This is a genomic window from Streptomyces sp. NPDC048718, from assembly GCF_043198875.1.
Classification (GTDB): Bacteria; Actinomycetota; Actinomycetes; order Streptomycetales; family Streptomycetaceae; genus Streptomyces.
The window spans coordinates 1-81,643 of sequence record NZ_JBICVG010000022.1 but is presented as its reverse complement, the minus strand read 5'-3'; the positions used below and the strand labels follow the sequence as shown (position 1 = coordinate 81,643).

Below are 81,643 nucleotides of genomic sequence, written 5' to 3'. Positions count from 1 at the left end.
CCCCCCCCCCCCCCCCCCCCCCCCCCCCCCCCCCCCCCCCCCCCCCCCCCCCCCCCCCCCCCCCCCCCCCCCCCCCCCCCCCCCCCCCCCCACGGCCGTGTCCGGGCCCGGTTCGGGCGCGGTCCGGGCCCGGACACGGCCCCATGGCCGCCGAGCCCCCGACGCACTGATCCATGCAAAGCCGCGCAATGTTTCGCCGTCTGTGTGACGCGCGCGCAATGATCGACCGGCCCGTTGCAAGAACCCTGCGTTACACCCGCGAAGTGCGAGGGCTTAGGCTCATCCCTCGTACCAAGAGTGACGAAAGACCGTCTGCTCGGCGGTCCCCCCATGTCCTCATGGGCTTTCCCGGCATGCCCGGACACCGCCGCGGGTCTTCCGCCTCGTCGACAGGCAGTGAAGAAGGAGCCCTCGCAGTGCTCGACCCCGGCGCGGTCCCATCGGCCGCGGACACCGAAGCCCCGCCTGCCCGCATCCCCTCGTGGCTGGCCGTTCTCATCCGACGCAAGCCGGTGGAACGCCTGGTCATGGAGGGTGGCCAGGGTGAGGGCGGCACACTGCGCCGCTCCCTCTCGATGTGGCAGCTGACCATGATCAGCATCGGTGCCACGCTCGGCACCGGCATCTTCGTCGTGCTCGGCGAGGCCGTCCCCAAGGCCGGTCCCGCGGTCACCCTCGCCTTCGTCCTCGCCGGACTCACCGCGCTCTTCTCGGCCCTGTCGTACGCCGAACTCGCCGGCACGATCCCCGTCGCCGGCTCCTCCTACTCGTACGCGTACGCAACGCTGGGCGAATTCATCGCCTGGATCTGCGGTTGGTGCCTGCTCCTGGAGTACGGCGTGTCCGTCGCCGCCGTGGCCGTCGGCTGGGGCGACTACCTCAACGAACTGCTCGACGGCACCCTCGGTGTCACCCTCCCGGCCGCGCTCTCCGCGCCGCCCGGCGAAGGCGGCGTGTTCAACCTGCCCGCCCTGATCGTCGTCGTCCTCGCCATGCTCTTCCTGCTCGGCGGCGCCCGGGAGTCCGCCCGGGCCAACACGATCATGGTCTTCGTGAAGTTCGCCTCCCTGGCGCTCTTCTGCGCGGTCGGCTTCCTCGGCTTCAAGTCCGGCAACTTCTCCGACTTCATGCCGCTCGGCCGGGAGAGCGTCGGCATCGCCGGTGCCGTCCTGTTCTTCTCCTACATCGGCTTCGACGCCGCCTCCACGGCGGGCGAGGAGGCCAAGAACCCCCAGCGCGACCTGCCCCGGGCGATCATGCTGTCGCTGGTGATCGTCACCACGCTGTACGTGCTGGTGTCGGTCGTCGCCATCGGCGCCTGGGACTGGCGGAAGTTCGAGGGCTCGGAGGCGTCCCTCGCCGCGATCATGCACGACGTGACCGGCACGAGCGTCTGGGGCACCGTGCTCGCCGCGGGCGCGGTCGTCTCCATCGCCAGCGTCGTCCTCACCGTGCTCTACGGCCAGACCCGCATCCTCTTCGCGATGTCCCGCGACGGCCTCATGCCGAAGGTGTTCGCCCGGGTCCACCCGAAGACCAAGACCCCGCGGGTCAACACCCTGATCGTCTCGCTCGTCTGCGGCGCCCTCGCCGCCGCCGTCCCGCTCGGCGAACTGGTCAACGCCACCAGCATCGGTACGCTCTTCGCGTTCTGCCTGGTCAACGTCGCCGTCGTGGTGCTCCGCTACACCCGCAAGGACATGCCCCGCTCGTTCAAGGTCCCGCTCGGACCGCTCTTCCCGGTCCTCGGCTTCATAGCCTGCGCGTACAGCATGTGGAATCTCGACCTGGTCACCTGGAAGTGGTTCGGCGGCTGGATGGCCTTCGGTCTCGTGGTCTACTTCCTGTACGGCATCCGCCGCTCGAAACTGGCCACGGCAGAGAAATGATCCACCCGTAGTGCGACTCAACGACCTCGACGAACGCATCGTCCACGCCCTCGCGGAAGACGCCCGCCGCAGCTACGCCGACATCGGCTCGCTCGTCGGCCTGTCGGCGCCCGCCGTCAAGCGGCGGGTGGACCGGCTCCGGGCCGAGGGTGCCATCACCGGCTTCACCGTACGGGTGGACCCGGCGGCGCTCGGCTGGGAGACCGAGGGGTACGTCGAGATCTTCTGCCGCCACAACACCTCGCCGGAGGACATCCGGCGAGGTCTGGAGCGCTACCCCGAGGTGGCCTCGGCGTCGACGGTCACCGGTGACGCCGACGCGCTCGTCCAGGTCTTCGCCTCCGACATGCGCCACTTCGAGCGGGTCCTGGAGCGCATCGCGGGCGAGCCCTTCGTGGAGCGCACCAAGTCCGTCCTGGTGCTGTCGCCGCTGCTGCGGCGCTTCTCCTCGGGCTCGCCCTCGTAGCCCTCGCGACTCCCGTAGCCCTCTTGTTCCTCGTCATGCGGTCATGCGGCCCCCACCAGGGTTCCCGGCGAGCCGAAGCGAGTCGAAACGCGTCGAGTCGCGGTAAGTCGCGCCGGGTCGGGCCGGGGCGAGAGTGAGGCGGTGCGGGCCGTGGTTCCCGCACCGCCGTCCTCGCCCGCCCACCCCCGTGGGGCGGTCTGAAGGGCCTGTCCGGCGGATCCGGGGCCGGGGCCGGGGGGCGGTGATCCGGCCCTCGGATCCGCTGGACAGAGCTGGTAAGCCACCGGTGCCGGCGGCTGTTTTCGTACGACGGTTCATGGCCTCGCGGTCCCTTCGAAGAGACCGTCCGACCTCTCGCCCGGACGTCCCCTACTCTTCCGCGCCGCCCTTGTCCGGACATCGCGCCGCGGGACGGTTCCGGTCTCCCCCGTACGGCGGGGGAGGGGCTCCTGCCAGGGGTGGAGCAGGCCCGTCCGGGTACGCGCAACGAATCACCGGCACGGCTGAAGATCACGCAACGGTTCGACGGTCGGTCCGCAACAGTCGTGCCTTGTCGGGGTCGGAGGCGGAAACGTACCGTTCTAGCCAACCTCCCCGTGACCTCGCGTTTCCGCGAGCGAGCGGCCCTGCCCACGACCCTGCGAGGACCGCCCATGCCCGCGCTGCGCACGGCCCTGCTCCAGAGTTCCGGCGAGCCCGGCGACGTGGCCGCCAACCTGGAGATCCTCGACGAGGCCGCGGCCCGCGCGGCGCGGGCCGGCGCCGGGCTGCTGCTCGCCCCCGAGCTCTTCCTCACCGGTTACGCGATCGGCGACGCCGTGACCCGGCTGGCGGAAACCGCCGACGGCCCGTCCGCCCGCGCGGCCGCCGCGATCGCCGCCCGCCACGGTCTGGCCGTCGGCTACGGCTACCCCGAGCGCGACCCCGAGCGGCCCGGCGTCCTCTACAACGCCGCGTGGCTCTTCGGTCCCGACGGCGCCCCGCTCGCCCACTACCGCAAGACCCATCTCTTCGGCGACGGCGAGCGGGAGTGGTTCACCCCGGGCGACGCGAGCGTCGTCCAGGCCCGGCTCGGCGGCCTGACGATCGGTCTGATGATCTGCTACGACGTGGAGTTCCCGGAGAACGTCCGGGCGCACGCACTGGCCGGCACCGACCTCCTGCTGGTGCCGACCGCCCTCATGCACCCGGCCGAGATCGTGCCGGAATCGGTCGTCCCCGTGCGGGCCTTCGAGAACCAGCTCTACCTGGCGTACGCCAACCGCACCGGCCCCGAGGGCGACTTCGAGTTCGTCGGCCTGTCCACGCTCGCCGGGCCGGACGGCACGGCCCGGGCGCGCGCCGGACGGGGCGAGGACCTGGTGTTCGGTGAGGTCGACCCGGAGTTCCTGGCGGTCTCCCGCGCGGAGAACCCCTACCTGCGCGATCGCCGACCCGGTCTGTACGGCGCCCTCGCCGAAGGCTGAGACGGGGCCGGCCCCTCCTCGTCCCCGGCCGCGGACCCGGCCCGGTTCCGGGCCTCCCGGTCCCGTTCACCGTCCGCACGCCACCGGTCCGCGCCGGGCCGCGCGCCGCTTTCCCGTACCCGCTCCACCTGCCTCACCCGTATCCGTGCAAGGAGTCCGTACCCCATGACGTCCACGGTGCCCACCGCCGTCCAGCACACCGACGGCCAGCCGCCGATCACCATGTTCGGTCCGGACTTCCCGTACGCCTACGACGACTTCCTGGCCCATCCGGCCGGTCTGGGGCAGATCCCGGCGACCGAGTTCGGCGCCGAGGTGGCCGTGATCGGCGGCGGTCTGTCCGGGATCATCGCCGCCTACGAGCTGATGAAGATGGGCCTGAAGCCCGTCGTGTACGAGGCCGACCGGATCGGCGGCCGGCTGCGCACCGTCGGCTTCGAGGGCCCGGAGACCGAGGGACTGACCGCCGAGATGGGCGCGATGCGCTTCCCGCCCTCCTCCACCGCGCTCCAGCACTACATCGACTTGGCCGGCCTCGCGACCAGGCCCTTCCCGAACCCGCTGGCCGAGTCCACCCCGTCGACCGTCGTCGATCTCAAGGGCGAGTCGCACTACGCCGAGACCATCGACGACCTGCCGCAGGTCTACCGGGACGTCGCCCGGGCCTGGAGCGACTGCCTGGAGGAGGGCGCCGACTTCTCCGACATGAACCGCGCCCTGCGCACGCGCGACGTGCCGCGCATCCGCGAGATCTGGTCCCGGCTCGTCGAGAAGCTCGACAATCAGACGTTCTACGGCTTCCTCTGCGAGTCCGAGGCCTTCAAGTCCTTCCGCCACCGCGAGATCTTCGGACAGGTCGGCTTCGGCACCGGCGGCTGGGACACCGACTTCCCCAACTCCATCCTGGAGATCCTGCGGGTCGTCTACACCGAGGCGGACGACCACCACCGCGGCATCGTCGGCGGCTCGCAGCAGCTGCCGCTGCGGCTGTGGGAGCGCGAGCCGGCGAAGATCGTCCATTGGGCGCCGGGCACCTCCCTGCGGTCGCTGCACGAGCGCGGCGAACCGCGGCCGGCCGTCACCCGGCTGACCCGCGCCGCCGGGAACCGGATCACCGTCACCGACACCTCCGGCGACATCCGTACGTACCGGGCGGCCGTCTTCACCGCCCAGTCCTGGATGCTGCTGTCCAAGATCGCCTGCGACGACTCGCTCTTCCCGATCGACCACTGGACGGCGATCGAGCGCACCCACTACATGGAGAGCTCCAAGCTCTTCGTCCCCGTCGACCGGCCGTTCTGGCTGGACAAGGACGAGAAGACCGGGCGGGATGTCATGTCGATGACCCTCACCGACCGGATGACCCGGGGGACGTACCTGCTGGACGACGGACCGGACAAGCCGGCCGTCATCTGCCTGTCGTACACCTGGTGCGACGACAGCCTCAAGTGGCTTCCGCTGTCCGCCGCCGAGCGGATGGAGGTCATGCTGAAGTCGCTCGGCGAGATCTACCCCGATGTCGACATCCGGTCGCATGTCATCGGCAACCCGGTCACGGTCTCCTGGGAGAACGAGCCCTACTTCATGGGCGCCTTCAAGGCCAATCTGCCGGGTCACTACCGCTACCAGCGGCGTCTGTTCACGCACTTCATGCAGGACCGGCTGCCCGAGGACAAGCGGGGCATCTTCCTGGCGGGCGACGACATCTCGTGGACGGCCGGCTGGGCCGAGGGCGCGGTGCAGACGGCGCTCAACGCGGTGTGGGGCGTGATGCACCACTTTGGCGGGGCGACCGATCCGTCCAACCCGGGACCGGGTGACGTCTACGACGAGATCGCCCCGGTCGAGCTGCCGGAGGACTGAGGGATCGGCCCCGGCCCGGGAGCCGTGCCTCAGGAGCCGAGAGCCGAGAGCCGAGAGCCGCGGGCTCAGGGCCGCCGGGCGAGGGGCGTGAGCATCATCCGCCCCACCAGGCCCACCGAGCGGTCGAGGCGCTCGGCGAACTCCTCGGCCAGCGCGGGCAGCCGCCGCAGCTGCCACAGCGTGCGCGCGGCGACCCAGGCTCCCTCGCGGGCCCGCTCCAGACTCCAGCAGCCGAGCAGATGGGTGAGCGGGTCCGCGACCTCCAGCGGGTCCGGGCCCGGCATCAGTTCCTCCCGGACGCGTTCCTCCATGAGGACGAGGACGTCGCCGACCCGGTCGAACTCGTCCTCCAGGTCCGCGGGCGCGCAGTCCAGGGCCCGGCTGGTGTCGACCACGGCGAGCGCCAGATCGTGTCCGATGTGCGCGTTGATCCCGGCCAGCGCGAACTGGAGCGGCAGCACCCCGGGATGGCGCCGCTGGTCGAACAGCGGCCGCCAGCAGGCGGGCGGCGCGCCGCCCGCCTGGACGGCGTCGACGGCCGCGAGATAGCGCTCGGCGAACCGTACGTCGAGAGTGGCGGCGGCCTCCGGGTCGGCGAAGGTACCGGCCTCGATGGCCCGGCCGATCTCCTCGGTGACGGTCAGATAGACCCGGTTGAACACGGCGACCCCGTCGGCCGGATTCCATGTCCCGCGCAGCGCCCGCATCCGCTCCACCACGGGGTCGACCGACCGGAACGGCCCGATCGGCCCGCTGCTCCATTCCTCCGGCGGCGCGGGAGGCACTCCCTCCGCCCGTTCGCCGGGCCGCCGGGTGAGCCGTTCGGTGGATCGCGCCGCGGTCCGCTGGGTCTGTGCCATGGGGGCAGATAAACAGCAGCCGGGCCCGGGAGGGGACTCCACAGGCCCGGCTTCGCCGGATCGGACGAAAATCGTCAGCTCTTCGAGGTGTCCTCGGAACCGCTCTCGTACGAGCTGGTACCGGAGTCGAGCAGCGGCTCCTGCTGCTTCATGTGGGCCGGGGCGAAGGCGCGCAGCACGTGGTAGCCGGTGATGACGACCAGGGTGCCGAGCGCGATGCCGCCCAGTTCGAAGGTGTCGGTGAAGGTCAGCTTCACACCGCCGACGCCGATGATGATGCCGGCCGCGGTGGGCACCAGGTTGAGCGGGTTGCGCAGGTCGACCTTGGCGTTGATCCAGATCTGGGCGCCGAGCAGGCCGATCATGCCGTACAGGATCACGGTGATGCCGCCGAGCACACCACCGGGGATGGCGGCGACGACCGCGCCGAACTTCGGGCACAGACCGAACAGCAGCGCGAAGCCGGCGGCGGCCCAGTAGGCGGCGGTGGAGTAGACCCGGGTGGCGGCCATGACGCCGATGTTCTCGGAGTACGTGGTGTTCGGCGGGCCGCCCACGGCGGTGGACAGCATGGAGCCGACGCCGTCGGCGGCGATCGCGGTGCCGAGCTTGTCGTCCAGCGGGTTGCCGGTCATCTCGCCGACGGCCTTGACGTGACCGGCGTTCTCCGCGATGAGCGCGATGACGACGGGCAGCGCGACCAGGATCGCGGACCACTCGAAGCTGGGGCCGTGCAGGGAGGGCAGACCGAACCAGTCGGCCTTGGAGACACCGGAGAGGTCCAGCCGCCAGTGGTCGGCGACCTCACCGCCGCCGGTCGCCGAATGGATCTTCCCGAAGACCAGGTCGGAGACCCAGGAGAGGCCGTAGCCGAAGACCAGGCCGAGGAAGATCGCGATACGCGACCAGAAACCGCGCAGACAGACCACCGCGAGGCCGGTGAACAGCATGGTGAACAGGGCCGTCCACTGGTCCTGCGGCCAGTAGACGGACGCGGTGACCGGCGCCAGGTTGAAGCCGATCAGCATGACGACGGCGCCGGTGACCACCGGCGGCATGGCCGCGTGGATGATCCGCGCGCCGAACTTCTTCACCGCGAGACCCGCGAGGAACAGCGCCGCGCCGACCACGAACACCGCGCCGGTCACGGTGGCGCTGCTGCCGCCGGAGGCCCGGATCGCCGCGGCGACACCCACGAAGGAGAGCGAGCAGCCCAGGTAGGAGGGGACGGTGCCGCGGGTCGCGAGCAGGAAGATCACGGTGGAGACACCGGACATCATGATCGCGAGGTTCGGGTCCAGACCCATGAGGACCGGGGCGACGAACGACGCGCCGAACATCGCGACCACGTGCTGGGCGCCGAGCCCGATCGTCCGCGGCCAGGTCAGCCGTTCGTCCGGCCGGACGACGGCCCCGGGAGCCGGCGTCCTCCCGTCGCCGTGCAGGGTCCAGCGCACGCCGAGCCTCATGTGGTCGCTCCAGTTCTCAGGGTCCGGTGACTCCCGGCCCCGTCGTGTCGGGACCGAAAAAGATCAGCCATATGGTAATGCCGCGCGAGACGGCCGACCGACCGGTGCGTACGGTGGTCGGCCGCCTTGTGCCCGGAGCCTGTCAGCCAACCTCCTCCGATGCCCGTGACCGCGCCGCGCCGACCGCCTCGCGGGTACGTGTCCGAAGCACCCCGGCGGCCGGTACCAGACCGAACGCGAGCAGTGTGACCAGCGAGAACGAGACGACGAGGCTGGTCGCGTCGGCGATCTGGCCGATCGCGGAGGGGGCCAGGAGACCCGAGGCGTATGTGATGGTGGCGACACCCGCGATGGCCTGGCTGGGATTCGGCCCGCTGCGTCCGGCGGCGGCGAAGGCGAGCGGGACCACCACCGCGACACCGAGCCCGATCAGTCCGAATCCGGCCATCGCGAGGACGGCGTGCGGGGCGGTCACCACGAGCACCCCGCCGAGGCCCGCGACGAGGCCCCCGGTCCGTACGGTGCGCACCGCGCCGAACCGGTCCACCACCCGGTCGCCGGCGAACCGCGCCACGGCCATGGTGAGGGCGAAGGCGGTGGTGGACGCGGCGGCCAGGCCGGCCGAGGTACCCAGCTCGCCCTTCAGATAGACCGCCGACCAGTCCATGCTCGCCCCCTCCGCGAACACCGCGCAGAACCCCACGGCGCCGATGATCAGGGCGGACTTCGGCGGCAGCGCGAAGCGCGGCGGGGCCTCCTCGTCGGTGCCGCCGCGTAGGTCGAGCACCCCCTGGCAGCAGACCAGACCGAGCGCGGTGAGGATCAGGGCGGCCATCAGATGGTGCAGCCGGGCGTCCGTGCCGAGGTGGGCGGCGACGGTGCCGGCGGCCGAGCCGATCAGCGCGCCCGCGCTCCACATGCCGTGCAGACCGGACATGATCGAACGGCCGAGCCGGGTCTCGGTCTCCACGCCGAGCGCGTTCATGCTGACGTCGGACATGCCGGCGGTGGCGCCGAAGACGAGGAGCGCGGCGCCCAGGGTGTAGACGTTCGGTGCGAGCGAGGGCAGCGTCAGGGCGAGGGTCCACAGGGCGAGGAGCCCGCGCAGGGCCGTCTTGGCGCCGATCCGGTGATTGACCGCGCCCGCGAGCGGCATCGCGAGCGAGGCGCCGATCGCCGGGAAGGCCAGCGCGAGCCCGAGCTGTCCGGCGCTGACGCCCGCGTGTTCCTGGATCCACGGGATCCGGGTCGCGAAGCTTCCGGTGACCGCGCCGTGGACGCAGAAGACGGCGGCGATGGCGTACCTCGCCCGCCGCAGTCCTGGTGTGGTGCCGGTCCTGTCCATCGTTCCCTCCCTGGATACCCCTGGACGCGCGGGTGCGCAGCGCGGGGCACGGCCGCGCGCCGGGCTCGTGCCGCGGCAGCGGTCGCGGTCGCAGTCGAGCTGTGCTGTGTCGTGGTGTGCGGAAGTGGGTGCCGTGCGGGGAGCCGTGCCGAGCCGTGTCGAGTCGGGTCGAGCGGAGCCGGGTCCGCGCCGCGTCCGCGTCGACGCTGCGCCGCGTAAACTATCAGGAACCCTGCCTGATAAATAGAAGCGCGGGAGCGCCGATGGGGTACGGGCATCTGAGAGGATCACCGCATGGCCGCATCCCCGAGCACCGCCCGGGCCCTCAACGACCGGCTCGCCCTGCGTCTGCTCCAGGACGCCGGCCCGTTGACGGCGACCCAGCTGAAGACGCTCACCGGGCTCTCCCGCCCCACCGTCGCCGACCTCGTGGACCGGCTCCAGACCGGCGGCCTCGTGCATGTCGTCGGCGAGGCCGGGGTCCGGCGGCGCGGCCCCAACGCCCGGCTCTACGGGATCGTGGCCGACCGCGCGCATCTCGCCGCGCTGGATGTGCGCACCCGTTCCGTCTCCGTCGTCGTCGCCGACCTCCTGGGCACCACCCTCGCCGAGGCCACCCTGCCCATCGACGGCGGCGCCCCCGGACCCGCCGCCGAGCGGGCCGTGGAACTCCTCGAACGCACCGCCCGCGCGGCCGGCGCCGCCCGGCTGCACAGTGTCGCCGTCGGCGCGCCCGGTCTGATCGACCCGGCCACCCGCCAGCTGCGGGACACCGCGAAACTCCCCGAGTGGCACCGGCTCCTGGTCGCCGCGCTCCAGCAGCGCCTGCCCGCCACCGTCGTGGTGGAGAACGAGGTCAATCTGGCCGCCGTCGCCGAACTCCGCGAAGGCGCCGCCCGCGACGGCGACGGCAGCAGCGGTGACGGCAGCGGTGACGGCAGGGGGGAGAGCGGCGCCCCGGCCGGCCCCGGCCGCGACACCTTCGTCCTGCTCTGGCTCGGCCAGGGCATCGGCGCCGCCGTCGTCCTCGACGGACGGCTGCGCCGCGGGGCCTCCGGCGGCGCGGGCGAGATCGGCTTCCTGCCCGTGCCGGGCACCTCCGGGCTGCCCTCGGCACACGGCTGCGACGGCGGCTTCGACGAGCTGGCCTGCGCCGCCGCCATCGACGCCCTGGCCCGTACCCACGGCCTCGACCCCGCCACGGCCCTGGAGTCCGGGCATCCGGCCTTCCTGGACGAGCTCGCCGGCCGGCTCGCCCTCGGCGCGGCCTCGGTCGCCGCCGTCCTCGACCCCGGCCGCGTGATCCTCGCCGGCGAGACCGGCCACCGCGGCGGGCCGGACCTCGCCGCCCGTGTCGAGGCCCGCCTCGCCACGCTCTCCCCGCTGCGCACCGAGGTCCGCGCCACCGCCCTCGGCGACACCGCGATCCTGCGCGGCGCCCTGCTCACCGCGCGCGACGCGGCCCAGGAAGCCCTCTTCCCGTAAGGCCGAAGGGCCGGCCGTATGTCCGTATGTCCGTTTGCCCGCAGGGGTGAAGACGCGCCGCGCGCCCGCGCCGCATCCCGGGGAGGAGGGATGCGGCGCGGGCGCGCGGGGTGCGGACGAGTCGGGCCCGGCGGCGGCAAGGGCCGTGAAACCGCCGCCGGGAGTTTCGGCGAAGAGCCCGGGGGCCTTCAGTGAGCCGGCGTCGTCAGCAGGCGCCGAGGTCCTGCCAGACGCCCCAGTCGCCGGTCGTGCCCGGCTCCTCGTTCTGGGTCCACCACTTGGCCTTCCAGGTGTGGCCCTTGTGGGAGACGGTCTGGCCCGCGTTGTAGACCGTGCCGGCCGTGTACGCCGCCGCGGCGCAGCCCGCGGGCGGAGTGGTCGGCGGGGTCGTGGTCGGCGGGGTCGTGGGCGGCGTCGTCGGCGGGGTCGTGGGCGGGGTCGTCGGCGGCGTGGTCGGGGGAGTGGTGGGCGTCGTGCCCGGCTCCACCGTCGTCGTGCCGCGCGCCAGGTCCCCGGCGAGCGCGTACGCCGTCCCGTTGATCGTCACCGTCCAGTTCGAGGGCGTCGACACCGGCAGGTAGTAGTTGAACGCCAGGTCCACCGAGGCGCCGGGGGCGAGCGTCTGCCACGCCGGGAGCTTGAGCGACACCCGCTGGAAGTCGCCCTTCAGCCCGCCCACGTTGCTGCCCGTGTGGCCGCTGCTGATCACCTTCGTACCGAAGCCGGACTGGTCGGAGGCGTTGTCCGGCGCCGAGGTGCCGTAGTCGAACTGGAACTCCGTGCCGCCCGGCAGCGTCGTGGCCGTGTTGTTGGTGATCTTCAGCTTCGGGGTGATCGGGTAGTTGGAGTCGCCCAGCTTGAAGCCGCCGAACTCCACGGCCACGTTCACGGCCCGGTCCGGCGTCGTCCCGCCCGCCTTTCGCGCGCCGTACGGGGTGGCCGCCTTGAACTTGTCGTACATCAGCGAGGTGAGCGTCGAGCCCATGTCGTACTGGCCCTTGGCCGCGTTCCAGCCGTAGTCGCCGGCCAGCTCCCACACCATCGTGCCGCCGATGCCCCGGTCGACGACGTAGTCGGCCTTCGCGGCCACCGACTGCTCGTCCTCCGTGGACAGGAAGACCTTCTTCTCGGCGTTCCACAGCCACGGGGCGACCAGCGTCGCGTCGTACTTGCGGGCGTAGGTGCCGGTCAGCTTGGTGTCGGCGGGGAATCCGTACCGGGTGACGTAGTCACCGACGATCCCCTTCTCCAGGTTCTTGGCGTGCCACATCGGGTTGGATCCGGCGGGCGACTCCTTGCCGGCGGTGTCCTTGTCGTGCCACAGGTTGTCGATGCCGGACGCGCCGTCGCCGCACTTGGTCAGGCCGGAGCCGGCCGGGCAGGTGCTCGCGGCGGCCCGGCCCCACAGGCCGTCGGTGCCGCCCTGCACGTTCTTGTGGCCGCGGGTGTAGTACGGCAGGCCGATGTTGATCCGGCCGGCCGGCATCGAGCCGCGGAAGTAGTGGTACGCCCAGTCGGTGTTGAGGTAGCCGATGCTTCCGTACTGCGCCGAGCCGTAGACGTTGGCGGCGGCGAGTTCGGCGTCCTTGCCGTCGTCGAACAGGGAGGCGTTCGGGCCGACGTACTCGTTCCAGGCGCCGTGCAGGTCGTAGGACATGATGTTGACGTAGTCCAGATACCTCTGCATCTGGAAGGTCTCCATGCCGCGCAGCAGATAACCGGAGGAGGGCGCGGCGACGGTCAGCAGGTAGTGCCGGCCGTCGGCGGCGCCGGCCCGGTCGAGCTTCTCGCGCAGCGACTTCATCAGGGCCGCGTAGCCCTGGACGAGTCCCGCGCGGCGGCCGTTGGCGAGCTGCCAGTCCAGCGGGTTGCCCGCGTCCTTCATCGTCGTCGGGTACTCGTAGTCGATGTCGACGCCGTTGAAGCCGTACTTCCGGATGAAGTCGACGGCGGAGTTCGCGAAGGTGTCGATCCCGGTCTGGTTGACCGATCCGTCGGCGTTGGTGGCCATCGAGTAGAAGCCGCCGGAGTCCACCCGGCCGCCCTTGTCGTCGAAGTAGCCGCCGGTCTCCGCCCAGCCGCCGACCGAGATCAGCGTCTTCACGTTCGGGTGCTGCTTCTTGAACTTGTTGAGCAGGTTGAAGTGGCCCTTGTACGGGTACGCGGGGTCCATCTCGGCGCCCGCGACACCGGGCCAGGTCATCCCGGTGGCCGCGTTGTCGGGGCCGTCGGTGCCCACCGACAGCTTGTTGTCGCCGCCGACGTGACCGAAGGCGTAGTTGACGTGGGTGACCTTGTCCCACGGGATGTCGGAGGCCAGATAGGCGGGCTCGCCGTTCTTGCCGGTGCGCCAGCCGGTGAAGTAGCCGATGACGCGGCGCTGGTGGTCGGTGCCCATCTTCTCGCGGCCGTCGGCGTCGTAGACCGAGCAGTAGGGGACGTCGACGCCCGGGGTCCGGTACAGGCCGTCGGGGCGGCAGGACTCGTTGTCGGCGGCGTACGAGACACCGCCGGAGGCGAGGGAGCCGAGGAGCAGTCCGGCGACGGCCGCACCGGAAGCGAGCAGCGAGGCCCTCTTCTTCGTGGGGGAGAACACGATCGGGTTCCTCCAGGGGAGGTCGGGCGGAACACAACGAACAGGGGGTGGGTCGTGTCGAGGCCCGCGGAGTGCGCACACCGCCAGGGCCGTTCCTCGGAGGTGACTCGGAGATTAAGAGGACTAGACCAGAGCGTCAATAGGTCTGGACCAAAGGTGGCACGTGCGGGTCGGGCGGGGGGATGGGTCAGGGATCCGCTCGATATGTGAGTCACGCCACAAGGGTCGCCCGTCTGGTCGGACGCGGCGCGGGGCGTGGCACACTGGCCCTGTATCAGCAGCAGCGCACTCCGGGGTCGGTGTAATTCCGAACCGGCGGTTATAGTCCGCGACCCGTCCGCAGCCAGCGGCCGGTTGACCAGGCGAAATTCCTGGACCGACGGTGAAAGTCCGGATGGGAGGCAGTGCGCGGCGGGTGACCCCTCGGTCGAGGGGTGTGCCGGCCGTACGTCCGCTGGTCGCCGTACCCGCTTCTTCAGCCGGGTCCATCAGGCGTACCAGGGGATCCGGCCTCGGCGCATCCTGCGCGAGGTGTCTCTTCCGCTCTCTGTCGTCATCGACAGGCCCCGGAGTCCGTGCCCGAAGAGGCAGGAGGACCCGGTGGCCACCCAGGCCGACATCACCGCCATGCGGCGCGCGAGCACCCTCGCCGCCCGCGGTCTCGGCTTCACCCGCCCCGCCGCCGTCGTCGGCCGTGTCGTCGGTGTCGCCCCCGGCCGTCCGGCCTGCGGGGACACCGCCTACGTCACCCTCGCATCCCGCGCCCCCGCCCTCGCCGGCCCGTTCGCCGTCATGGCACCCGCGGCGCCCGCGGCCCTCGACGGCGCCGGAATCACCACCCTCACGGACGCGTTGCGGCTCGACATGAGCGAGACCGCGCACGCCGGATCCGACCTCCGGGCGACCGCCGTACCCCGCGCCGACGCGCCCAGCACCAGCACCAGCGCCGGTACCGGCGCCGCCACCGCCGCCGGAGCGCCGAGCGGGCCCGCTGCCGCGACCCGCGCCGCCGTCTTCGCCGCACCGCGCACCGCACCGCCCGCCGAACTGTCCCCCGACACCGTCCAGGGAGTCTGACCGTGTTCACCGGAATCGTCGAAGAACTGGGCGAGGTCGTCGCCGTCGAGCAGCTGCCCGACGCCTCCCGCTTCCGCCTGCGCGGCCCGCTGGTCACCGAGGGCGCCCGGCACGGCGACTCGATCGCCGTCAACGGCGTCTGCCTCACGGTCGTCGAGACCGCCGACGGCGAGTTCACCGCCGACGTGATGGCCGAGACCCTGAAGCGCTCCTCCCTCGGAGTCCTCACGACCGGCTCCCGCGTCAACCTGGAGCGGCCCACGGCCGTCGGCGGACGCCTCGGCGGCCACATCGTCCAGGGCCACGTGGACGGCACCGGCACCATCCTCAGGCGCGAGCCCTCCGAGCACTGGGAGGTCGTCACCGTCGGCCTGCCCGCCCGGCTCGCCCGCTACGTCGTCGAGAAGGGCTCCATCACCGTCGACGGCGTCAGCCTCACCGTCGTCGAGGCCGGCGACGAGCACTTCACCATCAGCCTCATCCCCACCACCCTCGCGCTGACCACGCTCGGCATCAAGCAGCCCGGCGACCCGGTCAACCTCGAAGTGGACGTCATCGCCAAGTACGTCGAGCGGCTGCTCGGCCCGAACGCCCAGGAGAACGTCAAGTGAACTGGCTCAACTCCGAGGCGTTCACCGTCCTCGGCCAGCACATCCTGTGGTCCGACATGATCGGCAACACCATCGGTCTGGTCGCCCTCGCCCTCGGCTGGCGCCGCTCCATCCTCACCTGGCCCACCCAGCTGCTCTCCGGTGTCGTCCTCGTCGGCGCCTACGCCTCCGCCCACCTCTCCGGCGGCGTCGGCAAGCAGCTCCTCGTCATCGGCGTCGCCGTCTGGGGCTGGTGGCAGTGGAACCGGGGCAGGCAGCACGCCCAGGACGGCTCGCTCGCCGTCCGCTTCGCGACCTGGAAGGAGCGCGGGCTGCTGCTGGCCGGCGCGGCCCTCGGCACCCTCGCCGTCGGCGGCCTGTTCACTCTCTACCCGTCGCTGTCCTGGAGCCCGTGGGCCGACGCGTACATCTTCGTCGGGACCCTCGTCGCGATGGTCGCCCAGGCCCGCGGCCTGGTCGAGTTCTGGTTCGCCTGGCTCCTCGTCGACCTCGTCGGCGTCCCGCTCGCCTTCCACAGCGGCCTCGCCTTCTCCGGCATGGTCTACGTCGTCTACTTCGCCCTCGTCCTGTGGGGCATGCGCGACTGGTGGCTGCGGTCGCGGACCGCCCCCGTCCTGGAAGGAGCCCACGCATGAGCACCCGCACCACGCCCGCCGGCCCCCTTTCCGCCGTGCCGAACCCGCTCGCCGAGGCTCCCGGGAACGGGCTCTGGGACACCTCCGACCTCGCCCTCGACCCCGTCGAGCAGGCCATCGCGGACATCGCCGCCGGCCGTCCCGTCGTGGTCGTGGACGACGAGGACCGCGAAAACGAGGGCGACCTCGTCATCGCCGCGGAGAAGGTCACCCCCGAGGTCGTCGCCTTCATGATGAGCGAATGCCGGGGCCTGATCTGCGCGCCCATGGAGGGCGCCGAACTCGACCGCCTCCGGCTGCCGCAGATGGTCGACCAGAACACCGAGGCGATGCGGACCGCGTTCACCGTCTCCGTCGACGCGAGCCCCGTCCACGGCGTCACCACCGGCATCTCGGCCGCCGACCGCGCCACCACCCTGCGGATGCTGGCCGCCGGTACGTCCGAGCCCGGCGACTTCGTCCGCCCCGGCCATGTCTTCCCGCTGCGGGCCCGGCCCGGCGGTGTGCTGACCCGCCCCGGCCACACCGAGGCCGCCGTCGACCTGGCCAGGCTCGCCGGGCTCCGTCCGGCCGGCGCGATCGTCGAGATCGCGGGCGAGGACGGGGTGATGCTGCGGCTGCCCGAGCTGGTGCCGTTCGCCCGCAAGCACGGTCTGACGATCGTCTCCATCGAGGACCTGATCGCCTACCGGCGCTCCGCCGAGCCCCTCGTACGCCGGGAGGCCGAAGTCCGGCTGCCCACCGCGTACGGCGAGTTCACGGCGTACGGCTACCGCTCCACCACCGACGGCGTCGAGCACGTCGCCCTCGTCCACGGCGACCTCGGCGACGGCGAGGACATCCTGGTCCGGATCCACTCCGAGTGCCTGACCGGCGACGTCTTCCACTCGCTGCGCTGCGACTGCGGCCCCCAGCTCCAGGCGGCCATGGAACGGATCACCGAGGCCGGCCGAGGGGTCGTCGTCTATCTGCGCGGCCACGAGGGCCGGGGCATCGGGCTGCTGTCCAAGCTCCGGGCGTACGAACTCCAGGAACGCGGCCGCGACACCCTCGATGCCAATCTGGAACTCGGCCTGCCCGCCGACGCCCGCGACTACGCGGCCGGCGCGCGGATCCTCGCCGACCTCGGGGTCCGCAGCCTGCGGCTGCTCACCAACAACCCCGACAAGACCGCCGCCCTCACCCGGCACGGCCTCGACGTCACCGGCCGCGAGGCGATGGAGGTCCAGGCGGACGAGCACAACCTCCGCTACCTGCGCACCAAGCGGGACCGGATGGGGCACGACCTGCCCTGGCTGGACGGCACGGCGACCGGCACCCATCCCCAGTAACACCGGCCCCAGTAACACCGGCGGAGCCGGCGGACAGAGCCGCCACCGGGCGGCGACATGACACCGCGCGACAGCACGCCGGCCGGATGGCAAGAACACAGCAAGGAGAGACATGAGCGGCAAGGGCGCACCCGTCCTCAGCGTGAAGAACTGCGGCGACCTGCGCGTCGCGATCGTCGCGGCCCAGTGGCACGAGAAGATCATGGACGGCCTCGTCGACGGCGCCCTGCGCGCCCTCAAGGAGTTCGGCATCGAGGAGCCCACCCTGCTGCGCGTCCCGGGCAGCTTCGAACTCCCCGTCGTGGCCAAGGCGCTCGCCGGACGCGGCTACGATGCGGTCGTGGCGCTCGGCGTCGTCATCCGCGGCGGCACGCCGCACTTCGAGTACGTGTGCCAGGGCGTCACCCATGCCCTCGCCCAGGTCGCCGTCGACACCGGCGTACCCGTCGGATTCGGTGTCCTGACCTGCGACACCGAGGAACAGGCCCTGGACCGGGCCGGCCTCGAAGGGTCCCACGAGGACAAGGGCCACGAGGCCGTGACCGCCGCCGTCGCCACCGCGACCACGCTGCGCACGGTCAGCGAACCCTGGCGCTGAGGCGCGAGCCCGTACCCCGTACCCTGAGGACATCATGGCGAACAAAACCTTCGAAGAGCTCTTCACCGAGCTCAAGAACAAGGCCGAGACCGGCGACCCGGCGACCTCCCGTACGGCGGAACTGGTCGGCAAGGGCGTCCATGCCATCGGCAAGAAGGTCGTCGAGGAGGCCGCCGAGGTCTGGATGGCCGCCGAGTACGAGGGCAAGGAAGCCGCCGCCGAGGAGATCTCGCAGCTGCTGTACCACGTCCAGGTGATGATGGTCGCCCGCGGGATCTCGCTCGACGACGTGTACGCCCATCTCTGATCCGCCCGCCCCTTGAGGAGTCTCTCCGGCAAGGGGCCGGCCGCGCGCACCGCGCGTCTCCCGCACCACCCGTTCCGACGTACGACCTCTGAGGCAAAGGAAGCCCACCCCATGCTGCGCATCGCCGTCCCCAACAAGGGTTCCCTCTCCGGACCTGCGATGGAGATGCTCCATGAGGCGGGCTACCGGCAGCGCAAGGAGTCCAAGGAACTCGTCACCGTCGACCCGGACAACGACGTGGAGTTCTTCTACCTCCGTCCCAAGGACATCGCGATCTACGTGGCGTCCGGCCGGCTCGACATCGGCATCACCGGCCGCGACCTGCTCCTGGACTCCGCCGCCGACGCCGAGGAGATCCTGCCGCTGAACTTCGGCCGCTCGACCTTCCGCTACGCCACCCGTCCGGGCACCGCGACCGGTCCCAAGGACTTCCACGGCATGACGATCGCCACCTCCTACGAGGGCATCGTCGCCAAGCACCTGGCCGAGCAGGGCATCGAGGCCTCCGTCGTCCACCTGGACGGCGCCGTCGAGACCGCGATCCAGCTGGGCGTCGCCCAGATCATCGCGGACGTCGTCGAGACCGGCACCAGCCTGCGCAACGCCGGCCTGGAGGTCATCGGCGACCCGATCCTCACCTCCGAGGCCGTGGTCGTCCGCCGGGCCGGCGCCCCCACCGACGACCCCAAGGTGCAGCAGTTCCTGCGCCGCCTCCAGGGCGTCCTGGTCGCCCGCAGCTACGTGATGATGGACTACGACTGCCGCGCCGAGCACCTGGAGCAGGCCGTCGCCCTCACCCCCGGCCTGGAGTCCCCGACCGTCTCGCCGCTGCACAACGAGGGCTGGGTCGCGGTCCGCGCCATGGTCCCGTCCCGCGAGGCGCAGAAGGTCATGGACGACCTGTACGAGCTGGGCGCCCGCGCCATCCTCACCACGGCCATCCACGCCTGCCGGCTCTGACACCGGCCACGGGCCGCGCGTACACGGGCGGATCCCGCGTACGCGCGCCCGCGCCCGTGCCGGTGTCATCGCGCCCCGAGCCGGCGCACCGCTCGTACACGGATCGCACCGATCACACCGAACGCGCGGGTCGCACCGATCGTCCGGATCGGGATCACCTCGCCCGCCCCGCTCGCCCGCTCGTCCCGCCCGCACCGAAAGCCGGATCACCCGCATGACCGACACCAGCGCACCCGCCCTCCCGGTCACCTTCCGGCCGGCCCGCACCCGGATCGTCCTGCTGACCTCCGCGGTGGCGATGTTCCTCGTCATCAGTGCCGTCGGCATGATGCTGGAGGGGCTGTCGCCGGGCGAGCGGACGAGTTTCGTCTTCATAGCCGCGCTCTTCGCCGGTGTCCTGGTCATGCTCAGCCGGCCCAAGGTCGTCGCCGACGAGGAGGGTGTGACGGTCGTCAACATCACCCGGGTCCGGCGGCTCGCGTGGGCGGAGATCCTGCGGGTCAACCTGCGCCCCGGCGACCCCTGGGTGTTCCTCGACCTGAGCGACGGCACCAGCATGCCGGTACTCGGCATCCAGCCCGGCATCGCCAAGGGCCGGGCCATAGAGGACGCCCGCGCGCTGCGCGCCCTCGCCGACAGCCACGGCACCGGGCGCGAGACCTCCTGACCCCGGGTCCGATCCCCGCGCCGGGCTCCCGCCCCCGGCCGCCGCGTCCCCGGCCTTGGCGTCCGGCCGCCATGCCCGATCCCGGCGTCCGCCCGCCGCGCCCGGCCCCGTCCCGGGCACCCGGGTCCGGGGAGACCCTGATCCGTCCCCGTACAGAACCCTGATCCGTCCCCCATCCGGAGCCGACCCCCTGCCCGGGACGGGGCGTGCGTGACTACTCTGGTGGCGGTGGTGCCGAGCGCACCACCGCCTCGCGTGTGAGGGCCGCCCGCCGGCGGCCCGCGGGGCCGACCTTCGACCCGAGGAGTGACTCCCTCCAGCAATGGACGGATCGTCCGGTAATACCCGCGCCGCCCCCTCGTCCGAGGCGGCGGCATGATCGTCTCCCTTCTGCTGCTCGTCGCGGCATTCCTTCTGATCCTCGCCAACGGCTTCTTCGTGGCCGCCGAGTTCGGCCTCGTCACCGTGGAACGGGCCGACGCCGAGCGCGCCGCCGCCGAGGGCGACCGCCGTGCCCGCACCGTCGTCACGGCGCTGCGCGAGCTGTCCTTCCAGCTCTCCGGCACCCAGCTCGGCATCACCATCACCTCGCTGGTCACCGGCATGCTCGCCGAGCCCGCGATCGCCGGGCTGCTCGACGGGCCGCTCGGCGCCACCGGTCTCCCGGCCGGCGCTGTCTCCGGCATCTCCGTACTGATCGGCATGCTCCTCGCCTCCGCCGTGCAGATGGTGGTCGGCGAACTCGTGCCGAAGAACTGGGCGGTCTCCCGGCCGCTCCAGGTGGCCCGCTTCGTCGCCGGCCCGCAGCATGTGTTCTCCGCCCTGTTCCGGCCGGTGATCGCCGCGCTCGACACCGTCGCCAACCGGCTCGTCCGGCTCTTCGGCGTCGAACCGGCCGACGAGCTTGACTCCGTGCGCACCCCGGGGGAGCTGGTCTCCCTCGCCCGCCACTCGGCCCAGGCCGGCACCCTCGAACAGGACACCGCCGACCTCTTCGTACGGACCCTGACCCTCGGCGGGCTCACCGCCGACCAGGTCATGACCCCGCGGGTGAAGGTGAGCGCCCTGCAGTCCGACGCGACCGCGGCCGACGTCCTCAACCTCACCCGGGCCACCGGCCTGTCCCGCTTCCCGGTCTACCGCGAGCGGATCGACGAGATCGTCGGCATGGTCCACCTCAAGGACGCCCTCGCGGTCGTCCCGCACGAGCGGCACCGGGTCCCGGTCGGCCGGATCGCCGTCCCGCCGCTGCTCGTCCCCGAGTCGCTGCCCGTCCAGGCCCTGCTCGAACGGCTGCGCCGTGAGCAGCCGATCGCGGTCGTCGTCGACGAGTACGGCGGCACCGCCGGCGTCGTCACCCTGGAGGACATCGTCGAGGAACTGGTCGGCGAGGTCCGCGACGAGCACGACACCGCCGCCGACGCGCGCCCCGAACTCGCGCCCGTGCCCTCGGAGGACGGCTCCCAGATCTGGGAGGCCGACGGCTCCTGCCGGGTGCACACCCTGCGCCGGATAGGGCTCGACGTGCCCGACGGACCGTACGAGACGGTCGCCGGGCTCGTCGCCGATCTGCTCGGGCGCATCCCGGCCCCGGGCGACCGGGCCGAACTGCCCGGCTGGCGCCTCTCGGTGCGCCAGGTCGACCGCTACCGCGCCGAACGGGTGCGCCTCATGCGCACCGCCCCGGTGCCCGTCGCCGCGGAGGCGGTCCGATGAGTCTGCTGCCCCTGCTGTTCGCCGTCCTGCTCGTCCTGGCCAACGGCTTCTTCGTCGGCGCCGAGTTCGCGCTCGTCTCCGTCCGCCGCAGCCAGATCGAACCGCTCGGCGGGGCCCGCGCCCGCCAGGTCCTGCACGGCCTGGAGAACCTGCCGCAGATGATGGCCGCCGCCCAGTTCGGCATCACCGTCGCCTCCCTGACGCTCGGCGCGGTCGCCGAGCCGACCGTGGCCCGGCTGCTCGAACCCGTCTTCCACGCCGTCCACGTACCCGAGGGTCTGATCCACCCCCTCGGCTATGTGATCGCGCTGGCCGTGGTGGTCGTGCTGCACCTGGTCATCGGTGAGATGGTGCCGAAGAACCTGGCCATGGCCGACCCCGAGCGCACCGCGCTGCTCCTCGGCCCCGGCCTGGTCGGCTTCGCCCGGATCTGCCGGCCCGTCACCACCGCGCTGGGCGCCTGCGCCCGGCTGGTCCTCAAGGCCTTCAAGGTCGAGCCGAAGGACGAGGTGGAGGCCGTCTTCACCCGTGCGCAGCTCGGCCGGCTCGTCGAGGACGCCGGCCAGGCGGGACTGCTCGACCCGGCCGAGCAGGAGCGTCTGGAGGACGCCCTGGAGCTGGGTACCCGCCCGGTGACGGATGTCCTCATACCCGCCGCCGCGCTGGTCACGGTCTCCCCGTCGGCCACTCCGCGCGAGATCGAGGAGCTGACCGTACGGACCGGCTACTCCCGTTTCCCGGTCCGCGCCGAGGGGCGCGGCACCCTCATGGGCTTCGTGCACGTCAAGGACGTCCTCGACCTGGAGGACCGGGAGCGCGCGGTGCCCCAGCAGGTGTGGCGCCCGATGGCCACGCTCCGGGCGGAGCTGCCGCTCGACGACGCGCTCACCGTGATGCGCCGGGCCGCGACCCATCTGGCCCAGGTCGCGGACGCCTCCGGGCGGGTGCTCGGTCTGGTCGCCCTGGAGGACGTCCTGGAGATGCTGGTCGGCGAGGTCCGTGACCCCGCCCACCGGGTCGTGGCACCTGCCGCGCGGCCGGACGCGCGGCAGGAGCCGAGGCCGGTGAAGGCCCTGGCGGGCTGACGGCCGGTGACGGCCCTCGCGGGCCGAGCCGGAACCCCGGCCGGTCCGCGAGGTGCCGGCCGGTCCGCGAGGCATCGGTCGGTCCGCGAGGTGCCGGCCGGGCCCGGGGCAGCGCCCGGGCCGCCGTCCGGGGCGGAGGAGCCGCCGGACGGGCCCTGGGCTCGGGGAGGCCGCCGGGGTCAGATCCCCGGCGGCTCCTGCGGGCCGCGGCCGGCCGGGCCGCGGCCCGACAGCACCTCGCCGTACGCCTGCATCAGATCGGGCAGCCGCAGCGTCGCCAGATCCTCGCGGGACGGAGTGGTCGCGAAGCCGGACAGCCGCAGATCGCGGTACGCGCAGGACTTCTCGTACAGGGTGCGCAGGAACCGCCCGTTGCCCAGCTCGTCGATCCAGCCCTGCTCGACCACGTGCCCGCTGATCGAGCGCAGCTCGTCCAGCGCCTCCTCGTCCCAGCCGTCGCCGTTCGCGGCGGCGAGCACCCGGCCGATCTCGGTGAGTTCGAGCGGGCGGTACGAGGGGAAGTCGACCCGGGTCGTGAAGCGCGAGGACAGTCCGGGATTGGCGGCGAGCAGCCGGTCCATGCCCTCGGGGTAGCCCGCCAGGATCACCACGAGATGGTCGCGGTTGTCCTCGGCGCGCTTGAGGAGGACCTGGAGCGCCTCGTCGCCGTAGGCGTCGCCCTTGCTGTAGCCGGTGTTGGAGAGCGCGTACGCCTCGTCGACGAAGAGCACCCCGCCGACCGCCGAGTCGATCAGCTCGTTCGCCTTCACCGCGGTCTGGCCCAGGTACTCGCCGACGAGATCGGCGCGCTGGGCCTCCACGAGATGGTCGCCGCCGAGCAGACCGAGCGCGTAGAAGACCCGGCCGAGGATGCGGGCGACGGTGGTCTTGCCGGTGCCGGACGGGCCCGAGAAGACGAAGTGCCGCTTGGGCGGCTGGACGGGCAGCCCCTCCCCGGCGCGCAGCCGGGCCATCTCCAGCTGCGCCGACAGCGCCTTCACCTGGCGTTTGACCGGCTCCATGCCGACCATCCGCTCCAGTTGCTCCAGCGCGTCGGCGAGCAGCCGGGGGTCGGTCGGGCTCGCGGGGAAGCGGGGCGGCACCGGCTGGCGCGGCACCGCGGCCTTCTGCCGGACGAACTCGGGGGGCTCCGGGGGCTCCGGAGTCGTGAACGGGGGTACGGCCTCGGTGCTGACCAGCAGCCCGTCGCCGGCCGGCACCTCCGGCTCGAAGCCGCCCGCGGCCTCCGTGTCGGCGGCGGTCGGTATGTCCTGGCCGAGTCCGCCGTACAGCGGCGCGCCCGGCAGGGGATCGTCCGGGCCCTCGAAACCGTCGTACTCGGCGATCGCCGTCAGCCGCGCGGTGGTGTCCATGAACGCCGGGTCGATCCGGTGCACGGCCCGGTAGAGGGGGAGCGCGGCGGCCGTCCGGCCGGTGCCCTCGTGGGCCCGGGCCAGCCAGTAGCGCAGTTCCTTGCGCTGCGGCTGTTCGCTGCGGCAGCGCATCAGCGCGGCGGCCAGCATCGGTTCGGCCTGTCCGTACATCTCCAGGCGGACCCGGGCCATGCCGCCGAACAGGCCCGCCTCGATGCCGAGGAAGGGGTCGTCCACCAGCGGCTCGGTGTGCCGGACCAACTGCTCCCAGTCCTTGACCAGATATGCCCGGCAGGCGTGCAGGAAGCGCACGTGTAAGTCCGTGTCGACCGGTGGGAGACCCGCCAACGCCCGGTCCAGCTCGGCCACATGGCGGCCGTCGAGCCAGTGCGAGGCGTGCGCGAGCAGCAGATCGCGCGGGGTCTCCAGCACCGGCTGCACCCACCAGCCCAGCCAGTACCAGGAGTTGAGGGTCCGCCGGTGCCGCGTCCGCTGCTCGCCGAACCGTTCCCGGTGGCGGAACATCCGCAGCAGCGCGGTCGTGGTGTCCACCCGCAGCGCGTGCAGGCCGAGCCACCCGTCCGCCATGCCGGGGTCGATGCGTACCGCCGTCCGGAACTCCTCCTCGGCCTGCGGATACGCGCCCATGGTGTAGGCGTCGACCCCGCGCAGCCAGGCGAGTTCGGCGGGGGCGTGCGCGCCCTGTGTGCCGAAATCCATCGGTCCCCCACAACCGTCTTCACGTGGACGGGAATTGACCACACCGAGGGGCATCGTACCGGCGGGACGGGCGTCTGAAGAGGGAGAAGGAGCGGATCCCCTCGATCAGGGGGATCCACGAAAAGCCGCTCGGCTGGTTCCCGACGCGGCGATGGCTGGTTCACCGATGGTTACGGACGGTGAGTCCCGGAGGCGGAACGAAGCCCCCGATCACGGGGGAACAACCGGGGGCTTCGCGTCCGCGGCGGCTTCGCGAGCCGCACATTGAGAACGTAAGACCTGTACGCCCCTTGGGTCAAGCCGAGTTGAGGCACTCGCGCAAGCGGAATACCGACGGCTCAGTTTGCGGCCGGTGAGTTGTCACCGTACGTGATGGTCTGGTGCGTGCCTGCTGCCACAGAAGGCCCGGGCCGCCACACGTACCCCTCCTGGCACTCGCGCACCAGGGTGTCGGCGAACGGCCGTGAGGGGTCCCCGGCGAAATGGCGAGTCTCCGCCACGGTCCAGCCGTCCCAGAAATCCGACAGCGCCAGCCCGTCCCGCCGGCGCCCGCGCACCCAGGACTCCTCGGGGCCGCGTTCCATCCACAACAGCCGCGCCAGATGGGGCCGCAGCGCCCGCCGGCCGGCCCCCACGCCCTCCACCAGGACGACGGGCGCGGGGGGCAGCGGCCGGGGCGGGCCGAAGCGGCGAAGGTCCCAGTCGTACGGGGAGTAGAGCGCGCTCTCGCCCCGGGAGAGCGGCCCGAGCACCTGGCGCAGCATCCGGTCGGTCCAGGCGAAGGGCTCGTCGTGGGTGGCGAGGTCGTCGAGATGGAGGACGGGGGCGGGGCCCGTGCGGGCGCCGATGCGGTCGGCGGGGCCGGCGCCGGTGCCGGTGTGACCGCCGGGTCCGGGGCCGGTGGGTTCGCTGCTCCCGCCGTCGTCGGCGCCGCCGAGCGCGGCGGCGAGCCGTGCGGCGAGCGTCGACTTTCCCGAGCCCGCGTGGCCGTCGATCGCGACCAGCCGCACCGGGCCGCAGGAGGGCGGGAGCCGGCGCAGTTCGGCTGCCAGGCGGTCGAGGTCGTCCATGGACCCCAGGGTAGGCGAGCGGATCCGGCGGCCCCGCCGTGGCTGCCGCAGGTCAGCGCGGCATGGGCCGCCAGTGGAGCAGACCAATATTGCTCGCTCGGCACCGGCCGAATCGCTGGCAGAAGCCCTCCGGGAGCCGGGATAGTGGGGCCCGCAGCCCGTCCCTTCGCCACCCCGACTGGAGGGTCCCCGCCCATGCCCCCTGCCACCCCGCGCAGAACCGTCCTCGCCGCCGCCCTCGCGACGGCCGCCGGCACGGTCGCGGCCACCGCCACCCCTGCCCTCGCCGCCGCCGCAAGCGCCGGCCGGGACACCCGCGCCGCCGCCGGGACCGCCACCACCGTCGCGACCGGCCAGGCCGACCCGGCCGGAGGCCCGGCCCCGGCACCCGGACTCGTCGACAACCGCTTCTGGCACACGTACACCGACTGGCGCTGCGGCACCCCCGCCGGCACCCGCGCCGTCTCCGGCCACCGCCCCGGTCTCGTCATCGGCGCCCCGGCGGGCACCGCCGACTACACCGATCCGCACACCGGACGGACCAGCGCCTGGGAGTACGCGAGCTGGACCTCGCCCGTCCACACCTCCACCGTCCCGGCCACCGAGGTCATCGCCTCCTGGAACGCCGACACCCCGGCCGGCACCTGGATCCAGGTGGAGCTGAGCGGCACCTACGGCGACGGCACCAAGACGCCGTGGTTCGTGATGGGCCGCTGGGCCGCCGGGGACGCCGACATCCGCCGTACCTCCGTCGACGACCAGAGCGACGGCAAGGCGTCCATCTGGACCGACACCTTCTCGGTCGACGACCCGGCGAGCGGGCTGCGGCTCGTCTCGTACCGGCTGCGGCTCACCCTCCACCGCACGCCCGGCACCACCCTCACCCCCACGGTGTGGCGGATCGGCGCGATGGCCTCCGACGTCCCCGACCGGTTCACGGTGCCGGCCTCCACGCCCGGCGCGGCCCGCGAGCTGACCGTGCCGCGCTACTCGCAGAACATCCACGTCGGGCAGTACCCCGAGTACGACAACGGCGGCGAGGCCTGGTGCAGCCCCACCTCCTCGCAGATGATCATCGAATACTGGGGCCGCCACCCCGCGCCGGAGGACCTGGCCTGGGTGAACCCCGAGTACGCCGATCCCCAGGTCTGCCACGCCGCCCGGTCCACCTACGACAGCCAGTACGAGGGCTGCGGCAACTGGCCCTTCAACGCCGCCTACGCCGCCTCCTACCCGGACATGAACGCGGTGGTGACCCGGCTGGGCTCGCTCACCGACCTGGAGAACCTGGTCCGGGCGGGCATCCCGGTCATCACCTCCCAGTCCTTCCTGAAGGCGGAGCTGACCGGTGCGGGCTACGGCACCTCGGGCCATCTGATGACCGTGATCGGCTTCACGGCCGACGGCGACGTGATCGCCAACGACCCCGCCTCGCCCAGCGACGAGGCCGTCCGCCGCGTCTACCGCCGGCGGGAGTGGGAGAACATCTGGCTGCGCACCAAGCGCTACGACGCGAACGGCAAGGTCAGAAGCGGTTCGGGTGGAGTCTGCTACCTCTACTGGCCCTTCAAGCCGACCGGCACACAGCACCGGGTGCTGCGCTCGCTCGGGGTGCTGTGAGGGGTCGCGCTCCCGCGTCCTGACGGCACCACTCCCGGCCGCCCCGCATGAGGCGGCCGTACCGGTCCACCGTGACCTTGACCGAACGTCGTCCGAACCGGCGGGATATCCCGCCGAGGGGCACACCGTTCGGCGGGGCCGCGGTGGACCGCTCGTCGCGCGGGCCGTGTGGGGCGTACGCGGGTGGATCTCATGTGCGCCTCAGCGCCGGCGGAGCGGGCCCACTGTGGCCAGCAGCGTGCCGACGAGCACATAGGCGACGAGGGCGAGAACCGGCATGTGTCCGCCGGGGCGGTCGATGTCGTCGGTGCAGTACCCGGAGATCCCCACCCAGGCCAGCCCGCCGACGACCACGAGCACGGTGTTGCCGCGCTCCCGCAGCAGCCGCATGCCGGCCCACAGCAGGAGCGGCATGAGTACCCAGGAAGCGGCCGTGACGAACAGGAACTCGAAGGCGCCGGACAAGGGCGTGTCCCCGTTCGCGGCCGCGCTGTCGCGGGCCCACGCGTAGCCGGCGGACATGAGGGCGTGACAGGCCACGGTGGCGACGGCGACGGCGAGGGCGCCTTTGACGAGTCGTATGTACGGCATGGCGGGAACCCTTGTTCTTCGCAGGCCGGCGGGCCCCGGCACGGATGCGTCGGGGCCCGCCGGCTGTGCGGACGGAACCACGAAGTGGCGCGTGTCCTTCAGCTGTTACAGGGCGCGTTCCAGGGCGTTGGCGTAGAGCCGGGCACCGGAGATCTTCGGGTGGAACGACTTCATCGACGGCTCGATCCCGCCGCTGTCGGCCTCGGCCTTGCCGGTCAGGACGATACCGTTGATCGATTCGGGGTCACCGCAGATCGCCTTGCCCTGGAAGTCCTGGGCGGGGTCGACGAAGGTGGCTCCGGCCGACGTCGCGGCGGCCTTCATCTCCAGGCTCAGCTTCGGAGCGACTTCGTCGTTCAGCCAGGGCGCCTCCTCGGTTCCGATGCCCGGGATGCACTGGCCGTTCGCGGACAGCAGGGGAGGGTAGCCCACGAGGTAGACCTTGGCGTTCGGCGCACGGGTCTTGATCTCGCCCAGCACCGAGACGATCCGCGGCTTGACCTCATTGGCGATCCAGCCGGGCATGAAGTTCTTGAGCGGACCGCTCATCTCACCCGTCTTGGCCCCCGTGTCCGGGTTCCGCTTCTCGATCTCGGCGTCCTGGCAGAGCTTCAGGCCCGCCGCGTAGATGCATTCCGTGATCACGTCCGTGAACAGGGAGTCGTTGCCGCCGATGGCGATCGTCACGATGTTCGTGTTCTGGTCGAGATAGCCGAGATCCATCTGCGGCAGCGAGTTGTCCTGGTTCTTGCCGCCCGACTTGACGTTGAAGGTCCGGGCGCCGGAGCAGGCGACGAAGCTCAGGTCGACATCGCCGTACGCGTCGGAGATGGCGCCGATGGACTGGGACTTGCCGGGCAGGGTCGCCTGCCGGACCCAGGCCTGCTTGGAGCGGTGGCACTTGTTGACCACCTCGTCGTTGCCGATGCTCTCCTTGTAGTCCGTCTCCCGGAAGTACTCCTTGCCGTTCTCGGTGTCGGCGCCTTCACCGGAGGCGAAGGAGTCGCCCATGCCGACCACCTGCGTGGGCTTGGTGTCGAGGTGCTGGAACGCGACGGAGTCCCAGGAGATGTCGACTCCGATGTTCTCTTCGGTGATGTTGGACAGGGCCACCGACGGGGTGCCGGTGAAGTTGAAGACGCCGAGCGACCGCCACTCGTTGCTGCGGATGCGCTGCGGGGCGACCCGGTGCGGGGACTGCGAGTCGGTTCCCGAGACCGTGTACTTGGCCTGCTGGGACCGTGCGGCCACGTTCGGCATGTGGACCAGGACACGGGTCCAGCCCTTGACGGTGCCGGGGCCGGTCCAGGTGCCGGTGACCTTCAGCCGCGGCGCCTCCGCGGAACCGGCCTTGTGCGTGGTGGCGAACCAGATGTGGTTTCCGTAGCCCACACCGAGCTGGTGGGTGTCCATCTTCGCCGAGGGCGAGGCGAAGTCGAACTTGAACGACCCGGACGACTGCGCGGTGTCCGAGCAGCGCCTGAAGTCGGCTCCCGCGATCGGCTGACCGGAGTTCAGGTTGTCGACGATGGGCGTGCCGACCGGAAGACCGGAACTGCACCGGGGCGGGTGGGAGTTGCCGTCCGCCTCCTCCGCGTAGGTGTTGTCGAAGCGGAACAGCTCGTAGCCGCAGGCACCGGCGGCGCAGTTCTTCCACTCCACCTTGGTGGCCCACCAGCACCGGTAGTCCGTGCGCTGGCACGGGCCCGTCGCGGGCGAGTCGTTCGTGGCGCCGTCCTTGATCTTGCTCGGGTCGCACTCGTTGGAGCCGTTGCAGAACAGGTTGACCGGCGGCTTGGCCGTGGTGCGGAAGAGGGGATCGGTCCACCAGGCGGCCCGGTAGCCGTGGACGAGGGTGCCCGGCGACTCCAGGGCCTCCAGCGGACGCGCGGCCCAGCCGATGACCTTTTCCGGGTACGGCCAGTACTGCGGCGTGGCGGCGTGCGAGTAGTCGTCACCGCCGACGGCGTTCTCCAGGAACGGGGTGCGGTTGGGCTTGTAGGTCGGGTTGGCCGGGTTGTTGGCCCAGCCCACGCCCCACTTGCCCCCGTTCTTGCCCGCGTCCGCCTGGGGGTAGAAGCCGGAGTTGTAGGCCCACAGGGCGAAGAACCAGTTCTCGATGCTCTTGGGGTCGCCGTTGTTGACGGTGAGGCCGGCGCCGCGGGTCTGGTTCCACTTCTCGGCGAGGATGTTCACGCCGGCCGCGACGTTCGCGGTGTAGTCCAGCGCGACGGCCTCCTGGTAGGCACGCGGCTTGGACGGCCGGACCTCGCCGTTCGGGTACGGCTTGCCGGGCAGCCGCATGCCGTCGGTGACCTGCGTGATGCCGTAACCGCAGTCCGCTGCGGCCCAGTTGATGGCCCACGGGTCGGCGACCTGGCCGTGCTCGTCGCGGATGAGTCCGTAGTAGTTGCCGATGAGGCTGTTGGCGGTGGTGCCCGGCGCGGCGAAGCGGGTGGCCTGCCACATGTTGGACTCCTGGGCGGTGATGCCGAGGAACACCTGTGCCGGGATGCGTCCGCCGCCGGTGAGCGAGGTGAGGCCGCCGACGAGGGCCTGCGGCGCGTAGGCGCCCATGCCCATGTTCTTCCAGTTGGCGGACCGGTACACGTGCGTGTCCAGAGTGCCCTCGATGGCCCGGTCGACGGCCCACTCGATCTGCCGCGGCTTCGGCTGGAAGGCCTGCTTTTGCGGGTTGCCCCGCTCAACGGCACAGGTGCGCTCGGACTCCGGCTCGGAGATGTTGAGCGACGGCACCTTGTCGCCGCCCACGGTGACACCGCCGGCGGAGGGCGGCAGGCCGAGAGCCGGGGAGAGACCCGAGCCCGCGGCCGGGTCCGATCCGACAGGGGACGCGGAAGGGTTGGCCTCGAGTACGGGCTCGCTGCCGGTGGGCAGGTGCTTCATCTCGATCCGGACCGTGCGCGCCGTCTCGTATTCGGAGGGGCGGATCCGGGTGTCCTTGCCGTCGGCCCAGGAGGCTTCGACCATGGCGCGTGCCGTGGTGGAGGCGGTGGCCTCCTTGTCGATCCCGCCCGGGTTGCGCACGTTCGCGGGCAGGGTGCCGACGTTCTTCGCCACGCCGGTGACGATCGCGGTTCCGTCGGCGGCCCGGGTCAGGTCCATACCCGTCAGGTTGCCCTCGGCGACCGTCCGGGCCTTGACGGCCTTGCCCTTGAGCTGGGCACGGGTCAGGTACTTGACCTCGGAGGTGCTGCCGGCGGACGCGGCCTCGGCGGGCTTCGCGCCGGCGGGCACGCCCTTCGCGGCCGGGGCGGGGTGCGTACGGTCCAGGAAGGCGATGCCGCCGTCCTTGGTGACGGACAGGCTGAAGGGCGTCTCGTCCGTACGCGTGACCAGCTCGGACGTACCGCTCGGGGTGATCCGGACGATGGCGTTGCCCTGCGCGGCGACGATGCCGTCGCGGGTCGGGACCGCGGAGGTGACCTGGCCCCGCACCGTGGTCTTCGTCGTCGTCTTGCCCGTACGGGCGTCGACGGCGATCAGGCGGGTCTCGTTCCGGGCGGACGTGTTCTCGTCGGTGAACTGCGACAGGACCGCCTGCTCGCCGTCGCCGCAGCCGGGCGAGAAGTAGGCGAGGCTCGCCTGGAACGGAAGCTTGGTGACCTTCCCCGAGTTCAGGTCGACGGCGGCCGTGAAGGCGCCCCGGGCCATGAGGTCGGGCTTGTTGGTGAAGGTGCGCGGCGCGTAGGCGACGAGGGCACGGTCGCCGGACGCGGTGACGCAGGCGTTGCCGATCCAGGTGTCGGTGTCGGAGAACCCGGGTTCGAGGAGGGTCGCCGCGGTCTTCCAGCGGTAGCCGTCGGCCTCGTCGGCGGTCATGAGGTGGAAGCCGGTGGCGTCGCCGATGGTGGTCCACGCGGTGTCGGCGGACGTGGCGTAGTCGCTGCCGAGCACCTTGCCGCGCTCCTTGGCGGGAACGCGGTCCTTGTTGCCGTTCTCGTCCGCCTTCACGCCGGGCGTGGCCGGGCCCGACCAGCCCTCGGCGGCGTTCGGGGGCGGCGTCGGCGTCCGCTGTGCGACGGCCTGCGCCTGTATCGCCGTGCCGAACGCCATCGCGGTGGCAATGGCGCACGTTATCGGGATGCGTGCGTACGTGTATCTGCTGACCCGTCTCAAAACGTCGACTCCTTGTATGCGGGGCGAGGGAATGTGCGCGGGCACGGCGGAGTCTTCGCCCGCTCGACGCGAAGGCGCGTGCGTCATGGGGCGGAGAGGGCCGCTGTAGGGACAAGGGGGGTCGGCCGGAATTCTCTTGAGGCTGCTTCCGGCCGGCACGCGGCTCCCCCGGAATCGCGGAGAACCGGCCGACAAGGGAACTCGGACTCCGGTTCCGTGGAATGACGTCGGCTCAACGTGGCGGGCTGCGGACGGGGTGGCCGAAACAGCTCGGCCGTAACGGCTGCCGCCTACGGCGCGGCTATGACATCCCGTCCCTCCTCGTGCCGGCGCGGCGGGAGGAAGGCTGCCGCGTGTGGTACTGCGTCAGCAACGCTCGTCCCGGCGACACACGGGGACCGGGCAATGACCCGAGCCCCTGAGCGCGCGTTCACTCTAGGCACAGGGGCACCATGCGTTAAGGAGTGATCAAAGACATGGCAAAAAATAGGCTGTGACGGCAATTCACCTGAAATCGGAATGTCCGATCACGTGACCGGTGATCTCGCGGAACGGCAGCGGTGCGGGTGGGAGGGGGCGCGTTCGGCACATTGGCTGATTCCGCCTCTGACCGCCGGTGCGGGACGCGCCGCGATTTCGCGGCGCCCAGGTTGTGCCGGTTATAGGCCATCCAGCTTATGGATCTTGCCCGCGGGTCCTGGAAAACGCAAGATGTGGATCTTGATAATCCGAGAGTGGGCATCTCGTGCTCATGAAACGCGGTCCACGGATATTCGGAAGGACTTGTTTGCGTCCCGTGAGTGGTTCGGAGCACCTCCTAGGTTTTGCCGGGACGTCCGGCCGAGGACTCCGGCCCCGCCGAACGGGCACACTCCGCCCCTTCGGCCGCCTGCCGCCCGCCCGCGCGGCCCGCCCCGGGGCAGCATCGGCGCTGTGCCGGGCCGCCCGGGCCCGGCGGGGAAGGAGCGCCCGCCATGCCCGACCACGCCCAGGGGCGGTTCGTGGAACGCCGGCTGCCCACCGAGGAGGCCCGGGAACTGCTCGCGCTGGTACGCGAGATCGCCGCGCGCGAGATCGCTCCCCGCGCCGCCGAGGAGGAGGCCGAGGGGCGTTTCCCCCGCGAGCTGTTCACCCTGCTGTCCGCCTCCAACCTGCTCGGCCTCCCGTACGACTCCGTGTACGGCGGCGGCGACCAGCCCTACACCGTGTACCTCCAGGTCCTGGAGGAACTGGCCGCCGCCCGGCTCACCGTCGCCCTCGGCGTGAGCGTGCACAGCCTGTCCTGTCACGCGCTCGCCGAGTTCGGCAGCGAGGAACAGCGGGCCGCGCATCTCCCGGCGATGCTGGGCGGCGGGCTGCTCGGCGCGTACTGCCTGTCCGAACCCTCCTCCGGCTCCGACGCGGCCGCCCTGCGCACCCGGGCCGTCCGGGACGGCGGGCAATGGGTCCTGGACGGCACCAAGGCATGGATCACCCACGGCGGGATCGCCGACTTCTACACGGTGCTGGCCCGCACCGGCGAGGACGGCCCGAAGGGGATCACCGCGTTCCTGGTGCCGGGCGACGCGCCGGGCCTGAGCGCCGCCGCACCCGAGCGGAAGATGGGCATGCGCGGCTCGCCGACCGCCCAGGTGCACCTGGACGGAGTACGGCTCCCCGACGCGCGCCGGATCGGCGCGGAGGGGCAGGGTTTCGCCATCGCGCTGGCCGCACTCGACTCCGGGCGGCTCGGGATCGCGGCCTGCTCGGTGGGGCTCGCGCAGGCCGCACTGGACACAGCTGTGGCATATGCCCGGGAGCGGCGTCAGTTCGGCCGGCCGATCGCCGACTTCCAGGGCCTGCGGTTCCTGCTCGCCGACATGGCGACCCGGATCGAGGCCGGGCGGGCCCTGTACCTGGAGGCGGCGCGACTGCGGGACGAGGGACGGCCGTTCACGAAGCAGGCGGCCATGGCGAAGCTCTTCTGCTCGGACGCGGCGATGCGGGTCACCACGGACGCGGTGCAGGTGCTCGGCGGTTACGGCTACACCGCGGACTTCCCCGTCGAACGCTTTCTGCGCGAGGCGAAGATGCTCCAGATCGTCGAGGGCACCAATCAGATCCAGCGTGTGGTCATCGCCCGCCATCTCGCCGGACCGGAATCCCGCCGACAAGGCTGACAAGGCCGACAAGGGCGGCAGGAGAGTACGGAGAGGACGCGGCGGGCCGGAACGCCCGGGGCCGCCGGCCTCGCGCCGCCCCGGCACCGGCCACGCCGGCGCGCTCACCGTGCCCACCACGCCCGCGCGGCACCCGGGCCCGGTCGCCCGCCCCGGGACCGCCCCCCGGCGGCCCCTCGGGCCGGCACCGACTCGGGCCGGCGCTGTCCCGGGCATGCGCCGCCTCAGGCCGGCGCCCTCCCGGGCCTGCGCCGCGCCCCGCGCCGCCTCAGGCCGCGCGACGCAGCTGGGCCGGCTTGATCGGGCGCGAGCCCGGCCCGCCCACGTGCGAGAACGGCTGCATCCGCCAGTCCAGCCCCTGCGGCAGCGTCAGCAGTAGCGCGGTGTCCTGCTCCTGGACCTCCAGCGTCTCGTCCGCCGGCCGGGCGTCGGCGGCGGGCCGCCCCGTCCCGGAGCAGACGGTGAGGACGAAGGGGTTCCACGGGGACGGGCAGAGCGCGTGCTCCGGCAAGGCGTCCTCGTCCGCGAGCAGCGCGATCGGCTGCACGCAGTCCGGGCAGATCACCCGGTACATCTCAAAGGTGTCGTACGCGTCGCGCTCGTCTGACGAGTCGACGGAATCAACGGACTCCTGCATGGAGAATCTCCCCCTCGAACAGGCCGGCCGGATCTGCGGCCGTGACCACAGCAAGCAATTCCCATGCGGCCCGCCGCATAACCGTGAGCCCCCGCCCAAGGCCCCGTAAAACCTGTGGCGTTCGTCACATGAGCGTCACAGGTGCCTCAGGGTGGCCCGAACCGGAGCATAGAGGCCCTCCCCGACTGTTCCGCTCCCCTTCCGGGGCACTAGGGTCACCGCATGGAGGAGCTGGATCGCCAGATCGTCGAGTTGCTCGTCAAGGACGGGCGCATGAGCTACACCGACCTGGGCAAGGCCACCGGCCTGTCCACCTCGGCTGTGCATCAGCGCGTCCGCCGTCTGGAGCAGCGCGGAGTCATCCGCGGCTATGCCGCTGTCGTCGACCCGGAGGCCGTCGGCCTGCCGCTCACCGCTTTCATCTCGGTGAAACCCTTCGACCCCAGCGCCCCCGACGACACCCCCGACCGGCTCGCCGACATCGCCGAGATCGAGGCGTGCCACAGCGTCGCGGGGGAGGAGAACTACATCCTCAAGGTGCGCGTCGCCACCCCGCTGGAGCTGGAACACCTGCTCGGCCGCATCCGCTCACAGGCGCATGTGGCCAGCCGTACCACCGTGGTCCTGTCCACTCCGTACGAGGCCAGACCGCCCCGTATCTAGCCCTGTCAGGTACGCCGCCGGGGTGTTCGCCAAGGCTCTCGACCGGGCTGTCGGGACGCTCGTCCGGGACCCTCCCGGCGGTCCCGGCCGGGCCCGGAAGCGGCCGGGACCAAGATCACCCGGGCCGCCGGAGCGCCCCGATGCGGGGCCCGGGGGACAAACCGGGTCCCGGCAGGTCCTAGCCTGGTCGCATGAGCGTGTACGAAGACCGCACCGTGCTGCTGCGCGGTGGAGAAGTCCACAGCCCCGCCGATCCCTTCGCCACCGCCATGGTGGTGGAGCGCGGGCACGTCGCCTGGGTGGGCTCCGAGGGCGCCGCCGACGCCTTCGCCGCGGGCGTGGACGAGGTGGTCGACCTCGAAGGCGCGCTCGTCACCCCCGCGTTCGTGGACGCCCATGTGCACACCACCGCGACCGGCCTCGCCCTCACCGGCCTCGACCTGTCGTCCGCCGCCTCGCTCGCCGACGCCGCGGAACGGATCCGGGCCTACGCCGAGGCGCGCCCCGAGGACCGCATCCTCATCGGACACGGCTGGGACGCGGCCCGCTGGCCCGAGCGCCGCCCGCTGACCCGGACCGAACTGGACGCGCTCACCGGCGGCCGTCCGCTCTACCTCACGCGGATCGACGTCCACTCGGCCGTCGTCACCACCGCCCTGCTCGACCTCGTGCCCGGCGTCCGCGCCCTCGACGGCTTCCACGACGGGCAGCAGCCCCTCACCGGCGCCGCCCATCACGCCGTACGCGCCGCCGCCTACGCCGCGCTCTCCCCGCGCCAGCGCACCGAGGCGCAGCGCGCCGCCCGGCACCACGCCGCCTCGCTCGGCATCGGCACCCTCCACGAGTGCGGCGGCCCCGACATCTCCTCCGAGGACGACTTCACCGGGCTGCTCGACCTGGCCCGCAGCGAACCCGGTCCCCGGATCGTCGGCTACTGGGCCGACCTCGACATCGACCGGGCCCGTGAGCTCGGCGCCCTCGGCGCGGCCGGCGACCTGTTCGCCGACGGCTCGCTCGGCTCGCACACGGCCTGTGTGCATGAGCCGTACGCCGACCACTCCGGCACGGGCGTGGCCCACCTCGACGCGGCGGCCGTCACCTCTCACATCGTCGCCTGCACCGAGGCCGGCCTCCAAGGCGGCTTCCACGCCATCGGCGACGCCGCCGTCGACGCCGTCGTCGAGGGCGTCCGGGCCGCCGCCGAGAAGCTGGGCCTGGCCCGGATCCGGGCCGCCCGGCACCGCGTCGAGCACGCCGAGATGCTCACCCCCGAGTCGGTCGCCGCCTTCGCCGAGCTCGGCCTGACCGCCTCGGTACAGCCGGCCTTCGACGCGTACTGGGGCGGTGCGGACGGCATGTACGCCGACCGCCTCGGCGCCGAGCGGGCCCGCGCCCTCAACCCGTACGCCGCCCTGCTGCGCGCCGGTGTGCCGCTGGCCTTCGGGTCGGACAGCCCGGTCACGCCGCTCGACCCGTGGGGGACCGTGCGTGCCGCCGCCTTCCACCGGACGCCCGAGCACCGGGTCTCGGTGCGGGCCGCGTTCACCGCGCACACCCGGGGCGGCTGGCGCGCGGTCGGCCGCGACGACGCCGGCACCCTGGTGCCCGGCGCCCCCGCCGACTACGCGGTCTGGCGCGCGGGCGAGCTGGTCGTCCAGGCGCCGGACGACCGGGTGGCGCGCTGGTCCACCGACCCGCGCTCGGGGACGCCCGGCCTGCCGGATCTGACCCCCGGGGCCGCGCTCCCGGTCTGTCTGGAGACCGTCGTGTCGGGGCAGACTGTTTTCGTACGGCCGAACGAGTGACCTAGAGGCGTTCCGAAGGTCTCCGCCCCCACCGGCCCCCGGCTCTCCGCCCTCTCGCCGCCGCGGGCCGAGCGGGCCCGGGCGAGGGGGGTGCCGGGGCCCGGCGGGGAGCCCCATCGCGCCGCGAAGGAAGGTTTCGCCGTCCGGGGCGCGCCCTGGACGGCAGGGTTCCGGGCCGGCCGGGGGCACCGGTCCCCGGTCCCGTACGTACCCCCGGCGCGAGGCTCGCTATGGTGGGGGCTCTCGCAGGTATCCCGAAGGGACAGCAGTGAACGACGGTGGCCAGAGGCGTTACGGCCCGCTCGGCAAGGTCTTGGTGATCATCCCGACCTACAACGAGGCGGAGAACATCGAGCCGATCGTCTCGCGCGTACGGGAGGCGGTGCCCGAGGCGTACGTGCTCGTCGCCGACGACAACAGCCCCGACGGCACCGGGAAGATCGCCGACGAACTCGCCGCCGACGACGACCACGTCCAGGTCCTGCACCGCAAGGGCAAGGAGGGCCTCGGCGCCGCCTATCTGGCCGGCTTCCGCTGGGGCATGGAGCACGGCTACGACGTCCTCGTCGAGATGGACGCCGACGGCTCCCACCAGCCCGAGGAGCTGCCCCGGCTGCTCACCGCCCTCAAGGGCGCGGACCTGGTACTCGGCTCCCGCTGGGTGCCCGGCGGCCGGATCGTGAACTGGCCGAAGTCCCGCGAGTTCATCTCCCGCGGCGGCAGCCTCTACTCCCGGCTCATGCTCGATGTCCCCATCCGCGACGTCACCGGCGGCTACCGCGCCTTCCGCCGCGGCACCCTGGAGGGCCTCGGCCTCGACGACGTCGCCTCGGCCGGCTACTGCTTCCAGGTCGACCTGGCCCGCCGTGCCGTCGCCGCCGGCTTCCATGTCGTCGAGGTGCCCATCACCTTCGTCGAGCGGGAGATCGGCGACTCCAAGATGAGCAAGGACATCCTCGTCGAGGCGCTGTGGCGGGTCACCGGCTGGGGTCTGTCCGCTCGTGCGCGCAAGGCCGGCGAACTGCTCGGCCGCAAGCAGTCCTGACCGTTTCGTAGTTCCGACCGCCACTCCGCAGTCCTGACCATTCCGGTGGTCCCGGCCGTTCCGGCGGCCTCGACCGGCTCGGCCGTGTCGGCCGTTCCGATGGCCCCTACCGCCCTGACCGGCCCGGACGTGCGGAGCGCCGGGTGCTTCCCGCGCGCGTGGACGATCTTCCTTTACGACGTTCCCACGGGCCGCCAGGCACACTGGAAAGCATGACGACCGGCGCATCGCCCTCTTCCACCCCCCGACGCTCCCGTGCGCGCACCTTCCTGCCGCTGGGCTTCGCCGCCTGGCTGGTTCTGGAGATCTGGCTGCTCACCGTCGTGGCCGGCGCGGCGGGCGGTGTCACCGTCCTGCTGCTGCTCGTCGGCGGCGCCGTGCTCGGCGCCACGGTGATCAAACGGGCCGGCCGGCGCGCCTTCGCGAACCTCACCGGCACCTTCCAGCGCGCCCAGGAGGCCGTCCAGCGCGGTGAGACGCCCACCGAGGCCGACCGGGCGGGCGCGGAGGACCGCAACGGCTTCCTGATGCTCGGCGGCCTGCTCCTGATGATCCCCGGCCTGGTCTCCGACGCGGTCGGTCTACTGCTGCTGATCCCGCAGGTCCGTACGGCCGCCGGGCGGTACATGGAGAAGACCATGGAGCGCCGGATGAGCGCCGCCGCTCCCGGAAGCCTCCAGGACGCCTTCCAGCAGGCCCGTATGCGCCGCCCGGACGGCAAGGTGGTGCAGGGCGAGGTCATCCGGCAGGACGGGCCCCAGGGGCCGCGTGAGCCCCACGAGCCCCGCCCGCCCCTGATGCCCTGACGCGAACCTCTGGTCCCGGCCTGGTGCCGCCCGGTCCTCACCTATGGACCGAGGGGCGCCGGCGGCGGGATCCCGACCGAGTATTCCGCTCGAAGGGGCGCGGGCCGTGGCCCGCGCCCCTTCGGACTTTCCGGATCTTTTCCGGATCTCCTCCGTCCGGATACGCGGATACGCCGCGGGGCCCGGTACACGATGTGTACCGGGCCCCGCGGCGTATCTCTTGTGACCGTGGGTCCGTCAGGCGGACTTCCGGCTGTCGCGCGGGTGCACCGCGATGTTCATGGCGCCGGAACGAAGGACCGCCAGCCGTTCGGCCAGCACCTCCTCCAGCTCCTCACGGGTGCGCCGCTCCATGAGCATGTCCCAGTGCGTACGCGCCGGCTTGCCCTTCTTTTCCTCGGGGCCGTCCCCGTCTACCAGGAGTGCCTGGATCCCGCAGACCTTGCACTCCCACTCCGGCGGAATCTCCGCCTCGACCGAGAAGGGCATCTCGAAACGATGCCCCTTCTCGCATGCGTACTCCACCGCCTGGCGCGGGGCCAGATCGATGCCGCGGTCGGTCTCGTAGCTGGTCACCACGAGGCGCGTGCCGCGAAGAGCTCGCTCACTCATGAATCGTGCCTCCCGGGCTTGTCGCCCACAGGACAGGTGTCGCTGTCGTCGTCATCCGGTCAACGTCCGGTCGGCGGTAAAGATTCCCGTTCCGGGTCATGCGTCGCCCGTCGTGCCGCCCCTTTTTGTACCCACCAGTGCCCGTTTTGTCACATCTGGCAGGAGATGTCACTCAACGTCTTCACCAAGTGAGTACGCAGTAACGGTCCGCCTGGCAGGCCAAAGGCGTACACTACCGCCCATTCACTTCCACGTCTAAATCCGGGCCGGTACGGGGTTCCCCGCGGCCTCCACCGCGCGCCGCACCGGCACCCGCGCGAGGAGCACGGAACCGACGCCGAAGAAGATCACCAGAGAGATGATGGCATCCCGGTAGCTCCCGGTCAGCTGATACGCGAGACCGAACACCAACGGACCCAGCCAGCTCAGTCCTCGGTCGCTCATCTCGTACGCCGAGAAGTACTCCGCCTCCTTGCCGCGCGGCACCAGATGCGAGAACAGGGACCGCGACAGCGCCTGGCTGCCGCCCATCACCAGGCCGATCGCCGCCGCCAGGCAGTAGAAGTACGCCGGGGCCTCGGCGGGCAGGGAATATCCGGCCACCAGGATCGCCGTCCACACCACCAGCGACCCGAGAATCGTGCGTTTCGCGCCGTACACGCGCGCGAGGCGGCCCATTCCGAGCGCCCCCGCCACGGCGAGCACCTGCACCAGGAGCACCGCCGTGATGAGTGTCGTCTGGTCCAGGCCCAGCTCCTCGGAGCCGAACACGGAGGCCTGCGAGATCACCGTCTGCACGCCGTCGTTGTAGATCAGGTACGCGATCAGGAAGGCCAGCGTCAGCGGATGGCGCCGCATGTCCCGCAGGGTCGACACGAGCTGCCGCCAGCCGCCCCCCATCGCACCGGCGCCGGTACCGGCCGCGCCGGAACCATCGGCATCGCTGCCCGCCGCCCGCGCGATCCGGCGGTCGCGCAGCCGGCGCAGCGGTATCAGGCTGAAGGCGCCCCACCACAGGCCCGCCGAGGACAGGCATATGCGTACCGCCATGCCCTCGGTCAGGCCGAAGGAGTCGTGGCCGGAGTACAGGACCAGATTGAGCACCAGCACCAGGGCGCCCGAGGTGTAGCCGAACGCCCAGCCGCGCGAGGAGACCGTGTCCCGCTCGTCGGGTCCGGCGATCTGCGGCAGGTAGGCGTTGTACAGCGCCATCGACACCGACAGCGAGGCGTTCGCCACGATCAGCAGGAACGCCCCCAGCAGATACCGCTCGCCCTCCAGGAAGAACATCCCCGCCGTGGCGGTCGCGCCCAGGTACGCCGAGGCCGCGAGCAGCGGCTTCTTCCGGCCCGTACGGTCGGCCGCCGCGCCCACCAGCGGCATCACGAGGACCGCGACGACGATGGAGGCGGAGACCGCGTACGCGAACAGGGAACCCGCCCGCACCGGAATGCCCAGCGGATGGACGAACCCGTCCGCGTCGGCCGCCGCCTTGGCGACCGAGGTCAGATACGGGCCCAGGAAGACCGTGATCACGCTCGTCGAGTAGACGGAGCAGGCGAAGTCGTAGAAGTACCAGCCCCGCTGCTCGCGGCGGCGCGCGGCCGGATCCGCGGGTGCGTCCGGATCCGTGCGAACGGCCGGTCCGGCGGGGTCGGCGGGATCGCCGTCCGGCCGCTTGGTCGTGTCGACGTCGGTCAACGCCGCGCCCCCCTCGTTCATGCCCTTGGCCCCTGTGGCGGTACGCGCGCTCAGATCCACAGACCGCGATCGGTCAGGACACCGCGCAGCGTCTGAAGATGATCGGTCATGATCCCGTCCACGCCAAGATCCAGGAGGGCGTGCATCCGCTCCGGCTCGTTCACCGTCCACACGTGCACCTGGACCCCGCGCGCGTGGGCCGCGCGGACGAACCGGCGGTCCACGACCGGGACCCCGGCCTGCCGCTCCGGCACCTGGGCGGCGACCGCCCCGGACCGCAGCGCCGCGGGTATGCCCAGTGAGCGCAGCCGCAGCCCGAGGACGCCGGTCACACCGTACGAGGTGGCCAGGCGCGGCCCGGCGAGCCGCTGCGCCCGGGCCACCCGCGCCTCCGTGAACGAACTCACACAGACCCGGTCCCAGGCGTTCGCCGCGCGGATCGTGCCGAGCAGCGGCTCCAGCGCCGACTCGGTCTTCAGGTCCACGTTCCAGCGGGCCTCCGGGAACTCCTCCAGCAGGTCCGCGAAGAGCGGCAGCGGCTCCCGGCCCGCCACCCGGGCCTCCCGCACCGCCGACCACGGCAGATCGCGGATCCGGCCCGCCGCGTCCGTGACCCGGTCGAGGGTCGCGTCGTGGAAGGCGACGAGCCGGCCGTCGGCCGTGGTGTGGACGTCCGTCTCGAAGTAGCGGTAACCGGCCGTGGCGGCGCGCCGGAAGGCGGCCGCCGTGTTCTCCAGGCCGTCCGCCGTGCCGCCGCGGTGGGCGAAGGGGAGAGGGGCCGGATGATCGAGGAAGGGGTGGCGTTCGCGAGTCACCGCCGCAGTATGGACCGGGCCGGTGTCGCCGGGGTGACCGGGCCGGAACGCCCAGGGGCCGTCCGGCGGATCAGGGCCGGATCGGCCGGGCCCGCTCGGAGGGCTCCGCTCAGAGCGTCCGCGCGCCGGCCGGCACCTCCGGGGCGCCGGCGGACCCCGGCGCCGCGACCGGCCTCGCGACCGGTTCGGCGACCGACTCCATGACCGACTTCACGACGGGCTCCGTGACCGCGAACGCCCGCAGGAACAGCTGCGCGAGCGGGCCGATCGTCAGCGCGTAGAGCACCGTGCCGACGCCGACCGAGCCGCCGAGCAGGAAGCCGGCCGCGACCACCGCCACCTCGATCGCCGTCCGCACCAGCCGGATCGACCGCCCCGTCCGCCGGTGCAGCCCGGTCATCAGGCCGTCGCGCGGGCCGGGCCCGAAGCGGGCCGCGATGTACAGACCGGTGGCCGCGCCGTTGAGGATGATGCCGAGCGGCATCAGCGCGATCCGGACCGGCAGACCGCCCGGCTCCGGGATGAGGGCCAGCGTCGCGTCCATGGCCAGACCGATGACGAAGACATTGGAGACGGTGCCGAGGCCCGGCCGCTGCCGCATCGGTATCCACAGGAGCAGGACGACCGCCCCCACGATGATCGACACGACCCCGATGCTCAGCCCGGTCAGCCGGGCGAGTCCCTGGTGCAGCACGCCCCAGGGCTCCAGACCGAGTCCGCCGCGCACGAGCAGCGCCGCGCTGACCCCGTACAGCGCGAGCCCCGCGTACAGCTGGACGAGCCGGCGGGTGAGATGACGGCCGCGGAGGCCGGAGGCGATGGACACGGACTTCCCCCCTGAGATCACCGGGTGGTGCGAGTGGACTGGCTCATGCCACTCTGTGGCGGGAGAACACCGGCCAACCATGGCCAATTCGCGGAAGGTGGACTGATTTCCATGGCTCAGTGGACTTCGGCTGTGGGTCCGGCCCAGCTCGCCCGGCAGATCCAGGCCCAGCGGGCCCGGCCGACCGTTCCCGGTACCCGCAAGCCGCCCGCCTACCGCGCCCTCGCCGACGGCATCCGGCTGCTCGTCCTGGAGGGCCGCGTCCCCGTCGCCGCCCGGCTGCCCGCCGAACGCGAACTGGCCGTCGCCCTCTCCGTCAGCCGCACCACCGTCGCCGCCGCCTACGAGGCGCTGCGCACCGAGGGCTTCCTCGAATCCCGGCGCGGCGCCGGCAGCTGGACCGCCGTCCCGGCCGGCAATCCGCTGCCCGCCCGGGGCCTCGAACCGCTGCCGCCCGAGTCCCTCGGCTCCATGATCGACCTCGGCTGCGCCGCGCTGCCCGCCCCCGAACCCTGGCTCACCCGCGCCATCCAGGGCGCCCTGGAGGAGCTGCCGCCGTACGCCCACACTCACGGGGACTACCCGGCCGGACTCCCCGCGCTGCGTCAGATGCTCGCCGACCGCTACACCGAGCGCGGCATCCCGACCATGCCCGAGCAGATCATGGTCACCACCGGTGCCATGGGGGCCATGGACGCCATCTGCCATCTCTTCGCGGGGCGCGGCGAGCGGATCGCCGTCGAATCCCCCTCGTACGCCAACATCCTCCAGCTCATGCGGGAGACCGGCGCCCGCCTCGTGCCCGTCGCGATGGCCGAGGGCCTCGGCGGCTGGGACCTGCCCCGCTGGCGCCAGGTGCTGCGCGACGCGGCGCCCCGTCTCGCCTATGTCGTCGCCGACTTCCACAACCCCACCGGCGCCCTCGCCGACGAGGACCAGCGCCGGCAGCTGGTGGAGGCCGCCCGCTCCGCCGGCACGGTCCTGGTGGTCGACGAGACGATGAACGAGCTGTACCTGGACGAGGGCCTGGAGATGCCCCGCCGGGTCTGCGCCTTCGACCCGGCCGGTGCCACCGTGCTCACCGTGGGCTCGGCGAGCAAGGCGTTCTGGGCGGGCATGCGGATCGGCTGGGTCCGGGCCTCGCCCGACGTGATCCGCTCCCTGGTCGCCGCCCGCGCCTACGCCGACCTCGGCACGCCCGTCCTGGAGCAGCTGGGCGTCAACTGGCTGATGCGCACCGGCGGCTGGCAGGAGGCCGTGTCGCTCCGCCGCGACCAGGCCCGGGAGAACCGCGACGCGCTGGTGGCGGCCGTCCGCAAGGAGCTGCCGGAGTGGGAGTTCGAGGTGCCGAGCGGCGGGCTCACCCTCTGGGTGCGCACCGGGGGCCTGTCCGGCTCGCGGCTCGCCGAGGTCGGTGAGCGGGTCGGCATCCGGGTTCCCTCGGGGCCGCGTTTCGGGGTGGACGGTGCCTTCGAGGGGTACGTCCGGCTGCCGTTCACCGTCGCCGGGCCGGTCGCCGAGGAGGCGGCGGCCCGGCTGGCCGCCGCGGCGCGGCTGGTCGGGGCGGGCGGCGGCGCGGGCGTGGAGTCGCCCCGGTCCTTCGTGGCATAGGACGGACCGGGCAGCGGCCAGGGCGGCGGAGTGCTCCTGAAGCGTGCCGTCCCCGCCGCACCGCGGTCTTTGGCCGTGTCCCTGCGGGGCTCGCCGGTACGGACGGGGGTCAGCCCTCCGCCGGGGCCGGAAGCGTCGCGGGGCGGGGATTCTTGCGCAGGGTCGGCGCGGTGTCGGCGTCCGGGTCCGGGGCCGGATCTCCCGGCGCCAGGCCCGGATCCGGCTCGAACGGCGGCCCCAGGGGCACCGCCGCGGCCCTCGGGGCAGTGGTGCCGGTGCCGTCCGGCTCCGGCCGGCGCGGGGGCAGCAGGTCCAGGACCGCCTGGCAGAGCGCGTCGCTGGTCGTGTCGTCGTACGGGTCGGGTGTCGCGGGCACCTGGAGGCGCAGGACGGGGTCGGTGCCCAGGCGGGCGTATCCCCGGCCGGGTGGCATATGCGGGACCGGGGTGGTGTGCGGGGGCGCGTCGAGGACGGCGGCGATCTGCTCGGGGGCGGCGGGGCCGAGCGCGACTCGCGCGCCCGTGTGGCTCCGTACCGTCCCGCTCAGGGTGTCCAGGGCGTCGAACCGTTCCGCCACCACCACCGTGACCTGCGCGGCGCGGCCGTGGCGCAATGGCACTTCGAGCAGGTCCTGCGGGTCCCGGCGGCCCTCCGCGGCGGCCAGCGCGCCGAGCACGGCGGGCCGGTCGAGCAGGATCCACAGGGGGCGGCGGGTGTCCGCGGGCGCGGGCTGTCCGGCCTGCCGGGCCAGGTTCGCGGCCGCGAGCCGCCGTTCGGTCTCCCGCGCGGCCCACTCCAGACAGGTCAGCGCGCCGGAGAGCCCGCACTCGACGGCGAGGACCCCGTCCCGCCCGGTCAGACACGCGTACTCGCCGGTCCCCTCGCCCTCGATCACGATCACGTCGCCGTGCGGCAGGGCCTGGAGCGCGATCGAGCGCAGCAGGGTCGTGGTGCCCGCGCCGGGCCGGCCGGCCGCCAGCAGATGCGGTTCGGGGGAGCGGGGGCCGGTGCGCCAGACCACCGCGGGGGCGTCCTCGGTCCCGCCGTCGCCGGTGCGCACCGGCACGGTCCGCGGGACGGCCCCGGCGTCGGTGAAGCCGAGCACCGTCTCGCCGGGGACGGTGACGAAACGCTGCGCGGCGATGGCCGTGGGCAGCGCGGGCAGCACCCGCAGGGTGAGCCGGTTGCCCTCCTCGTCCCAGTCGAAGAGGTATTCGCGGCCCCGCCCCGACTTGGCGTGCAGCACCTGCTCCACGCGCGCGCGTGCGGCGGGTTCGCCGTCCATGAAGTACGGGGGGTAGGCGAGGCGCAGCCGGGTGAGCCGGCCGTCCTCGTCGAAGGCCTGGTCCCCGAAGACGGCGGTCCAGTCGCCGCCGTGGGCGTAGAGCGGCGCGGGGTCCTCGGGAAGCGACAGATAGGGCACCAGGGCCTCGTAGAGCCCTTTGAGCCGGGTGGTCTCCACCGGGTCGGGACCGGTTCTCGCCACCGGGCGTTCCCGGCCCTTCCAGGCGGCCGCGCCCATCAGGCCGACGAGCGCGAGCAGCGGCCCGTACGGCAGGAGGGCGACGACCAGGACGCAGGCGGCGCCCAGGAACAGCGTGGGACCGCGCCGTTCCCTGGGCGTCGCGGCCCACCGGGCGCGCGCGGCGGCGGCCAGCTTTCCGAGGCCGCGCGAGACGGTGATCAGCGGGTGCAGCACGTCGGTGGCGCCGTCGGCGGCCGTGCGCGCGAGTTCTCGGCCGCGGGCGATCTGGGCGGTGCCGCTGCTGAGGATGCGGGGGAGTGGTCGCCGGGACACGTCGTACTCCTGGATGCGAGTCGGGGAGCGGGGGACGAGAGGACGCGGGGAGAGGCGGGGGAGGGCCGGGACGGCCGGAAGAGCGGGCCGGGAGGGCCAAGAGCGCCGCGAAGCCGGGGCCGGGGGAGGGGAACGCGGGGGCCTCAGAACTTGATCCCGCCCAGGAGGCTCGCCAGGCTCTGGCCGCCGGCCGTGATGCTCGGGGCGATCGCGGTGCCCGCGAGGTAGAAGCCGAAGAGCGCGCAGACGAGCGCGTGCGACGCCTTGAGCCCGTCCTTCTTGAAGAAGAGGAAGCAGATGATGCCGAGCAGGACCACGCCCGAGATGGAAAGGATCATGAGGTGCTCTCCGTGGTTGAGGGGACAGTCACCATCAGTCCTTCCAGATTCACGGCAGGTATCTATGTGACTAAAGGTTCCAATGGGTGAATCGCTCACGATTTCACCGGCCCGGCGCACGGCGGGGGCCTCTGCGGTGGCGGAATGCGCCGGATGAGGTAGGCGGAGCCGGGGACCCCTATTGCTGTGCACATGCCGCCCTGAAATGCCCGGTGGGCAGTACCCTGTCGGTTTACTCGTGCGGCGGCGCCCGTCGCACACGGGCCGTTCGAGAGGCGTGGGGGGTGTGGTGCGTGAGGGGCGGATGCGGACCTCCGGGCCCCGGGGCCGGGCCCGGCGCGGGGCGCGCCCTGCCGATCGGCGGGGCGGGGGCGGAATCCGGAACTCCGTCTGCTTCTGCGGCCGCACGGGTGTTCGGCAAGATCGAACTCCCGGAGCCCCCCGGATCCGGGTGAACAACGGCTGAACCCCAGGTGAGACGGCGCGGTAAATGTGGTCGCGGTGGCGAAATGGGTGGGTCATCATGACGTCGGGCCCGCAGGGGGCCACCGACGAGAGGCAGAGGAAGATGGTCACTGACAAGCGCAGGACGACGGGCGGCCCGACATGTTGCCGCGCGGCCTAGGCGAACAGCCTGTCCCGGTTCATCACGGATTCCCCCCGGTCGTGTCGACAGCTTGATATGAGGCGTCTTCCATGTTCGATCCAGTCATAGCGCCGAGCGGCACCCTGCTCGGTCTGCTGCAGAGGGGCCGCGGCGACGGCACCCTCCACGCGCTCGCCGCACCACGCGACGAAGCCCTCGCGGCCCTGAACCACTGCGTCCTTCTCGACCCCCGCCAGGACTGGCGGGTCGAGAACCGCTCCCTTTACTACGCACGGCTCTATCTGGACCTGCACGGCGGTCTGGAGGAGATCGAGGCGCACCTCTTCGACGTCGAGGACCGGCTCGACACCGAGGAGTCCAGGACCGGGCTCGCCCTCGCCGTCCTCGGCCACCTCGCCTCCTACGGACGCCGCGACGCGCTGCTGCTGCTGCGCCGTTACGCGGCCACCGGGGCCAACTGGGCCTGGGCCCTCGACGAGCTGGCGCTGCGCGACGACGACACGGGCCTGCGCACCCTCGCCGGCCCGGTCCTCGCCCGCTTCCCGGCCACCCCCGAGGGCGAGGCCGACCTGGCCGCGACCGTCCGCGACGCCTACGAGCCCCGGCCCTGGCGGCTGTGGGCCGAGGATCCCCGCGCGTCCGTCGGCGCCCGCCTGCGGGCCGCCGGCGAGCGGGGCTCCTTCGACCGGTGGCAGCGCCAGCTGCGCCCCACCGGACCCCGGCCCGGCTGGAGCGTGCGCGCCGTCCTCGACTGGGCCCAGGAAGGCCACGAACGGGGTACGGACCTGAGCGGGCCCGCCGCCCGCTGCCTGGTCGCCGTCGCCGCGCCCGAGGACCGCGTCACCTTGCTCGGCGCCGCCGCCGGCGGACCCGACGGCGCGCGCCGCGCCGCCCTGCACTACCTCGCCGCGGCCCAGGACCCCGACGTTCTCGACCTCGTCGAACGAGCCGTCGCCGACGGTTCGCGCACCGTCGCCGAAGCCGCCGTCACCGCGTACCAGCGGATGCCCGGCGAGGCGGCCGTGGACCGCGCCCGCCGGTGGATCCACCGCCCCGACGCGCTCGGCGCCGCCGCCGCCGGGACGCTCGCCTGCCGCGGCGGCACCCAGGACTCCCCCCTCGTCCTCGGTGCCCTGCGCGAGACGGTGCGGACCCAGGGCCCCGACGCACCCGCGCTCTATCCGCTGGTGGACGGCGCCGGACGCCTCGGCATCGGCTGCGCCGCGCCCGTCCTGCGGCACGTCTACCGCGAGACGGCCTCCTCCCAGCTGCGCGGCCGGGTCGCGACGGCGCTCGCCGTCACCGACCCGAGTTTCGCGGCCGGCTTCGCCGTCGAGTGTCTGTGGGACTGCGAGGAGACCACCCGCGAGCTGGCGGCCCTGCACGCCGAGACCGGCGACGCGCGTGTGGCCGAGCGGCTGCGCCGCCTCGCCGCCGACCCGGCCGAGGAGGCCGAGGTCCAGACGGCCGTACGCAACCGCATCGGTCCGGACCTCGACCTCCAGGTCTGAGTACCTCCGGCGGGTCCGGCCGTCGGTGGGTCCAAGCGGCTCCGGCGGGGCCGGGCACCTACGGGCCCGGCCGCCGCTCCCGCCGTACGGGGCGGCCCCACAGGGCCGCCCCGTACGCGTGTCCGGATCCGCCAGCGCGGCGCCCGGGTACGGCGAAAACCAAGACCCTCAAGGCCGGCCGAGGCCACAATGAGGGCATGACCGGACGCTGGGAGTTCTGGATCGACCGCGGCGGCACCTTCACCGACGTCGTGGGACGGCGCCCCGACGGACGGCTCGTCACCCGCAAACTGCTCTCCCACGACCCCGCCCGCGACCAGGACGCCGCCGTCGCCGGAATCCGGCTCCTGCTCGGCCTCGCCCCCGGCGAGCCCGTGCCCGCCGACCGGATCGCCGTCGTCAAGATGGGCACCACCGTCGCCACCAACGCCCTCCTGGAACGCCGCGGCGAACCCACCGTCCTCCTTGTCACCGCGGGTTTCCGGGACGCGCTGCGCATCGCCTACCAGAACCGCCCCCGCCTCTTCGACCGGCACATCGTGCTGCCCGAAGCGGTCTACGCGCGCGTGATCGAGGTCCCCGAACGGCTGGACGCCCACGGCGAGGTCGTCGACCCGCTCGACGAGGAGACCGTCGCCGCCGCCCTCGCCGACGCCCACCGCGCCGGACTGCGCTCCGCCGCCGTCGTCCTGATGCACGGCTACCGCAATCCCGCCCACGAGACCCGCGTCGCGGGCCTGGCCCGCGCCGCCGGTTTCACCCAGGTCAGCTGCTCCCACGAGGTCAGCCCGCTGATCAAACTCGTCCCGCGCGGCGACACCACCGTCGTCGACGCCTACCTCTCGCCGATCCTGCGCCGCTACGTCGACGAGGTCGCCCGCGAACTCGCCGGCATCCGCCTGATGTTCATGCAGTCCAACGGCGGCCTGCGGGAGGCCGCCCACTTCCGGGGCAAGGACGCCGTCCTGTCCGGCCCGGCCGGCGGCGTCGTCGGCATGGCCCGTACCGCCGGACAGGCCGGCTTCGACCGGGTGATCGGTTTCGACATGGGCGGCACCTCCACCGATGTCTCCCACTACGCCGGCGAGCTCGAACGCGAACTGGGCACCCAGGTCGCCGGAGTCCGGATGCGCGCCCCTATGACGAGCATCCACACCGTCGCCGCCGGCGGCGGCTCCGTCCTCCACTACGACGGCAGCCGCTACCGCGTCGGCCCCGACTCCGCGGGCGCCGTCCCCGGCCCCGCCTGCTACCGCCGGGGCGGCCCCCTGACCGTCACCGACGCCAACGTCATGCTCGGCCGGATCCAGCCGGACCACTTCCCGGCCGTGTTCGGCGAACACGGCGACCAGCCGCTGGACGCCGGGGTGGTCCGCGAGAAGTTCACCGCGCTCGCCGCCGAGACCGGCGGCGGCCGCACCCCCGAGGACGTCGCCGCCGGCTTCCTGGAGATCGCCGTCCTCAACATGGCCAACGCCGTCAAGAAGATCTCCGTCCAGCGCGGCCACGACATCACCCGTTACGCCCTCACCAGCTTCGGCGGCGCCGGCGGCCAGCACGCCTGCGCCGTCGCCGACGCGCTCGGCGTCGACACCGTCGTCGTCCCGCCCCTCGCCGGTGTCCTTTCCGCGTACGGCATCGGGCTCGCCGACGCCACCGCCCTGCGCGAGCGGTCCGTCGAGGCCGAACTCGCCGACGCCGGCACCGCCGACCGGGTGCGCCGGCTCTGCGCCGAACTCGCCGACCGCACCCGCGCCGACCTGCGCACCGACGGACTCCCCGGGGAGGCGATCACCACCCACGCGTGCGTACTGCTGCGTTACGCGGGCACCGACGCGGGCCTCCCGGTGCCCCTCGGGTCCGCCGAGGAGATGACCGCCGTGTTCACCGCGCTGCACCGGCGGCGGTACGGCTTCACCAGCGACGCGCCCCTCGTCGTCGAGGCCGTCACCGTCGAGGCCGTCGGCACGGCCGGCCCGCACGGCCCCGTCGTCGTCCCGGCGAGCACCCGCCAAGGCGCCCTCGTGCCACGCGCCACCGTCCCCGTGTACAGCGACGGGAAGAGCGCCGACACCCCCCTCCACCGGCGCGAGGACCTGCGCCCCGGTGACACCGTCACCGGCCCCGCCGTGCTCGCCGAGGCCGACGCGACCACCGTGGTCGACCCCGGCTGGGCGGCCACCGCCACCGACGGCGGCCATCTGCTGCTGCGCCGGGTCACCCCCCGCCCCGCCCGCACGGCCGCCGGGACCGACGTCGACCCCGTCCTCCTGGAGGTCTTCAACAACCTCTTCATGGCGATCGCCGAACAGATGGGCGTCCGCCTGGAGAACACCGCCCGCTCCGTCAACATCAAGGAACGCCTCGACTTCTCCTGCGCGCTCTTCGACCCCGACGGCAACCTCATCGCCAACGCCCCCCACATCCCCGTCCACCTCGGCTCCATGGGCGAGTCCATCAAGGAGGTGCTGCGCCGCGACCGGGGCGACCTGCGCCCGGGGGACGTGTACGCCATCAACGACCCGTACCACGGCGGCACCCACCTGCCGGACGTCACCGTCGTCACCCCCGTCTTCGACGACACCGGCACCACACTCCGCTTCCTCGTCGCCTCCCGGGGCCACCACGCCGAGATCGGCGGCATCACCCCCGGCTCCATGCCCGCCTTCAGCCGCACCATCGAGGAGGAAGGCGTCCTCTTCGACAACTGGCTCCTCGTCCGCGACGGAAGACTGCGCGAGGCCGAGACCCGGGCCCTGCTCGCCGCGGGCCCGTACCCCTCGCGCGACCCCGACACCAACCTCGCCGACCTGCGCGCCCAGATCGCCGCCAACGAGAAGGGCGTCGAGGAACTGCGCAAGACCGTCGACCAGTTCGGCCTGGACGTCGTCCACGCCTACATGCGCCACGTCCGCGCCCACGCCGAGGAATCCGTCCGCCGGATCGTCGCCGGCCTGAACGACGGCTCCTGCCGCTACGAGACCGACGACGGCGCCGTCATCCAGGTCGCCGTCCGCGTCGACCGGGAAAACCGCTCGGCCGTCCTCGACTTCGCCGGCACCTCGCCCCAGCGGCCCGGCAACACCAACGCGCCCACCGCCGTCGTCATGGCCGCAGTCCTGTACGTCTTCCGCACCCTCGTCGCCGACGACATCCCGCTCAACAGCGGCTGCCTGGAACCCCTCGACGTCCGGGTGCCGCCCGGCTGCATGCTCGCGCCCGAGCCGCCCGCCGCCACCGTCGCCGGCAACGTGGAGACTTCCCAGGCCGTCACCGGAGCCCTCTACGCGGCCCTCGGCGTCCAGGCGGAGGGCTCCGGCACCATGAACAACGTCACCTTCGGCAACGACCGCGTGCAGTACTACGAGACCGTCGCCAGCGGATCGGGCGCGGGCGACGGCTTCGACGGCGCCGACGCCGTCCAGACGCACATGACCAACTCGCGGCTCACCGACCCCGAGATCCTGGAGTGGCGCCACCCCGTCCGCGTCGACTCCTTCGCCGTCCGCGAGGACAGCGGCGGCCGGGGCCGCTGGCACGGCGGGGCCGGGGTCGAGCGCCGCGTCCGCTTCCTGGAGCCCATGACCGTCACCCTGCTGACCGGGCACCGGCGCGTTCCGCCGTACGGCATGGCGGGCGGCGAACCGGGCGCGCTCGGCGCCAACACCGTGGAACGCGCCGACGGCACCGTCGACCGCCTCGACGGCGTCGACACCACCGACGTCGGCCCCGGGGACGTTCTCGTCGTCCGCACCCCGGGCGGGGGCGGCTACGGGCCGCCGGGGGAGGGCGGCCCGGAGGGGGCGTAGTCGTCCGGGCGGGGGTGGACGGACCTCCGGCGCGCGGCCGGCGGTGCGTCCGACCCAGGGGATACGGCGAAAGTCACGCCCCACCCCCGGCGGGCCGGCACGCCCGAGTCCACCCGCCGCACGCCCCGAGTCCACCCGCCGGCCGACCCGAACACCCCGCCGAAGCCCGGCGCGGACCGCTCCGCCCCGGACCCCGCCTACCTCCCGCTAAGCCCCTTGGCCGGGCCTCGGGGCAGAAACCGGGACAGGGGGCACAAAGGCCGTTTCGACCGTAGTCACCACGAGGACCTAGTCTGTGCACCGTGACTTCGCCTGCCTCGACGGACCTCGCTCCGCCCCAGCTCAGCGCGGGGCCGCGCCCCGCGCAGGGCCCGGCCGCCGACGAAGGGCTCGCGCGGCGGCTGCGCGCGCTCGCCTGCACCGCCCCGCTGCACGACCTCGACGTGCGCAAGGCCAATCTGCTGGGCGAGTACTCGGTCTACGCGATGGCCGAGGTCGCCCTCGCGGCGATCGACCTCGTCACCCTCCACATGGACTTCGACACCGGCGCCGACCACGACCAGGTCGTCGCCCGGCTGCTGCCCCGCGTCGCCGCCCAGGCACCCGAGCGCCCCGCCGCCGAGCACGAGCGGGTGGCCCGCTGGGTCCTGGAGAACCTGATCAACGTCGGCAGCGTCGACCGGGGCTTCCGCGCCGTCTACGGCACCTTCGGCGCCGACGGGATCTACACGCGTCGCGACTACGACTTCAAGCTCGTCGAAGAGGTCCCCGGCTACGGCGGCGGAGTCTGCCTGCGCACCACCGACGAGGCCGTCAACGTCCTCGTCGGCGCCCTCGACACCGACGTCACCAGCGCCCAGATCGCCGCCGAGGTGAAGCTGGAGATCCTCATCCGCCGGGGCCGGCTCGCCGACGCCCAGCTCGCCGCCGAACAGGCCCGCTACCGGACCGTGCAGTACGCGGAGACCCTGCGCCGCACCCTGGAGGCCACCCGGCGCAACGTCCGCGCGGTCGACTGGCTGAACTCCGTCCCCGACATGATCGCCGAGGCGCTGGAGCACGTCGCCGACCGCTACCGGCACGAGAACGCGATCCTCACCAACATCCGCAAGGCCCGCGACGAGGCCGAGGACCAGGAGCACAAGCGCCGCGCCGCCGAGCTGGTCGACATCGTCAAGGACTGCATCCGCCGCCACACCCAGCTCCAGTCCCGACTCCTGGAGGCCGGACCGCTGTTCCGCGCCGAGCAGGACCGGCAGGCGTTCGCCGCGCCCACCGTGTACACCGGCCTGGATCTGTACGGACAGCTGGTCGCCCCGCTCCTGCCGCTCCCCGCCGAGCGGGCCACCCGGGTCACCGACGCCTTCTTCGCCCACGGCACCGGACTGCGCACCCCCGCCTCCGTCCGGATGAGCGACCTCGTCGACCTGCTCCTCACCCCGCCCGTGGAACGCCAGCACCTCGGCGCGGAGATGCCCGAGCCGGACCTGATCGCCACCCCCGACGACAGCCGCTTCAGCGAGGAGCAGCTGGCGAGCGCCATGGAACTGCTCGACCTGGAGCACGACGCCCCGCGCCGGCTGTCCGGACTGCTCGCCGAGGCCCGGCGGCGCGACCCCGACCTGCCGTATCTCGTCGCCCTGCTCGCCGTGCACGCCGCCAGCCCGCCGGTCGGCACCGCTTACCGGCAGGGCGAGGAGCGGCTGCTCTTCGCCGTCGACGACGGCACCTCGCTCGACGACCCCGAGTTCGGCGGCGCCGACCTCATCGTCGGCACCGCGCTCCTCGACGCCGTCGGCATGGCCGCCGACCGTACGGAGGCCTCGTGACCGAGCCCTCGCGACCGCCGTCGCCCGAGCCCCCGCCGGACGGCGACGTTCCGGCGCGCGCCGACGCGGACACCCCGGCCGGGGCCCCCGCGCCCGCCGCCGGCGTCCCGGCCCCCGCCCTGCGGGTGACGCATGTCGTCGTCCAGCGGACGGACGGCGCCGGGTCATCGCACCGGACCGCCGGCAAAGCGCCCGCGCGGACCGGACGCACGGCACCGGCGGCGTACGTCCGGGCCGTACCGCTGCCGCGCGACGGGAGCCGCGCCACCGAGGCCGGCACGGAGCCCGCGCGCCCCGCCGTACGGACGGTCGCCGTGACGCCCGTACGCCTGCCGCTGCCCGAACCCGGGACCGTGCCGAAGCCCGCAACCGCCGCCGGATCCGGAACCGGTCCCGAATCCGGGCCCCTTCCCGGAACCGGAGCAGGGACCCGTCCCGAACCCGGGACAGCCCCCGCCCCCGGGCCCCTGTCCCAAGCCGGGCCGCCGCCCGGCCCCGCGTCACCGAACCGCCGTACCGAGGAGCCCCAGCCGTGAGCGAACACCACGTCGAGCACACCGAGGCGTGGAGCGAACCGGAGGCCCCCGAGACCCCGGCCGCGCCCACCGCGCTCACCCCCGCCGACGCGGCCGACGCCGCCCGTCTCGTCTCGTTCGGACTCCAGCCCAAACTGCTGCCCGCGCGCGACGCCGAGTACGCCGAACTGCTGCGCCGCTACCGCGAGGACTCCGCCTTCGCGCGCCTCGCCGACGCCGTCGCGACCGGCCTCGGGCTCGTCGTCCTGGAGGTCTCCCCGCGCGCCGGCATGGCGGTCACCGCCGCCGAGGACTCCGTCTTCGCCGTCCGCATGGGCGACTACGCGCGCCGTGCCGCCACCGACGCCGCCGACCGCTTCCTGCACGGCCTCGCCCACCTCGCCGTGGCCGCCATGGCCTTCCCCCGCCCGGAGGACCTGGCCGACGACGGCTACATCGGCCGGCTCACCGTCAACGGCGTCGACGCCTTCGTCCGCCAGGCCTGCCGACGACTGGAGGAACGCGCCGAGCAGGAGGGCGAGAACACCGACCCGGCCACCGACACCCCCGGCCTGGAGGCCGCCTGGCGGATCTACGCCCGGCGCAGCGCCACCGGCGCCACCAAGGACGCCCGCCGCCTGGCCGGCTCCACCACCGGCATCGTCGGCAAGGCCGTCGCCTTCCTCACCGACTCCGGTTTCCTCCAGCGCACCGGCGACGAGTCCGGCGGCGCCTACCGCACCACCGCCCGCTACCAGCTCCAGGTCCGTGACATGGCGGGCAGCGCCGCGCTCGCCGAACTCCTCGAACTCGGCGTCGTCTCCGTCAGCGACGGCTCCGCCACCCTCCTGCCGCCGCCCGAGGGCGACGACCTGGAACTGGCCGCCGACGCCGGCCTGCCCTTCCACGCCTGAGCCACCCGGGCGGGTCCGGACCGACCACGAGGCCGGCCCGGACCACCCCGCCCCCGGTCCGGCCGGGCCCGCCCCGCCCGTCCGGACCACCGCCCCGCCCCTCCCGCCTCGCGCGGCCACCACGACCGCCTGAACCCCGCCCCGCCGCCCGATCCCCGCACGACACGACGAGAGTCCGCCGCACATGTACGAGCTGTCCCGGGTCCGCCTCTACTCCATCGGCCCGGCCGGTGCCCGCTACGCCGACACCGTTTTGGACCTGCGCGGAGTCGGCGCACCCGTGCCCCGTCCCGCGCCCACGCAGGCGGAGTTCTTCGAGGAGGAACCGGTCGGCCCGCCGCGCCGCCCCGCCCCCGCCGGCGTGCTCTTCCTGGAGAACGGCGGCGGCAAGTCCGTCCTCCTCAAGCTGATCTTCTCGGTCATGCTCCCCGGCCACCGCAACACCCTCGGCGGCGCCAGCTCCGGTGTGCTCCGCAAGTTCCTGCTCGCCGACGACTGCGGCCATGTCGCCCTGGAGTGGCAGCACACCCTCACCGGCGAGCTCGTCGTCGTCGGCAAGGTCAGCGAGTGGCGCGGCCGTCAGGTCTCCAACGACCCGCGCAAGTTCGCCGAGGCCTGGTACTCCTTCCGCCCGGGCCCCGGGCTCAGCCTCGACAACCTGCCCGTCGCCGAGGCCACCGCCGTCCGCCCGCCCGTCGAGGGCGCCTCCGGCGCCACCGGTCGCCGCCGCACCATGAAGGGCTTCCGCGACGCCCTCACCGAGGCCGGCAAGGCGTACCCGCACCTGGAGGTCGCCTGGGAGGAGATCCACGACCGCTGGAACGAGCACCTCGGCGAACTGGGCCTCGACCCCGAGCTCTTCCGCTATCAGCGCGAGATGAACGCCGACGAGGGCGAGGCCGCCGGCCTCTTCGCGGTCAAGAAGGACTCCGACTTCACCGACCTGCTGCTGCGCGCCGTCACCGACACCCGGGACACCGACGGCCTCGCCGATCTGGTCAGCGGCTTCGGCAACAAGCTCGGCCGGCGCGCGGAACTCACCGCCGAGCGCGACTTCACCGCCGGCTCCGTCGACCTGCTCACCCGGATCGTGGAGGCCGCCGAGTCCCGCGCCCGGGCCCGCGACATCCACGCCGGAGCCGAGCGCCGCACCCGCTCCCTGGCCCGCCGGCTCTCCGCCCGCGCCGCCGGGGAACGCGCCCGCGCCGCCGAACTCGCCCAGCGGGTCACCTCCGCCGCCCACGCCGTCTCCGAGGCCGAGACCGCCCGTGGCCGCGCCTCCCTCGTCGCCGCCGAACTCGCCTACCGGCACGCCTCGCTGGCGCTCGCCGCCGCCGAGAAGGGCGCCGCGGCCCAGCGCCGCGAACTCATCGACGCCCGCACCCTGCACGCCGCCTGGCAGGCCGCCGAGTCCGTGCTGCGCCACCGCGCCGCGAGCGACCGCTCCGCGCGCGTCGCCGCCGCCATCCGCGAGGCGGAGCGGGACGCCGCGCCGGCCCTCGCCGCCCGCGCCAAGGCCGCCGCCGACCTGGTACGGGCCCTCGCCTTGGCCGCCGAGGCCGGCGAGACCGCCGCGGCCGAGGAAGAGGAGCGCTCCGCCGCCCTTCAGGAGGCCGGCGAGACCGCGCACCGCGACGCCACCTCCGCCGCCACCGAGGCCCAGCGCGCCCGCAGCGAGGCCGGCCACCTGCGCCAGCGCCTCGCCGAGGTCGAGCAGGAGACGGCCGAGGCCGTCCGGGCCGGCTGGCTCGACGACACCGCGCCCGACGCCGACCCGGCCCGCGCCGCGCTCGCCGCCGCCGACGCCGAGAAGACCACCGTCGCCGCCTGGGACACGGCCCGCGAGGCCGCCCGCACCGCGATCGAGCGGGCCCGCGAGACCGCCGCCGCCGAGTCCCGCGCCGAACTCGCCGCCGCCCGCGCCGCCGACGCCGCCGACTCCGCGCGTCACGCCTACGACGCCGAGCGCCGCGCCGCCGAGGCGCTGGCCGCCGAGCCGCGCCTGGCCGAGCTGCTCGGGCTGCCCGGCGCCCCCGCCGCCGCGGGCTCCCCGCTCCCGGGCCAGCGCGCCGGCGACGGCGCCGCCGCCCAGGACGCCACCGGTCAGGCCGCCGAGGCCGGTGACGGCGCCCTGACCGTCACCGAGTTCGACCGGACCGCCGACGAACTGCGCGCCCTGCTCGACCAGTCCATCGCCTCCGCCGAGCGCCAGCTCTTCGACCTGCGCACGGCCGCCGCCGACGACAACCGCATCCTCGGCGCCCTCGGCGACGGCGGTCTGCTGCCGCCCGGCCCGGACGTCCTGGCCACCGTCGAGTTCCTCGGCGAGCAGGGCATCCCCGCCCTCCCCGGCTGGCGCTACCTCGCCCAGTCCGTCGCCCCGGCCGACCACGCCGCCGTCCTCGCCGCCCGCCCCGAGCTGGTCGACGGTGTCGTGATCACCGACCCCGACTCCTACCGCCGCGCCCGTGAGGCGCTCGGCGGCGCCGCCCTGCTGCCCCGTTCCACCGTGGCCGTCGGCACCGCCGCCGCTCTTCTCGCCCCGGTGCCCGCGCCCGACGCGGGGCAGGACACCGACGTCTTCCTCGTGCCGCCGAACCCGGCCATGCACGACGAGCACGCCGCCGACGAGGAGCGCCAGGCCCTGCGCGCCCGCGCCGTCGCCCGCGACGAGGAGATCCGTACCCTCGCCGGCCGGCTCACCGGCGACCGCTCCCTCGCCGCCCGCATCGGCGCCTGGCGCGCCGACTGCCCGTCCGGCATGCTCGCCGAGCTGGCGTCGGCCGCCGCCGCGGCCCGTACCGCCGCCGAGACCGCGACCGCCGCCCTCGCCGAAGCCCGTACGGCCCGGGCCGAGGCCGAGGAGACCGCCGCCGAGGCGCGCACGGTGCGCGACGAGCGCCAGGAGGCCGCCCAGCGCGCCCGCCGCGCCGCCGACGCCCTCGCCGGACTCGCCTTCCGGCTGCGCGAGCGCTCCGCCTGGCAGGCCAAACTGCGCGAACTCGCCGACGACGCCACCGAGTACGAGGCCCGCGCCCAGGTCTGCCTGGAGCGCGCCCGGGCCGCCGACGAGGACCGCCGCGCCGCCCAGCGCGCCGCCGACGACGCCCACCGCACCGCCCGCGCCCTGCGCGCCGAGCGCGCCGAGATCGCCGGCGCCCCCGAGAACCTCCCGGAGGAGGAGCCGGGCGCGCCGCGCGCCGCGCTCTCCGTCCTCCGCGAGGCCTACCGGGCCGCCTCCCAGCTGTACGAGAAGGTTGGCGTCGGCGCCGACCTGCGGGCCGAGCAGGCCCGCGCCGAGAGCGACGAGTCCGCCGCCCTCGCCGAACTGAACCGGCTCACCAACAAGGTCCGCACCCGCGCCGAGCAGCTCCTCGAATCCACTGACGGCGCCGACGGCCCGTCCCGCCAGGCCGCCGCCGCCCGCGCCGAGGAACTGGTCCACAAGCTGGAGTCGCGCACCTCCGAGGCCAGCGAGAAGCTGGGCCGGCTGCGCGGCGAGGCCGAACGGCTGGCCCCCGAGGAGGGCGAGGCCCACACCGAGCTGTCCGAGGAGCGGATCCCGGGCGACGCGGAGCACGCCCAGAGCCTGCTCCGTACCGCCACCGGCGAACTCGCCGCCCGCACCGACGCGCTGGAAGCCGCGCGCGCCGCCCACGCCGGGCTGCTCCAGGGCCATCGGGCCGCCGAGGACGCCGCCGGCGGCTTCGACGAGACCGCCGCCCTGCTGCGCGACCTGCTCCGCGACAACTCCGACCACACCGGCGCCGAGCAGGAGCAGCCGGAGCCGTACCCCGGCCCGCTCGCCGAGGCCCGTACCGCCGCCGCCGAGGCCCGCCGTTCGCTGCGCGGCTGCGCCGCCGACCTGTCGGCCGCCGACGCCGCCGTCCGCGAGGCCGGCGACATCCTCGTCCGGCACGCCAACTCCACCCGCTACGAGCAGGTCCGCACCCCGGCCCGCCAGCAGATCCGGGAACTGCCCGCCGCCGCGCTGCCCGAGCACGCGGCGAAGTGGGCCGAGGCGTTCGCGCCCCGGCTGCGGGTGCTCACCGACGAACTGGCCCAGCTGGAGCGCAACCGCGACTCCATCGTGGACCGGCTGCGCGGCCTCGTGGAGTCCTCGCTCGCCACCCTGCGCTCGGCGCAGCGGCTGTCCCAGCTGCCCGAGGGCCTCGGGGAATGGTCGGGCCAGGAGTTCCTGCGGATCCGCTTCGAGGAGCCCGACGCCGCCACCCTCACCGAGCGGCTCGGCGAGGTGATCGACGAGGCCACCCGCGCGGCCGTGAAGAAGAACTCCGATCTGCGCCGCGACGGTATGTCCCTGCTGCTGCGCGGTGTCCAGGCGGCGCTCGAACCGCGCGGTATCGCGGTCGAGATCCTCAAGCCGGACGCGGTGCTGCGCGCCGAGCGGGTCCCCGTCGGACAGATGGGCGACGTCTTCTCCGGCGGCCAGCTGCTGACCGCCGCCATCGCCCTGTACTGCACGATGGCCGCGCTGCGCTCCAACGACCGGGGCCGTGACAAGCACCGGCACGCGGGCACGCTGTTCCTCGACAACCCCATCGGCCGCGCCAACGCCACGTACCTGCTGGAGCTCCAGCGGGCCGTGTCGGACGCGCTGGGCGTCCAGCTGCTCTACACCACCGGTCTGTTCGACACCACGGCGCTCGCCGAGTTCCCGTTGGTCATCCGGCTGCGCAACGACGCCGACCTGCGCGCGGGCCTGAAGTACATCAGCGTGGAGGAGCACCTGCGTCCGGGTCTGCCGCAGGTGAAAACCGAGGGCGGCGAGACCATCCACGGCGAGATCACGGCGACCCGGATGTTCCGCCGCAGCACGGTGGAGGCCGTGGCCCCGGCGGACGCGTAGGCGGGTCCCGGCCGCGGGTGGACAGGCTTACGGGCTAGCAGGCTGACGGGCTGACGGGTCGACGGGGGGTTCCCGGCGGCCCGTCAGCTCTTCCCGGGAGCGGGGAAGACGGCGCGCAACGCCGGGCGCCGGGTCGGATACGCCACGGCCGCGACCGGCAGTACGCAGACGGTCTGCGCCGCCGTGTACCAGGGCGGGCAGACCCCGGGGATCAGATCGACGCCCACGATGGCGACCGGCAGGACGGCACTGAGCGTCCGCAGCCGGTCGAAGGCCCGGTGGGAGCCGCGCGCGGCGGCCGCGGCCGTCCGGTGGACCACCAGGGCGACCAGCGGCAGCAGGACCGCCCTGACCCACATGAAGGTGTTCACCGGATGCCCGGTGCCCGCCACGGCCGCGACCCCCGCCAGAGCGGCGCAGCCGAGCGCGCCGAAGAGAACGACGCAGCGCTGTGCCGAGGTGAGGGCGGCCTGGGCGCGCGAGGTGGGGAGGAAGGCGGTGCCGGGCGTGCCGTGCTGGGTGGTTTCCATCGGCAAGTACACGACGTCCCTGTTCGGCAAGCTCGGCATCACCGAGGACCAGGACTCCAACCGCCGCGTCCGCGCGGTCCTCGCCTACCTGGAGCGGCGGTAGAGAAGACCGGGCCCTGCCGCCCGGACCCCCTAAGCGGCCTCGGTGAGCGGTTTCCCCGGCTCTCCGTGCCCGGCCGTCCCCGCGTGTCCGGCCGTCCCCGCGGACCTCGCCGACTCGGCGTGCTCCTCACGGAGCCGCTCGCGCCGCAGGGCCCGCGCCGCGCTGCTCGGCTCGGAGACGACCCCGTGGCGCTGGTGCCACACCTGACGGGTGATCCATACGTCGAGCACCGACCAGGTCGCCACCACGGTGGCCGCTATCGCCGCGAGCGTCATCGGGAACGCCGGCCATGCTCCCGCGACCGAACACAGGAACGCGACCATCGAAACGATCAGTGTCACCGAGACGATCAGCACCGCCCGCACCGCCGCCGCCCGCACCGGATCCGGCATCCGGCGCCGTCCCCGCCGGTCGTCCACCCACAACTGCCGTTCCGGCTGCGCCTCGTGTTCCATAGCGCGCTCACTCCCCACCACCGATGTCTTCCGAGTGGCTGCCCGTATTGAGTCGCTTTACGCGGACACGGGCCTCCCCGGTACAGAATGACGTACGAGAGAGGGAAAAGGTTTCGCCGGGGGGTGGTTCGAGCGCGAGCGGAACAAGTAGTTCCAGCCATCCGCCCGGCGGCGGGAAAGCCCTGACCAGCGGGTGTCCTGTGCCACATTGGCGCAACTCAACTCCCCGAATACCGGGACAACTCATGATCAACACTCTTCCGACCGGCTGAAAATAGACCTGCCGTGCCTTCGGGTTGGCTGTGATGCAGTAGTAGGCTCGCGCCGCCGTCTGTTGAAGCCGAAGGTTGACGCCGCGTGTTGACGACACCGGGGCGTGGACGACGTGAGGAGCCCCCGCGGCCGCGGAGGCCGAGCTGGGGGAGGCCATGCGCTTTCGCGGGAAATCCATCCGCAGGAAGATCGTGGCGTTGCTCCTCGTACCGCTCGTCTCCCTCACCGGACTGTGGGGTTTCGCCACGGTCCTGACCGGCCGTGAGGCCCGGACCCTCCTCGACACCGGCTACATCATGGACAAGATCGGCTACCCGATCGAGGACACCTCGCGCGTCCTGCAGAAGGAACGCCGTGAATCCCTCGTGTACCTGGCCGACCCCCGCGCCGCCGAGGCCATGACCCGGCTGCGCGCGGAACGCGAGGCCACCGACCGGCAGATCGCCCTGATCCGGCGCAACGCCGCCGATCCCGGCGTGAGCGGCGACATGCAGCCCGCCACCGCCCAGCGGCTCACCGTGCTCCTCGACGCGCTCGACGGCCTCGACTCGCTGCGCCGCTCGGTGGAGACGCGCAGCGTCGGCAGGATGCAGGCGCTCGACTTCTACAACCGCCTGGTCGACCCCTGTTACGGCTTCCTCATGTCCCTCCACGCCCTGGAGAACGTGGAGATGGACAAGCAGGGCCGCGCCCTCGTCGGCATCACCCGCGCCCGCGAGATCGTCGCCCGCGAGGACGCGCTGGTCGCCTCCATGCTCATCGCCGAACGGATCACCCCCGAGGAGATCCGCGCCCTCACCGATGTCGTCGCCACCCGCAAGGCCTACTACGAGGCCAACCTGGAGGTCCTGCCCTCCTCCGAACGCGACCGCTACGAGCGCTACTGGACCGGCGCCGAGACCGCGCCCCTGCGCAAGTCGGAGGAGGCCCTGATCGCCGCGGGCGCCACCGACGGCCACCCCGCCGTCACGGCCCAGCGCTGGCAGGAACAGGCCGCCCCGGTCCTCGACGCCCTGGCCCAGGAGAACTACGCGGCCGGCGAGCGCCTCGAAGAACGCCTCCAGCCCGCCGCGTACAGCGTGCTGCTCAAGGCCGGCATCGCCGGTGTCCTCGGCTTCGTCGCCCTCCTCGTCTCCATCGTCGTCTCCGTCCGCATCGGCCGGGGCCTCGTCCGCGACCTGCGGCGGCTGCGCAAGGAGGCCCAGGAGGTCTCCGGCGTGCGGCTGCCCAGCGTGATGCGCCGCCTCGCCGCCGGCGAGGACGTCGACACCCTGACCGAGGTGCCCCGCCTGACGTACGGCGAGGACGAGGTCGGCCAGGTCGGCCAGGCCCTCAACACCCTCCAGCGCGCGGCCGTCGAGGCCGCCGTCAAGCAGGCGGAGCTGCGGCGCGGCGTGTCCGAGGTCTTCGTCAACCTCGCCCGCCGCAACCAGGTGCTGCTGCACCGTCAGCTCACCCTCCTCGACACCATGGAACGGCGCACCGAGGACACCGACGAACTCGCCGACCTGTTCCGGCTCGACCACCTGACCACCCGTATGCGCCGGCACGCCGAGGGCCTCGTGATCCTCTCCGGCGCGGCCCCGTCCCGGCAGTGGCGCAAGCCCGTCCAGCTGATGGACGTCGTGCGCGCCGCCGTCGCCGAGGTCGAGGACTACGAGCGCATCGAGGTCCGCCGGCTGCCCCGGCTCGGCGTCGGCGGCCCCGCCGTCGCCGACCTCACCCACCTCGTCGCCGAACTCCTCGAGAACGCCACCGTGTTCTCGCCCCCGCACACCGCCGTCCAGGTGCTCGGCGAGCGGGTCGCCAACGGGTTCACCCTGGAGATCCACGACCGGGGCCTCGGCATGAACCCCGAGGCGCTCCTCGAAGCCAACCTCCGGCTCGCCGAGACCCCCGAGTTCGAGCTGTCCGACACCGACCGCCTCGGCCTGTTCGTGGTCAGCCGCCTCGCCCAGCGCCAGAACGTGCGGGTCTCGCTCCAGACCTCGCCGTACGGCGGGACCACCGCGGTCGTCTTCATCCCGGCCACCCTGCTCACCGAGGCCCCCGAGACGCAGGGCGCGGGCTTCCGGCTGGACCGCGACGGCGCGGCCCGCCGGACGGATGGCCGCGACGGCCGCGACGGCGCCTCGGCCGAGGGCGGCGACCACGCGCGGACCGCCGGTCCGGCCGGACTGCCCCGCCGCCGGCCCGCGCTCGCCAAGGTCCCCGACCCGGCCCCGGAGCCCGCCGCGAGCCCGGTCCTGGACGGCCCCGTCGAACTCGAACCGCCGGTGGACGGCGACTCCCTCGACGAACTGCTCGGCGGCGCGGCCGACCTGCTCGACAGCGACAGTGAGCGGGGCGGACTCTTCCGGGCCCGGGAGCACCGCCGCCGAGGCACCGACGACCCGGCCGGAGGGGCCGGTCGGGCGGGCCAGGACTCCGCCGACGGCGTCACCCGGCTGCCCCGCCGCCGTACGCCGACGCTCGTCGTCGACCACGGCCGGCGCCTCGACGAGCCGGGCCGCGCCCATCCGGGTCCGGCCGGCCCCGGCACCGCGGGCGACGACTCCGAGCACACGGGCGCGGACGGTCACGGCCGGGGCCGAGGCCAGGGCCGGGACCAGGGGCACGGACACGGACCGGGAGACGGGGACACCATGGAACTGGCTCGTGTCCGGCCCGCGCCCACGCTCGTCCCCGTACCGCGCCAGGAGGAGGAGCCGTCACCGTTCGACGGGCTGCCCCGCCGGGTGCGCCAGGCCAGCCTCGCCCCGCAGCTGCGGGCGCACGGCACCCGCGACGAGGACCGTACGGCCGTCGGCGCCGCCGCCGAGGCCGACTCCTTCGAGCGGGACGCCGAGGAGGTGCGCAGCCGTATGGCCTCGATGCAGCGCGGCTGGCAGCGCGGCCGCCGGCAGAACGCCGAGGCGGCGGACTCCGGTACGGCGGGCCCCGGAAGTCCGTCGACAGACTCCGGTACGACGGACATCCGGGCGGTACGCCCCGGAACCGCAGGCCGCGGAGCCGCAGAACCCGGAACAGCAGGACCCGGAACGACAGCACCAGGAACGACACCCGAGGGGGACGGTCGATGACCGCACCGAACGCCGCAGCAACCCACAGCGCCGCCCAGGGCAACGGAGAGCTGAACTGGCTCCTCGACGAACTGGTCCAGCGCGTCGCCTCCATACGCAAGGCCCTGGTGCTCTCCAGCGACGGCCTGGCCACCGGAGCCTCGCAGGACCTCACCCGCGAGGACGGCGAGCACCTGGCCGCCGTGGCCTCGGGCTTCCACAGCCTGGCCAAGGGCGTGGGCCGGCACTTCGAGGCCGGCAAGGTCCGCCAGACGGTCGTCGAACTGGAGGACGCCTTCCTGTTCGTCACCGCCGCCGGCGACGGCAGCTGCCTGGCCGTGCTTGCCGACGCCGATTCGGACGTCGGCCAGGTCGCCTACGAGATGACCCTCATGGTCAAGCGGGTCGGCGCGCACCTCGCCACGGCGCCCCGGTCCGGGCTGCCCACCGGAGGATGAGTAAGGGGGACGGCATGAGCGACGCAGCCCAGTCCGAGCCGGACGCGGCCGGTCACTGGTACGACGACGACGCGGGGCCGGTGGTCCGCCCGTACGCCATGACCCGAGGCCGCACCAGCGCCGCGAGCCGGCACCGGCTCGACCTGATCGCGATCGTGGTCCCGGAACCGGCCGCCGAGGACCCCGGCCGTGATCAGACGCTGTCCCCCGAGCATGTCGAGATCGTCGAACGCTGCTCCGAGCAGCCGCAGTCGATCGCCGAACTCGCCGCAGGGCTCGACCTCCCCCTCGGGGTGGTACGGGTCCTGATCGGCGACCTCGTGGACGACGAGCTCGTGCACGTGACCCGCCCCGTTCCGCCGGCCGAGCTGCCGGATGTGAGCATCCTTCGTGAGGTGATCAATGGCCTTCGGGCGCTCTAGAACCGGAGCCGGCCACAGGCAGCCGCCGGTCGAGCCGGTGACGCTGAAAATCCTGGTGGCGGGGGGTTTCGGCGTCGGCAAGACCACCATGGTCGGGTCGGTCAGCGAGATCCGGCCGCTGCGGACCGAGGAGATGCTCAGCGAGGCGGGCCGGCCCGTCGACGATCTGCACGGCGTCGAGACCAAGACGACCACCACGGTCGCCATGGACTTCGGCCGGATCACGCTGCGCGACGACCTGGTCCTCTATCTGTTCGGTACGCCGGGGCAGGACCGTTTCTGGTTCCTGTGGGACGAGCTGGCCCAGGGCGCGCTCGGCGCGGTCGTGCTCGCCGACACCCGGCGTCTGGAGGACAGCTTCGCCGCCATCGACTACTTCGAGCGGCGCGGCATCCCCTTCACAGTGGCCGTCAACTGCTTCGAGGGCGCGCGCCGTTTCCCGGCGGAGACGGTGCGCGGCGCGCTCGACCTCGACCCCGAGGTCGAGCTGGTGATGTGCGACGCGCGCGACCGGGAGTCGGTCAAGAACGTCCTGGTGGCCGTCGTCCAGCACGCTCTGGTCCTGGCCGAGCACCCGCCGCCCGCCACGGCGGGCACCCCGGCAGGCCGCTGACCGGCCCCGCCGGTTCCGCCAGTCCTTACGCCCCCGTGCGCACCCGCACGGGGGCGTAAGGGCGCTCGCGGCCCGGCGCCCGGCCGGGACCCCAGCCAGGACCCCGGCCCGGTTTTTGGTCCTCAGCGGACCGCCACCACCGCCGAACCGTGTCCGAACAGGCCCTGGTTGGCGGTGATCCCGGCCCGCGCCCCCGGCACCTGCCGGTCCCCGGCCACGCCTCGCAGCTGCCAGGTCAGCTCGCAGACCTGCGCGAGGGCCTGGGCCGGCACGGCCTCGCCGAACGACGCGAGGCCGCCGCTCGGATTGACCGGGAGGCGTCCGCCCAGCGCGGTCACCCCGTCCCGTACCAGCGCCGCGCCGCCGCCCGCCGCGCACAGCCCGAGATCCTCGTACCACTCCAGCTCCAGCGCCGTGGACAGGTCGTACACCTCGGCCAGGGACAGATCCTCCGGGCCGAGCCCCGCCTCCTCGTACGCGGCCCGCGCGATCGTCGCCCGGAACGGAGGGGAGGGCCGCCCGGCGAGGGAGCCGGTCGCGGCCGGTCCCACCGCGGCCGGTCCCACCGCGACCGGACCCGCTGCGGCCGGACTCGCCAAGGGGGCCGGGTCGGTGGCGATGTCCGGCAGATCCAGGACCGTGCGCGGATACTCCGGGGTGATGGTCGACACCGCCCGGATCCGCACCGGGTCCGGATGCCCGTGACACCGGGCGAAGTCCAGGCCCGACAGCACGAGCGCCGCGCCCCCGTCGGAGGTCGCGCAGATGTCGAGCAGCCGCAGCGGATCGGCGACCACGGGCGATGCGGCCACCTCCCGCGCGCTCACCGGCTCGCGGTAGCGGGCCAGCGGATTGAGCGCGCCCGCCGCCGCGTTCTTCACCTTCACCAGGGCGAAGTCCTCGGGCGTGTCCCCGTACAGCGCCATCCGGCGGCGCGCGTACAGCCCGAAGTACGCCGGGTTCGTCGCCCCCAGCACCCGGAAGCGCAGCCAGTCGGGGTCGTCCGGGCGCTCGCCGCCCGCCGGGGCGAAGAACCCCTTCGGCGCCGCGTCCGCGCCCACCACGAGGACCACGTCGGCGAGCCCCGCGAGGATCTGCGCGCGGGCGGCGGCGATCGCCTGCGCCCCCGAGGCGCAGGCCGCGTAGACGCTGGTCACCCGCGCGCCCTGCCAGCCGAGCGCCCGGGCGAAGGAGGCCCCGGCCACGTAGCCCGGGTAGCCGCCCCGTACGGTGGCGGCGCCGACGATCGAGGGGACGTCCCGCCAGCCGAGACCGGCGTCGGCGAGCGCGGCCCGCGCGGCGGCCACCCCGTACGCGGTGAAACTCCGGCCCCACTTGCCCCACGGATGCATCCCGGCGCCGAGGACGGCGATGTCGGCCGTCATGCCGGCCCCCGTACGTCCACCGGCCCCTGGGAGTCCCCGGGCGGCCAGGTATCCCGCGGCCTTTCGGTATCCGGCGCCCCCTCGGCGTCCGTCGCCGCCGCGACCGGCCGCCAGTGCCAGGTGGTCCAGATGTGCTCGTCGTCCTCGTGGAGGACGCCCGGCACCAGCTCGGCCTCGGCCCCGACCGCCAGATCGGCCGGCCGTATGCCGGGCGCCGCCTGCCCGAGCACCACGATGCCCTCGACGGCCAGCTCCACCGCGATCAGGGTGTACGGCTCCCAGGCCCGGCCGGGGTCCGAGACATACGGCGCGGGCGGCCGGTAGCGGCCGTCGGTGTACGACCAGACACGGCCGCGCCGGGACAGCGGCGTCTCGGCGAGCTCGCCCCCGCCCGGGCAGTCAGGATTGCGGCAGCTGTCGTCCTCGCGGGGGAAGAAGACCGCCGCGCACACCGTGCAGCGGGTCCCCAGCAGCCGGAACTCCCCGTCGGGAGCGGTGTCGTCCGTGAACCAGCCGGGCACCACCGGCCTGCGTGTGCGTGCCATCCGCGACCCCCTCCACACCCCGGGTCACCTGACGAAGCGTCAGATGACCCGAGGATGGCACGACCGTCCCGGCCGGGGAAGGGGGGCGGCCCTCAGCGGGGCCCCGGGGGAGGCGTCAGTGCCCGCCCACCGACCGGCGCGCCACCGGGAAGTCGAAGAAGGTGGCCGGGAACGGCTCCGGCTTGAACGTGAAGTGCCACCACTCCTCGGGCAGATTGACGAAGCCCTCGGGAGCGAGCGCGTCGCGCAGCAGATCCCGGTTGGCCCGCTGCGCGCCCGTGATCCGGGGATCGTCGGTGTGCGAGAGCGTGTCGAAGCAGTCGAAGGCCGTCCCCATGTCGAGCGAGTTGTCGGGGAAGCGCTCAGCCTGCGGCCGGAAGCACTCCACCTGCGGTTCGCCCGGCTCGTACGCGCGCGTGGGCGCGGCGGGCAGCCGTACGACCGTCACATCCACCGTCGAACCCCGGCTGTGCCCCGACTTCTCCGCGATGTACCCGTCCTCGAACAGCCGCGTCTTGTCGACCAGCGGATAGAACTCCCGCTTCATCCGCTCGTCGCCCAGGTCTTCGGCCCAGCGCACGAAGTGGTCCACGGCCCGCTGTGGCCGGTAGCAGTCGTACACCTTCAGCGTGTATCCGCGCGCCACCAGCTTCGACTGCGCCCGGTGCAGAGCCTCGGCGGCCGGCCGGGTCAGCAGACACATCGGCTGGTGGTAGCCGTCCACCGGCTCGCCCACGAAGTTGTGCGGCGTGGCGTAACGGATCTCCTGAAGGATCGTCCGGTCCACCCGGTCCAGGGCCACGAACTCCGCCGGAGCCTTGGGCTCCGGGGCGGCGCTCGCCGACGGGGCGGCGGCGGTCACCGCGAGCAGCGCGGCGGCGGCCAGCGCACCGAGGGAGCGGACGGCGGAGACGAGCGGGGAAGGGGTCGCGGGCCCGATCGGCCTTGTCAGTCCTGTCATGTGCACCATCTATCAGTTCCGCCGGCGGCGGGGAAGGGCGATCCCCTACGGTCGACGCGTGACCGACATCCCGCATCCCGCGCCGCACAGCCACTGCTCCGCCTGCGGCACCCGTTACCCGGAGGCCTCCGGCTGGCCCCGCCCCTGTGCCGCCTGCGGCACGACCGCCTACCGCAACCCGACTCCGGTCGCCGTCGCCCTGCTGCCGGTGACCGACGAACGCCGGCGCACCGCTCTCGTCGTCATCACCCGCGCCATCGCGCCCCAGACCGGCCGCGTCGCCCTGCCCGGCGGCTTCATCGACTTCGGCGAGGACTGGCACGAGGCCGTCGTGCGCGAACTGCGCGAGGAGACCGGCATCGAGGCCGCCGCCGAAGACGTACGGCTCGCCGACGCGCTCAGCTCCCCGGGCGGCCATCTGCTCCTCTTCGGCCTGCTGCCGCCCCGCCCGGCCGCCGCGCTCCCGCCGTCGGCCCCGACCGACGAGACCAGCGGGCACCATCTGCTGTACGGGCCGGAGGAACTGGCGTTCCCGCTGCACACGGAGGCGGTACGGCGTTTCTTCGCGGGGACGTACGGCTGACGCGCCGGCGGGAGGACGTACGGCCGGGGCGCGCTGCCCCGGCCCCACCGCGTCCCCCTGGCCGTGACCCCCCGGCCGTCACCCTTCCCCGGCCGTACCCCGTCCCTCAGTCGCCTCCGCCGCCCCGTCGTTTCCGTCGTTTCCGTCGGCTTCGAGTCCGCGTACCCGCACCCGCAGGTCCGGCTCCACCGCCCCGTCCTCCGTCATCCGCTCCACCACGACCCGCCCGTCCACCAGCCGCGACCGGTACCGCTCGATCCGCTCCGGCGCCCAGCCGTCCCCGGCGTCCCGCACCACCAGGCCGCCGCCCGTCCGCCCCGCCGCGGGTGCCCACACCTCCAGGACAGGCCCGGCACCGCCCTCCCCGCCCTTACCGTCCTCGGATTCCCCGTTCTCGCCCCGGACCGGGATCACCGCGCCCGCCCGGGCCAGCACCGGCACCCGTGACAGCGGCGCGTCGAGCAGCACCCGCCCCGGGCCCTCGTACGCCCGCCCGGTCGCCGTGTCGTACCAGCGCCCGCGCGGCAGCCGTACCGTCCGCCGGTCCGTGCCCGCCGTCAGCACCGGCGCGACCAGCAGCGAGTCCCCGAGCAGAAAGGCGTCCTCGCAGTCCCGCAGCGCCCGGTCCTGGGGCGTCCCCCACCACACCGGCCGCGCATAGGGGGCGCCGGTCGTCCGGGCGAGCCGCGAGAGGGTGACGAAGTAGGGCAGCAGCCGCTCCCGCTCCGCCAGCGCCACGCGCGCGTGCTCCAGGACCTCGGGACCGAACTCCCACGGCTCGCGCCGCCCCGCGTCGATCGCCGCGTGCGTCCGGAACAGCGGCAGCCACGCCCCCAGCTGATACCAGCGCAGGAACAGCTCCGGCGACGGACTGCCGTCGAAGCCGCCGATGTCCGGCCCCGAGTACGGCACCCCGCACAGCCCGAGGCCCAGGGCCAGCGCCAGCGAGGCCCGCAGCCCCGGCCAGCCGGTCGCCACATCGCCCGACCAGGTCCCCCCATACCGCTGCATCCCCGCCCACCCGGAGCGCGAGAAGAGGAACGGCCGCTCCTTCGGCCGCAGCCGGCACAGCCCCTCGTACCCGGCCCGGGCCATGGCAAGCCCGTACACGTTGTGCGCCTCGCGGTGGTCCCCGCCCCGCCCCTCCAGACGGTGCCGGGCCGAGCGCGGCAGCGTCCGGTCGCCGAACGCGGTGAACGACACCGGCTCGTTCATGTCGTGCCATATGCCGGAGAAGCCCTGTGCCAGCCGCTCCTCGTACAGCGCGCCCCACCACGTCCGGGCCTTGGGATCGGTGAAGTCCGGATAGACGCACGCCCCCGGCCACACCACCCCGCGGACCTCCCTGCCCCGGCCGTCCCGTACGAACGCCCCGGCCGCCCGCCCGCTCTCGTACACCGGATTGCCCGGCTCCGCCTTCACCGCCGGGTCGACGATCGACACCAGACGCACCCCGCGCTCGCGCAGCTCGGCCGCGAGCCCCGGCAGATCCGGGAACCGCTCCCGGTCCACCGTGAAGACCCGGTGGCCGTCGTAGTGGTCGATGTCCAGGTGCAGCGCGGACAGCGCGAGCCCCCGGTCCCGGTAGCCGTCCACCACCCGCCGGACCTCCCGCTCGCTGCCGAAGCCCCAGCGCGCGTGCTGCGGACCCAGCGCCCAGGACGGCGGCAGCGCGGGCGCGCCGGTCAGCGCGGACCAGCCGTGCAGGACCCGCGCGGGGGTGCCGACCAGGACCCAGCAGCGCAACGGGCCGCCGTCCATGCGCAGTTCGCTGGTGCCGGGCCGATCGTGCCCGGACCCGGCGCCCTCCGCGCCCTCGGCGAGGACCACCCGGCCGTCCCAGGAGTTGTCGTAGAAGGCCAGATGCGTCCCCGCGTCCGCGACCACCAGCTGGACCGGCATGGTGATGTACAGCGGGTCGTCACCGGGGGAGAAGGGGCCGGGGTCGGTGTTCCACAGCCGGTACGTCCCGTCCCGCAGCCGCGGCCCCGAGGCCCGGCCGCCGAGCCCGAAGAACCGCGCGTCCGCCGGCACCTCGCTGCGCTGCACCCAGCGCGCCGAGCCCCCGGAAGCGGCCCTGTCCGGAGTGACCCTGTCCAAGACGGTCCCGTCCGAAGCCGTTCCCCTCGCAGACACCCCGCCCGGCGAGACACCCCCGTCCTCCTCGGACCTCCCGGCCTCTTCCGGCCTGGTCTCCCCGTACCTCCCGTATCTCCCATACCTCCCGGCCTTCCCTGCCTCTCCCGACACCGGCTCCCACCAGCGCGGCGGCAGATCCCGGCGCAGCACCACGCCACCCGGCGTGCGCACCTCCACCGCCCCGTGCCGGGACACCGCGACCGTCACCCGCTTGGACACCACCCGCCAGCCGCCGTCGGTGTCCGGCTCCAGGACGGCCCGCGGATCCGGTGCGGGCGCCTCGCCCGCCAGCGCGTACGACGGCAGCTCCGCCGCCCCGTCCCAGGACCAGAAGACGATGCCGGCCGCCGCCACCGACAGCCGCAGCTCGGCCCGGTCGAAACGGACGATCCCGCCGCCGGGCCGGGGGATCGCCGCCCACACCGGTCCCGGGGTCCGGGCCCGCTCCGGCCCCCGCGGCGGCAGCGCCCGCGCGTCGGTACGGCGCCGTCGCCACGCCGCCCCCACCGCGCGCAGCGCCTGCGCCGACCCCAGCACCTTCACCGAGCGCACCAGCTCACGACCGTTCATGCGGCTCACCCTGCCATCCCCGATGCGGCAGGTGAGCACCGTTCAACTGCCGTTCACCCATGGTCAGAGCACATATTCACCTACCGGACCATGGGCGGCGAACCCTGGTGCGAACGGGCATCCCATGGCATCGTCCTGTCAGCCGCGTCGCGCGCACACCGCAGCATGTGCGCGGGGCACACGCCTAGCCCGTGTACAGCTCCAGGGAGTCGACCGATGACATCAGCGCAGACCGAGCCGCTTTGGCAGCCGGACGAGGACCGCGTCGCCGCGGCCGCCGTCACCCGCTTCCAGGCCTGGGCGGCCGAGCGCCACGGAGCCCCGGCCGACGGCGGCTACGCGGCCCTGCACCGCTGGTCCGTCGACGACCTCGAAGCCTTCTGGGCGGCCGTCGCCGAGTGGTTCGACATCCGCTTCGCCACCCCGTACGAGCGGGTCCTCGGCGACGACGCCATGCCGGGCGCCGACTGGTTCCCGGGCGCCACCCTCAACTACGCCGAGCACGCGCTGCGCGCCGCCGACGAGCGCCCCCACGACACCGCACTGCTTCATGTGGACGAGACACAGGAGCCGACCCCGATCACCTGGGTCGAACTGCGCCGCCAGGTCGGCTCCCTCGCCGCCGAACTGCGCCGTCTCGGCGTCCGGCCCGGCGACCGGGTCAGCGGCTATCTGCCCAACATCCCCGAGGCGATCACCGCCTTCCTCGCCGCCGCCGCCGTCGGCGCCGTCTGGACCTCCTGCGCCCCCGACTTCGGCGCCCGCAGCGTCCTCGACCGCTTCCAGCAGGTCGAGCCCGTCGTCCTGTTCACCGTCGACGGCTACCGCTACGGCGGCAAGGTGCACGACCGCCGCGACACCGTCGCCGAGCTGCGCGCCGAACTGCCCACGCTGCGCGCCGTCGTCCACATCCCGCTGCTCGGCACCCCGGCCCCGGAGGGCACCCTGGAGTGGTCCGCGCTGACCGCCGCGGACACCGAGCCGGTCTACGAGCGGGTCCCCTTCTCCCACCCGCTGTGGGTGCTGTACTCCTCCGGCACCACCGGTCTGCCCAAGGCCATCGTGCAGTCCCAGGGCGGCATCCTGATCGAGCACCTCAAGCAGCTCGGCCTGCACTGCGACCTCGGCCCGGACGACGTGTTCTTCTGGTACACCTCCACCGGCTGGATGATGTGGAACTTCCTCGTCTCCGGTCTGCTCACCGGCACCACCGTGGTGGTGTACGACGGCAGCCCCGGCTACCCCGACACCGGCGCCCAGTGGCGCGTCGCCGAGCGCACCGGCGCGACCCTGTACGGCACCTCCGCCGCGTACGTCATGGCCTGCGCCAAGGCCGGTGTGCACCCGGGCCGCGACTTCGACCTCTCCCGCGTCAAGTGCGTCGCCACCACCGGCTCCCCGCTGCCGCCCGACGGTTTCCGCTGGCTGCACGACGAGGTCCGCGCCGATCTGTGGATCGCCTCCGTCAGCGGCGGCACCGACGTCTGCTCCTGCTTCGCCGGAGCCGTCCCCACCCTCCCGGTCCACATCGGCGAACTGCAGGCGGCCGGCCTCGGCACGGCCCTGGAATCCTGGGACCCGTCGGGCAAGCCGCTCGTCGGCGAGGTCGGCGAACTGGTCGTCACCCGGCCGATGCCCTCCATGCCGATCCGCTTCTGGAACGACCCGGACGGCAGCCGCTACCACGACAGCTACTTCGAGATGTTCCCCGGCGTGTGGCGGCACGGCGACTGGATCACCCTGACCGAGCGCGGCTCGGTCGTCATCCACGGCCGCTCCGACTCCACCCTGAACCGCCAGGGCGTCCGGATGGGAAGCGCCGATATCTACGAGGCGGTCGAGCGCCTTCCCGAGATCCGCGAATCCCTCGTCATCGGCCTGGAGGAGCCGAACGGCGGCTACTGGATGCCGCTCTTCGTCCACCTCGCCGAAGGCGCCACCCTCGACGAGGAACTGATCGGCCGGATCAAGACCACCATCCGCGCCGAGCTCTCCCCGCGCCACGTCCCCGACACCGTCATCGAGGTCCCCGGTATCCCGCACACCCTCACGGGCAAGCGCATCGAGGTCCCGGTCAAGCGCCTCCTCCAGGGCACCCCGATGGCCAAGGCCGTCAACCCGGGCTCGGTCGACAACCTTGCCCTGCTGGACTTCTACGAGGAGCTGGCCCGCACCCGCAAGACCGGCTGACCGGCGTCCGCACGCACCGAGGGCCCGCGCGATCCGCGCGGGCCCTCGGTGCGAACGGACTGCCCAGGCCGTCCGGGCGTCAGCCCCCGTACGTCGCCTGCGCGTCCCCCAGCACCTCCGCGAAGTCCGCCGCCAGCCGCCGGGCGTCGTCCGGCGGCAGGGTCGCCGTCGTGATCCGTACGCCGGTGGGCGCGGCGATCCGGAACCGCGCGCCGGCCGCCACCCACCAGCCGTGCGTCCGCAGCCCGTTCACCACCGCCGACTCGTCGCGCACGGGCACCCACACATTGACGCCGCTCCCGCCGGCCGAGCGGATGCCGTACGCGTCCAGCGCGCCGGTCAGGGCATCCCGCCGCTCCGCGTACGCGGCCTCGCCCGCCGCCACCAGCCGCGCCACGTCCGGATCGGCCAGCAGCCCGGCCACCGTCTCCTGGAGGATGTGGCTGACCCAGCCGGAGGTCATCAGCATCCGCCCGTCGTGCCGGGCGATGGTCACCGGATCACCGGCCACCCCCGCCCACCGCAGGTCGACCCCCAGCCGCTTGGAGACGGTGCGCACCTGCGCCCAGCGCTCCAGACCGGCCGAGGAGAGGGTGGCCGCCGCCGGCCCCTCGATCTCCACGGTGTAGTCGTCCTCGACGACCAGGACCTCGGGGAACTCCCGCAGCAGCGCCACCAGTTCGTCGCGTCGCGCGGGGGAGAAGGCCGCCCCGGTCGGATTCTGCGCGCGCGGGGTGCACACCAGTGCCCGTACCCCGGCCCGCAGCGCCGTCCGCAGCGCGTCGGGGGTGATGCCCTCCCCGTCCACGGCGACCGGGACCGTCCGCAGCCCCAAGGCCGGTACGAGGTCCAGGAGATGGTGGAACCCGGGGTCCTCCACCGCTACCGCGTCCCCGGGGCGCAGTTCGACGGAGAGCAGCCGGGCGATGCAGTCGAGCGCCCCGTGCGCGAAGGTGACCCGCTCCGCCGGGACGCCGTCCCGCGCGAACCAGTCCCGGGTCAGCTCCTCCAGCCGGGTGAGCCGGGGTTCGGCCCGGTGCGAGCCGAAGACCGGGCGCCACTCGGCGGGCGGGCGCAGCACCGGCAGGAAGGCCGGATCGGGCAGGCCGCTGGCCAGGTCCACCAGGCCGGGCGGCACGCGCAGCGGTCGCCGGGACGCCACCGAGGGCGCCTCCGCCACCACCGTGCCGCCCCGCCCGCGGGTGACGACCAGTCCGCGCCCGCGCAGTTCCTTGTACGCCGTCGCCACCGTGCCCGGACTGACGCCGAGTTCGTCGGCGAGCCGCCGTACGGGAGGCAGCGCGTCTCCCGGCGCGAGCGCGCCCTCGGTCACGCCGCGCTCGATGGACGCGGCGATCCCCTTGGCCGTCGTCCCTGTGATCGCATATTGTGTTGCCACGTACTGAACTATGTATCAATACATAACTCGCGTCAAGGGGGAACCGAGTGAGCCGCCCGACCGCATGGCACCGCACCGCTCTCGACCGCATACCCGGCGGCCGCGACGGCCGCCGCATGCTCGTCGTCAGCATCGTCGACAAGACCGGCACCGGCCTCTGGGCCGGCTGCACCGCCCTCTACTTCACCTACGTCTCCGGCCTCGGGCTCGGCCAGGTCGGCCTCCTCATGACGATCTCCGGAGGCGTCGGAGTCGCCGGTGCCCCGCTCGCCGGCCGCCTCGCCGACCGCTTCCCCCTCGTCCGCCTCATCGCCGCCGCGCAACTCCTGCGCGCCGCCGCCCTGCTGGCCCTCCTCACCACCGACGACTTTCTCCTCCTCACCCTCTTCTCCGCCCTCGGCGCCCTCCCGGACCGCGCCGGCAGCGTCCTCGTCAAGCTCTTCGCCGCCCGTCTCGCCGGCTCCGAGCGGGTCCGCTACCAGGCCATCCAGCGCACCACCGTCAACATCGGCTGGTCCATCGGCGGCCTCGGCGCCGCCGCCGCGCTCGCCACCGGAAGCACCCGCGTCTACGGACTCCTCCTCATCGGCAACGTCGTCAGCTACGCCGTCATCGCCGCCCTCACCCTGCGCTGCGCCGAACCCCCCGCCCCGGCCCGCGTCGTCACCGGCTCGACCGGCTCGACCGGTTCCGAGAGTCCCGACAGCTCGGCCGGCCCCACCGGCTCCGGCGGCGACACGCTTCTGACGAAGCCCGCCAACCCCTGGCGCGACCGCACCTTCCTCGGCTACGTCGCCACCGACGCCGCCCTCTACCTCGACGACACGATCCTCCAGGTAGCCATCCCGCTCTGGCTCATCCACGCCACCACCGCGCCCGTCGGACTCGCCCCGCTCCTCCTCGTCCTCAACACCGTCCTGGTCGTCCTCTTCCAGGTCCCGCTCGCCCGATTCGGCGCCACCACCCGCGCCGCCCGCCGCCTCGTCATCCCCCTGACCGGCCTCTTCCTCCTCGGCACCCTCGCGCTCGCCGCCTCCGCCACCGGCGGACCCGCCGTCGCCATCACGGCGCTCAGCGTCGCGGTCACGGCCCTGACCTTCGCCGAGATCATCCACGCCACCTCCTCCTGGGAACTCTCCGTCGCCCTCGCACCCGCCGAGGCCCAGGGCGCCTACGTCGGCGTCCACGGCCTCGCCCAGTCCGGCCAGCGCTTCGCGGGCCCGCTGGTCGTCACCGGGGTGATGAGCGTCGGCGCCCTCGCCTGGCCGGTCCTCGGCCTCGCCCTCATCGCGGCGGGAGCGGCCCAGTACCGGCTGATCCGCGACCGCGTCGACGCCGTCGACCCGCCCACACCGTCACTGTCAGTGGCGAAGGTTACGGTGAGTGAGCACTGAATCGACAGCGCTCAGGGGGAGACATGACCCGTCGGAACCACACCGGCACCGGCACCGGCACCCACACCACCGCGACACTCCGGCGCGCCCTGCGCCGCGACACCACGAGCACCCTCGCCCTCCTCGCCGACGGGGAGGACTTCGCCGCCATGCGCCGGTACACGACCTTCCCCTTCGACGACCACCCCCGGTACCTCGCCCACGCCGAAGCACTCCTGAAGTCCCTCGCCACCACCGGCGGGCACACCACCGTCGTCCTCTTCGACCCCGAGGAGTACGCCGACTACTGCGCCGCGACCGGCCTCGACCCCGACCACCCCACCAGCCGCGCCCGCTACGCCGCCGACACCGCCGCCACCGGAGCCGGCGTCACCTACACCGGACAACCCCTCGACACCCTCGTCCCCCTCCTGATCGACATCGCCGTCCGCCACGCCACCTGGGAGTACGCCACGACGCTGCTCGACGAGGCGGGCACCTGCGCCGACTGCGGCCAGGACATCGGCCGCGCCTCCTACGACCGGGCCGGCCGGCTGCTCCTGCGTCTCCTCGACGCGGCCGGCCCCGGCACCCACCACCTCGTGTGCAGCGTCCCCGCCGAGGACGACCAGCTCGTCGCCGTCCTGCGCGCCACCCGCGACGACACCGGACCCGCCCGCCTCGACCGCACCGAGGCCGCCGAATTCGCCTCGGTCCTCGCCGCCGGCATCGCCCGCGGCACCCCCGGCGGTCTCGTCCTGCGCACCGCCACGCCCGGCGCCCCCGACCGGCTGCACGGCTGGCGCCTGCGCGACGGCCGGCTCGACCCCCTCACCGAGGCCGAGGTCTTCGACGCCTACTGCACGGACGCCCTCACCGGCGAACCCATCGCCCCCGAGTCCCACGCCGACTACCGCGCGGGCTTCCCCCTCGACCCGGACGACCACCCCCACTCGCACCCCCACTGACACCGAAGGGGCTCCCCGCCGTCCACGGCGGGAAGCCCCTTCAGCCTCGTCGTTCAGTCCTGCCCTCCGGCCGGGATCACTCCCCGGACAGCACCGCCTGCGCGGCCATCCGCGCGTCGTGCGCGGTGTCCGCGGCCCGCGCCGCGGCGGCGGCCCGCTCGCACTGCGCCAGCGTGTGCTTCGCCAGCGTCGCCCGCACATACGGGATCGACGCGGCGCCCATCGACAGGGAGGTCACCCCGAGACCCGTCAGCACACAGGCGAGCAGCGGATCCGACGCCGCCTCACCGCACACCCCACAGCTCTTGCCCTCGGCCTTGGCGGCCTCCGCGGACAGCGCCACCAGGTCGAGCAGCGCGGGCTGCCACGGATCCTGCAGCCGCGACACCGCACCCACCTGACGGTCGGCGGCGAAGGTGTACTGCGCCAGGTCGTTCGTGCCCAGCGACAGGAACTCGACCTCCTGAAGGATCGACCGCGCCCGTAGCGCGGCGGACGGAATCTCCACCATCGCGCCGAACTTCGCCCGCAGCCCCGCCTCACGGCACGCGTCGGCGAACGCCCTCGCGTCCGTACGGTCGGCCACCATCGGCGCCATGACCTCCAGATACACCGGCAGCCCGGCGGCGGCCTTCGCCAGCGCCGTCAGCTGGGTCCGCAGCACCTCGGGATGGTCGAGCAGCGTCCGCAGACCCCGCACACCCAGCGCCGGGTTCGGCTCGTCGGCCGGTGTCAGGAAGTCCAGCGGCTTGTCCGCGCCCGCGTCCAGCACCCGTACGACCACCCGCCCCTCGGGGAAGGCCTCCAGCACCTCGCGGTACGCCTCGACCTGCTTCTCCTCGGACGGCGCCTTCGCGCTGTCGTCCAGGAACAGGAACTCGGTACGGAACAGACCGACGCCCTCGGCCCCCGCCTCGACCGCGGCCGGAACGTCCGCCGGACCGCCGACGTTCGCGAGCAGCGGCACCTTGTGCCCGTCCGAGGTCGCCCCGGGACCCGTCGACGCGGCGAGCGCGGCCTTGCGCTGCTCGGCGGCCCGCGTCATCGCCGCCCGCTTCTCGTCGCTCGGACGCACGAAGATCTCGCCGGTGGAACCGTCCACCGCGACGACCGTGCCCTCCGGCAGATCGACCGCGCCCGGCAGCGCGACCACGGCCGGCACCCCGAGCGCCCGCGCGAGGATCGCGCTGTGGCTGGTCGGCCCGCCCTCCTCGGTCACGAACCCGAGCACGAGCGAGGGGTCGAGCAGCGCGGTGTCCGCCGGCGCCAGATCGCGGGCGATCAGGACGTACGGCTCGTCGCTGTCCGGCACCCCGGGCATCGGCACCCCGAGCAGCCGCGCCACGATCCGGTTCCGTACGTCGTCCAGGTCGGCGACCCGGCCCGCCATGTACTCACCGGCGCCCGCGAGCAGCTCCCGGTAGTGCGAGAACGCGTCGTAGATCCCGCGTTCGGCCGTACTGCCGACCGCGATCCGCCGGTCCACGTCGGCGATCAGCTCCGGGTCCTGGGCGATCATCGCCTGGGCCTCCAGCACGGCCTGCGCCTCACCGCCGGCCAGATGGCCCCGCGCGTTCAGGTCGGCGGCCACGGCTTCCACGGCCTGACGGGCGCGTCCCTGCTCGCGCTCCGCCTCGTCGGGCGGGATCTGCTTGGCCGGCGGCTCCAATACGGCCGTCCCCATGTGCCGGACCTGGCCGATCGCCACACCATGGCTGACCCCGACGCCTCGCAGCGTTGTCTCCATCTCACCCGTCTCCGAGTCGTGCGACGGCCGTGCCGTCGCGTCGAATGTCCTCTGTGCGCTCACCCCTCAGGATGAGCGGTCGATCAGCTCCAGGCGAAGAGCTGGTCGCCGGACTTCACCTCGCCGGTCTCGACGACCTCGGAGAGCGCGTCGGCGGTGGCCTCCAGAGCCACGACCGGACAGATGGCGGACTTGCCGGCCTCCTCGACCGCGACGGGGTTCCAGCGCACGACGGCCTGGCCGCGCGTCACGGTGTCCCCCTTGTTCACGAGGAGCTCGAAGCCCTCCCCGTTGAGCTGGACGGTGTCGATACCGAGGTGGACGAGGACCCCGTGACCCCCCTGGTCGACCACGACGTACGCGTGCGGGTGAAGGGAGACGACGACACCGCCGATGGGCGAGACGGCCTCGGAGGGCTCGCGCACGGGGTCGATGGCGGTGCCGGGACCGACCATCGCGCCGGAGAAGACGGGGTCGGGCACGTGGGCGAGACCGATGGCGCGTCCGGCGAGCGGCGACGTCACGGTGGTCATGGGGAGCCTCCCGGGGGCGGAGATGCGTGTTGCGCCGTCACTGCCTGTCCTGGACGGCATAGTGTTTCCGCAGCCTATGTCATAGAAAGTCCCGGTTCTCCACGAGACGTACCGCTTGGCGCAGGCTAGGGACCACCGGCGACGGTTTGCGTCCGGGGACACAGAGATGTACTGTCGAATTCCTGCCTGACCCCAGAGCGGTTCCACCGCGGGTCGGCAGCACTCATCAAGCCGGATCCTCACCTCAGAGGACCGCACTCTGCGCTGCGCGTGGGGAGCGGTCGGAGGGAACGGAAAAGCCTGATACTGTTTGACCTCGCCGAAGGGCCTTGACGGTGAAAGCCGAAAAGGACTGGAAAGCGGAGAGTGAATCGGAGCCGAAAGGGTCTGATAAGCTCGAAACGCCGGAAGGGAACGGAAGCGAAAGTGACCGGGACCGGAAAGCACCGAGGAAATCGGATCGGAAAGATCTGATAGAGTCGGAAACGAAGGAAGCGCCCGGAGGAAAGCCCGAGAGGGTCAG

At 73.2% G+C, this 81,643-nt stretch carries 60 protein-coding genes, 2 pseudogenes and 1 riboswitch; of the genes and pseudogenes, 38 read left to right on the top strand and 24 right to left on the bottom strand.

Going from position 1 to position 81,643, the window contains the following annotated elements; all coding sequences use genetic code 11:
- Nucleotides 1-416: 416 nt before the first annotated feature.
- From ACGFRB_RS30985 to ACGFRB_RS30970, 4 genes are all read left to right on the top strand, one after another.
- Nucleotides 417-1,889: an amino acid permease gene (locus ACGFRB_RS30985; RefSeq protein WP_393247781.1), complete on the top strand. Its 1,473-nt coding sequence runs from the start codon at nt 417-419 to the stop codon at nt 1,887-1,889.
- Nucleotides 1,890-1,899: 10 nt separating this feature from the next.
- A complete protein-coding gene (locus ACGFRB_RS30980) occupies nt 1,900-2,355 on the top strand; it encodes an Lrp/AsnC family transcriptional regulator (protein WP_361238103.1) in 456 nt (151 codons plus the stop codon).
- Between the two features lie 653 nt (nt 2,356-3,008).
- Complete coding sequence (locus ACGFRB_RS30975; RefSeq protein WP_393247779.1) at nt 3,009-3,821, top strand: carbon-nitrogen hydrolase family protein; 813 nt, start codon at nt 3,009-3,011, stop codon at nt 3,819-3,821.
- Nucleotides 3,822-3,986: 165 nt separating this feature from the next.
- Complete coding sequence (locus ACGFRB_RS30970) at nt 3,987-5,684, top strand: flavin monoamine oxidase family protein (RefSeq protein ID WP_393247777.1); 1,698 nt, start codon at nt 3,987-3,989, stop codon at nt 5,682-5,684.
- A gap of 65 nt (nt 5,685-5,749) precedes the next feature.
- On the opposite strand, the gene ACGFRB_RS30965 is transcribed toward ACGFRB_RS30970, so the two are convergent.
- The 3 genes from ACGFRB_RS30965 to ACGFRB_RS30955 all read right to left on the bottom strand — a co-directional run bounded on the left by ACGFRB_RS30965 (nt 5,750) and on the right by ACGFRB_RS30955 (nt 9,358).
- Nucleotides 5,750-6,544 (bottom strand): DUF5995 family protein, encoded by a 795-nt coding sequence (locus tag ACGFRB_RS30965; protein WP_393247775.1) that lies wholly within the window; start codon nt 6,542-6,544, stop codon nt 5,750-5,752.
- A gap of 74 nt (nt 6,545-6,618) precedes the next feature.
- Nucleotides 6,619-8,013, bottom strand: a complete 1,395-nt coding sequence (locus tag ACGFRB_RS30960; protein ID WP_363010002.1) for a solute carrier family 23 protein — start codon at nt 8,011-8,013, stop codon at nt 6,619-6,621.
- A gap of 142 nt (nt 8,014-8,155) precedes the next feature.
- Nucleotides 8,156-9,358, bottom strand: a complete 1,203-nt coding sequence (locus tag ACGFRB_RS30955) for an MFS transporter (protein WP_363010004.1) — start codon at nt 9,356-9,358, stop codon at nt 8,156-8,158.
- A gap of 294 nt (nt 9,359-9,652) precedes the next feature.
- Between ACGFRB_RS30955 and ACGFRB_RS30950 the strand changes: the two genes are divergently transcribed.
- The gene (locus ACGFRB_RS30950; protein ID WP_393247773.1) at nt 9,653-10,843 is read left to right on the top strand and encodes an ROK family transcriptional regulator; all 1,191 of its coding nucleotides are present in this window, start codon (nt 9,653-9,655) and stop codon (nt 10,841-10,843) included.
- A gap of 205 nt (nt 10,844-11,048) precedes the next feature.
- Here ACGFRB_RS30950 and ACGFRB_RS30945 read toward each other — a convergent pair whose 3' ends face one another.
- Nucleotides 11,049-13,439, bottom strand: coding sequence for a chitinase C-terminal domain-containing protein (locus ACGFRB_RS30945; protein ID WP_393247771.1), 2,391 nt, complete (start codon nt 13,437-13,439; stop codon nt 11,049-11,051).
- Nucleotides 13,440-13,720: 281 nt separating this feature from the next.
- A riboswitch (FMN riboswitch) is annotated at nt 13,721-13,851 on the top strand.
- Between the two features lie 188 nt (nt 13,852-14,039).
- Here ACGFRB_RS30945 and ACGFRB_RS30940 point away from each other — a divergent pair.
- From ACGFRB_RS30940 to ACGFRB_RS30895, 10 genes are all read left to right on the top strand, one after another.
- Nucleotides 14,040-14,516: a hypothetical protein gene (locus ACGFRB_RS30940; RefSeq protein ID WP_393247769.1), complete on the top strand. Its 477-nt coding sequence runs from the start codon at nt 14,040-14,042 to the stop codon at nt 14,514-14,516.
- A 2-nt stretch (nt 14,517-14,518) separates the two neighbouring features.
- A complete protein-coding gene (locus tag ACGFRB_RS30935) occupies nt 14,519-15,127 on the top strand; it encodes a riboflavin synthase (RefSeq protein ID WP_363010012.1) in 609 nt (202 codons plus the stop codon).
- A 56-nt stretch (nt 15,128-15,183) separates the two neighbouring features.
- Entirely contained in the window at nt 15,184-15,762 is a 579-nt protein-coding gene (locus ACGFRB_RS30930; RefSeq protein WP_363010105.1) for a nicotinamide mononucleotide transporter family protein, read from the top strand.
- A complete protein-coding gene (locus tag ACGFRB_RS30925; protein ID WP_393247767.1) occupies nt 15,759-17,093 on the top strand; it encodes a bifunctional 3,4-dihydroxy-2-butanone-4-phosphate synthase/GTP cyclohydrolase II in 1,335 nt (444 codons plus the stop codon). Before ACGFRB_RS30930 ends, ACGFRB_RS30925 begins: the two co-directional genes overlap by 4 nt.
- Before the next feature lie 112 nt (nt 17,094-17,205).
- Nucleotides 17,206-17,691: a 6,7-dimethyl-8-ribityllumazine synthase gene (gene ribH / locus ACGFRB_RS30920; protein ID WP_363010016.1), complete on the top strand. Its 486-nt coding sequence runs from the start codon at nt 17,206-17,208 to the stop codon at nt 17,689-17,691.
- Between the two features lie 34 nt (nt 17,692-17,725).
- A complete protein-coding gene (locus tag ACGFRB_RS30915; protein ID WP_361232567.1) occupies nt 17,726-17,998 on the top strand; it encodes a phosphoribosyl-ATP diphosphatase in 273 nt (90 codons plus the stop codon).
- Nucleotides 17,999-18,109: 111 nt separating this feature from the next.
- Nucleotides 18,110-18,958 carry an ATP phosphoribosyltransferase gene (gene hisG, locus ACGFRB_RS30910; RefSeq protein ID WP_361232564.1) on the top strand — a complete coding sequence of 283 codons (849 nt, stop codon included), beginning with the start codon at nt 18,110-18,112 and terminating at the stop codon, nt 18,956-18,958.
- A 214-nt stretch (nt 18,959-19,172) separates the two neighbouring features.
- Complete coding sequence (locus tag ACGFRB_RS30905; protein ID WP_363010019.1) at nt 19,173-19,625, top strand: PH domain-containing protein; 453 nt, start codon at nt 19,173-19,175, stop codon at nt 19,623-19,625.
- Between the two features lie 375 nt (nt 19,626-20,000).
- Nucleotides 20,001-21,341: a hemolysin family protein gene (locus tag ACGFRB_RS30900; RefSeq protein ID WP_363010021.1), complete on the top strand. Its 1,341-nt coding sequence runs from the start codon at nt 20,001-20,003 to the stop codon at nt 21,339-21,341.
- On the top strand, nt 21,338-22,426 hold the full coding sequence (locus tag ACGFRB_RS30895; protein ID WP_363010023.1) for a hemolysin family protein: 1,089 nt from the start codon (nt 21,338-21,340) through the stop codon (nt 22,424-22,426). The genes ACGFRB_RS30900 and ACGFRB_RS30895 overlap by 4 nt, the downstream gene beginning before the upstream one ends.
- A gap of 179 nt (nt 22,427-22,605) precedes the next feature.
- Here ACGFRB_RS30895 and ACGFRB_RS30890 read toward each other — a convergent pair whose 3' ends face one another.
- Nucleotides 22,606-24,519, bottom strand: coding sequence for an AAA family ATPase (locus ACGFRB_RS30890; protein ID WP_393247764.1), 1,914 nt, complete (start codon nt 24,517-24,519; stop codon nt 22,606-22,608).
- A 338-nt stretch (nt 24,520-24,857) separates the two neighbouring features.
- Nucleotides 24,858-25,589: a hypothetical protein gene (locus ACGFRB_RS30885; protein WP_393247762.1), complete on the bottom strand. Its 732-nt coding sequence runs from the start codon at nt 25,587-25,589 to the stop codon at nt 24,858-24,860.
- Nucleotides 25,590-25,784: 195 nt separating this feature from the next.
- Between ACGFRB_RS30885 and ACGFRB_RS30880 the strand changes: the two genes are divergently transcribed.
- The gene (locus ACGFRB_RS30880; protein WP_393247761.1) at nt 25,785-27,209 is read left to right on the top strand and encodes a peptidase C39 family protein; all 1,425 of its coding nucleotides are present in this window, start codon (nt 25,785-25,787) and stop codon (nt 27,207-27,209) included.
- A 201-nt stretch (nt 27,210-27,410) separates the two neighbouring features.
- Here the strand turns inward: ACGFRB_RS30880 and ACGFRB_RS30875 are convergent, their stop codons facing one another.
- Nucleotides 27,411-27,800: a hypothetical protein gene (locus ACGFRB_RS30875; protein WP_393247759.1), complete on the bottom strand. Its 390-nt coding sequence runs from the start codon at nt 27,798-27,800 to the stop codon at nt 27,411-27,413.
- A gap of 105 nt (nt 27,801-27,905) precedes the next feature.
- Entirely contained in the window at nt 27,906-31,877 is a 3,972-nt protein-coding gene (locus ACGFRB_RS30870; RefSeq protein WP_393247757.1) for an SGNH/GDSL hydrolase family protein, read from the bottom strand.
- Between the two features lie 1,037 nt (nt 31,878-32,914).
- On the opposite strand from ACGFRB_RS30870, the gene ACGFRB_RS30865 reads away from it, so the two are divergent.
- Nucleotides 32,915-34,099: an acyl-CoA dehydrogenase family protein gene (locus ACGFRB_RS30865; RefSeq protein WP_393247755.1), complete on the top strand. Its 1,185-nt coding sequence runs from the start codon at nt 32,915-32,917 to the stop codon at nt 34,097-34,099.
- Between the two features lie 268 nt (nt 34,100-34,367).
- On the opposite strand, the gene ACGFRB_RS30860 is transcribed toward ACGFRB_RS30865, so the two are convergent.
- Nucleotides 34,368-34,736, bottom strand: a complete 369-nt coding sequence (locus tag ACGFRB_RS30860; RefSeq protein WP_363010036.1) for a hypothetical protein — start codon at nt 34,734-34,736, stop codon at nt 34,368-34,370.
- 222 nt (nt 34,737-34,958) lie between these two features.
- On the opposite strand from ACGFRB_RS30860, the gene ACGFRB_RS30855 reads away from it, so the two are divergent.
- The 4 genes from ACGFRB_RS30855 (at nt 34,959) to fxsA (ending at nt 39,055) form a co-directional block, all read left to right on the top strand.
- A complete protein-coding gene (locus tag ACGFRB_RS30855; protein ID WP_361232488.1) occupies nt 34,959-35,399 on the top strand; it encodes an Lrp/AsnC family transcriptional regulator in 441 nt (146 codons plus the stop codon).
- 191 nt (nt 35,400-35,590) lie between these two features.
- Nucleotides 35,591-37,204, top strand: a complete 1,614-nt coding sequence (locus ACGFRB_RS30850; protein WP_363010038.1) for an amidohydrolase — start codon at nt 35,591-35,593, stop codon at nt 37,202-37,204.
- Nucleotides 37,205-37,472: 268 nt separating this feature from the next.
- Nucleotides 37,473-38,249, top strand: a complete 777-nt coding sequence (locus ACGFRB_RS30845; RefSeq protein ID WP_361232482.1) for a polyprenol monophosphomannose synthase — start codon at nt 37,473-37,475, stop codon at nt 38,247-38,249.
- Between the two features lie 212 nt (nt 38,250-38,461).
- Nucleotides 38,462-39,055 (top strand): FxsA family membrane protein, encoded by a 594-nt coding sequence (gene fxsA / locus ACGFRB_RS30840; RefSeq protein WP_363010041.1) that lies wholly within the window; start codon nt 38,462-38,464, stop codon nt 39,053-39,055.
- 237 nt (nt 39,056-39,292) lie between these two features.
- Here fxsA and ACGFRB_RS30835 read toward each other — a convergent pair whose 3' ends face one another.
- From ACGFRB_RS30835 to ACGFRB_RS30820, 4 genes are all read right to left on the bottom strand, one after another.
- Nucleotides 39,293-39,667 (bottom strand): RNA polymerase-binding protein RbpA, encoded by a 375-nt coding sequence (locus tag ACGFRB_RS30835; RefSeq protein WP_015032218.1) that lies wholly within the window; start codon nt 39,665-39,667, stop codon nt 39,293-39,295.
- 255 nt (nt 39,668-39,922) lie between these two features.
- On the bottom strand, nt 39,923-41,389 hold the full coding sequence (locus tag ACGFRB_RS30830; RefSeq protein ID WP_393247752.1) for an MFS transporter: 1,467 nt from the start codon (nt 41,387-41,389) through the stop codon (nt 39,923-39,925).
- Nucleotides 41,390-41,418: 29 nt separating this feature from the next.
- Nucleotides 41,419-42,183 (bottom strand): glycerophosphodiester phosphodiesterase, encoded by a 765-nt coding sequence (locus ACGFRB_RS30825; protein WP_393247750.1) that lies wholly within the window; start codon nt 42,181-42,183, stop codon nt 41,419-41,421.
- Between the two features lie 109 nt (nt 42,184-42,292).
- Nucleotides 42,293-43,009 (bottom strand): YitT family protein, encoded by a 717-nt coding sequence (locus tag ACGFRB_RS30820; protein WP_393247748.1) that lies wholly within the window; start codon nt 43,007-43,009, stop codon nt 42,293-42,295.
- A 111-nt stretch (nt 43,010-43,120) separates the two neighbouring features.
- Here ACGFRB_RS30820 and ACGFRB_RS30815 point away from each other — a divergent pair, with 111 nt between their 5' ends.
- Nucleotides 43,121-44,620: a PLP-dependent aminotransferase family protein gene (locus ACGFRB_RS30815; RefSeq protein WP_361232470.1), complete on the top strand. Its 1,500-nt coding sequence runs from the start codon at nt 43,121-43,123 to the stop codon at nt 44,618-44,620.
- 109 nt (nt 44,621-44,729) lie between these two features.
- Here the strand turns inward: ACGFRB_RS30815 and ACGFRB_RS30810 are convergent, their stop codons facing one another.
- Nucleotides 44,730-46,418 carry a hypothetical protein gene (locus ACGFRB_RS30810; RefSeq protein WP_393247746.1) on the bottom strand — a complete coding sequence of 563 codons (1,689 nt, stop codon included), beginning with the start codon at nt 46,416-46,418 and terminating at the stop codon, nt 44,730-44,732.
- A 143-nt stretch (nt 46,419-46,561) separates the two neighbouring features.
- The gene (locus ACGFRB_RS30805) at nt 46,562-46,756 is read right to left on the bottom strand and encodes a hypothetical protein (RefSeq protein ID WP_128976945.1); all 195 of its coding nucleotides are present in this window, start codon (nt 46,754-46,756) and stop codon (nt 46,562-46,564) included.
- Between the two features lie 696 nt (nt 46,757-47,452).
- Here ACGFRB_RS30805 and ACGFRB_RS30800 point away from each other — a divergent pair.
- The 6 genes from ACGFRB_RS30800 (at nt 47,453) to ACGFRB_RS30775 (ending at nt 60,811) form a co-directional block, all read left to right on the top strand.
- Complete coding sequence (locus tag ACGFRB_RS30800) at nt 47,453-48,874, top strand: HEAT repeat domain-containing protein (RefSeq protein ID WP_393247744.1); 1,422 nt, start codon at nt 47,453-47,455, stop codon at nt 48,872-48,874.
- 197 nt (nt 48,875-49,071) lie between these two features.
- On the top strand, nt 49,072-52,683 hold the full coding sequence (locus tag ACGFRB_RS30795) for a hydantoinase B/oxoprolinase family protein (RefSeq protein ID WP_393247742.1): 3,612 nt from the start codon (nt 49,072-49,074) through the stop codon (nt 52,681-52,683).
- A gap of 302 nt (nt 52,684-52,985) precedes the next feature.
- Complete coding sequence (locus ACGFRB_RS30790; protein WP_393247740.1) at nt 52,986-54,512, top strand: hypothetical protein; 1,527 nt, start codon at nt 52,986-52,988, stop codon at nt 54,510-54,512.
- Nucleotides 54,509-55,048: a hypothetical protein gene (locus tag ACGFRB_RS30785; protein WP_393247738.1), complete on the top strand. Its 540-nt coding sequence runs from the start codon at nt 54,509-54,511 to the stop codon at nt 55,046-55,048. The genes ACGFRB_RS30790 and ACGFRB_RS30785 overlap by 4 nt, the downstream gene beginning before the upstream one ends.
- A complete protein-coding gene (locus ACGFRB_RS30780) occupies nt 55,045-55,941 on the top strand; it encodes a hypothetical protein (protein WP_393247736.1) in 897 nt (298 codons plus the stop codon). The genes ACGFRB_RS30785 and ACGFRB_RS30780 overlap by 4 nt, the downstream gene beginning before the upstream one ends.
- A 184-nt stretch (nt 55,942-56,125) precedes the next feature.
- Nucleotides 56,126-60,811, top strand: a complete 4,686-nt coding sequence (locus tag ACGFRB_RS30775) for a hypothetical protein (RefSeq protein ID WP_393247734.1) — start codon at nt 56,126-56,128, stop codon at nt 60,809-60,811.
- An 83-nt stretch (nt 60,812-60,894) separates the two neighbouring features.
- Here ACGFRB_RS30775 and ACGFRB_RS30770 read toward each other — a convergent pair whose 3' ends face one another.
- Nucleotides 60,895-61,341, bottom strand: coding sequence for a hypothetical protein (locus ACGFRB_RS30770; RefSeq protein ID WP_393247732.1), 447 nt, complete (start codon nt 61,339-61,341; stop codon nt 60,895-60,897).
- On the opposite strand from ACGFRB_RS30770, the pseudogene ACGFRB_RS30765 reads away from it, so the two are divergent.
- Nucleotides 61,337-61,444: pseudogene (locus tag ACGFRB_RS30765) on the top strand (DNA-binding response regulator); the annotation flags it as partial. The gene ACGFRB_RS30770 and the pseudogene ACGFRB_RS30765 overlap by 5 nt on opposite strands.
- 29 nt (nt 61,445-61,473) lie before the next feature.
- Here the strand turns inward: ACGFRB_RS30765 and ACGFRB_RS30760 are convergent.
- On the bottom strand, nt 61,474-61,899 hold the full coding sequence (locus ACGFRB_RS30760; RefSeq protein ID WP_363010065.1) for a hypothetical protein: 426 nt from the start codon (nt 61,897-61,899) through the stop codon (nt 61,474-61,476).
- A gap of 428 nt (nt 61,900-62,327) precedes the next feature.
- On the opposite strand from ACGFRB_RS30760, the gene ACGFRB_RS30755 reads away from it, so the two are divergent.
- Genes ACGFRB_RS30755 through ACGFRB_RS30740 form a run of 4 tightly spaced genes read left to right on the top strand, consistent with a single transcriptional unit; the run spans nt 62,328 to nt 66,727 of the window.
- Entirely contained in the window at nt 62,328-65,255 is a 2,928-nt protein-coding gene (locus ACGFRB_RS30755) for a nitrate- and nitrite sensing domain-containing protein (protein WP_393247730.1), read from the top strand.
- Entirely contained in the window at nt 65,252-65,692 is a 441-nt protein-coding gene (locus ACGFRB_RS30750) for a roadblock/LC7 domain-containing protein (protein WP_361232429.1), read from the top strand. Before ACGFRB_RS30755 ends, ACGFRB_RS30750 begins: the two co-directional genes overlap by 4 nt.
- A gap of 14 nt (nt 65,693-65,706) precedes the next feature.
- Nucleotides 65,707-66,114 (top strand): DUF742 domain-containing protein, encoded by a 408-nt coding sequence (locus ACGFRB_RS30745; protein WP_363010069.1) that lies wholly within the window; start codon nt 65,707-65,709, stop codon nt 66,112-66,114.
- Nucleotides 66,095-66,727 carry an ATP/GTP-binding protein gene (locus ACGFRB_RS30740; RefSeq protein WP_361232424.1) on the top strand — a complete coding sequence of 211 codons (633 nt, stop codon included), beginning with the start codon at nt 66,095-66,097 and terminating at the stop codon, nt 66,725-66,727. Before ACGFRB_RS30745 ends, ACGFRB_RS30740 begins: the two co-directional genes overlap by 20 nt.
- Nucleotides 66,728-66,849: 122 nt before the next feature.
- Here ACGFRB_RS30740 and ACGFRB_RS30735 read toward each other — a convergent pair whose 3' ends face one another.
- From ACGFRB_RS30735 to ACGFRB_RS30725, 3 genes and pseudogenes are all read right to left on the bottom strand, one after another.
- Entirely contained in the window at nt 66,850-68,112 is a 1,263-nt protein-coding gene (locus ACGFRB_RS30735; RefSeq protein WP_393247728.1) for a lipid-transfer protein, read from the bottom strand.
- Between the two features lie 92 nt (nt 68,113-68,204).
- A pseudogene (locus ACGFRB_RS30730) lies at nt 68,205-68,657 on the bottom strand (Zn-ribbon domain-containing OB-fold protein); the annotation flags it as partial.
- Nucleotides 68,658-68,772: 115 nt separating this feature from the next.
- The gene (locus ACGFRB_RS30725; protein WP_363010075.1) at nt 68,773-69,618 is read right to left on the bottom strand and encodes a M15 family metallopeptidase; all 846 of its coding nucleotides are present in this window, start codon (nt 69,616-69,618) and stop codon (nt 68,773-68,775) included.
- Between ACGFRB_RS30725 and ACGFRB_RS30720 the strand changes: the two genes are divergently transcribed.
- Entirely contained in the window at nt 69,617-70,201 is a 585-nt protein-coding gene (locus ACGFRB_RS30720) for an NUDIX domain-containing protein (protein WP_393247726.1), read from the top strand. The two genes, ACGFRB_RS30725 and ACGFRB_RS30720, sit on opposite strands and share 2 nt — an antisense overlap.
- Before the next feature lie 78 nt (nt 70,202-70,279).
- Here ACGFRB_RS30720 and ACGFRB_RS30715 read toward each other — a convergent pair whose 3' ends face one another.
- Complete coding sequence (locus ACGFRB_RS30715; protein WP_393247724.1) at nt 70,280-72,910, bottom strand: TIM-barrel domain-containing protein; 2,631 nt, start codon at nt 72,908-72,910, stop codon at nt 70,280-70,282.
- A gap of 216 nt (nt 72,911-73,126) precedes the next feature.
- Here ACGFRB_RS30715 and ACGFRB_RS30710 point away from each other — a divergent pair, with 216 nt between their 5' ends.
- Nucleotides 73,127-75,100: an acetoacetate--CoA ligase gene (locus ACGFRB_RS30710; RefSeq protein WP_393247722.1), complete on the top strand. Its 1,974-nt coding sequence runs from the start codon at nt 73,127-73,129 to the stop codon at nt 75,098-75,100.
- Between the two features lie 79 nt (nt 75,101-75,179).
- On the opposite strand, the gene ACGFRB_RS30705 is transcribed toward ACGFRB_RS30710, so the two are convergent.
- Entirely contained in the window at nt 75,180-76,499 is a 1,320-nt protein-coding gene (locus ACGFRB_RS30705) for an aminotransferase class I/II-fold pyridoxal phosphate-dependent enzyme (RefSeq protein WP_393247720.1), read from the bottom strand.
- A gap of 47 nt (nt 76,500-76,546) precedes the next feature.
- On the opposite strand from ACGFRB_RS30705, the gene ACGFRB_RS30700 reads away from it, so the two are divergent.
- Nucleotides 76,547-77,893: an MFS transporter gene (locus tag ACGFRB_RS30700; RefSeq protein ID WP_393247719.1), complete on the top strand. Its 1,347-nt coding sequence runs from the start codon at nt 76,547-76,549 to the stop codon at nt 77,891-77,893.
- Between the two features lie 23 nt (nt 77,894-77,916).
- Entirely contained in the window at nt 77,917-78,840 is a 924-nt protein-coding gene (locus ACGFRB_RS30695) for a hypothetical protein (RefSeq protein ID WP_393247717.1), read from the top strand.
- A gap of 76 nt (nt 78,841-78,916) precedes the next feature.
- Here the strand turns inward: ACGFRB_RS30695 and ptsP are convergent, their stop codons facing one another.
- Together ptsP and ACGFRB_RS30685 are read right to left on the bottom strand one after the other, a co-directional pair.
- Complete coding sequence (gene ptsP / locus ACGFRB_RS30690) at nt 78,917-80,587, bottom strand: phosphoenolpyruvate--protein phosphotransferase (RefSeq protein ID WP_363010089.1); 1,671 nt, start codon at nt 80,585-80,587, stop codon at nt 78,917-78,919.
- Nucleotides 80,588-80,670: 83 nt separating this feature from the next.
- Nucleotides 80,671-81,120 carry a PTS glucose transporter subunit IIA gene (locus tag ACGFRB_RS30685; protein WP_393247715.1) on the bottom strand — a complete coding sequence of 150 codons (450 nt, stop codon included), beginning with the start codon at nt 81,118-81,120 and terminating at the stop codon, nt 80,671-80,673.
- 335 nt (nt 81,121-81,455) lie between these two features.
- On the opposite strand from ACGFRB_RS30685, the gene ACGFRB_RS30680 reads away from it, so the two are divergent.
- Nucleotides 81,456-81,643 (top strand): hypothetical protein (locus ACGFRB_RS30680; RefSeq protein WP_393247713.1); only part of this gene is annotated, 188 nt, incomplete at its 3' end.

Coding starts and splice junctions, on each gene's coding strand:
- ACGFRB_RS30975 (WP_393247779.1), top strand. CDS start 3,009: ATGCCCGCGCTGCGCACGGCCCTGCTCCAGAGTTCCGGCGAGCCCGGC.
- ACGFRB_RS30970 (WP_393247777.1), top strand. CDS start 3,987: ATGACGTCCACGGTGCCCACCGCCGTCCAGCACACCGACGGCCAGCCG.
- ACGFRB_RS30965 (WP_393247775.1), bottom strand. CDS start 6,544: ATGGCACAGACCCAGCGGACCGCGGCGCGATCCACCGAACGGCTCACC.
- ACGFRB_RS30960 (WP_363010002.1), bottom strand. CDS start 8,013: ATGAGGCTCGGCGTGCGCTGGACCCTGCACGGCGACGGGAGGACGCCG.
- ACGFRB_RS30955 (WP_363010004.1), bottom strand. CDS start 9,358: ATGGACAGGACCGGCACCACACCAGGACTGCGGCGGGCGAGGTACGCC.
- ACGFRB_RS30950 (WP_393247773.1), top strand. CDS start 9,653: ATGGCCGCATCCCCGAGCACCGCCCGGGCCCTCAACGACCGGCTCGCC.
- ACGFRB_RS30930 (WP_363010105.1), top strand. CDS start 15,184: ATGATCGGCAACACCATCGGTCTGGTCGCCCTCGCCCTCGGCTGGCGC.
- ACGFRB_RS30925 (WP_393247767.1), top strand. CDS start 15,759: ATGAGCACCCGCACCACGCCCGCCGGCCCCCTTTCCGCCGTGCCGAAC.
- ribH (WP_363010016.1), top strand. CDS start 17,206: ATGAGCGGCAAGGGCGCACCCGTCCTCAGCGTGAAGAACTGCGGCGAC.
- ACGFRB_RS30915 (WP_361232567.1), top strand. CDS start 17,726: ATGGCGAACAAAACCTTCGAAGAGCTCTTCACCGAGCTCAAGAACAAG.
- hisG (WP_361232564.1), top strand. CDS start 18,110: ATGCTGCGCATCGCCGTCCCCAACAAGGGTTCCCTCTCCGGACCTGCG.
- ACGFRB_RS30905 (WP_363010019.1), top strand. CDS start 19,173: ATGACCGACACCAGCGCACCCGCCCTCCCGGTCACCTTCCGGCCGGCC.
- ACGFRB_RS30900 (WP_363010021.1), top strand. CDS start 20,001: ATGATCGTCTCCCTTCTGCTGCTCGTCGCGGCATTCCTTCTGATCCTC.
- ACGFRB_RS30895 (WP_363010023.1), top strand. CDS start 21,338: ATGAGTCTGCTGCCCCTGCTGTTCGCCGTCCTGCTCGTCCTGGCCAAC.
- ACGFRB_RS30890 (WP_393247764.1), bottom strand. CDS start 24,519: ATGGATTTCGGCACACAGGGCGCGCACGCCCCCGCCGAACTCGCCTGG.
- ACGFRB_RS30885 (WP_393247762.1), bottom strand. CDS start 25,589: ATGGACGACCTCGACCGCCTGGCAGCCGAACTGCGCCGGCTCCCGCCC.
- ACGFRB_RS30880 (WP_393247761.1), top strand. CDS start 25,785: ATGCCCCCTGCCACCCCGCGCAGAACCGTCCTCGCCGCCGCCCTCGCG.
- ACGFRB_RS30875 (WP_393247759.1), bottom strand. CDS start 27,800: ATGCCGTACATACGACTCGTCAAAGGCGCCCTCGCCGTCGCCGTCGCC.
- ACGFRB_RS30870 (WP_393247757.1), bottom strand. CDS start 31,877: ATGGCGTTCGGCACGGCGATACAGGCGCAGGCCGTCGCACAGCGGACG.
- ACGFRB_RS30865 (WP_393247755.1), top strand. CDS start 32,915: ATGCCCGACCACGCCCAGGGGCGGTTCGTGGAACGCCGGCTGCCCACC.
- ACGFRB_RS30860 (WP_363010036.1), bottom strand. CDS start 34,736: ATGCAGGAGTCCGTTGATTCCGTCGACTCGTCAGACGAGCGCGACGCG.
- ACGFRB_RS30855 (WP_361232488.1), top strand. CDS start 34,959: ATGGAGGAGCTGGATCGCCAGATCGTCGAGTTGCTCGTCAAGGACGGG.
- ACGFRB_RS30850 (WP_363010038.1), top strand. CDS start 35,591: ATGAGCGTGTACGAAGACCGCACCGTGCTGCTGCGCGGTGGAGAAGTC.
- fxsA (WP_363010041.1), top strand. CDS start 38,462: ATGACGACCGGCGCATCGCCCTCTTCCACCCCCCGACGCTCCCGTGCG.
- ACGFRB_RS30835 (WP_015032218.1), bottom strand. CDS start 39,667: ATGAGTGAGCGAGCTCTTCGCGGCACGCGCCTCGTGGTGACCAGCTAC.
- ACGFRB_RS30830 (WP_393247752.1), bottom strand. CDS start 41,389: ATGAACGAGGGGGGCGCGGCGTTGACCGACGTCGACACGACCAAGCGG.
- ACGFRB_RS30815 (WP_361232470.1), top strand. CDS start 43,121: ATGGCTCAGTGGACTTCGGCTGTGGGTCCGGCCCAGCTCGCCCGGCAG.
- ACGFRB_RS30805 (WP_128976945.1), bottom strand. CDS start 46,756: ATGATCCTTTCCATCTCGGGCGTGGTCCTGCTCGGCATCATCTGCTTC.
- ACGFRB_RS30800 (WP_393247744.1), top strand. CDS start 47,453: ATGTTCGATCCAGTCATAGCGCCGAGCGGCACCCTGCTCGGTCTGCTG.
- ACGFRB_RS30795 (WP_393247742.1), top strand. CDS start 49,072: ATGACCGGACGCTGGGAGTTCTGGATCGACCGCGGCGGCACCTTCACC.
- ACGFRB_RS30775 (WP_393247734.1), top strand. CDS start 56,126: ATGTACGAGCTGTCCCGGGTCCGCCTCTACTCCATCGGCCCGGCCGGT.
- ACGFRB_RS30770 (WP_393247732.1), bottom strand. CDS start 61,341: ATGGAAACCACCCAGCACGGCACGCCCGGCACCGCCTTCCTCCCCACC.
- ACGFRB_RS30760 (WP_363010065.1), bottom strand. CDS start 61,899: ATGGAACACGAGGCGCAGCCGGAACGGCAGTTGTGGGTGGACGACCGG.
- ACGFRB_RS30755 (WP_393247730.1), top strand. CDS start 62,328: ATGCGCTTTCGCGGGAAATCCATCCGCAGGAAGATCGTGGCGTTGCTC.
- ACGFRB_RS30750 (WP_361232429.1), top strand. CDS start 65,252: ATGACCGCACCGAACGCCGCAGCAACCCACAGCGCCGCCCAGGGCAAC.
- ACGFRB_RS30745 (WP_363010069.1), top strand. CDS start 65,707: ATGAGCGACGCAGCCCAGTCCGAGCCGGACGCGGCCGGTCACTGGTAC.
- ACGFRB_RS30740 (WP_361232424.1), top strand. CDS start 66,095: ATGGCCTTCGGGCGCTCTAGAACCGGAGCCGGCCACAGGCAGCCGCCG.
- ACGFRB_RS30735 (WP_393247728.1), bottom strand. CDS start 68,112: ATGACGGCCGACATCGCCGTCCTCGGCGCCGGGATGCATCCGTGGGGC.
- ACGFRB_RS30720 (WP_393247726.1), top strand. CDS start 69,617: ATGTGCACCATCTATCAGTTCCGCCGGCGGCGGGGAAGGGCGATCCCC.
- ACGFRB_RS30725 (WP_363010075.1), bottom strand. CDS start 69,618: ATGACAGGACTGACAAGGCCGATCGGGCCCGCGACCCCTTCCCCGCTC.
- ACGFRB_RS30715 (WP_393247724.1), bottom strand. CDS start 72,910: ATGAACGGTCGTGAGCTGGTGCGCTCGGTGAAGGTGCTGGGGTCGGCG.
- ACGFRB_RS30710 (WP_393247722.1), top strand. CDS start 73,127: ATGACATCAGCGCAGACCGAGCCGCTTTGGCAGCCGGACGAGGACCGC.
- ACGFRB_RS30695 (WP_393247717.1), top strand. CDS start 77,917: ATGACCCGTCGGAACCACACCGGCACCGGCACCGGCACCCACACCACC.
- ptsP (WP_363010089.1), bottom strand. CDS start 80,587: ATGGAGACAACGCTGCGAGGCGTCGGGGTCAGCCATGGTGTGGCGATC.
- ACGFRB_RS30685 (WP_393247715.1), bottom strand. CDS start 81,120: ATGACCACCGTGACGTCGCCGCTCGCCGGACGCGCCATCGGTCTCGCC.